The 115,343-nt window shown below is 71.3% G+C and carries 96 protein-coding genes and 2 tRNA genes (2 of these 98 running past the window's edge); 57 read left to right on the forward strand and 41 right to left on the reverse strand.

All coding sequences use genetic code 11. The features are described from left to right. Together ACH4S7_RS27740 and ACH4S7_RS27745 are read right to left on the reverse strand one after the other, a co-directional pair. Nucleotides 1-75, reverse strand: partial view of a P1 family peptidase gene (locus ACH4S7_RS27740; RefSeq protein ID WP_398524255.1) — the 5' end (the start) only. Its footprint begins 1,008 nt before the window's first position; the window shows 75 of its 1,083 coding nt (coding positions 1-75); its start codon is at nt 73-75; the stop codon falls past the left edge of the window. A gap of 137 nt (nt 76-212) precedes the next feature. Beyond that, entirely contained in the window at nt 213-1,436 is a 1,224-nt protein-coding gene (locus tag ACH4S7_RS27745) for a low temperature requirement protein A (RefSeq protein ID WP_398524038.1), read from the reverse strand. Nucleotides 1,437-2,134: 698 nt separating this feature from the next. Here ACH4S7_RS27745 and ACH4S7_RS27750 point away from each other — a divergent pair. Next, nucleotides 2,135-2,341 carry a hypothetical protein gene (locus ACH4S7_RS27750; RefSeq protein ID WP_398524039.1) on the forward strand — a complete coding sequence of 69 codons (207 nt, stop codon included), beginning with the start codon at nt 2,135-2,137 and terminating at the stop codon, nt 2,339-2,341. A gap of 7 nt (nt 2,342-2,348) precedes the next feature. Here the strand turns inward: ACH4S7_RS27750 and mscL are convergent, their stop codons facing one another. From mscL to ACH4S7_RS27780, 6 genes are all read right to left on the reverse strand, one after another. Further along, on the reverse strand, nt 2,349-2,882 hold the full coding sequence (gene mscL, locus ACH4S7_RS27755) for a large conductance mechanosensitive channel protein MscL (protein ID WP_398524040.1): 534 nt from the start codon (nt 2,880-2,882) through the stop codon (nt 2,349-2,351). Between the two features lie 141 nt (nt 2,883-3,023). Continuing rightward, nucleotides 3,024-3,698 (reverse strand): hypothetical protein, encoded by a 675-nt coding sequence (locus ACH4S7_RS27760; RefSeq protein WP_398524041.1) that lies wholly within the window; start codon nt 3,696-3,698, stop codon nt 3,024-3,026. A 557-nt stretch (nt 3,699-4,255) separates the two neighbouring features. Continuing rightward, nucleotides 4,256-5,095, reverse strand: a complete 840-nt coding sequence (locus ACH4S7_RS27765; protein WP_398524042.1) for an S-methyl-5'-thioadenosine phosphorylase — start codon at nt 5,093-5,095, stop codon at nt 4,256-4,258. A gap of 203 nt (nt 5,096-5,298) precedes the next feature. Further along, nucleotides 5,299-5,658, reverse strand: a complete 360-nt coding sequence (locus ACH4S7_RS27770) for an FmdB family zinc ribbon protein (protein WP_398524043.1) — start codon at nt 5,656-5,658, stop codon at nt 5,299-5,301. Nucleotides 5,659-5,726: 68 nt separating this feature from the next. Next, nucleotides 5,727-7,022 (reverse strand): MFS transporter, encoded by a 1,296-nt coding sequence (locus ACH4S7_RS27775; protein WP_398524044.1) that lies wholly within the window; start codon nt 7,020-7,022, stop codon nt 5,727-5,729. Nucleotides 7,023-7,459: 437 nt separating this feature from the next. Beyond that, nucleotides 7,460-8,899 (reverse strand): potassium/proton antiporter, encoded by a 1,440-nt coding sequence (locus ACH4S7_RS27780; protein WP_398524045.1) that lies wholly within the window; start codon nt 8,897-8,899, stop codon nt 7,460-7,462. 545 nt (nt 8,900-9,444) lie between these two features. On the opposite strand from ACH4S7_RS27780, the gene ACH4S7_RS27785 reads away from it, so the two are divergent. Continuing rightward, nucleotides 9,445-12,369, forward strand: coding sequence for a penicillin acylase family protein (locus ACH4S7_RS27785; protein WP_398524046.1), 2,925 nt, complete (start codon nt 9,445-9,447; stop codon nt 12,367-12,369). Here ACH4S7_RS27785 and ACH4S7_RS27790 read toward each other — a convergent pair. After that, nucleotides 12,353-12,982 (reverse strand): 5-formyltetrahydrofolate cyclo-ligase, encoded by a 630-nt coding sequence (locus tag ACH4S7_RS27790; protein ID WP_398524047.1) that lies wholly within the window; start codon nt 12,980-12,982, stop codon nt 12,353-12,355. The two genes, ACH4S7_RS27785 and ACH4S7_RS27790, sit on opposite strands and share 17 nt — an antisense overlap. 114 nt (nt 12,983-13,096) lie before the next feature. Between ACH4S7_RS27790 and galU the strand changes: the two genes are divergently transcribed. The 7 genes from galU (at nt 13,097) to ACH4S7_RS27825 (ending at nt 18,556) form a co-directional block, all read left to right on the forward strand. Next, the gene (gene galU / locus ACH4S7_RS27795; RefSeq protein WP_398524048.1) at nt 13,097-13,999 is read left to right on the forward strand and encodes a UTP--glucose-1-phosphate uridylyltransferase GalU; all 903 of its coding nucleotides are present in this window, start codon (nt 13,097-13,099) and stop codon (nt 13,997-13,999) included. 4 nt (nt 14,000-14,003) lie between these two features. After that, nucleotides 14,004-15,311 carry a gephyrin-like molybdotransferase Glp gene (gene glp, locus ACH4S7_RS27800; protein ID WP_398524049.1) on the forward strand — a complete coding sequence of 436 codons (1,308 nt, stop codon included), beginning with the start codon at nt 14,004-14,006 and terminating at the stop codon, nt 15,309-15,311. A 94-nt stretch (nt 15,312-15,405) separates the two neighbouring features. Next, nucleotides 15,406-15,885, forward strand: coding sequence for a cyclic pyranopterin monophosphate synthase MoaC (gene moaC / locus ACH4S7_RS27805; RefSeq protein ID WP_398524050.1), 480 nt, complete (start codon nt 15,406-15,408; stop codon nt 15,883-15,885). Continuing rightward, complete coding sequence (locus tag ACH4S7_RS27810) at nt 15,882-16,541, forward strand: molybdenum cofactor biosynthesis protein B (protein ID WP_398524051.1); 660 nt, start codon at nt 15,882-15,884, stop codon at nt 16,539-16,541. Before moaC ends, ACH4S7_RS27810 begins: the two co-directional genes overlap by 4 nt. Before the next feature lie 14 nt (nt 16,542-16,555). Then, on the forward strand, nt 16,556-17,167 hold the full coding sequence (locus ACH4S7_RS27815) for a GNAT family N-acetyltransferase (protein WP_398524052.1): 612 nt from the start codon (nt 16,556-16,558) through the stop codon (nt 17,165-17,167). A gap of 135 nt (nt 17,168-17,302) precedes the next feature. Continuing rightward, a complete protein-coding gene (gene glpR / locus ACH4S7_RS27820) occupies nt 17,303-18,385 on the forward strand; it encodes a gephyrin-like molybdotransferase receptor GlpR (protein WP_398524053.1) in 1,083 nt (360 codons plus the stop codon). A gap of 97 nt (nt 18,386-18,482) precedes the next feature. Then, nucleotides 18,483-18,556, forward strand: a tRNA-Ala gene (locus ACH4S7_RS27825). A 318-nt stretch (nt 18,557-18,874) separates the two neighbouring features. Here the strand turns inward: ACH4S7_RS27825 and ACH4S7_RS27830 are convergent. From ACH4S7_RS27830 to ACH4S7_RS27845, 4 genes are all read right to left on the reverse strand, one after another. After that, a complete protein-coding gene (locus tag ACH4S7_RS27830; RefSeq protein WP_398524054.1) occupies nt 18,875-19,396 on the reverse strand; it encodes a pyridoxamine 5'-phosphate oxidase family protein in 522 nt (173 codons plus the stop codon). Nucleotides 19,397-19,804: 408 nt separating this feature from the next. Next, complete coding sequence (locus tag ACH4S7_RS27835) at nt 19,805-20,521, reverse strand: hypothetical protein (RefSeq protein ID WP_398524055.1); 717 nt, start codon at nt 20,519-20,521, stop codon at nt 19,805-19,807. A 103-nt stretch (nt 20,522-20,624) separates the two neighbouring features. Then, nucleotides 20,625-20,924, reverse strand: a complete 300-nt coding sequence (locus tag ACH4S7_RS27840; RefSeq protein ID WP_398524056.1) for a hypothetical protein — start codon at nt 20,922-20,924, stop codon at nt 20,625-20,627. A 369-nt stretch (nt 20,925-21,293) separates the two neighbouring features. Beyond that, entirely contained in the window at nt 21,294-22,085 is a 792-nt protein-coding gene (locus ACH4S7_RS27845) for an MBL fold metallo-hydrolase (protein ID WP_398524057.1), read from the reverse strand. 112 nt (nt 22,086-22,197) lie between these two features. On the opposite strand from ACH4S7_RS27845, the gene ACH4S7_RS27850 reads away from it, so the two are divergent. Then, nucleotides 22,198-22,839, forward strand: a complete 642-nt coding sequence (locus ACH4S7_RS27850; RefSeq protein WP_398524058.1) for a CGNR zinc finger domain-containing protein — start codon at nt 22,198-22,200, stop codon at nt 22,837-22,839. Between the two features lie 428 nt (nt 22,840-23,267). Continuing rightward, nucleotides 23,268-24,074: a DUF6602 domain-containing protein gene (locus ACH4S7_RS27855; protein WP_398524059.1), complete on the forward strand. Its 807-nt coding sequence runs from the start codon at nt 23,268-23,270 to the stop codon at nt 24,072-24,074. A gap of 86 nt (nt 24,075-24,160) precedes the next feature. Here ACH4S7_RS27855 and ACH4S7_RS27860 read toward each other — a convergent pair whose 3' ends face one another. Next, nucleotides 24,161-24,499: a hypothetical protein gene (locus ACH4S7_RS27860; protein ID WP_398524060.1), complete on the reverse strand. Its 339-nt coding sequence runs from the start codon at nt 24,497-24,499 to the stop codon at nt 24,161-24,163. A 94-nt stretch (nt 24,500-24,593) separates the two neighbouring features. Between ACH4S7_RS27860 and ACH4S7_RS27865 the strand changes: the two genes are divergently transcribed. Beyond that, the gene (locus tag ACH4S7_RS27865; protein ID WP_398524061.1) at nt 24,594-25,223 is read left to right on the forward strand and encodes a hypothetical protein; all 630 of its coding nucleotides are present in this window, start codon (nt 24,594-24,596) and stop codon (nt 25,221-25,223) included. 17 nt (nt 25,224-25,240) lie between these two features. On the opposite strand, the gene ACH4S7_RS27870 is transcribed toward ACH4S7_RS27865, so the two are convergent. Further along, the gene (locus tag ACH4S7_RS27870) at nt 25,241-25,723 is read right to left on the reverse strand and encodes a GNAT family N-acetyltransferase (RefSeq protein WP_398524062.1); all 483 of its coding nucleotides are present in this window, start codon (nt 25,721-25,723) and stop codon (nt 25,241-25,243) included. A 127-nt stretch (nt 25,724-25,850) separates the two neighbouring features. Between ACH4S7_RS27870 and ACH4S7_RS27875 the strand changes: the two genes are divergently transcribed. Then, entirely contained in the window at nt 25,851-26,642 is a 792-nt protein-coding gene (locus tag ACH4S7_RS27875; RefSeq protein ID WP_398524063.1) for an exodeoxyribonuclease III, read from the forward strand. Nucleotides 26,643-26,782: 140 nt separating this feature from the next. Here ACH4S7_RS27875 and ACH4S7_RS27880 read toward each other — a convergent pair whose 3' ends face one another. After that, entirely contained in the window at nt 26,783-27,400 is a 618-nt protein-coding gene (locus tag ACH4S7_RS27880; RefSeq protein ID WP_398524256.1) for a MerR family transcriptional regulator, read from the reverse strand. 157 nt (nt 27,401-27,557) lie between these two features. Between ACH4S7_RS27880 and ACH4S7_RS27885 the strand changes: the two genes are divergently transcribed. Genes ACH4S7_RS27885 through ACH4S7_RS27895 form a run of 3 tightly spaced genes read left to right on the forward strand, consistent with a single transcriptional unit; the run spans nt 27,558 to nt 30,963 of the window. Then, nucleotides 27,558-29,093 carry a flavin-containing monooxygenase gene (locus ACH4S7_RS27885; RefSeq protein ID WP_398524064.1) on the forward strand — a complete coding sequence of 512 codons (1,536 nt, stop codon included), beginning with the start codon at nt 27,558-27,560 and terminating at the stop codon, nt 29,091-29,093. Beyond that, a complete protein-coding gene (locus ACH4S7_RS27890; protein ID WP_398524065.1) occupies nt 29,090-30,037 on the forward strand; it encodes an alpha/beta fold hydrolase in 948 nt (315 codons plus the stop codon). Before ACH4S7_RS27885 ends, ACH4S7_RS27890 begins: the two co-directional genes overlap by 4 nt. Further along, a complete protein-coding gene (locus ACH4S7_RS27895) occupies nt 30,034-30,963 on the forward strand; it encodes an SDR family oxidoreductase (RefSeq protein ID WP_398524066.1) in 930 nt (309 codons plus the stop codon). The genes ACH4S7_RS27890 and ACH4S7_RS27895 overlap by 4 nt, the downstream gene beginning before the upstream one ends. Before the next feature lie 366 nt (nt 30,964-31,329). On the opposite strand, the gene ACH4S7_RS27900 is transcribed toward ACH4S7_RS27895, so the two are convergent. From ACH4S7_RS27900 to ACH4S7_RS27910, 3 genes are all read right to left on the reverse strand, one after another. Further along, nucleotides 31,330-32,475, reverse strand: coding sequence for a methyltransferase domain-containing protein (locus ACH4S7_RS27900; RefSeq protein ID WP_398524257.1), 1,146 nt, complete (start codon nt 32,473-32,475; stop codon nt 31,330-31,332). Between the two features lie 17 nt (nt 32,476-32,492). Beyond that, nucleotides 32,493-33,368 carry a radical SAM protein gene (locus ACH4S7_RS27905; RefSeq protein ID WP_398524067.1) on the reverse strand — a complete coding sequence of 292 codons (876 nt, stop codon included), beginning with the start codon at nt 33,366-33,368 and terminating at the stop codon, nt 32,493-32,495. A 417-nt stretch (nt 33,369-33,785) separates the two neighbouring features. Continuing rightward, entirely contained in the window at nt 33,786-34,106 is a 321-nt protein-coding gene (locus ACH4S7_RS27910) for a hypothetical protein (protein ID WP_398524068.1), read from the reverse strand. Between the two features lie 137 nt (nt 34,107-34,243). On the opposite strand from ACH4S7_RS27910, the gene ACH4S7_RS27915 reads away from it, so the two are divergent. Continuing rightward, on the forward strand, nt 34,244-34,423 hold the full coding sequence (locus ACH4S7_RS27915) for a hypothetical protein (protein WP_398524069.1): 180 nt from the start codon (nt 34,244-34,246) through the stop codon (nt 34,421-34,423). Between the two features lie 187 nt (nt 34,424-34,610). Here ACH4S7_RS27915 and ACH4S7_RS27920 read toward each other — a convergent pair whose 3' ends face one another. After that, complete coding sequence (locus ACH4S7_RS27920) at nt 34,611-34,862, reverse strand: hypothetical protein (RefSeq protein WP_398524070.1); 252 nt, start codon at nt 34,860-34,862, stop codon at nt 34,611-34,613. Between the two features lie 297 nt (nt 34,863-35,159). On the opposite strand from ACH4S7_RS27920, the gene ACH4S7_RS27925 reads away from it, so the two are divergent. Continuing rightward, a complete protein-coding gene (locus ACH4S7_RS27925; RefSeq protein WP_398524071.1) occupies nt 35,160-35,990 on the forward strand; it encodes a helix-turn-helix transcriptional regulator in 831 nt (276 codons plus the stop codon). Next, a complete protein-coding gene (locus ACH4S7_RS27930; protein ID WP_398524072.1) occupies nt 35,987-36,187 on the forward strand; it encodes a DUF397 domain-containing protein in 201 nt (66 codons plus the stop codon). The genes ACH4S7_RS27925 and ACH4S7_RS27930 overlap by 4 nt, the downstream gene beginning before the upstream one ends. Before the next feature lie 121 nt (nt 36,188-36,308). On the opposite strand, the gene ACH4S7_RS27935 is transcribed toward ACH4S7_RS27930, so the two are convergent. Further along, nucleotides 36,309-39,641, reverse strand: coding sequence for a S41 family peptidase (locus tag ACH4S7_RS27935; protein WP_398524073.1), 3,333 nt, complete (start codon nt 39,639-39,641; stop codon nt 36,309-36,311). 413 nt (nt 39,642-40,054) lie between these two features. Between ACH4S7_RS27935 and ACH4S7_RS27940 the strand changes: the two genes are divergently transcribed. Beyond that, nucleotides 40,055-40,627 carry a TetR/AcrR family transcriptional regulator gene (locus tag ACH4S7_RS27940; protein ID WP_398524074.1) on the forward strand — a complete coding sequence of 191 codons (573 nt, stop codon included), beginning with the start codon at nt 40,055-40,057 and terminating at the stop codon, nt 40,625-40,627. A gap of 224 nt (nt 40,628-40,851) precedes the next feature. Continuing rightward, nucleotides 40,852-43,098, forward strand: a complete 2,247-nt coding sequence (locus tag ACH4S7_RS27945) for an MMPL family transporter (protein ID WP_398524075.1) — start codon at nt 40,852-40,854, stop codon at nt 43,096-43,098. Nucleotides 43,099-43,313: 215 nt separating this feature from the next. Here ACH4S7_RS27945 and ACH4S7_RS27950 read toward each other — a convergent pair whose 3' ends face one another. Beyond that, nucleotides 43,314-43,715: an SsgA family sporulation/cell division regulator gene (locus tag ACH4S7_RS27950; protein WP_398524076.1), complete on the reverse strand. Its 402-nt coding sequence runs from the start codon at nt 43,713-43,715 to the stop codon at nt 43,314-43,316. A gap of 242 nt (nt 43,716-43,957) precedes the next feature. Here ACH4S7_RS27950 and ACH4S7_RS27955 point away from each other — a divergent pair, with 242 nt between their 5' ends. The 7 genes from ACH4S7_RS27955 to ACH4S7_RS27985 all read left to right on the forward strand — a co-directional run bounded on the left by ACH4S7_RS27955 (nt 43,958) and on the right by ACH4S7_RS27985 (nt 51,081). After that, nucleotides 43,958-45,067 carry an energy-coupling factor ABC transporter permease gene (locus tag ACH4S7_RS27955; protein WP_398524077.1) on the forward strand — a complete coding sequence of 370 codons (1,110 nt, stop codon included), beginning with the start codon at nt 43,958-43,960 and terminating at the stop codon, nt 45,065-45,067. Between the two features lies 1 nt (nt 45,068). After that, entirely contained in the window at nt 45,069-45,830 is a 762-nt protein-coding gene (cbiQ, locus tag ACH4S7_RS27960) for a cobalt ECF transporter T component CbiQ (protein WP_398524078.1), read from the forward strand. Further along, complete coding sequence (locus ACH4S7_RS27965) at nt 45,827-46,627, forward strand: energy-coupling factor ABC transporter ATP-binding protein (RefSeq protein WP_398524079.1); 801 nt, start codon at nt 45,827-45,829, stop codon at nt 46,625-46,627. The genes cbiQ and ACH4S7_RS27965 overlap by 4 nt, the downstream gene beginning before the upstream one ends. 234 nt (nt 46,628-46,861) lie before the next feature. After that, a complete protein-coding gene (locus ACH4S7_RS27970; protein ID WP_398524080.1) occupies nt 46,862-48,022 on the forward strand; it encodes a serine hydrolase domain-containing protein in 1,161 nt (386 codons plus the stop codon). Continuing rightward, a complete protein-coding gene (locus ACH4S7_RS27975) occupies nt 48,019-48,801 on the forward strand; it encodes an SDR family NAD(P)-dependent oxidoreductase (protein WP_398524081.1) in 783 nt (260 codons plus the stop codon). The genes ACH4S7_RS27970 and ACH4S7_RS27975 overlap by 4 nt, the downstream gene beginning before the upstream one ends. Nucleotides 48,802-49,359: 558 nt before the next feature. Beyond that, nucleotides 49,360-50,685 carry a hypothetical protein gene (locus tag ACH4S7_RS27980; protein WP_398524082.1) on the forward strand — a complete coding sequence of 442 codons (1,326 nt, stop codon included), beginning with the start codon at nt 49,360-49,362 and terminating at the stop codon, nt 50,683-50,685. A 99-nt stretch (nt 50,686-50,784) separates the two neighbouring features. Then, nucleotides 50,785-51,081: a DUF2087 domain-containing protein gene (locus ACH4S7_RS27985; RefSeq protein WP_398524083.1), complete on the forward strand. Its 297-nt coding sequence runs from the start codon at nt 50,785-50,787 to the stop codon at nt 51,079-51,081. Nucleotides 51,082-51,152: 71 nt separating this feature from the next. On the opposite strand, the gene ACH4S7_RS27990 is transcribed toward ACH4S7_RS27985, so the two are convergent. From ACH4S7_RS27990 to ACH4S7_RS28000, 3 genes are all read right to left on the reverse strand, one after another. Beyond that, nucleotides 51,153-52,142, reverse strand: coding sequence for a hypothetical protein (locus ACH4S7_RS27990; RefSeq protein ID WP_398524084.1), 990 nt, complete (start codon nt 52,140-52,142; stop codon nt 51,153-51,155). A gap of 172 nt (nt 52,143-52,314) precedes the next feature. Continuing rightward, nucleotides 52,315-53,346: a hypothetical protein gene (locus ACH4S7_RS27995; RefSeq protein WP_398524085.1), complete on the reverse strand. Its 1,032-nt coding sequence runs from the start codon at nt 53,344-53,346 to the stop codon at nt 52,315-52,317. Between the two features lie 404 nt (nt 53,347-53,750). Then, nucleotides 53,751-55,379 (reverse strand): penicillin-binding transpeptidase domain-containing protein, encoded by a 1,629-nt coding sequence (locus ACH4S7_RS28000; protein WP_398524086.1) that lies wholly within the window; start codon nt 55,377-55,379, stop codon nt 53,751-53,753. Between the two features lie 193 nt (nt 55,380-55,572). Here ACH4S7_RS28000 and ACH4S7_RS28005 point away from each other — a divergent pair, with 193 nt between their 5' ends. Next, nucleotides 55,573-56,001: a PPOX class F420-dependent oxidoreductase gene (locus tag ACH4S7_RS28005; RefSeq protein ID WP_398524087.1), complete on the forward strand. Its 429-nt coding sequence runs from the start codon at nt 55,573-55,575 to the stop codon at nt 55,999-56,001. Between the two features lie 202 nt (nt 56,002-56,203). Here ACH4S7_RS28005 and ACH4S7_RS28010 read toward each other — a convergent pair whose 3' ends face one another. Further along, on the reverse strand, nt 56,204-57,976 hold the full coding sequence (locus ACH4S7_RS28010) for a dolichyl-phosphate-mannose--protein mannosyltransferase (protein WP_398524088.1): 1,773 nt from the start codon (nt 57,974-57,976) through the stop codon (nt 56,204-56,206). A 192-nt stretch (nt 57,977-58,168) separates the two neighbouring features. On the opposite strand from ACH4S7_RS28010, the gene rsmI reads away from it, so the two are divergent. The 14 genes from rsmI (at nt 58,169) to ACH4S7_RS28080 (ending at nt 76,474) form a co-directional block, all read left to right on the forward strand. Further along, a complete protein-coding gene (rsmI, locus tag ACH4S7_RS28015) occupies nt 58,169-59,092 on the forward strand; it encodes a 16S rRNA (cytidine(1402)-2'-O)-methyltransferase (RefSeq protein WP_398524089.1) in 924 nt (307 codons plus the stop codon). A gap of 256 nt (nt 59,093-59,348) precedes the next feature. Further along, nucleotides 59,349-59,780 (forward strand): hypothetical protein, encoded by a 432-nt coding sequence (locus ACH4S7_RS28020; protein ID WP_398524090.1) that lies wholly within the window; start codon nt 59,349-59,351, stop codon nt 59,778-59,780. 147 nt (nt 59,781-59,927) lie between these two features. Beyond that, a complete protein-coding gene (locus ACH4S7_RS28025) occupies nt 59,928-60,797 on the forward strand; it encodes a TatD family hydrolase (protein WP_398524091.1) in 870 nt (289 codons plus the stop codon). A gap of 233 nt (nt 60,798-61,030) precedes the next feature. After that, nucleotides 61,031-62,278, forward strand: coding sequence for a ubiquitin-like domain-containing protein (locus tag ACH4S7_RS28030; protein ID WP_398524092.1), 1,248 nt, complete (start codon nt 61,031-61,033; stop codon nt 62,276-62,278). After that, nucleotides 62,275-63,132 (forward strand): 16S rRNA (adenine(1518)-N(6)/adenine(1519)-N(6))-dimethyltransferase RsmA, encoded by an 858-nt coding sequence (gene rsmA / locus ACH4S7_RS28035; RefSeq protein WP_398524093.1) that lies wholly within the window; start codon nt 62,275-62,277, stop codon nt 63,130-63,132. Before ACH4S7_RS28030 ends, rsmA begins: the two co-directional genes overlap by 4 nt. Nucleotides 63,133-63,224: 92 nt before the next feature. Further along, nucleotides 63,225-64,202, forward strand: a complete 978-nt coding sequence (locus ACH4S7_RS28040; protein WP_398524258.1) for a 4-(cytidine 5'-diphospho)-2-C-methyl-D-erythritol kinase — start codon at nt 63,225-63,227, stop codon at nt 64,200-64,202. A gap of 166 nt (nt 64,203-64,368) precedes the next feature. After that, entirely contained in the window at nt 64,369-66,177 is a 1,809-nt protein-coding gene (locus ACH4S7_RS28045; protein WP_398524094.1) for an ABC-F family ATP-binding cassette domain-containing protein, read from the forward strand. Nucleotides 66,178-66,435: 258 nt separating this feature from the next. Next, the gene (locus ACH4S7_RS28050) at nt 66,436-68,616 is read left to right on the forward strand and encodes a PQQ-binding-like beta-propeller repeat protein (RefSeq protein WP_398524095.1); all 2,181 of its coding nucleotides are present in this window, start codon (nt 66,436-66,438) and stop codon (nt 68,614-68,616) included. 46 nt (nt 68,617-68,662) lie between these two features. Further along, nucleotides 68,663-70,537 carry a PQQ-binding-like beta-propeller repeat protein gene (locus ACH4S7_RS28055; protein WP_398524096.1) on the forward strand — a complete coding sequence of 625 codons (1,875 nt, stop codon included), beginning with the start codon at nt 68,663-68,665 and terminating at the stop codon, nt 70,535-70,537. 231 nt (nt 70,538-70,768) lie between these two features. Continuing rightward, the gene (locus ACH4S7_RS28060) at nt 70,769-71,464 is read left to right on the forward strand and encodes a response regulator transcription factor (RefSeq protein WP_398524097.1); all 696 of its coding nucleotides are present in this window, start codon (nt 70,769-70,771) and stop codon (nt 71,462-71,464) included. A 728-nt stretch (nt 71,465-72,192) separates the two neighbouring features. Continuing rightward, nucleotides 72,193-73,236 (forward strand): galactose-1-phosphate uridylyltransferase, encoded by a 1,044-nt coding sequence (gene galT, locus ACH4S7_RS28065; protein ID WP_398524098.1) that lies wholly within the window; start codon nt 72,193-72,195, stop codon nt 73,234-73,236. Next, nucleotides 73,233-74,195, forward strand: a complete 963-nt coding sequence (gene galE, locus ACH4S7_RS28070; RefSeq protein ID WP_398524099.1) for a UDP-glucose 4-epimerase GalE — start codon at nt 73,233-73,235, stop codon at nt 74,193-74,195. Before galT ends, galE begins: the two co-directional genes overlap by 4 nt. Beyond that, nucleotides 74,192-75,310 carry a galactokinase gene (gene galK / locus ACH4S7_RS28075; RefSeq protein ID WP_398524100.1) on the forward strand — a complete coding sequence of 373 codons (1,119 nt, stop codon included), beginning with the start codon at nt 74,192-74,194 and terminating at the stop codon, nt 75,308-75,310. Before galE ends, galK begins: the two co-directional genes overlap by 4 nt. Before the next feature lie 390 nt (nt 75,311-75,700). Then, a complete protein-coding gene (locus tag ACH4S7_RS28080) occupies nt 75,701-76,474 on the forward strand; it encodes a LuxR C-terminal-related transcriptional regulator (RefSeq protein ID WP_398524101.1) in 774 nt (257 codons plus the stop codon). On the opposite strand, the gene tamR is transcribed toward ACH4S7_RS28080, so the two are convergent. After that, nucleotides 76,433-76,930 (reverse strand): MarR family transcriptional regulator TamR, encoded by a 498-nt coding sequence (gene tamR / locus ACH4S7_RS28085; protein WP_398524102.1) that lies wholly within the window; start codon nt 76,928-76,930, stop codon nt 76,433-76,435. The two genes, ACH4S7_RS28080 and tamR, sit on opposite strands and share 42 nt — an antisense overlap. Before the next feature lie 142 nt (nt 76,931-77,072). Between tamR and ACH4S7_RS28090 the strand changes: the two genes are divergently transcribed. Further along, a complete protein-coding gene (locus ACH4S7_RS28090; protein WP_398524103.1) occupies nt 77,073-77,909 on the forward strand; it encodes a trans-aconitate 2-methyltransferase in 837 nt (278 codons plus the stop codon). A gap of 4 nt (nt 77,910-77,913) precedes the next feature. Here ACH4S7_RS28090 and ACH4S7_RS28095 read toward each other — a convergent pair whose 3' ends face one another. Beyond that, nucleotides 77,914-78,594 carry a TetR family transcriptional regulator gene (locus ACH4S7_RS28095; RefSeq protein ID WP_398524104.1) on the reverse strand — a complete coding sequence of 227 codons (681 nt, stop codon included), beginning with the start codon at nt 78,592-78,594 and terminating at the stop codon, nt 77,914-77,916. After that, nucleotides 78,591-79,571 carry an acyl-CoA desaturase gene (locus ACH4S7_RS28100; protein WP_398524105.1) on the reverse strand — a complete coding sequence of 327 codons (981 nt, stop codon included), beginning with the start codon at nt 79,569-79,571 and terminating at the stop codon, nt 78,591-78,593. The genes ACH4S7_RS28095 and ACH4S7_RS28100 overlap by 4 nt, the downstream gene beginning before the upstream one ends. 216 nt (nt 79,572-79,787) lie before the next feature. Here ACH4S7_RS28100 and ppc point away from each other — a divergent pair, with 216 nt between their 5' ends. Further along, complete coding sequence (gene ppc / locus ACH4S7_RS28105; protein ID WP_398524106.1) at nt 79,788-82,517, forward strand: phosphoenolpyruvate carboxylase; 2,730 nt, start codon at nt 79,788-79,790, stop codon at nt 82,515-82,517. 90 nt (nt 82,518-82,607) lie between these two features. Here ppc and ACH4S7_RS28110 read toward each other — a convergent pair whose 3' ends face one another. The 6 genes from ACH4S7_RS28110 to ACH4S7_RS28135 all read right to left on the reverse strand — a co-directional run bounded on the left by ACH4S7_RS28110 (nt 82,608) and on the right by ACH4S7_RS28135 (nt 87,600). Then, complete coding sequence (locus ACH4S7_RS28110) at nt 82,608-83,063, reverse strand: hypothetical protein (protein ID WP_398524107.1); 456 nt, start codon at nt 83,061-83,063, stop codon at nt 82,608-82,610. A gap of 56 nt (nt 83,064-83,119) precedes the next feature. Beyond that, a complete protein-coding gene (gene pth, locus ACH4S7_RS28115) occupies nt 83,120-83,716 on the reverse strand; it encodes an aminoacyl-tRNA hydrolase (protein ID WP_398524108.1) in 597 nt (198 codons plus the stop codon). Nucleotides 83,717-83,852: 136 nt separating this feature from the next. Further along, complete coding sequence (locus ACH4S7_RS28120; RefSeq protein ID WP_398524109.1) at nt 83,853-84,437, reverse strand: 50S ribosomal protein L25/general stress protein Ctc; 585 nt, start codon at nt 84,435-84,437, stop codon at nt 83,853-83,855. Between the two features lie 438 nt (nt 84,438-84,875). Further along, the gene (locus ACH4S7_RS28125) at nt 84,876-85,853 is read right to left on the reverse strand and encodes a ribose-phosphate diphosphokinase (RefSeq protein ID WP_398524110.1); all 978 of its coding nucleotides are present in this window, start codon (nt 85,851-85,853) and stop codon (nt 84,876-84,878) included. A 111-nt stretch (nt 85,854-85,964) separates the two neighbouring features. Continuing rightward, the gene (gene glmU, locus ACH4S7_RS28130) at nt 85,965-87,413 is read right to left on the reverse strand and encodes a bifunctional UDP-N-acetylglucosamine diphosphorylase/glucosamine-1-phosphate N-acetyltransferase GlmU (RefSeq protein ID WP_398524111.1); all 1,449 of its coding nucleotides are present in this window, start codon (nt 87,411-87,413) and stop codon (nt 85,965-85,967) included. 116 nt (nt 87,414-87,529) lie between these two features. After that, a tRNA-Gln gene (locus tag ACH4S7_RS28135) sits at nt 87,530-87,600 on the reverse strand. A 449-nt stretch (nt 87,601-88,049) separates the two neighbouring features. Between ACH4S7_RS28135 and ACH4S7_RS28140 the strand changes: the two genes are divergently transcribed. Next, nucleotides 88,050-89,525 (forward strand): sensor histidine kinase, encoded by a 1,476-nt coding sequence (locus ACH4S7_RS28140; RefSeq protein WP_398524112.1) that lies wholly within the window; start codon nt 88,050-88,052, stop codon nt 89,523-89,525. 254 nt (nt 89,526-89,779) lie between these two features. On the opposite strand, the gene ACH4S7_RS28145 is transcribed toward ACH4S7_RS28140, so the two are convergent. Together ACH4S7_RS28145 and ACH4S7_RS28150 are read right to left on the reverse strand one after the other, a co-directional pair. Next, nucleotides 89,780-90,295 carry an SUKH-3 domain-containing protein gene (locus tag ACH4S7_RS28145; protein WP_398524113.1) on the reverse strand — a complete coding sequence of 172 codons (516 nt, stop codon included), beginning with the start codon at nt 90,293-90,295 and terminating at the stop codon, nt 89,780-89,782. Between the two features lie 10 nt (nt 90,296-90,305). Next, complete coding sequence (locus ACH4S7_RS28150; protein ID WP_398524114.1) at nt 90,306-90,821, reverse strand: YwqJ-related putative deaminase; 516 nt, start codon at nt 90,819-90,821, stop codon at nt 90,306-90,308. 230 nt (nt 90,822-91,051) lie between these two features. Here ACH4S7_RS28150 and ACH4S7_RS28155 point away from each other — a divergent pair, with 230 nt between their 5' ends. The 3 genes from ACH4S7_RS28155 (at nt 91,052) to ACH4S7_RS28165 (ending at nt 95,938) form a co-directional block, all read left to right on the forward strand. Continuing rightward, nucleotides 91,052-92,146 (forward strand): SMI1/KNR4 family protein, encoded by a 1,095-nt coding sequence (locus tag ACH4S7_RS28155; RefSeq protein ID WP_398524115.1) that lies wholly within the window; start codon nt 91,052-91,054, stop codon nt 92,144-92,146. Between the two features lie 7 nt (nt 92,147-92,153). Continuing rightward, entirely contained in the window at nt 92,154-94,805 is a 2,652-nt protein-coding gene (locus ACH4S7_RS28160) for an SUKH-4 family immunity protein (RefSeq protein WP_398524116.1), read from the forward strand. Nucleotides 94,806-95,050: 245 nt separating this feature from the next. Continuing rightward, nucleotides 95,051-95,938: a cellulose-binding protein gene (locus ACH4S7_RS28165; protein ID WP_398524117.1), complete on the forward strand. Its 888-nt coding sequence runs from the start codon at nt 95,051-95,053 to the stop codon at nt 95,936-95,938. A 79-nt stretch (nt 95,939-96,017) separates the two neighbouring features. On the opposite strand, the gene ACH4S7_RS28170 is transcribed toward ACH4S7_RS28165, so the two are convergent. Further along, nucleotides 96,018-97,643: an MFS transporter gene (locus ACH4S7_RS28170; RefSeq protein WP_398524259.1), complete on the reverse strand. Its 1,626-nt coding sequence runs from the start codon at nt 97,641-97,643 to the stop codon at nt 96,018-96,020. A gap of 664 nt (nt 97,644-98,307) precedes the next feature. On the opposite strand from ACH4S7_RS28170, the gene ACH4S7_RS28175 reads away from it, so the two are divergent. From ACH4S7_RS28175 to ACH4S7_RS28190, 4 genes are all read left to right on the forward strand, one after another. Next, nucleotides 98,308-99,096 carry an ABC transporter ATP-binding protein gene (locus ACH4S7_RS28175; protein ID WP_398524118.1) on the forward strand — a complete coding sequence of 263 codons (789 nt, stop codon included), beginning with the start codon at nt 98,308-98,310 and terminating at the stop codon, nt 99,094-99,096. After that, nucleotides 99,093-101,669, forward strand: coding sequence for an ABC transporter permease (locus ACH4S7_RS28180; protein WP_398524119.1), 2,577 nt, complete (start codon nt 99,093-99,095; stop codon nt 101,667-101,669). Before ACH4S7_RS28175 ends, ACH4S7_RS28180 begins: the two co-directional genes overlap by 4 nt. Nucleotides 101,670-102,030: 361 nt before the next feature. Continuing rightward, the gene (mfd, locus tag ACH4S7_RS28185) at nt 102,031-105,561 is read left to right on the forward strand and encodes a transcription-repair coupling factor (protein ID WP_398524120.1); all 3,531 of its coding nucleotides are present in this window, start codon (nt 102,031-102,033) and stop codon (nt 105,559-105,561) included. A 74-nt stretch (nt 105,562-105,635) separates the two neighbouring features. Further along, nucleotides 105,636-106,412, forward strand: coding sequence for an HNH endonuclease family protein (locus ACH4S7_RS28190; RefSeq protein WP_398524121.1), 777 nt, complete (start codon nt 105,636-105,638; stop codon nt 106,410-106,412). Between the two features lie 181 nt (nt 106,413-106,593). Here the strand turns inward: ACH4S7_RS28190 and ACH4S7_RS28195 are convergent, their stop codons facing one another. Beyond that, nucleotides 106,594-107,430, reverse strand: coding sequence for a DUF4190 domain-containing protein (locus ACH4S7_RS28195; protein WP_398524122.1), 837 nt, complete (start codon nt 107,428-107,430; stop codon nt 106,594-106,596). A 250-nt stretch (nt 107,431-107,680) separates the two neighbouring features. Between ACH4S7_RS28195 and ACH4S7_RS28200 the strand changes: the two genes are divergently transcribed. From ACH4S7_RS28200 to ACH4S7_RS28215, 4 genes are all read left to right on the forward strand, one after another. Further along, complete coding sequence (locus tag ACH4S7_RS28200; protein WP_398524123.1) at nt 107,681-109,744, forward strand: N-6 DNA methylase; 2,064 nt, start codon at nt 107,681-107,683, stop codon at nt 109,742-109,744. Between the two features lie 402 nt (nt 109,745-110,146). Continuing rightward, nucleotides 110,147-110,881: a hypothetical protein gene (locus ACH4S7_RS28205; protein WP_398524124.1), complete on the forward strand. Its 735-nt coding sequence runs from the start codon at nt 110,147-110,149 to the stop codon at nt 110,879-110,881. Beyond that, nucleotides 110,878-112,389 carry a protein kinase gene (locus tag ACH4S7_RS28210; RefSeq protein ID WP_398524125.1) on the forward strand — a complete coding sequence of 504 codons (1,512 nt, stop codon included), beginning with the start codon at nt 110,878-110,880 and terminating at the stop codon, nt 112,387-112,389. Before ACH4S7_RS28205 ends, ACH4S7_RS28210 begins: the two co-directional genes overlap by 4 nt. A 59-nt stretch (nt 112,390-112,448) precedes the next feature. Then, nucleotides 112,449-112,919, forward strand: a complete 471-nt coding sequence (locus ACH4S7_RS28215) for a GtrA family protein (RefSeq protein WP_398524126.1) — start codon at nt 112,449-112,451, stop codon at nt 112,917-112,919. Nucleotides 112,920-112,950: 31 nt separating this feature from the next. Here the strand turns inward: ACH4S7_RS28215 and ACH4S7_RS28220 are convergent, their stop codons facing one another. After that, the gene (locus tag ACH4S7_RS28220) at nt 112,951-114,957 is read right to left on the reverse strand and encodes a tachylectin-related carbohydrate-binding protein (protein ID WP_398524127.1); all 2,007 of its coding nucleotides are present in this window, start codon (nt 114,955-114,957) and stop codon (nt 112,951-112,953) included. Between the two features lie 199 nt (nt 114,958-115,156). Next, a protein-coding gene (locus ACH4S7_RS28225; RefSeq protein ID WP_398524128.1) for a tachylectin-related carbohydrate-binding protein crosses the window boundary here: on the reverse strand, nt 115,157-115,343 show its 3' end. Its footprint extends 1,769 nt past the window's final position; 187 of the gene's 1,956 nt are visible here — the last part of the coding sequence; its start codon lies beyond the right edge, outside the window; it ends in the stop codon at nt 115,157-115,159.

Genomic DNA, 115,343 nt, shown 5'->3' on the forward strand with positions numbered 1-115,343 from the left:
GCCGGGCACCCGCGCGTGCCCGACCCGCAGCCCAGCCACATCCGTCAGGGCGTCCCGCCGGTCCGGACCCGTCACCTGACCGCCGGCCTGACCGCTCGCCTGATCCCTCGCCTGATCCGTCACCGGGTCGCTCGCCGTGTCACTCACCCTCTCGCCCTCGCCACGCCACACACGCCCCTCACTCCCGCCCCGCCACTCAAGCCCCTTGGGTATCACGCGTTGGACCGGACGGGACCGGATGTGGGGGACTGATAGCTGAGCGTTACACCGACCATCACCGTCGCGGCAGCCACCAGACCGGCCGCCAGCACCGCCCAGCCGCCCGCGAACGTACAGCCGAGGATGGCGACCGCCGCCAGCGGCAGCGGAAGTTGCTGCGCCGTGCCGCGCTTGAAATGGCGGGCGTGCAGCAGCCAGACCATCAGGAGGAAGACCGCCGTGGGCACGGTGACGGCGGCGCTCGCCGCGAACTCCGAGATGTGCGCCTTGCCGACCGCGTGCTCGATCGCCACCTCCATACCCGCGCCGATCGCCGCCGCCGAACCGAAGATCAGCACATGGCCGTACCCCCAGGGGAGCGCCTGCCGATTGGAGATCAGCCGCTCGTGTGCCGGGACGGCGAAATAGATCCACCACGCCGAGAACACGATCAGCAGCCCGCCACAGGCGATGGGCAGCAGCTCGCCCACGGCGTCGTGCTCGTCGATCGCCGACTGTACGGCGATGGTGCTCGCCGACATCGTCTCGCCGAGCACGATCAGTGTGAACAGGCCGTACCGCTCCACGATGTGGTGCGCGTTCCACGGCGTCTCCCGGTCCCGCTCGGCGATCAGCGGGACCAGCAGCTCCGCCACCACGACGATCGGGAACAGCCACCGCCGGTCCTGCTCCGGCGCGAACAGCAGCGCCACCCAGGCCGCCTGGCAGATCATGATTCCGACGGCATAGGTCAGCGCGACCTTCCTGGCCCCTCCCGTCTCCGCGGCGGCCGCCCGCAGCCACTGGGTCGTCAGCGCCAGCCGCATGATCAGATAGCCGATGACGGCGATCGTCCAGTCGTTGGCGTTGTACGCCCGGGGGACACCGGCCGCGTAGACGAGGACACCCGCGATCTGGACCAGGGTCGCGATCCGGTAGGGCACGTCGTCGCAGTCGTAGGCGGAGGCGAACCAGGTGAAGTTCATCCAGGCCCACCACACGCCCCAGAAGACAAAGCAGTAGCCGATGAAACCCGTGCCGGGATGGCCCTCGGCGAGGGCGTGCACTAGCTGACGGCCCGCCTGCGCCACCGCCACGACGAAGCAGAGGTCGAAGAACAGCTCCAGCGGTGTGGCCGCGCGGTGCGCGTCGTCGCGGCGCCGGGGCACCATCCGGCGCAGCGGTTCGTAGCCGTCGCCCGCGAAATCCGGGCCGACCGGGGTGGCTGGGGGCGTCATGGCCCCAGAACACCAGAGGGGGGACGCCCGCGCGCCGCGTCCTCCGCCCCGTACGGGCCGACTGGACCAATCCGTCACCCCACCGCCTGACGCCCACCCGGCAGTGTCTGACATCTGCCCGGCAGCACCTGATGCCTGCCCTGTCCGGGCAGCTCGCCGCTCCAGCGTCCCGGTCGGGGCCGGGCGCCCGGAGCGGGGGAGTTCGAGCCTTGCCGTCCTGGGCGGGTCCTGGGGTTCGGCGCGGGGGACTCGGTGCCTCACCGTGCCGGGCGGGGTCGGGCGCCCGGAGCGGGGGAGTTCGAGCCTTGCCGTCCTGGGCGGGTCCTGGGGTTCGGCGCGGGGGACTCGGTGCCTCACCGTGCCGGTCGGGGTCGGGCGCCCGGAGCGGGGGAGTTCGAGCCTTGCCGTCCTGGGCGGGTCCTGGGGTTCGGCGCGGGGGACTCGGTGCCTCACCGTGCCGGTCGGGGCCCGCCGCCCGGGGCCGGGGAGTTCGAGCCTTGCCGTCCCGGGCGGGTTCCGCAGCCGGGCGCCGGGAACTCCGGGCCTCACCGTCCCGGGCGGGGCCGGCCGACCGGCGCGGGGGACTCGGTGCCCCACCGTGCCGGGTGGGGGCCGCCGAGTGGCGCCGGGAACTCCGGGCTCTCCTCTTCCGGTCGGGGCCGGGCGCGTCGGTGGGGGCGCCGCCGTACCCTGGAGGCATGAGCACCGCCCCCGCCCCCGGACCGCGAGACGCGAAGCCCCCTCGGCAGCAGTCCCCGAAGCCGAGGATCGACTTCGACGATCCGCTGGACCAGCAGTCCTCGGACGATACGGACCGCGGGTGGGGCGAGCGGCCTTCCGCGCGGGGCGACGGCGCCGACGACTTGGCGCGCTTCCTCGACGAGAAGCCGCCCCACCACGCGTAGACCTTCGCTACGGCCGCTCGGACGCGGGGCCGAAGCCAGGATTCGAGCCGGGGCCCGAAGCGGGACCCTGGCCTGCACCCGGGCCCGCACCGGGGCGCGACTGGGTCACCAGCGCGTCGCGGATCTCCTTCAGGACCTCCAGCTCGGACAGCTCGACGACCTCCTTCGCCCCTTCCTTCGCCGCGTCCCTGGCCGCCTTCCGCGCCAGGTACTTGGACATCGGCAGCACCATCAGGAAGTAGACGACGGCCGCCGTGATCAGGAACGTCAGCGTGGCCCCGATGACGGAACCCCACATGATCTTGATGCCGTCGACCTCGCCGTTCACCACCTTGCAGGTGCCCTTGATGCAGGAGCTGTAGGAGTCGAGATCCTTGGTGCCGAAGGCGCCCACCAAGGGGTTGATCACGCCCTTCACCACGGCGTTCACGATCTGAGTGAACGCGGCGCCGATGACGACGGCCACCGCCAGGTCGATCACATTGCCGCGCAACAGGAAAGCCTTGAAGCCGTCCAGGACGCTGACCTTCTTCTCGCTCACTACGGAGCCTTTCTTCACGGATACGGGAGACGGAGCCAAACGCTCCGCAACCTACGTCACCGTGTGGTCGGGCTGTCCACTCCGCGCTGGCGAAGAGGTGACGGGGTTGTACGTCTGTGCGAGGGCGCGTACGACCGCGGTTCACCACACCGTCACCGCCAGGGTCGAGGTCGCGCTCGCGGCGGCCAGCTCGGCCGCGACGGCACGCGGCACGGAGAGCACCACCAGCGCCCCGCCGCCCTCCGCTGCCCGGCCCACCCCCGGCACCTCGGTGACCCGGACTCCCCGGGCCACCACCCGGGCCTCCGGCGGCTCGCCCGGCCCGTAGAACGCGACCGGCGCCGCGATCACATCGACGCGGTCGCCCGGCCGGAGCAGCCGGACCGTCCCCGCGTCGGCGATCCGCACCGGGGCGGAGACCAGCTTCAGAGCGGACCGTGGCGGATGTCGCCGGGCCGGGGCGGAGGCCGCACCGGAACCGCCCGCCGCGCGGGCGGAGCCGTCACCACCCGCCGTGTGCGCTGAGCCGGAACCACCCGTCCTGCCGGCTGAGCCGGAACCACCCGAAGCCCGGGGCGAGCCGGAACCACCCGCCGTATCCGCCGAGCCGGAACCGTCCGTGTCAGCCGCGGAACCGGGGCCGTCCGCGCCACCACCGCGCGCGGCCCCGGGGCCGTCCGGCCCACGGGCGCCCGATGCGGCGAGGGCAGCCGCCGTCAGGGCGAGTCCGGCCGCCAGGGTCCTGCGTCGGCGCCGGACCGCCCGGCGCAGCCGATGGGCCCCGCGCCCCGTCCGTAACGGAGGGAACTGCGGCACCACCCGGGGCTCGGGCGCGGGTGAGCCGATCCCTCCCGCGCAATCGACCGGCCCGCCCCCGCCCCCGCCCCCGCACCTCGTCATGGAGAGCGGAGGCAGGGGAGGGGGAGGTGGGGTGTGACGAGGGGGGCTCGCGGGGCGAGAAGGGGAGGGGGAGGGAAAGGGGGACATTCGTGTGCACCGCCTGCCGTGGAGGGACCTGCCGGTTGGTCACCGACCGCTCGCTCCCCACGATCCCCGCTCGGCCCCGCCCGCGTCGGCGCCTGTGGACGGCCGCCCGGTTGTGGACAACTCCGTCACCTGGACGGTTCCCACACCGGGACCATCCCCTCGCCCACAGCACCGGCCGGAAGTCCGCCGGCCATCCGGGACGGGCCCCGACCGGACCCACGCCGGGCAAACCCCGGCCCAGCCCGGTCCGGCCCGGCACCCCGGTCCAGCCCGGTCCGGCCCGGCACCATGGTGGTCCCGGTGGTCCCAGCCGTCCCGGTGGCCCCAGCCGTCCCGTTCGTCCCGACCCAGGCCGGCGGAATCCGCATTCCGGCAGGGTCACTCCGTCACGGCAGTTCCAGCCCCAGGTCCCAGCCGTCATGGGCGTCCACGCACAGACAGTCCCGGTCCGCGTTGGTCGGCAGCGCCCCCACCGCGTCGAAGAGCACGTCGCGGAGCTGACCCACCTTCTCGCCGAAGACCCGCATGACCTCCTGGTGCGAGACCCCGTCACCCGTCTCGGTCCCCGCGTCCAGGTCGGTGACGAGGGTCAGCGATGTGTAGCAGAGCGCCAGTTCCCGGGCGAGCACCGCCTCCGGGTGGCCGGTCATCCCCACCACCGACCAGCCGGCCGCCGCGTGCCACCGGGACTCCGCCCGGGTGGAGAAGCGCGGTCCCTCCACGACCACCAGCGTCCCGCCGTCCACCGCCTCCCACGCGCGTCCGCGGGCCGCCTTCAGCGCCACGGCCCGCCCGGCGGGGCAGTACGGATCGGCGAAGGTGGTGTGGACGACATTGGGGACGACCCCGTCGGCCCGTGGCTCGCCGTCGAAGTAGGTCTGCGCCCGCGCCTTCGTGCGGTCCACCAACTGATCGGGCACGAGCAGCGTCCCCGGTCCGTACTCGGGACGGAGTCCGCCCACCGCGCACGGTCCCAGCACCTGCCGGACGCCGACCGAGCGCAGGGCCCACAGATTGGCCCGGTAGTTGATGCGGTGCGGCGGGAGGTGGTGTCCGCGCCCGTGCCGGGGGAGGAAGGCGACCTTCCGGCCCGCCACCTCGCCGAGGAAGAGGGAGTCGCTGGGGCTGCCGTACGGGGTGTCCACCTGGACCTCGGTCACGTCCTCCAGGAAGGAGTAGAAGCCCGACCCGCCGATTACGCCGATCTCTGCGTTCGCGTTCGCCATACCGATCACACTATCGACGCGCCGGGGCCCCGAGGAACGGGGCCGGATACGCGGAGCGGACAGCCGGAAACGCTGACACGAGGGCCGGAAACGCCGGGCGGACGGCCGGGAACGCCGAAGACCCCGCCGTACGAGACGACAGGGCCTTCAGACGAAAACGATGAACGACGAAATCTGCGAAAGGGTGTGCGGAGTGCGGAGGCTCAGGCCGCCGAGCTGCCGCTGCCCGCGCTGCTCGAAGAGGAAGACGACGACTTCGCGGACGAGCCGGCCGGAGCCGAGGACGACGACGAAGACGTCGAGCTCTTGGCGTCGGACGACGACGAGGACGAAGATTCAGTCGACTTCGCGGCGGACGCCGTGGCGGGGGTGCTGCTGGACGACGAGCCGCGACTGTCGTTGCGGTAGAAACCTGACCCCTTGAAGACGATGCCGACCGCGGAGAACACCTTCTTGAGGCGTCCGTCACAGCTCGGGCAGACGGTCAGGGCGTCATCGGTGAACTTCTGCACCGCCTCTAGGCCCTCGCCGCATTCGGTGCACTGATACTGGTAGGTCGGCACTGGTCTTCCTCCTGGCACTCTCACTCAATGAGTGCTAACGACGGTCCATAGTGACGTATTCCGCTGGATCAGTCCACCGTCACCCGCGCGCGGTGATCCTTCCCACTCGCCCCACGCGCCGCGATCCGCCCCACTGCCTCGGTCGAACCCGCCTTCGGCGCGAGCCGTGAGCGCAGTGCCAGCAGGGTCACCAGCGCCAGCGCCGTACCCACCAGGGGAACCGTGAATCCGGCGCTCGCGCCATGCGCGTCGGCGAGCTGTCCGGCGGCCGTGACCGCCGCGGCCTGGCCGAGAGCCACCGCGCCCGTGAGCCAGGTGAACGCCTCCGTACGGGCCGTGCTCGGCACCAGCGATTCGACGAGCGTGTAGCCGCTGATCAGGGCCGGAGCGATGCAGAGGCCGACCAGCAGACCGAGGACCGCCAGCAGGGCGACCGAGTCCACCGCCCACAGGAAGGAGGCGGCCAGGGTGAGCCCCACATAACCGAGCACCAAGGGGCGGCGCGGGCCGCGCTTCCAGGCGATGGCACCGCACGCGATGCCCGCGAGCATGTTGCCCGCCGCGAAGATCCCGTACAGCAGACCGTTGGCGCCGGGGTTGCCGATCTCTTCTGTGAAGGCGGTCAGCGAAACCTGCATTCCGCCGAAGACCGAGCCGATTCCGAGGAAGGCCACCACCAGGACCCGTACGCCCGGTATCGACAGCGCGGAGACGCGCGGTCCGGCGCCGTCGGCGGACGGTTCGCGGACGGCGGGCTGGGTGCGCCGCTGGGCGGCGAAGAGCAGACCGCCGATCAGGGTCAGCGTGGCCTCGGCGATCAGTCCGGCGGCCGGGTGGATGCCGGTGCAGAGCGCGGTCGCCAGCACCGGTCCGACGACGAAGGTGAATTCGTCCGTCACGGATTCGAAGGCCGCGGCGGTCGACATCAGCGGCGACCCCTCCAGCTTCGCCGCCCAGCGGGCCCGCACCATCGGCCCGACCTGCGGTACCGAGGCGCCCGTGGGCACGGCGGCCACAAACAGCGCCCACAGGGGGGCGTCAGCCAGTGCGAGGGCCGTCAGGGCCGACACGGACGCGGTGTGCACGAGCACGCCCGGCAGCAGCACCGCGCGCTGTCCGAAACGGTCGGCGAGTTTGCCGCTCTGCGGTGCGAAGACCGCCATGGAGACGCCGGTGACGGCGGCGACGGCGCCGGCCGTGCCGTACGAGTCGGTGGTGTGCTGGACCAGCAGGACGATGCCGATGGTCAGCATCGCGAAGGGCTGTCGGGCGAAGAAGCCGGGGAGCAGGAACGTCCATGCCCCGGGGGTGCGCAGCAGCTGACCGTAGCCGGGGCGCCGGCTGTCGGTGACCGTGGATGCCACGGTCCGTGCCTTTCTGCCGCCTGGTGGCACGCTTCCGTCTGGCTGTACGGAAGCGGCCGAGAGCTGTCCTCTCGCGCGGGACTGCGGTAGATACCGAGTCCTGTTACGAGGACGCCCGGCCGCCATACGGTCGCGCCAGCTCTGCGTCAGGCAGAGGTGGTTCGATCAAGTAATCCCTTCATCGTACAGGGACTGCCGCTGCCCCCGCCCGGCAGACGAGCGCCCCCGCCCGACACGACGAGCGGGGACACCGGCCAGTGCGCGGCGCGCGACCGCAGTAGTACGGGTGACGCCCCGCCCGGCCCCCGGCACGCACAAGACCCCCGGTGCATGAGGCCCTGGCCCACGAGGCCCCCGGTGCATGCGGCGACCGCGCCGCGCGTGCGCATGGGCCGCGCCGTACGGGACGGACGCGCGTGCGTACGGGCGGGGGGCCGTCAGCCCTTGCCCAGCCAGCCCGCCAGCTTGCCGCCCTGCCCCACGGCCCGCAGCCGCCGTTCCGCCGCGTCCCGTACCGGATCCGTCGCCACCACCAGCAGCTCGTCCCCGCGCCGCAGCACGGTCGACGGCAGGGGCACGAAGCTCTTCTCCTGCCGTACGACCAGGGTGACGGCGGCGCCGGCCGGCAGCCGTAGCTCCGCGACCTCCACGCCGTGCATCTTCGACTCGTCCGGGATCGCCACCGACAGCAGGTGCCCGCGCAGCCGCTCCAGCGGCGCCGACTCGATACCGAGGTCGGAGGGGTCGCCGGGCCCGATGCGGAGCCACTTCGCCAGCCAGGGCAGCGTCGGGCCCTGCACCAGGGTGTAGACGACGACCAGCACGAAGACGATGTTGAAGATGCGGTCGCTGCCCGCGACCCCGGCGACCATCGGAATGGTGGCCAGGATGATGGGCACGGCTCCGCGCAGACCCGCCCAGGACATCAGGATCTGTTCTCGTACCGGGGTGCGGAACGGCAGCAGACTGACGAGGACGGAGAACGGTCGCGCCACCACGGTCAGTACCAGACCCACGGTCACGGCGGGCCAGAAGTCGTCGAGCAGCTCGTGCGGGGTCACCAGCAGGCCCAGCAGGACGAACATGCCGATCTGGGCGAGCCAGCCGAGCCCCTCGGCGAATCCGCGGTTGGCGGGTGCGTGCGGCAGCTTGGAGTTGCCGAGCACCATCGACGCCAGGTAGACCGCGAGGAATCCGCTGCCGTGGGCCATGGCGCCGGCCGCGTACGCCGCGACGGCGATGGCCATCACGGCGATCGGGTAGAGGCCCGACGCGGGCAGTGCCACATGTCGCAGTGCGAACGCGCCGATGAATCCCGTCGCCAGTCCGATGCTCGCGCCGATCGCCAGTTCCAGCGCGATCGTGCCGACGAGTACGTACCAGTGGTCGACCGGGCCGGCGGTGGAGAAGGCGACCACCAGGATCACCACGGGGGCGTCGTTGAAGCCGGACTCGGCCTCCAGTACGCCGGTCACCCGGGACGGCAGTGGCACCTTGCGGAGGACGGAGAAGACGGCCGCCGCGTCCGTGGACGACACCACCGCGCCGACGATCAGCGCCTGTCGCCAGTCCAGGCCGATGAGGTAGTGGGCCGCCGCAGCCGTGATGCCCACGCTCACCGCGACGCCGACGGTCGACAGCATGACGGCCGTGGGCAGAGCGGGTTTGATCTCCTGCCACTTGGTGCCCAGGCCGCCCTCGGCGAGAATCACGACAAGCGCGGCATAGCCGATCACCTGCGTCAGTTCGGCGTTGTCGAACTTGACGTCGAAGATGCCGTCCTGGCCTATCGCGACGCCGATCCCCAGATAGAGGAGCAGGCTGGGCAGCCCACTGCGCGACGAGATGCGCACCGCCGCGACGGCGATGAGCAGCACGAGCGAGCAGATGAGCAGGAGTTCATTGAGCTGGTGGACAGTCAGTGGCCGATCCTTCCCCTCGCGCCCTGTACGTGCTGGATCGTTACTCCGGCGGGCGACACTTCGTTACCTTACCTAATCTTTAACGTTTTCTTGACGCCGGAATCCTCTTCGGGCGCATCCCGCCGCGATGTCACATCCGCCCGGTGATCCCTGCCCCGGGTCCCCCGTCATCCACACCGGGTCTGACTTATGTGCATTGTCGTAAATGGTCCATTGCTCGCACGGTGATCGACTCGTCCGTGAATAGCGGAGGCCGCCCGCACGCGTGCTCCGCCCGACTCGTCCCGTATGCCCGAATCAACCCCCTTGTTCGTGCTGGCGGGAGCGCGCTGGGGGCGGCGCTGGCGGGCCCGTGATCCCGTGCCGGCGCCGACGTCTCGGCGGTGCCCCACACCCGCCTCCGACGGTCGGCTTTCGGATACCGCGTCAGGGGCGCCGGGGCGCTGCGCCTATGGTTGCTCCCAGCACTCCTGGACCAGCCTGCGCCTCGAAGGACAGCGATGCCCGCCAATACAACCGCCTCTTCCCGCAAGAAGAAGAAGGGGCGACGCGCCCGCTTTGTCGTGATCGTCCTGGTGCTGGCGCTGCTCGGCGGCATCGGATACAGCGGGTATTGGGGGGTCAGTACTGTCCGCGCCTCCTTCCCGCAGACCACCGGATCGATCAAGATCGACGGGTTGAGCGGTGAGGTCGAGGTCAAACGCGACGACTACGGCATCCCCCAGATCTACGCGGACAGCGACGAGGACCTCTTCCGCGCCCAGGGCTTCGTCCAGGCGCAGGACCGTTTCTGGGAGATGGACGTACGCCGCCATATGACGGCGGGCCGGCTCTCCGAGATGTTCGGCAAGAGCCAGGTGGACACCGACGCGTTCCTGCGCACGCTGGGCTGGCGCCAGGTCGCGCAGACGGAGTACGACACCAAGCTGACGCCGGAGACCAAGAAGTACCTCCAGGCGTACGCGGCGGGTGTCAACGCCTATCTGGCGGGCAAGGACGGCAAGGAGATCTCCGTCGAGTACGCGGCGCTCTCCTTCACCAACGACTACAAGCCCGAGCCGTGGACGCCGGTCGACTCGGTGGCCTGGCTGAAGGCGATGGCGTGGGACCTGCGCGGCAATATGCAGGAAGAGATCGACCGTTCCCTGCTGACGACCCGGCTCTCGCCGACGCAGATCAAAGAGCTGTACCCGGAGTACCCGTACGACAGAAACAAGCCGATCATGGAGAACGGTGGCGTGGATCGCGCCACCGACAAGTTCGACGAGGACGCCGAACCCTCCAGTGAGAACGGCTCGGACGGCGACGGCAACGGGTCAGAGAACAACGGCTCCGAGAACAACGGGTCCGAAGGCAACGGCTCCGAAGGAAACGGCGACAACTCCAGCGACGGCACCGAGGGCACGAACGGTGGCGACGGCACCGAAGGCACCGACGGCCGGAGCAACAGCGGCGGCGACAACAGCAACGGCGACAACATCAGCCTGGATCGCGTCGACACCGGGGGCACCCCCGCCGACGCCGCCCGGAGCCTGAACGACCGGCTCGCCGCCCTCTCCGAGACCCTCGACACCATCCCCGAGCTGCTCGGCCCGAACGGCAACGGCATCGGCTCCAACTCCTGGGTCGTCCACGGCAACAAGACCACCACCGGCAAGCCGCTGCTGGCCAACGACCCGCACCTGGCCCCCCAGCTCCCCTCGCTCTGGTACCAGATGGGCCTGCACTGCCGTAAGGTCTCGGCCTCCTGCACCTTCGACACCTCCGGCTACACCTTCTCCGGGATGCCGGGCGTGATCATTGGCCACAACCAGAACATCGCCTGGGGCTTCACCAACCTGGGCGCGGACGTCACCGACCTCTATCTGGAGAAGCTCTCCGGCGGCACCTACCAGGTGGGCGACGAGACCAAGAAGCTGATCACCCGCAAGGAAGTGATCAAGGTCGCCGGCGGGAAGAGCAAGACCATCACCGTCCGGGCCACCGACCACGGTCCACTGGTCTCCGACCGCAGTGACGAACTGGAGAAGGTCGGCCAGAAGGCCCCCGTCGAGGAGGGTCCGGACCGCGGCACCGGATACGGCGTCGCCCTCCAGTGGACCGCGCTCGAAGCCGGCAAGTCGATGGACGCGGTCTTCGCGCTCAACCGCGCCAACGACTTCAAGTCGTTCCGCAAGGCCGCCAAGAACTTCGAGGTGCCCTCGCAGAACCTCATCTACGCCGACACCGCGGGCAACATCGGCTTCCAGGCCCCGGGCTCGATCCCGATCCGCGCCGAGGGCGACGGCACGGTCCCGGTGCCCGGCTGGGACCCGAAGTACAAGTGGGACGGGCGCATCCCGTTCGATGAGCTGCCGCACGAGCTGAACCCGGATCGCGGCTACATCGTCACCGCGAACCAGGCGGTCATCGACGAGAAGAAGTACCCGTACATCCTGACCAAGGACTACGGATACGGCGCGCGCAGCCAGCGCATCAACGATCTCATCGAGTCCAAGCTCAAGGGCGGCGGCAAGATCTCCACGGAGGACATGCGCACCACCCAGATGGACAACACCAGCGAGATCGCGAAGCTGCTGACGCCCGAGCTGCTGAAGATCGACGTCGCCGACCCGTACGTCCGCGAGGCGCAGAAGCTGCTGGAGGGCTGGCGCTACACGCAGGACGCGGACTCGGCCGCCGCCGCCTACTTCAACGCGGTCTGGCGCAACATCCTCAAGCTGGCCTTCGGCAACAAGCTGCCCAAGGAGCTGCGGGTCGACGGCGAGTGCCTGATGGTCCGCCCGGCCGACAGCACCGCCCCCGACGACCAGCTCTCCAAGAGGGTGCTGGAGTGCGGTCAGCGGGACGGGGACTCGGCGCAGCCGGACGGCGGCGACCGCTGGTTCGAGGTGGTGCGCAAGATCCTCAAGGACCAGAAGAACCCCTGGTGGCAGTCGCCGGAGAGCCGTACGGACGAGGCGACCGACACCCGCGACGAGCTGTTCGCGCGGGCCATGGAGGACGCGCGCTGGGAGCTGACGGCCGAGCTGGGCAAGGACCTGGACTCCTGGAGCTGGGGCCGGCTGCACCAGTTGACGCTGAAGAACCAGACGCTCGGCACCGAGGGCCCGGGGGCGCTCCAGTTCCTCCTCAACCGGGGTCCCTGGAACCTCGGCGGCGGCGAGGCCACCGTCAACGCGACCGGCTGGAACGCCGCGGCCGGCTACGACGTCGTCTGGGTGCCGTCGATGCGGATGGTGGTCAATGTCGGTGACTGGGACAAGTCCCGCTGGATCAACCTGACCGGAGCCTCCGGACACGCATACAGTGCCCATTACACCGATCAGACCGACAAGTGGGCCAACGGTGAGTTGCTCGACTGGTCGTTCAGCGCGAAAGCGGTGGACGACAACACCGTCGACACGCTCACACTGACCCCTTAGTCGGTGCGGACGGCGTAAACCTGGTGACGCCCTCGGGCGTGACGACCGCGTGTACGGGGTGGTCGTGCGGCTCCTCCGGGATCCGTTCGACCACCTCGTTCGCGTACAACAGCACCACCAGGGCCGGGTCGGCCCCGGCCCGGATGAGCCGGGCGAGCACCCGGTCGTAGGAACCGCCCCCGCGGCCCAGTCGCATGCCGCGACGGTCGACGGCGAGCCCGGGAAGGAGCACGGCATCAGCCTCCAGCACGGCGTCCACGCCGAGTCGTGGCCCTTCCGGTTCGAGCAGTCCCCGGCCGGCGCGCGCCAGGTGTTCCGCGCCCCGGTAGGCGGCCCAGTCCAGGTCGTTGTCGGGCAGCAGTACGGGCAGCAGGACGCGTACGCCCCGCTCGCGCAGCGCGTCGAGCAGCGCGCGGGTGCCCGGCTCGCGCCCCACGGAGACGTAGGCGGCGACGGTGCCCGCCCCGGCGAGTTCGCCGAGGCCCAGGGCGCGGCGGGCGAGGGCCGCCGCGGCGTCGGTGGCGTCGGTGGTGGACAGCAGCCGCCGGATGCCGAGCAGTTGGCCGCGGAGCGTCCCCTTGGGGTCGTTCTGTTCGGACGGGGCGCCGCTCATCGCGCGCTCACCAGCCTTTCCTCTGCGTCTTTATAGCGGGACTTGGGCCGACAGGCTACGTTCTTCCGCTATTCCTCTCATATCCATCCCCACTCGCCGGATACGGTGCCGCACATGACTCAGTCGAACCCCAGGATCAGCAAGGCGGTCATCCCCGCCGCGGGCCTCGGTACGCGCTTCCTGCCCGCGACCAAGGCCACTCCCAAAGAGATGCTGCCGGTCGTCGACAAACCCGCTATCCAGTACGTCGTGGAGGAGGCGGTCGCGGCCGGCCTCTCCGACGTACTCATGGTCACAGGTCGCAATAAGCGCCCGCTTGAGGATCATTTCGACCGGAACTACGAGCTGGAGGAGGCGCTGACCCGCAAGGGTGACGCCGAACGGCTCAAGAAGGTCCAGGAGTCGAGCGACCTCGCCACCATGCACTATGTGCGCCAGGGCGATCCGCGCGGTCTCGGACACGCCGTGCTGTGCGCCGCCCCGCACGTCGGCGACCAGCCTTTCGCCGTCCTCCTCGGTGACGACCTGATCGACCCGCGCGATCCCCTGCTGTCGCGCATGGTCGAGGTCCAGGAGCGGGCGGGCGGCAGTGTGATCGCCCTGATGGAGGTCGACCCCGCGCAGATCCACCTCTACGGCTGTGCCGCGGTCGTGCCCACCGGTGAATCCGATGTGGTCCGGGTGACCGAACTGGTCGAGAAGCCCGACGCCGCCGACGCGCCGAGCAATCTCGCCATCATCGGGCGGTACGTCCTTGATCCGGCGGTTTTCGACATACTGCGGCAGACCGAACCGGGCCGCGGCAACGAGATCCAGCTCACCGACGCCCTCGAAATGCTCGCCGGGGACGAGACGATCGGTGGACCGGTGCACGGCGTCGTCTTCAAGGGCCGCCGCTACGACACCGGCGACCGCGGAGACTATCTGCGGGCCATTGTCAGACTCGCGTGCGAACGTGAAGACCTGGGACCCGAGTTCCGGAGCTGGCTTCGCAGCTATGTGACCGAGGAGATGTAACACCGTGAGCAGCAGCAGTGCGATCTGGTCGGTGGACGACCACCTGGCGGACATCCTCGCGGCGATCCGCCCGCTCGAACCGATCGAGCTGCAGCTGCTGGACGCGCAGGGCTGCGTCCTCGTCGAGGACATCACCGTCCCCGTGGCCCTGCCGCCCTTCGACAACAGCTCCATGGACGGTTACGCGGTCCGGGTCGCCGATGTCCAGGGCGCCACCGAGGAGTTCCCCGCGGTGCTGACCGTGATCGGCGATGTGCCGGCCGGGGGCGGCGGGCTGCCCACCGTCGGCCCCGGCCAGGCCGCGCGGATCATGACGGGCGCCCCGTTGCCGCCCGGCGCGGAAACCGTCGTCCCGGTCGAGTGGACCGACGGCGGCGCGGGCGGGGGAGCCGTCACCGAGATGCGCCCGGCCGGGGAGTCGCCGGAGGGTGCGAGCGGCGAGGTCCGGGTGCACCGGCCGGCCGCCGCCGGCGCGCATGTCCGCTCGCGCGGCAGCGACGTCCGGGCCGGTGATCTGGCGCTCGCGCGGGGCACCGTGCTCGGTCCGCCACAGATCGGACTGCTCGCCGCGATCGGCCGGGGCACCGTGCGGGTCCGGCCCCGGCCCCGTGTCGTCGTCCTCTCCACCGGCAGTGAGCTGGTCCAGCCCGGCGAGAGCCTGGGCGAGGGCCAGATCTACGACTCCAACAGCTTCGCGCTGGCCGCCGCCGCGCGGGACGCGGGCGCGCTGGCCTACCGGGTGGGCGCGGTCACCGACGACGCCGACACCCTCCGCGCCACCATCGAGGACCAACTGATCCGCGCCGACCTGGTGGTCACCACCGGAGGTGTCAGCGTCGGCGCGTACGACGTGGTCAAGGAGGCGCTCTCCTCTGTGGGCGACGAGGACGTGCCGGGCGGTGGCATCGACTTCCGGTCGCTCGCCATGCAGCCGGGCAAACCGCAGGGCTTCGGCACCATCGGCCCCGAGCACACCCCACTGCTGGCGCTGCCGGGCAACCCGGTCTCGTCGTACGTCTCCTTCGAGTTGTTCGTCCGCCCGGCGATCCGCACGCTGATGGGCCTGGACGACATCCACCGCCGGTCCACGCGCGCGGTCCTCAGCGCGGAGAAGGCGCTCACCTCACCCTCCGGTCGACGCCAGTATCTGCGCGGGGTGTACGACGCCGGAGCGGGCACCGTCACCCCCGTGGGCGGTGCCGGGTCCCATCTGGTCGCGGCCCTCGCCCAGGCCGACTCCCTGATCGTGGTCCCGGAGGACGACACCTCGGTGGAGCCCGGCGCGGAGCTGGAGGTGGTCCACCTCGGGTGACGTCCACTTCGTGGCGGTACCGTGGCTGCCCACACGGGGGCGCGCGGCCCCCAGCGGCCCCCTCGGGGCCCGGACCGGGAGCAATGGCAGCGAGATGAACACTGACGCCAGGCTGACGCACATCGACGAGGCGGGGGCGGCCCGGATGGTCGATGTCTCCGGGAAGGACGTCACCGCCCGCACGGCCCGCGCCAGCGGCCGGGTCCTGGTCTCGCCCCGGGTGGTGGAGCTGCTGAGGGGCGACGGCCTCCCCAAGGGCGACGCGCTCGCCACGGCCCGTATCGCCGGGATCATGGGCGCGAAACGCACCCCCGAGCTGATTCCGCTCTGCCATCCGCTGGCCGTCTCGGGCGTCACCGTCGATCTGTCCATCGCCGACGGAGCGGTGGAGATCACCGCCACGGTGCGGACCACCGACCGTACGGGGGTGGAGATGGAGGCGCTCACCGCGGTCTCGGTCGCCGCGCTCACACTCGTCGACATGGTGAAGGCCGTCGACAAGGCGGCGGTGATCACCGACATCCGGGTCGAGGAGAAGACCGGTGGCGCGTCCGGACGCTGGAGCCGTCCGTGAACGTTCCGCCGCCCGTGAACGCTCCGCCGCCCGTCCGCCGCGCGCTGGTGATCACCGCGTCCAACCGCGCGTCCGCCGGGGTGTACGCGGACCGGGGCGGCCCGATCCTGGTGGCGGGCCTGACGGAGCTGGGGTTCGCCGTCGACGGCCCCCAGGTCGTGCCCGACGGCGACCCGGTCGAACAGGCCCTGCGCGCGGGCGTGACCGCCGCGTACGACGTCATCCTCACCACCGGCGGCACCGGGCTCTCGCCCACCGATCGCACCCCCGAGGCCACTCGGGCCGTCCTGGACCGCGAGATCCCGGGCATCCCCGAGGCGATCCGCGCCCAGGGCCTGGCCGCCGTGCCGACCGCCGCGCTCTCCCGGGGGCTGGCCGGGATCGCCGGCCGTACCCTGATCGTCAATCTGCCCGGTTCGACCGGGGGGGTACGGGACGGGCTCGCCGTGCTCCAGCGGCTGCTGGCGCACGCGGTGGACCAGATCCACGGCGGGGACCACCCCGCTTCCCCCGGCGCTGCCGGCCCCTCGGCTCCCGAGGGCCCGCCCGCTCCTCCCGCCGTACCCGCTCCTCCCGCCGTACCCGCTCCTCCTGCCGCGCCCGCTCCTCCTGCCGTTCCTGATGCCGGTACGCCCGCCACCGGGAGCCCGAGCTGAACGCGCCCTGGCCGGTGCTGCTGGCGGACGGCGATATCGTCCTCCGCCCCATAAAGCTGCGCGACCAGCGTGCCTGGCGCGAGGTCAACCGCCGCAACCGCGACTGGCTGCGCCCCTGGGAGGCGACGATCCCGCCACCCACCCCCGGCGCCCCGCCCGCGCGCCGCCCCACCTACCGCCAGATGGTCCGTCATCTGCGCGCGGAGGCCAACGCGGGCCGGATGCTCCCCTTCGTGATCGAGTACCGGGGCCGTCTGGTGGGTCAGTTGACGGTGGCGGGGATCACCTGGGGCTCGATGTGCTCCGGTCACGTCGGCTACTGGGTGGACCAGGAGGTGGCGGGGCGCGGGGTGATGCCGACCGCGGTCGCCCTCGCCGTCGACCACTGTTTCCGTACGGTCGGACTGCACCGGATCGAGGTCTGCATCCGCCCCGAGAACGCGCCGAGCCTCCGGGTGGTGGAGAAGCTCGGCTTCCGGGACGAGGGAATGCGTCCCCGCTATCTGCACATCGACGGCGCGTGGCGGGACCATCTGGTCTTCGCGCTGACGGCCGAGGACATGTCCGAGGGTCTGCTCACCCGCTGGCACCGGCTCCAGCCGGGCGTACCCCGAGAAATGAAATAGGTGTTCGAACGTGATCGATGTTGGCCATGATCTGATCGGAACAATCGCAAAAAAAGCCCTTGATATCAGCGAGATCACGCGACACACCGGGCCAATTGGCGGATGCCCTTGCGAGAATCCCTCTACGGTGTGACCGTGAGCAGCAGCGGCCTCATCTACGCAGTCATCGTCGGGGCCTGGGCCGCCTACCTGGTGCCGATGTGGCTCCGCAGGCAGGACGAGCTGAACGAAGCCCGTCCGACGGAACGCTTCTCCACCGCCATCCGGCTTCTGTCCGGACGTGGGGCGATGGAGCGCCGGTACGCCAAGGAGCTTCGGGAACGCACCGGGGAGCAGCCCGAGACCGACGCGGCCCCGGATGTCGCCACGGACCCGATGAGTTCCGTGGACGTCCGGGCTTTCGCCGCGCCCAGAACCGACATCCGGCTGGAGATCCCCGCCACCGAGCGGCCTCCGGTCCCCGAGCGGCCACCGACCCCCGGACGGACCCCCCGCCCGCGCCCCGACCGCGCGGCCACCGAGCGGGCCCGGCGCGGCAAGGTGCTGGCCCGTCGGCGACGTACGACCGTGATCCTCTTCCTGGCGTTCACCCTGGGCGCGGTCGTGGCGGCGGTCGGCGGCTTCGGCTTCCTGTGGGCGCCCGCGGCGCCCGCGCTGCTGCTCAGCGCGTACATCTTCTATCTGCGTACCCAGGAGCGACGGCGCTTCGTCGTCGTCATGGACCGCCGCCGTGCGGAGATCGCGGCCCAGCGCCTGCGTGAGAGCCACACCCGCCGCCATCCGCACCAGCCCCCGGCGGCGCCCCCCGCGCCCCAGGCCGCGGAGCCCGAGCCGGCCCACCCGGAGCCGCAGCCCGTGAAGGTCTCGCCCCAGGAGGCGGGCCGGCGCGCGCTGGTCGAGCAGACGGACCATGCGGAGTGGGTGGACCAGCAGCGCGACCGCGGTCCGGCCGGCGGCGATAGCTGGGACCCCGTCCCCGTACCGCTGCCGACCTATGTGACCGCCCCGGTCGCGCCCCGGGCCACGAGCGGCGTCGATCTGAGCGACCCGGAGACCTGGAGCTCGGCCCGCTCCTCGACGGCGGACCCCATGGACCAGCCCGACCCGCCCCCGACCCACCGCACCCCGCCCCCGCGCCGCGGTACCCGCGACCGGGGCCGCACCCCCCTCTTCGACCAGTACGCGGACGACGACCGCCCGCGCGCCGCCAACGAGTGACCACGCCCGCCGCCCGGACCGGGGCGACCCCTGTGACCAGCGGGGGAACGGATTTCCAAGCACCCCGATCGGGATGCTAGAGTTTCACTCGTTGCAAGGGCCTGTGGCGCAGTCTGGTAGCGCACCTCGTTCGCATCGAGGGGGTCTGGGGTTCAAATCCCCACAGGTCCACCGCAAGACCGTTGCCGAGTCAGCTCGGGAGTGGTTACGAAATCCCGTCCGATCATTGAGATCGGGCGGGATTTCGTCGTTTCCGGGGGTGTCCTGTGTCATCGAACTTTGAGCGATTGCCACCGAAGTTTGAGTGGTCGGGGGCCGAGCGTCAGGAGCGACAGTTTTCGATCGGGTGGTGCAGCCTCGGATCGCTGTTGTACCGGCGAGCGCTGGGCGAGGCCGTCGCCACGGCGCCGGCGGTACGCGACGGTGCGCCGTCGACCGGCCCCGCACCCACGTACGCGCAGGTGCAGGTCCTCGTCGACGGGTCCGGCGTCACGTCCCGGTGAGTTTGTCGAGGTCGGGGGCGTAGACGGTCATCCAGTGCGGGTTCAGCCGGTAATAGACGACCTCACGGTTCCAGTCGAAAGCGTCGTCATCGCCGTAGAAGTCCTGCAAGTAGGAGAGGAGTTCCTGCCAGTCGGCCGTGGTCTCGGCGTCCTCGGGGTTCAGCTCCTCCACCGTGCCGTGGGTGAACACGCCGAGGTCCTCGCCGCGCATGTGCGCGACGCTGGCGGCCGGACGGGTCGCGAGATGACGAGCCTTGGCGGCGTTGCGCGCCGTGCCGAAGTGCCACCGGCCGTGCAGGAAGTGCCCGTCGGCGCCGCTGATCCGCGGTTCGCCCTTTGCGGTCACCGTGGAGAGGGCGAGCGTGCACATGCCGGTGAGGACCTCGGTGAGCTGCGCCGCCGTGATGGTGCGGCCCTCGACGATCGAGCGGAGGTGTGCGGTCGAGCCGGAGAGGGAGGAGTCGAGGAGGGACTGGAGCTCGTCGAGTTCTTCTGGGGTTTCGCGCATGCGTCCATCGTCGGCCGTAAACCCGACACCCTCTGTCGTCATTGACGAAGCACGCGGCGACAGCGGATGCACGCCCCGGGCAGACACCCGCGCGTTCGACCCCCGACCCGCTACACCACTCGGCGGGACACCATCTGATCTGGCTGGCTCCCGTCGGAATAGGTCACTCCCCGATCGGCGCCCGCTTCGGCCGAATCCATCAACACGGCCGGTCCGACTGAAAACCAACTCTGGTTCGCAGCAAGCAGTTCAGTCAGCCGCGGGCAGGCTGTGCCCCCAGTCACCACAGACGCCGGAGCAGAAGAAGCGCAATGGCGCAGCTCAAGCGGGTAACGGGAAGGGCGTGCCATGGCTCAATCCATTCACTAAATCGAGTCTCCACCGAACACGGAACGGTGCACTCGCAGTTCAGGAGGACCGTGCGTCCAGGTTTGGCTTCCGCCTCACCTCAGTCACGGACACGCTCTCGTCTTCGGGGGCGCCGAAGGGTTCCGCGATCACGCCTGTTCCGGTGCCGATGACTTCCACTGCCAGGCCGGAGCCCATGAACCGAAGGTCCACTCGGGCGCGCGGGTTGCCGCCGAGGTCGGGCATCTTGTGGATGCGGTCGGTACGGTATCCGGCGGCGATAATGGTCTGCTGAAGTGTGCTGTAGGTGGTGTGCGGCTTTCCGGCTGCTTTGGTGGCCAGGCGCTCGGCGTGCTTGGCGGCGGCGCACTTTTCGATTTCGCCGAGTTCGACTTCCTGTGGTGGGCCGGACTGCATGGGCTTGTCGGGCATCTCACCTGACTCATCGACGGGGATGGGTATGTCGCCGTTCGCGTCAGGTGTCCCGGCTGGCTTGTCGGTGCGGGGGGCTACACCGCTGGGGATGCCGCCGGGCAGTGTCCCGGGATCTGGTGCGGCGCCGCTGCCGCTGGGGGCGTCGGGGGAGCATTGGCGCGCGAACTTGTTGAGGATGTCGAGGAAATGCTTCTCGGTGGGCTGCCGGGCGGGTGAGGCGGAGAGCTGGGAGCCGACCGGGGTGGTGGATGTGGATGAGGCTGTCTGGGTGCCGCAGGCGGTCAGGGCGAGGGAGCCCGCAGCCGCTATGACGACGGACGCAGTGAAGCGAATGGGTGGCATAGATGAATCTTTGCCACCCGCTCACATGGGGCGCATGAGCATGCGTACTCATGGCTTGATCAGAGGCCAAAAGTAGTCGTCGAGATCTGTGGACCGATTGATCTTAGTCTCGTTGTGATGGCTTGATTTCGACGAGTTCGGTTTCGAAGCCGTCATCGTTCTCCAGGAACGGCCCCGGCGTAGTTCCGCTCAGTTCGTGATCAAGTAAGGCCGAGGCAGGCGGGGGACGGCGAGGGTCGCGGGCATTGCGGCGGAGGCCGGCCGCGATGTTCCTTGTTCCGGTTGTCCAGAGGGCGCCGATGGCGAGGTTGCGGTAGGTGGACATCGCGCGTGGTGCGTTGCCGGTCCGGAGCTGGAAGCAGGTGATCTCGTTCGTCTTCTCGCCGACGTCCGGCTGGGTCATGACCAGGCCGGTGGCGTGGTCCAGCGCGGCCAGCAGGTGGATCTTGCGGCCCTTGGCCCTGGCCGCTCCGCGAAGCCTTGCCGTTCACCGCGAGGCCGCGCAGCCCCTTCGGCCTGGTGCGACGTGCCGTCTAGTCCGGGAAACAATCACCTGCCGCTCGGGAAGCGATCTTTGACCAGAGCTTTTCGAAGCTGGTCAGCCCTACTTGTGAACACCCGACCGCAAGACCGTTGCCGAGTCAGCTCGGGAGTGGTTACGAAATCCCGTCCGATCATTGAGATCGGGCGGGATTTCGTCGTTTCCGGGGCTCGTTGACAGCTGTCCGGGGCGGGCCGCCCTGTCGATCGTGCGCAGCCCGTGTCGGTCGAGTCAGCCCCGGTGGCCCCAGTCCAGGCGGTCGGCCAGTCCCGCGGCGGTGAAGGCCGCCGCGAGTTCGTCGCGGCCCTCGGTGAAGTGGGCCCAGCCGTCGTAGTGGACGGGGACCACGCGGCGGGCGCCGAGGAGTTGGGCGGCCTCGGCGGTCTGGGCGCTGTCGAGGACGATGCACCGGCCGTCGAAGAGGACGGGGAAGCGGGGTGCGCCCGCGAAGAGGACGGCGGTGTCCACGGGGCCGAACCGTTCGGCTATCCGCCTGACCAGGTCGAGTGAGGCGTTGTCGCCACTGATGTAGACGGTGGGCAGGCCGGCGGCGGTCAGGACGAAGCCGACGACCTCGCCGGTGAGCGGTTCGACCTCCTCGCGCGCCCCGGGCCCGTGCACGGCCGGTACGCCGGTCACGGTGATCGTGCCGCCGCCGGGGCGGTCCAGCTCGATCGACTGCCAGTCGGCCAGCCCCTGGGCCTTGCCCCCGAGGCGCCGACCGCCGCCGGGGGTGGTGAGGGTGAGCGGGACATCGGCGAGCAGGGCGCGTCCGGAGACGTCGAGGTTGTCGGCGTGCTCGTCGTGGGAGAGCAGGACCACGTCGATGGGTCCGAGGTCGGCCGGGCCGCCCGCGGCGGGCGCAGTCTTGGTCAGGACCGGTCCGCCCGGCGTAGGGAAGTCGCCAGGGGCGTCGAAGGTCGGGTCGGTGAGAAAGCGCAGGCCGCCGTAGTCGAAGAGGGCGGTCGGGCCGCCGAAGACGCGGACAGGGAACTGTTCGGTCGTCGCGGTGGGGGAAGGCATCAGAAACGCACCTCACGGATGGTTGTGGTTGAACCGTGAGGGAACCCTAGTCCGATCTCACGGATGAGTTCAAGTGAAACCGTGAGAATCATGGATGGCCGGAGCTTGTAGCATGAGAGCCATGGAAGAGACCGCGCCCCTCGAACCCGGCCTGCCGCCCGAACCCGGCCTGCCGCCCGAACCCGGCCTGCCGCCCGCACCGGGTGCGGAGCAGTACCCCGCTCTCGCTCTCGCCAACAGCGCCATCGCACTGCCGGGCGGGCACTACATCGACCAACTCGGCACCCCCGCGGGAGCGAACGCGTGGCTGACCGAGCGCGGTCTCGCCCCGGTCGAGATCGGAATGCGGGAGATGTGCGCGACACAACTGCGCTCCCTGCGCGAGCAAATCAGGGCCCTCCTCGCCTCCCGCGTCGACGGGCTGCCTGCCCTCCCCGCAGCCCTGGGTGCGGTCAACGACGCGCTGGTCAGAGTCCCCACCGCCCCTCTGCTGCGGTGGGATGACAGAACCGGCCCCTACCGCGCCGCCCCGCACCCCACCACGCAGATCGTCGACCATGCGCTCGCGACCCTCGCCGCCGACGCCGCTGACCTGCTCACCTCCCCCGACGCCGAACGCCTCACCGCCTGCGGCTCCCCGCCCTGCAATCGCTATCTGCTCCGCCACGGTCGCCGCCACTGGTGCTCCACCCGCTGCGGCGACCGCGCCCGCGCCGCCCGCGCCTACGCCCGTCGCGGCAGCGCACCCCAGTAGCGCCCACCCCGGTAACGGGGCACCCGGCCACGCGTCATCGGAACCACCACGGCTTCCCCCCCCAGGTCGAGCCCGACACCGGAAGCCCCGCCCCAGCCAAGGGGCGGCCCGCCACGGAGACCAGCTTCCGCCGGTCGAGCCTGCCTGGATGCTTGCCCAGGGCGCTGCCCAGATGTGTGTGTCCGGGGCTTTGCGTCAGAGCAGCAATGAGGCAACCGTCCGCCCTGGTGCTCCGACGCAAGTGCGCATAAGGGTGCACTTCCGCACCGAGAGCGGCACCCGCATGCGCCAATCAAGGATCCGAATCGGATGTCGAAATCTGACCTCTGGCGCTGGTGGTACTGGCCAAGCCGTAGGGCTGCATGGTGATCTGACCGAGGGGAAGGGCTTCGGCAACGCCACCCGGGAGCGTGGCTTAGGGTCTATGCATGACTGCAGAGAAGCTAGGCAAAATCCTCAGCTCCGTGGCGAAGAGAATGCACGCCGATTTTGAGCAGTCGCAGGCATTCCAGCACAACGGCGAGGCCGGCACGTCGCGTGAGGTGCTCATTCAGCAGTTTCTGTCTGGATACCTTCCGGCGCATGTCGAGGCGGTGCACAACGCGGAAGTCATCGCGGTGAACGGTGATGTTTCGCCGCAATCCGACATTATTCTCATTGATCGCGGGACGCCGCCATTTACCAGCCTTCAGGGATTTCGGATCATTCCCAATGAATGCGTATACGGCATGATCGAGGTCAAGACGAAGCTGGACGGAGCCCAGCTCGCTGATGCGTGCAACAAGATCAGTAAGCTGCGCAGGATGCCCAAGAGCGCCTATCGGCCCATCTCCGGCGTGATATCCCGCACCACGAAGGCGTACGGGGCGACCCATAACCACTTCCCGACATCGGGCATGATTGTTGCCTTCAATAGCCTCAACCTGGAAACCGTGGGGGGGCACCTGATGGACTGGTGTCGCACCCGGCACCCCAGCGAGTGGCCCGATAGCGTATGGGTGGTCGGAAAGGGGCACCTTCAGTGGGGCGATTCCCGCACAGGTGCACTCTTTCGATCTCCGGTGCCCGGGGCGTCACTCTTCCAGGTCGATGCCGACCCCGACCAGGACATCCTGCTTCCGCTGGCAATTCACCTCAATATTCATTTCTCTGATGCCTGGATGAATCCACTCGATCTCCTCCCCTATGCCGGAGCCACGCCTCTGGGGACGTATGCCAGGACGTGGACGATCTGAGCGAGTGGGCTGTCCTCTGCCATCCGTAGCGCACGGGTGTCGCGACCAGGCGTCGTCACCGGGCCGCAGTGACGGGCTCTCGCGCGCTACTGCGGTGTCGCCTGGGGAACCGCGTCTCCGACGAAGCGGCCATCGTCCGAGCGGTACACGACCCCTACGTCGTACCGATCCAGCAGGGTGTACATGTCGGGGGCGGGGGCGGCCGGGAGCAGAATGACGCGCCGGGGCTCCCCTTCGTGCTCCGGCATATTGACGTAGCGGCTGTAGTCGAGGATCTGGCCGAGGGCCATCCGCACATCCTCGCGCGAGTTGGATCCCTTCGCCTCGTACAGCACGTGAGCCGTAGCGTCGTACAGATCCGTGCGGAATGTGGAGGTAAGGCCCTTCACCTTGATCTGGTAGGCGCCGGTCCGGTGTCCGGCCACCGCCGATCACTGGCTGTGGCAGTTGGCTTCCCGTTCGGCCCCGCGCGACTTTCCCATCGCCCCGGAGAGCACCCAGTCCGAGTTCGATCAGGTGGTGCGTGTTTCCGGCGACTGGAGCGCCCTGGTGCTGCGGGACGGCGCCGCTTTCCTCGGTCATCGGGCCGACACTGGCGCGGGTGACTTCTACGCGTTCGGGGCTCTGCACGCCCGTACGGTCTACCTGGACGCACTGCTGCTCGGCACGCTTCAGCGTGACCACATCGACCGCCTCACGGACCAGCTCTCCGAGGTCTTCGACGGCCTGCGGCTCTCCGCCCAGGTCGGTTCCCTGGAGCGGAGCATCGCGCTCTTCCGCAGTACGTACTGGCGTCAGCATCTGACCGCGCACGGTCCGGCCAATGAGCTACTGCTGGCGTTCCAGGCCCAGCACCGGCTGCCCGAGCGCTTCGCGGAGATCCTTGCGGAGGCCGCGGACTACAGCCGACTGGTCCAGGGCCAGGACAGTCAGCAGATCAGCGGTGCTCTCGGAGTCCTCACCATCCTGGGGCTCCCGCTGGGCACGGCGCTCAGCATCCTCCAGGTGCTCGGCGACGAATCCGTTCCCCACCTGCTCATCGCGCTGGCACTGGCCCTCGCCGCGACGACCGCCGCGCTCACCACGCGCTACGGTCGGCTGGTCATTTCCTCACTGCGCGGCGGCGCGGGCCCCGGGCCGGAGCGCTGACGGGTGCCGCGGCTCCGTCAGCGCAGTGGCTTGATGTAGCAGCGGCTGCTGTCGTACTCGCGGTAGTGGCCGAATTTCTTCGGCGCGGGTGTGTAGCCGCAGGAGGTGTAGAGGGCTATCGCCTCCGGCTGCTGGTCGCCGGTCTCCAGCACCATCCTGGTGCGGCCCGCGGTGCGGGCGTCCGCCTCCAGGGCGGCGAGGATGCGGCGGGCGAGGCCGAGGCCGCGGGCCTCGGCGATCACGTACATGCGCTTCAGCTCGGCGTCGCCGTCCTCGTACTGCTCTTCGTTCCGGTCCAGGGCGCGCCAGCCGCCGGTCGCGACCGGGCGGCCCCCGTCGTCGTACGCGATGAGATACAGCCCACGCGGGGGCGCGAACATCGCGGCGTCCAGGGGTGTCTCGTCGCCGCCGTCCCCGTAGCGCTCGACGTATTCGAGCTGTACGGCGTTGTCGAGGGAGACGGCATCGGGGTGGTCGTAGGGGACCGGGCGTACGTCCATGCGAGCGATCGTACGTGGATGCGAATATCCGCTTTCGTGGTGGTCCTGGGTAGGGTGCCGGGGTGCTCTCCGTCGCCTCCGGCGGCGCGGGGCGGACTCCCGTGGCTCTGATCTTTAGGAGCGTGCTGTGCTCACCGTGACCAGTGTGAATGTGAATGGCCTCCGCGCCGCCGCCAAGAAGGGTTATGTGGAGTGGCTGGCCGCCACCGACGCCGATGTGATCTGCCTCCAGGAGGTGCGGGCCGAGCCGGAGCAGCTCCCCGAAGCGGTGCGGCGGCCCGACGGCTGGCACGCCTTCCACGCGCCGGCCGGGGCGAAGGGGCGGGCGGGGGTCTCCCTCTGTACGCGGCGGGAGCCGGACGAGGTGCGGATCGGATTCGGGTCGAGCGAGTTCGACGGGAGCGGGCGGTACATCGAGGCCGATCTCCCCGGTGTCACCGTCGCGAGCCTCTATCTGCCCTCCGGTGAGGTGGGGACGGAGCGCCAGGACGAGAAGATCCGGTTCATGGCTGAATTTCTTCCCTATCTGCGTGAGCTGAAGGCGCGGTCCGCCGCGGCCGGCCGGGAGGTCGTCGTCTGTGGCGACTGGAACATCGCGCACCGTGAGGCGGACCTCAAGAACTGGCGCGGCAACAAGAAGAGCTCCGGTTTCCTGCCGGAGGAGCGCGCGTGGCTCTCCGAGGTCTTCGAGGAGTACGTGGATGTCGTACGGCGGCTCCACCCCGAGGAGGAGGGCCCGTACAGCTGGTGGTCGTACCGGGGGCGCGCCTTCGACAACGACACCGGCTGGCGGATCGACCTCCAGGTGGCGACGGAGGGGCTGGCCGGGCGGGCGCTGAAGGGGTACGTGGAGCGGGCGGCGACGCACGGTGAGCGGTGGAGCGATCATGCGCCGGTGACGGTGGTCTACGACCTTTAGGGGGGAGGGGCGGAGTCGCGGAGTCGTCCAGTCCGGAGTCGCGGGGGCACGGGGGCATAAGGGCGCGGGGTCACGGGGGTGCGAGCGCGCTGAGTCGCCCAGGCCGGGGCCGGGCGCGCACGGGAGCGCGGAGTCGCGGGTCAGCGCGCGCGGAATCGGCGGTCCAGTGCCATCGACAGCTCCGCCTCCACCACGCTCTTCGCCAGCGGGCGCAGCCGCTCCGGCTCCGTCGTCGGCGAGTGCTTCCGCAGGATGTCGACGAAGAGGTCGGCCAGCTCGTCGGCGTGGGTCCGTACCCGCCGCCCCGCTTCCAGTACGACCGAGAGCGGCACCCCCTCGCGCACCAGTGCCGCCGACACCTCCAGCAGTCGGCGGCTTATGTGCACGAGCTCGTCGCCGTCCGTCGCCAGGTAGCCCAGCTCCAGCGCCGCCGCCAGATTCTCCGGCGTCACCTCGCCCGCGAAGTGGTCCGCCAGCTCCTCCGGGGTGAGCCGGACCGGGGTCTCCTCGGTCGGCTCACCGAGGCCGAGCACCTCGCCCACGTCCCGGCCGCTGTCGAACGCCGTCGCGAGGTCCGCGATGCCGTTCAGGGTGTGGCCGCGCTCCAGCAGCGCGGAGATCGTGCGCAGCCGGGACAGGTGGTGGGTGTCGTACCAGGCGATCCGGCCCTCGCGGCGGGGCGGCGGGATCAGGCCACGCTCGCGGTAGAAGCGCAGGGTGCGCACCGTGATGCCGGCCGTCTCGGCCAGCTCCTCCATGCGGTATTCGCGTTCTGCTGCCACGGGGAAAGCCTATGTTGAATGAACGGTAACTTGACGTGTCCTACCCCTACCGCTCGGTATGTTCGCTGCCTTACTCTCCCAACTGTGCCAGTGATTGCTGGCAGGGTCGTAGTGTGTTGAGTGGGAGGGCGGCATGAGCCGGCGAGAGCACGAACACGTACGGGTGGCGGTCATAGGCTCAGGATTCGGGGGGCTCGGCGCGGCCGTCCGGCTCCGCCGCGAGGGGATAACCGACTTCGTCGTCCTGGAGCGCGCCGACGCGGTCGGCGGCACCTGGCGCGACAACAGCTATCCCGGGTGCGCCTGCGACGTGCCCTCGCACCTCTACTCCTTCTCCTTCGCGCCCAACCCCGACTGGCCCCGCACCTTCTCCGGACAGCGGCACATCCGCGCGTACCTGGAACACGTCACCGACACCTTCCGGCTCCGCCCCCACATCCGCCTCAATCACGAGGTGCGGATGATGACCTGGGACAGCGACGAACTGCGCTGGACGATCGAGACCAGCCAGGGGAGCCTCACCGCCGATGTCGTGGTCTCGGCGACCGGGCCGCTCTCCGACCCGAAGATCCCCGACATCCCCGGGCTCGCCGACTTCCCCGGCAAGGTCTTCCACTCCGCCCGCTGGGACCACGACTACGAGCTGCGCGGCAAACGCGTCGCGGTGATCGGCACCGGTGCGTCGGCCATACAGATCGTGCCCGCCATACAGCCCGAGGTCGGGAAACTGACCCTCTTCCAGCGCACCCCGCCTTGGGTGATGCCGCGGATGGACCGGAGGATCACCGGAGCCGAGCGCTGGCTGCACCGGCAGCTCCCGTTCACCGGGGCGGCCCGGCGCGGACTGCTCTGGGGCATCCGGGAACTCCAGGTCTCGGCCTTCACCAAACGGCCGAACGAACTCGGTGTCATCGAGAGCCTGGCCAAGGCCAATATGGCCAAGGCCATCAAGGACCCGGGGCTGCGGGCCCGGCTCACCCCCTCGTACCGCATCGGCTGCAAGCGCATCCTGCTCTCCAGCGAGTACTACCCGGCCATCGCCAAGCCCAATGTGGACGTGATCTCGTCCGGGCTCGCCGAGGTGCGGGGCTCCACGCTCGTCGCCGCCGACGGCACCGAGACCGAGGTGGACGCGATCGTCTTCGGCACCGGGTTCCGGGTCACCGATATGCCGATCGCCGACCGGGTCGTCGGCGTCGACGGCATCACCCTCGCCGAGGCGTGGAAGGACGGGATGCAATCGCTGCGCGGCGCCACCGCGGCCGGCTTCCCCAACTGGATGACGATCATCGGACCCAATACCGGGCTCGGGAACTCCTCGATGATCCTCATGATCGAGTCCCAGTTGAACTACCTCGCCGATTACCTGCGCCAGCTCGACATCCTCGGCGGCCGGACCGCCCTCGCCGTCCGGCCGTCCGCCGTCACCGCCTGGAACCACCGCGTCCAGGAGCGCATGAAGCGGACCGTGTGGAACACCGGCGGCTGCACCAGTTGGTACCTCGACGCCGAGGGCCGTAACACCACCGTCTGGCCGGGGACCACGGGAGAATTCCGGCGCGTCACCCGGGAGGTGGACCTCGCCGAGTACGACATCGTCCGCGCCGCCGTCCGCCGCCCCGCCGTCCGTGACACCGCCCGTGACGATGTCCGGGAGGCCGTGCGATGAGCCGTCCGCCGGCCGGACCCGCCCCCGGTGGCCGTGCGCCGAGCCGACCCGGCCCCGGACCCGCCCGGGGAGGTCGCACCCTGACCGCCGTCTCCCGTGACGGCTCCCGCGTCCACGTCGAGGTGTACGGGGACGAGGGCGCGCCCACCGTCGTCCTGGCCCACGGGTGGACCTGCTCCACCCCCTTCTGGGCCGCGCAGATCCGGGAGCTGGTCGCCGAGTACCGCGTCGTCGTCTACGACCAGCGCGGTCACGGCCGCACCGCCGTGGCCGCCGTCGGCACCGAACAGCTCGCCGACGACCTCGAAGCGGTCCTCGGCGCCGTACTCCCCGACGGGGAGAAGGCCGTGCTCGCCGGGCACTCCATGGGCGGTATGACCCTCATGGCCGCGGCCCGCCGCCCCGGTTTCACCGACCGCGCGGCGGCCGTACTCCTGTGCAGTACGGGCAGTTCCCGGCTGGTCGAGGAGGCGCGGGTGGTCCCGATGCGGCGCGGCCCGCTGCGGGCCCGGCTCACCCGGGCCGTCCTCGGCGCCCGTGCCCCGCTCGGGCCGGTGACACCCCTCTCCCGCCGGCTGCTGCGCTACGCGACCATGGGCCCCACCGCCACCCCGGCCGCCGTCGCCGAGTGCGCGCGGATCGTGCACGCCTGCCCGCGGCGGGTCCGGGTGGCCTGGTCCGATGTGCTCGCCGGAATCGACCTCGACTCCGGGGTACGGGAACTCACCGTGCCCACCGTGGTGGTGGCGGGCACCGCGGACCGGCTGACCCCGATGGTGCACGCGCGGCGGATCGCCGCCACGCTGCCCGACTGCCGGAAGCTGGTCGAACTCGACGGCGTCGGGCATATGACACCCGTCGAGGCCCCGGACGCCGTCACCGCCGCCATCCGCGAACTGGCCCGCACCCACCTCGGTGTGCGGCGGCAGGAGGAAGCCGCATGAACAGGGTGAGCCTGGACGGACAGGTCGCGGTCGTCACCGGCGCGGCACGCGGGGTCGGCGAACTGCTCGCCCGTAAACTCTCGGCGCGCGGCGCCCGGGTCGCGCTCGTCGGCCTCGAACCGGACGAACTCAAGCAGGTCTCCGGCCGGCTGCACACCGAGAGCGACTGGTGGCACGCCGACGTCACCGACCACGAGGCCATGACCGGGGTCGCCGCCGAGGTCAAAGAACGCTTCGGCAAGGTGGACATCGCCGTCGCCAACGCGGGTGTGGCCGCGGGCGGCCCCTTCCTGGACTCCGACCCCGTCGCCTGGCGCCGGGTCATCGAGGTCAACCTCATCGGCAGCGCCGTGACCGGCCGGGCGTTCCTCCCCGTCCTGCTGGAGAGCCGGGGGTACTTCCTCCAGATCGCCTCCCTCGCCGCGATCACCCCGGCGCCCATGATGTCCGCGTACTGCGCCTCCAAATCGGGGGTCGAGGCGTTCGCGCACAGCCTGCGGGCGGAGGTCGGCCACCGGGGCGTACGGGTCGGCGTGGGCTATCTGTCCTGGACCGACACCGACATGGTGCGCGGCGCAGACCAGGACGACGTTATGCGCGAACTCCGGCACAGCCTGCCGTGGCCCGCCAACCGCACCTATCCGCTCGGTCCCGCGGTCGACCGGCTCGTCGCCGGCATCGAGCGACGCTCCGCCCATGTGTACGGACAGTGGTGGCTGCGCGGGATGCAGCCGGTGCGGGGCTGTCTGCCGTCGCTGGTCGGCGTGCTGGGCCAGCGGGAGATGCGCCGCTTCGCACCGAGGCTGGGGGGTGTGCGGACCGGCCTCGTGGGCGCGGGCGGCGCGGCGGACGAGGCCTCGCGCCGGACCGGCCCGGTGGGCGCGGGTGCCGCCGCGGACGAGGCCTCGCGCACGGAACGTGACTGATCCACATGCATGGGGTGGCCGTGCGTGCCAGGCTGATCGGAGCTTCCGGGGGGCCCGGGGCGCGCGGTACCACCCGTGAGCCCTTCGTCCTGCTGCGAGGAGTGAGCCGTCATGGGTCTCAGGGACCAGTTCCGCGACAAGGCACGCGCATTGGAACAGCGCACCCGCCGCGAGCCGCCGCCCCGCCCCACCGAGAAGCCCCCGCCCGGTTCGACGCCACCCTTGAAGCCGCTCCCGCCGAAGACCGGGGGGCGGGACAGGGCAGGGCCGGAGGCGGGCTGAGACCTCTCGGGCAGGGCGCGTGACGCACTGCCCCGTCCGTCTGCCGCTTGGGGACTTCGGCGGACGGGCGGGGCTGTCTGGGTTCTACGACGCCCCCATGGTGTCCTCCCACTGCCCCCGGGCCAGGTGAACGACCCCGTCCGGGGCAACGCGTACCCGGGCTCCGTACAGGGGGAGTCCGCCCTCGGCGAGCATCCAGGTACGGATGCGTTCCACGGTGTCCCACAGCCGTCGCGGTCCGCTCTGGTGAACGGTGGGCGGTTCGGTCCACTCGGCGGACGCCCGGGCCCATGAACCGTCGGGGTGGACCAGACAGGCCATCCGTTGTCCGTTCGCCACCCGGTAGTCCAGTTCGACGCCAGGAGTGGTGACTTCCAGCATTGAACGGACCTCCCACGCCTCTGCCACATCCACCACGGGGTAGCGGCCCGTGCTGACCTCTTCCCCGTCCGTATCCCGGGCGAGGGCGAACAGCTTGGCGAGCGGGGGCGGGTAGTCGTCGTCGGACCTGGTGAGCATGAACCCCGCCCAGTCCCGTTCGATCTTTCCGACCACGTCACCGTCGGCCTGTTTCCAGCCAGTGAGAATCATGGTGGTACGGGCCAGAGTGGTGACCAGCCGCCCACCTTCGCGGAGCGCGCCGAGCAGGGGGCGAAGCCCCGGTCCTGCGGGCATTCCCACCGTGGCGATGATCCGGTCATAGGTCCCCGGGATTTCCCTGGTCGCGTCCGCCGCGAGGAAGCGGGAGTGGAGCCCGAGCCGTGCGAGACGTTCCGCCGCAGCGCTGGTGAGATACGGGTCCACGTCCAGGCTGGTCACATTCTGCGGCCCGAGACGATAGGCGGCGTACGCGGTGAGTCCGCCCGCTCCGGTGCCGAGGTCCAGCAGTTCCAGACCGTCCCCCAACCGTCCGTGACGGAGCATCGACACGACCAGACTCGGTAGTGTCGCGGACGATGTGGGACTGCCCTCGGGGTGGTCATCGGGCTGCGCGTGGTCGGCGTGCAGCGTGCCGACCCGGGTGATCAGGGACCGGTCCGCGTAGGCCGCCGCCAGCCACGCGGCAGGTGCGTCGGTGCCGACCCGCAGCGTCCAGCGCCCGTGCTCGTCCCGCTCCCACCAACGGGGCACCAGCTCATGTCGGGGTACCCCCGCCACGGGGCCGCGCCACCGTGAGTCGGGGTCGGTCACCTGCCGCGCGAGCCGTTCGGCGGGTTGCTCCCAGTCCAGTCGCTCCCACTCCATGCTCAGGCTCCGCTCTTGGGGTACTTGGGCAGGCAGGCGGGGGTCTTGGCGGGGTTGCAGTCGTTCGTGTCGTTCGGGCTGCAAGCGGCCCGGGGCGCCGGGACGCTCGCGGCGAGTGCTGCCCAATCCGGACCACCGAGGAGTTCTGCCAGACGCTGTTCCCGGACGTTGCCGCACGGGAAGTCGCGCGCGAGGACGCAGCCTGCGAGTTCCCCGTTCGGCAGTACCGCCGCGCGTCCTCGGGTGCAGTTTCCGCACATCTCGTCCAGTGACGGTGATTGTCCGGGCAGTGCTCCCCGGCCGATCGCGCGTACCCGGTCGGTCTGGATGTCGGTCACGCCCATGGCGAGCAGTTCCGCATGGGCTTCGGCGAGGTGCTGTCCGTCGAGTACGTGCACGATGCCCGCCCGCACCGGCACGCCCCGGGCGACCGCCTCCAGGATGTTGGCCCGGGTTCGGGCGTAGCTTCCCGGACGGTTGGTGATCTGGTCGTGTTCGGCGGCGTCATCGCTGTAGTAGCTGGTTCCGATGGTCACCCTGGCACGGGTGAACAGGTCCCACCATTCGTCCCGGACGTTGAACAGGTTCGAATAGACCTGAACACTGAGCCCGAGCGAGAGCGCGAGTTCGGCGAACTCCCGCCAGTGCGGGTGGACGGTGGGCTCGCCTCCGATGAGCTGAATGCGCGGGATACCCAGCGAGGCGGCGTCCCGGATGACCGTCCGCCAGTCCTCGGGACTCATGGCGCCGTGTGACGCGCGCGGACCCGACGCAGACAGGCAGTGTGTGCAGGTGAGTTGGCACTTACCAGTGATCTCCAGCTCAAGCGTGCTGACCCCGGCGAACGGCTTGGCCGGGGGTTCGGTGATTAACGTCATTGCCTCTTCCCTTCCATGATGGATCGGGTGTGACATGGGGTGGTGGTTCTGGTGCCCCGATCGCTGACGGGAACCGCCCATGGTTGTCACTGAGGGGCCGTCGGGGGTGGTCCATGTGTTTGTACACGGCCCGCCATACGTCCAGCAGGGCGCAGAGGGGGCACCTTGTGCTCCGGGCACCGCGCACCTTGGAGCCGCCTTCGCTCCTTGTCTTGGCGGGAGCTTCTGCCGGCTGCGGTCCGGCGCGTCCGTGCAGCCCGGGAGCCAGCCTCCTTCTCGTTGAGTGCCCTTGAGAACCCGCCCGGCCATCGACCCTCACGCAAATAGCCGGGCGGGAGCAGTGCCCGCCCCTGCCGGGTGCTCCATTGAGCTTTGGGGGAGCCTCATGGTGTCCGGCAGGGGCGGAGTGTGGGGTGCCTATGGGGTGAGGCGTCCGGCCGGGGCCGTTCTACGGAAGGAGTTGCCCTGGGCGCCCGGGGTGTGATGGGGACCGGTCAGGTCCGGGGAGCTGGTCGGCAGCGTCATCCTCGGTGGAGTGTGGGGGTGGTTGCCGATCTCGATGGAGCAGTCGATGGCGCGCGACGGGTCGTAGGCGGGATGGTCCGGGTTCTTGCACACCGTCCGCCATGCGTCCAGCACGATGCAGAGGATGCAGCCCCGCGTGGGGGCGGGTTCCAGGGGTTCCGGTTGCATGGGCAGCTCGATCGGCCGCCCCGGGTACCGGTGGGGTTCGCTCATTTCTCGTTCGCTTTCTCGCGCTGGTCGCCGCCGTACGGCTCGGGGAGTGGAGTGGTCCATGGGTCGCTTCCGTCCGCCCGCAGAGGGTGCCGGGTATCTCGGGGTCGGGGCCGGATTCGGGGACCCACCACGCGCTCATGGGCCAGATCTCGAAGAAGAACGTCCCGTTGGCACCGTCCTCGATGACCATGGACACCGGTGCGCCGTCCCTGAGCTGGTCCCGGGCCCCTCGCTGCCACTCGATGCTCAGATACCAGGTCCGCAGGAGCGTCGGCCCGTCCGGAGCGGGAGTGGACTGGGCCAGCACGGCCGGGTGACCGGGTTCGGGGTCGAGGCCGTTCGCGACCCGGAGCGCCTGCCCGCGCAGCCAGCGGAGCGCGAATCTCGACGACACCGTCTGTGTGGTGGCGAGGCTGTACGGCACCCGTTCACCGGCTCCCAGCGCGACCGGCCCCACCGCCAACACCGAGCACCGGTAGAGGCGCCACGGCTCCGCGGGTCCCGTCATGACGGGTCACCGTCGTCCACCAGGTCGTCACAGATCTTGCTGAGCGCCCTGTCGAACTCGATCCGCCGCCACCCCTCGGCCAACTCCGCGCGCCATGCGCCGGCGAACTCGGGATCACGCTCCAGCCGCCGTAACTCACGCCGCAGAAGGCGGAGGTCGCGTGCCTCCGGCGACAGTGCCCATGTGCGCCGTACGCGGAAGCGGGCTGCTCCCACCGCGAGGGTGAACCAGGCGTAGGGGTGGATCACGACAACCGCCAGTGCTCGTGCTCCTCGTTGAATTTCTGCACCCGCCCCCGTAGAGCGAGGAGTCCAGGTGAGTCGTCTTGAGGGGGTTCGGGTTGCTGTCCGTCGGGGCAGATCGCGTTCCCGCAGCGGCAAGGGGGCCATGCGAGCGCCGTTCGAATCGGGGGTTCGCCGTGGTCAGGGTCATCGAGACGCACTGACCGCTCCTCTCTGTAGTGATTCCACTACCAAGGGGATTCAGCGTGGACTAGGGTCGGGAACCATTCAACTTGCGCCTGCCGATTGGTTGGTTGAGGCCAGATGGTGAACCGTAAAGAGCTGAACCCTGAAAGCTCGCCGAGTGCGGCGTTCGGAGAACGGCTACGTAGGCTTCGAGATGAGCGTGGTTGGACTCAAGACGAGCTGGCCATTCGGCTCGGCTGTACGGGATCGCATGTCTCCGCCGTGGAAACTGGTCGGCGACCACCAACTCGTCGGTTGGCGGCAAGTGCTGACCGGGTGTTCGGCACGGGGGACCGACTCGAACGCCAAAGCAGGGCGGTACGGCATACGGCCCTGCTGGAAGGCTTTCCGGAGTACGTAACGCATGAGGCGCGCGCGACAGAGATCCGTCTGTACGAAGTGGGCGTGATACCGGGATTGCTTCAGACGCCGGAGTACGCGTCAGCGCTTGGAGACAGTGCCGTGAAGCGGGGCGTTGCCCTGCGGGAGCAAGCTGACGAGCGGATCGCGCTGGTCGCGCAGCGTCAAGCGTCGCTTACACGGACCCCGCCCCCGCTGGTGTTCGTGGTGCTTGACGAGAGCTGTCTTCGCCGCCCCATCAAGGACAGCGCCCTTATGGATGCCCAGTTCGCCCGCTTGGTGGAGTTCGCCGAGCTGCCGAACACCGTTTTGCAAGTGGCCCCGTTCAACATCGGGGTTCGTCGTCCGATGACGCTGCCGGTCACGGTGCTGACGATGCCTGATCGCTCGCTCATGTCCTACGCGGAGTCCGCCAACCGGGGCCACTTGGAGCGAGATAACGCCTCGGTGCTGCCCATCCTGGGGGACTACCATCAGCTCCAGGCCGAATCGCTGGCGCGAGCAGCGTCCGTGTCCATGATCAGTCAGTTACGAAAGGGCACTCCGTGACGACCGAATCCCCCCTCTGGTACAAGTCCTCCTACAGCGAGAACGGCGGCCAGTGCGTCGAGGTCGCCGCAAACCTCGTGGCTACGCGTGGCGTCGTCCCGGTCCGCGACAGCAAGCGGACCAGTGGCCCGGTCCTGATGGTCACCCCCTCGGCATTCGCCGGGCTCGTCGCGCTCGCCCGCGCCACCGACGTCTAGCCGACCCGCGCACCACCTCAGGCGCCGGAGGGGCCGCACATCCCAGCCTGTCCGGCGTTTGAGGACGGACCCTCGCGCCCAGGGCCCGCGCACCTCGGAGCCGCCCCGGCCGGAGCCCCCCTCACCTCGGCGGCAGCTTCGGCCGGCTGCGGTCCGGGGCGTCCGTGTAGCCCGGGGGCCGCGCCGGAGGGGACTCCGTGAGGAGTTGGAGGGCCAGGCGGACCGCGTCGTCGAGTTGGGCGTAGCGGCCCTCCGCCCAGTCCAGGGGGGTTCGCAGGGCGTCCAGGTCGGGTTCCACGCCGTGGTTCTCGACCGACCATCCATACGCGTCGAACCAGGCCGCGTTCATCGGCACCGTGATGACCGTGCCGTCCACCAGTCGGTGCCGACCGGTCATGCCGACCACTCCGCCCCAGGTCCGGCTGCCCACCACCGGCCCGATGCCCAGCAGTTTGAACGCCGCCGTGATCATGTCGCCGTCCGATGAGGTCGCCTCGTCCGCGAGGGCCACCACCGGGCCGCGTGGCGCGTTCGATGCGTACGACACCGGCTGGGCGTTCCGGGTCAGGTCCCAGCCGAGGATCCTGCGGGTCAGTTTCTCCACGACGAGTTCGCTGATGTGGCCGCCCGCGTTGCCCCGGACGTCCACGATGAGGGCCGGGCGGGAGACTTCCAGGCGCAGGTCCCGGTTGAACTGGGCCCAGCCGGAGCCACCCATGTCCGGGATGTGGAGGTAGCCGCATTTGCCGCCGCTGAGGTCGTGGACGACGGCGCGGCGTTTGGCGACCCAGTCCTGGTACCGCAGGGGCCGTTCGTCCACGAGCGGCAGGATCGCGACCCGCCGTGAGCCGCCCTCCGCGGGCCGGAGGGTCAGTTCCACCGTGGTGCCGCCCGCACCCGACAGCAGGGGGTACGGGCCGGTGACGGGGTCGATCGGGCGGCCGTCCACATGGGTGAGGGCGGCGCCCTCGCGGATGCCCGCACCGGCCAGGGGCGATCGGGCCTTGGAGTCGGATGACTCGCCGGGCAGGATGCGTTTGACGATCCATTTCCCGTCCCGACAGACGAGGTTGGCGCCGAGGAGGCCCATGGGCCGCTGGTAGTGCGGCGGGCCCTCGTTCCGCCGGGCCGGGGTGACATAGGCGTGCGAGGTGCCGAGTTCGCCGAGGACCTCGCGGAGGAGATCGGCGAATTCGTCGGGGGACGCGACCCGTTCCACCAGCGGCCGGTACTGGTCGAGCACGGCCGGCCAGTCGATGCCGCTCATGTCCGGGTCCCAGAAGAAGGCGCTGATGATCCGGCCCGCCTCGTCGTACGCCTGGCGCCATTCGGACGGCGGGTCCACTTCGTGCAGGATGCGCCGGAGGTCGACATGGACGGTGGAGTCACCGTCGGCCGGCTCGGTCGCGGGGACGGCCCGTACCTCGTCCTCGTCGACCACGATCAGCCGGGTGCCGTCGCCGCTCACCGCGAACCAGTCGAGGTCGCCGACGAGTTCGGTGCGCCGCGCCTTGGAGATGTCGAAGTGCTCCAGGGTGGGCCGGCCCGAGGTGTCGGCGGGGTTGGCGAAGGTCTCGCCGAGCGCGCCGGAGATCGGCCAGCGCAGCCAGACGAGCCCGCCGCCGCTGACGGGCCACATTCCGGAGTATTTCGATGCGGCTACCGGGAACGGGGTGACCCGGCTCTCCAGCCCCTCGATCTCGACGGTCACCGCAGCCACACCCTCATCGGCGGGGGTGTCGGGCTCGTCCAGCGGGTCGAGCCCCCCGGCGGCGGGCCGCCCGTCCGGTGAGACGGCGAACGGGGAGGGGGTCGCCGAGGAGAGGGGTACGAGGTAGGGGCGGCAGCCGAGCGGGAAGGAGAGGTCCCCGGTGTGGACGTCGTACACCGGGTCGAAGCCGCGCCAGGAGAGGAAGGCGAGATACCGGCCGTCGCTGGTGAAGACGGGGTTCTCGTCCTCGAACCGGCCGTTGGTGACATCGACGATCGTCCGGTCCTTGATGCGGGCGAGTTTGATCTGCCGCAGTGAGCGGCCGATGCCCGGCTGGGACCAGGTCAGCCAGGAGCCGTCGGGGGAGAAGGCCAGGTCACGGACGGGCCCGTTGATGGAGCGGATCAGTTCGCGCACTTCGCCCGGGGCGGTGTCGGCGGTGTCGGTGGCGGCGGCTGTGGTGGTGGCGGCTGTGGTGTCGGCGGCGGCTGTGGCGGTGGTGGTGTCGAGGAGAAGCAGCCGCCCGTCGTGGGAGGCGATCGCGAGCCGCTCGCCCTCGGCGTCCGACTCCAGTTCCAGCACCCGGCCGAGCTGTCCGGACGCCAGCCTGCGGGGGGCCCGGTCGCCGCTGGCCCGGGGCAGGTGGGCGATCTCCACCGCGTCCTCGCCCTCCGCGTCGGTGACGTACGCGACCTGGCCGCCGCCGCCGAGCATGATGGGCAGCCGGACCCGTACGCCCGGGGTGTCGGCGATGGTCCGCGCCGGGCCGTCGCGGTGGGTGAGCCAGTACAGGCTTCCCCGTACGGAGACGGCGCTGGCCCGGCCGGTGGTGTCGACGGAGATGGCGTCCACGTGGTTGGCGGCCGGGACCTGGTGGGCGCGGCGCCCGGCGCGCTGGCCGCCGAGCCGTACCGCCAGCCGACGCGGTACCGCGTCCGGCACGGTGAGATCGTCCACGATCCACAGTTCGCCCGCGCACTGGTAGACGACTCGGCGACCGTCGCTGGCGGCGTGGCGGGCGTAGAACTCGTCGTGGTCGGTGTGGCGCCGCAGGTCGGAGCCGTCCGTGGCGCATGAGTAGAGGTTGCCGACGCCCTCGTGGTCGGAGAGGAACGCGACCCGCCGGGAACCGTGCGCGGCGACGAGCATCGGGCAGTCGAGATGCCCGTTCAGCCCGGCGAGCAGCCGTCGGCCGTGCAGCCAGAGCCGTCCCGTCGCCCCGCCCCGGTACCGCTTCCACGCGGCCGGTTCGTGGGGCGGTTTCCCGGTCAGGAGGAGGGTGCGCCGTTCGCCGTCGAAGTCGGCGACGGCGATGTCGGAGACCGGACCCCAGGGCAGTTTGGCGCCGGGGGCGCCGTCGGTGGGGACGCGGTAGGCCCAGGAGTAGTACGAGAAGGGCTGGCCGTGTGAGGAGACGGCGAGGATCTCGCCGTCGGGGTCCCAGCCGCAGACCCGGGTGTCGGTGGAGCCCCAGTGGCTCAGCCGGCGGGCCGGGCCGCCGCCTACCGGGACGAGATGGATCTCGGGATCGAGGCTGCGCCAGTTCGTGTAGGCGATGTGTCCGCCGGTGGGGGAGAAGCGGGGGTGGCCGACGCGGGTCCGGTCCACGGTGAGCCGCCAGGCGCGGCCGGGCCGGTGCCCCTCCGGGACCAGGGGCGCGACCCAGAGGTCGTCCTCGGCGGTGAAGCACAGCAGGTCGTCGTGCAGATGCGGAAAACGGAGGTATCCCACGTCGTCGCTCACCCCCCAATGCTTTCCGCGGGCCGGGGACGCGGCAACTCGTGGGAGAGGTGCCATGCCGCCGGGGGGCGGGAAGGGCGGCGGGACGGGTGGGCGCCGCTCGCGAACGGGGGAGCGGGCGCGGGAGCGTGCGCGGGCGAGCGGCGGGGACGCGACAGTTCACGGGGGGGGGCGAGCGATGCGGACGCGACAGCTCATGGGGGAGTAGGCAGGGGTGCGAGTGGTGCGGACGCGACAGATCGTGGCCGGGGTTGAGCGGGAATCGCGTGATCGAGCCCACAAGCGAAACGATGTGGTTTCGCTGGGGCCCTGCGGTATCGTTCTGGTGTACGAAACAGTTTCGTTCGATCGGCCGTCCCGGCCGGTCGCCCGACGGGCCGTTCACGGGCCCCGTGGTCGGTGAGGGGAGGTCCATCATGACGCGGAGTCGACTGACACCCGAGCGTGAGTCAGAGCTGTACGGAGCCGTGCTCGATCTGCTCCGCGAGGTCGGTTACGACTCCCTGACGATGGACGCCGTCGCCGCCAGGACCCGGTCGAGCAAGGCCACCCTCTACCGCCAGTGGCACAGCAAACCCGAGCTGGTCGCCAGGTCGCTCCAGCAGGTGAAGCCGTCCGTCACCGGCGAGATCGACACCGGCAGTCTCCGTGGGGACTTCCACGAGATGATGTCGCGCGCCGACGACGAGGAGATGGAGCGGGACTCCGCGCTGATGCGGGGGCTTCTCCAGGCCGTCCACAACAACCCCGACCTCTACGACGCCCTGCGGAAACTGCTGATCGAGCCCGAGATGCAGGCCCTGCGGACGCTGGTGGAACGAGCCGTGGAGCGGGGGGAGATCAGCGCGGACAACCCCGCGGTGGACTTCATCCCGCACATGCTGTTCGGCTCGTTCTTCGCCCGGCAGATGATCGAAGACAAAGTGCCGGACCGGTGTTTCCTCACCCGGTACATGGATTCCGTCGTCCTCCGGGCGTTGGGGGTCTGAGTGCCCCCACCTCCGTCCCGGGCCTGAACCCCCCACCTCAGGCTCTCCCGGACTCCGTCCTTCGACTTCCCAGGTCTCCCCGGACCGGGACCGGTCTTCTCCGGCCCCCGGCCCTTCCCCGGGACCCGCTCACGCTCCACCCCGTTCCTGACGCGCGCCGCTCTCGTACGTCGGGCCGACTCCCCATGTCCTGTTGTCGCCTTCTCTTACGGGAGTAAGCCCTCGTGGCCACGTTCCTCTACAAACTCGGTCGGACCGCCTTCCGGCGCCGCCGACTCGTCGCCCTGCTGTGGGTGGCCCTGCTGTTCCTCGCCGGCGCCGGCGCGTCCGCCGCGTCCACTCCCAAGGACCCGGGGTTCGCCCTGCCGGGCACCGAGTCCCAGCGTGCCTTCGACGTCCTGGAAGAGCGTTTCCCCGGGGGTAGCGCCGACGGCGCGACCGCCAGGGTCGTCTTCCGGGCCCCCGACGGCCAGAAGATGACCGACGCCGGGAACAAGGCCGCGGTCAACAAGGCGGTCGCCGACCTCAAGTCCGGCTCCGACCAGGTCTCCACCGTTGCCGACCCGTACGCCTCCGACGCCGTCTCCAAGGACGGCTCCACCGCGTACATCTCCGTCAGCTACAAGGTCAACATGATGGAGGTGTCCGACAAGACCCGCGAGGCGCTGACCGACACCGGGGAGCGCGCCGAGGACGCCGGGCTGACCGTGGAGATCGGCGGTGACGCCTCCATGGTGGAGCAGCACGCCGCCTCCACCGAGATGATCGGTATCGCCATCGCGGCGGTCGTGCTGGCCATCACCTTCGGCTCGATGATCGCCGCCGGACTGCCGCTGCTCACCGCGATCATCGGTGTCGGTATCGGCATCTCCTCGATCACCGCGCTCGCGAACGTCTTCGACCTCGGCACCACCACCGGCACCCTGGCGATGATGATCGGCCTCGCGGTCGGTATCGACTACGCGCTCTTCATCGTCTCCCGCTACCGGGCCGAACTGGCCGACGGCTACGACCATGAGGAAGCGGCGGGCCGGGCCACCGGCACCGCGGGCTCCGCGGTCGTCTTCGCCGGTCTCACCGTCGTCATCGCGCTGGTCGGCCTGGCGGTCGTCAACATCCCGATGCTGAGCAAGATGGGCTTCGCCGCCGCCGGCACGGTCGTCATCGCGGTGATCATCGCGCTCACCCTCATCCCGGCGCTGCTCGGCTTCGCGGGTGACAAGGTCTTCGGCCGCAAGGTCCGTAAGGCCCGCAAGGCGCAGCAGGCCGGTGCGCACGCCGGCCACGCCGCCCACGCCAACAACCCGCAGAAGGCGAACGGCGGCACCCGCTGGGCCCGCTTCGTCCTGCGCCGCCCGGTGGCCGTGCTGCTCGCCGGTGTGGTGGGCCTGGGCATCGTCGCGATCCCGGTCGGCTCGCTCCAGCTCGGTCTGCCCGACGAGGGGTCGTCCGCGCCCTCGTCCAGCCAGCGCAAGGCGTACGACATGCTCTCCGACGGCTTCGGCCCCGGATTCAACGGCCCGCTCACCCTGGTGGTCGACGCCAAGGGCAGCGAGAACCCGAAGGCCGCCGTCGACACGGTGGCCGACCGGGTGGGCAAGCTGGACGGCGCCGCTGCCGTGGTGCCCGGTCCGCTCAACAAGGCCGGTGACACCGGCATGATCACCGTGGTGCCCAAGGACCGGCCGTCCTCGGTCGCGACCGAGGACCTGGTGCATGACATCCGGGCCGCTGGTGACGCGATCAAGTCCGACAACGGCGCGGAGGTGCTGGTCACCGGCACCACGGCGCTGAACATCGACTTCTCGCAGAAGATGAACGACGCGCTGCTGCCGTACCTGGCCCTCGTCGTCGGCCTCGCCTTCCTGCTCCTGGTGCTGGTGTTCCGGTCGATCCTGGTTCCGCTGAAGGCGGCCCTCGGCTTCCTGCTCTCCGTCCTGGCGGCGCTGGGTGCGGTCGTCGCGGTCTTCCAGTGGGGCTGGCTCAGCGGTCTGTTCAACGTGGAACAGCCCGGCCCGATCATGTCGATGATGCCGATCTTCCTGGTGGGTGTCGTCTTCGGTCTGGCCATGGACTACGAGGTCTTCCTCGTCACGCGAATGCGTGAGGCGTACGTCCACGGCGAGCGGCCCGCCGACGCCATCGTCACCGGCTTCAAGCACGGGGCGCGGGTCGTCACCGCCGCTGCGGTGATCATGGTCGGCGTCTTCGCCGGGTTCATCGGCTCCGGCGAGCAGATGGTCATGATGATCGGCTTCGGCCTCGCGATAGCGGTGATCTTCGACGCCTTCGTGGTCCGGATGGCGATCGTGCCCGCGGTGCTGGCGCTCCTCGGTCACAAGGCGTGGTGGCTGCCGGGCTGGCTGGACCGGGTGCTGCCGAACGTGGACGTGGAGGGCGAGAAGCTGCAGAAGCGGCTGTCGGACTCTCCGCAGGACCCGGACGGCGACCGCCAGCTGGTCCGCGTCTGACCCTGTCAGTCGCTCTCTGACCCCTGTCTGATCGCGCTCGAGCGCCGGTGGCCGGGTCCCTCATCCGTACGGGTGGGGGACCCGGCCACCGGCATGTTCAAGGCCGTGACGGGCGTGACGGGCGGTCCGGGGTCGGGAGGGTCGTACGGGCGGTGACAGGCGGTACGGGAGGGAGCGGGCGGTACGGGTGGGGGGAGCTGGGGCGCCCGGGAGCGTCAGCCCCGGGTCACCTGGGCCGCCGTGGTCGCGCCGGTCGTGGCGGGTGTGCCGGTCGTCCCGGCCGCGCCGGTCGTGGCGGCGTACGTATGGTGCAGGAAACGGGTCAGCGCGCTGGTGTCGAACTGGACCACCGCCACCCCGTCCTTGGTGTGGAACTCCACGATCGACTGCACCCGGCCGCACGGCCAGACCTCGACGTCGCCGCTGCGGGCGGGTGAGCTCAGGCCGGTCTCCAGCACCTCGCGCGGGAAGGTCCAGCCGAGCCCGCTGGGAAAGGCGAACCGTACCGAGCGTGGATCGTCGTCCGGCTCGTACTGGAGGGTGACCTGGACCGGCTGGTCCAGGGGAGCGTCGGTGACGACCCGGCCCCATGCGTGATCTTCGACGGCGGCGGACATCGCTCGCTCCTCACATTCGCCCCCCTTTGTCATCTAATGTCCCATATTTTTGATGGGGTGCTCGATCTCCATTCCTGCTTTCCGGCGGGCGCCCCCCGGCCTCGGTCCCCGCTGCCGGGCGGCCCCGCCCGGTCTCCGGGCCCGCCTTTTTGTGACCGGCCCGCTCTTGCAAGCCGTTTGCAGCGGGCCCACTATGTCGGGCAGCACTCCTCAGGATTCGTCTGTCCGATGCGGAGCCCGCCATGCATGTGCCCGATGGATTCATCAACGCACCCGTATCGGTGGCGGCGGGAGTCGCGGCCGCCGGAGCCGTCGCCGTCTGTCTGCGCGGAGCCCGCCGCGAGCTGACCGAATCCGGCCCGTTCACCGGCGCCGAACGCGCCGCCCCGCTCGCCGGACTGGTCGCCGCCTTCATCTTCGCCGTACAGATGCTGAACTTCCCCGTCGCGGCCGGCACCAGCGGACATCTGCTCGGCGGGGCGCTCGCCGCGATCCTCGTCGGACCCCATACCGGGGTGCTCTGTCTGACCGTCGTCCTGCTGACCCAGAGCCTCCTCTTCGCCGACGGCGGCCTCACCGCGCTCGGCGTGAACATCACGATCATGGGCGTCGTCACCGTCCTGGTGGCGTACGGGATCTTCCGCGCGCTGCTGGCCGTGCTGCCGCGCGGCCGGCGCACGGTCTCCGCCACCACGCTGATCGCCGCGTTCGTCTCCGTACCGGCGTCCGCCGCCGCCTTCACCCTGCTCTACGCGATCGGCGGGACCACCGACGTCCCCATCGGCAAGGTCCTGGCCGCGATGGTCGGCGTGCATCTCCTCATCGGCATCGGCGAGGGCGTGATCACCATGCTGACGGTCGGCGCCGTCCTCGCCGTCCGGCCCGACCTGGTGTACGGCGCCCGTGGCCTGGCCGCCCCACTCCGGCTCCGCGTCGACGGCCGACTGGTGGACACCGCAGCCGCCACCACCGTCACCGCCCGTACCCCTGACACCGCGCCCGCACCCACCCTGACCCCGGCGCCCGCCCGCTCGCCGCGCACGGTCTGGTGGGCCGGGCTCGCCACCGCACTCGTGCTGGCGGGCGGTGTCTCCTTCTACGCCTCCGCCAGCCCCGACGGACTGGAGAAGGTCGCCGCCGACCAGGGCTTCGACGCCAAGGCCGCCGAGCACGCAGCCGCCGACTCGCCGCTCGCCGACTACGGCGTCGGGGACATCGCCAACGCCCGGCTCTCCGGCGGTCTCGCCGGTGTCATCGGCGTCGGCGCGACCATCGTCGTCGGCAGCGGTGTCTGTTACGCCGTGGTGCGCCGCCGGCGGAAGACCGCCGCCCGGCTGCCGGACGCGGTCTGAGATGGGCGCGGGCCACGCCCACCGGCTCCACCGGCCCGGCGACTCCCCGGTGCACACCCTGCCGCCGCACTGCAAGCTCGTCGCCGTCCTCTGCTTCGTACTCGTCGTGGTCGCCACCCCGCGCGCGGCGGTCTGGGCGTTCGCGCTGTACGCGGCGCTGCTCGCGGCGGTCGCGGCGGTGGCCCGGGTCCCCGGCTCCACCCTGGCGCGCCGGTTGCTGATCGAGGTCCCGTTCGTGGCCTTCGCGCTGTTGCTGCCGTTCGTGGTGCCCGGCGAGCGGACCACGGTGCTGGGCGTCCCGCTGAGCGTCCCCGGCCTCTGGGGCGCCTGGAACATCGTCGCCAAGGCCACCCTCGGCGTCGCCGCCTCCGCGCTCCTCGCCGCCACGACCGAACCCCGCGCACTCCTGCTGGGCCTGCGCAGACTCGGACTTCCGCCACTGCTGACCCAGATCGCCTCCTTCATGATCCGTTACGGGGATGTCGTCGCCGATGAGATGCGCCGGATGTCCATCGCCCGCCGCTCGCGCGGTTTCGAGGCGCGGGGCGTACGGCAGTGGGGCGTCCTCGCCACCTCGGCCGGGGCGCTCTTCATCCGCTCGTACGAACGCGGTGAACGGGTCCATCTCGCGATGGTGAGCCGGGGGTACACGGGAGAGATGCCGGTGATCGACCGGGTGACCGCGACCCGGACCCAGTGGGCGCACGCCGCGGCCCTGCCGGTGACCGCGCTCGCCGTCTGCGTCCTGGGGCGGACCCTGTGACCGCCCCCGGCACGGACCCCGTGACCGCAGATGGCGCGGACCCGGCGACCGCAGCGGCGTCGCTGGAGGTGCGCGGGCTCGCCTACGCCTACCCCGACGGGCGGCAGGCCCTCTTCGGCGTCGACCTCACGGTCCGGCGCGGCGAACGGGTCGCCCTGCTCGGCCCCAACGGTGCGGGCAAGACCACCCTCGTGCTCCACCTCAACGGCATCCTCGGCGGCGGTGTCGGCACCGTGACCGTCGCCGGCCTCCCGGTGGTCAAGGAACATCTGGCAAGGATCAGACGGACGGTCGGCCTCGTCTTCCAGGACCCGGACGACCAACTCTTCATGCCGACGGTCCGGGAGGACGTCGCCTTCGGCCCGGCCGCCTCCGGGCTGCGCGGTGCCGAACTGACGGCCCGGGTGACCACCGCGCTGCACCGGGTCGGCATGGCGGAGTACGCGGACCGGCCCCCGCACCACCTCTCGTTCGGGCAGCGGCGCCGGGTCGCGGTGGCCACCGTGCTGGCGATGGAGCCGGAGATCCTCGTACTCGACGAACCCTCGTCCAACCTCGACCCGGCGTCCCGGCGGGAACTCGCCGACATCCTGCGGTCGCTGGACGTCACCGTGCTGATGGTGACGCACGACCTGCCGTACGCGCTGGAGCTGTGCCCGCGCGCGGTGATCCTCAGCGAGGGCGTGATCGTGGCCGACGGGCGTACGGGGGAACTGCTGGCGGACGGCGAGACGCTGCGGGAACACCGGCTGGAGCTGCCGTTCGGCTTCGACCCGGCCGCGGCGGTACGGGGCTGAACCGCCCCCCCGGACCGGCCCCCCGACCTGCCCTCGGATCAGCCTCCGACCCAGCCCCGACCTGCCATCGGATCGCCCTCCGCACCGGCCTCCGCCCGCCCCGGCGTCCACGCGGCGGCTGGTGACGGAGAGCGAACTCCCAGCTCACAGCGGTGAAGCGGAGGCCCCGGAAGGGGAACGCGTGCCCGGCCGTTGCACCATGGGGGGACCAACGGCAGTGGGAGAGTGGGCACGGTGGACGTCCAGGGCACGGTGGCGGCCGGCTTCGAGCCGGTCGCGGACGCGTTCATACGCAACTTCGAGCAGCGGGGCGAGCGCGGGGCGGCCGTCGCCGTCTACCGGGACGGGCGCAAGGTCGTCGATCTGTGGGCCGGCACCCGCGACGTCGACGGCTCCGATCCCTGGGCGGTGGACACCGCCCAGACCGTCCGCTCCGTCACCAAGGGCGTCGCCGCCGCCGTCGTCCTGCTGCTGCACCAGCGCGGTCAGATCGACCTGGACGCCCCGGTCGGCACCTACTGGCCCGAGTTCAAGGCGGCGGGCAAGGAACGGGTCCTCGTACGGCATCTGCTCACCCACCGGGCCGGGCTGCCCGCGCTCGACCGGCCGCTCACCCCGGCCGAGGCCATCGACGGGGTCAGTGGCCCGGCGGCGGTGGCCGCCCAGCGGCCCGCGTGGGAACCCGGCACCGACCACGGCTACCACGCGCAGACCTACAGTTGGCTCATCGGCGAACTCGTCCGCCGGGTCACCGGCCGGACCATCGGCCGCTGGGTCGCCGAGGAGATAGCCCGGCCGCTCGGCCTGGACTTCTGGATCGGGCTGCCGGCCGACGAGGCCCACCGGGTGGGCCGGATCGGACCGGTCGAGGAACCGCCGAGCGCCACCGCCGGGCTCACCCTGCGGCCCAAGCGGGCCGTCAGCGACGCCTACCGGGACCCCGGCTCGCTCACCCGCCGCTCCTTCGGCGCGATCGATCCGCTGCCCGACGAGAACGACCCCGGCTACCGTGCGGCCGAACTCCCCGCATCGGGCGGCATCTCCACCGCCCGCGCGCTCGCCCGGTTCTACGCCGCCACGATCGGTCAGGTCGACGGCGGGCCACGGCTGTTCGCCCCGGCGACCCTCACCCTGGCCCGTACCGAGGAGTCGGCGGGCCCGGACCGGGTGCTGGTCGTGCCCACCCGTTACGGGCTCGGCTTCATGCTCCACGGACCCGCCGCCCCACTGCTGGGCCCCGGCTCCTTCGGCCACCCCGGCCGGGGCGGCTCGCTCGGGTTCGCCGACCCCGGTTCGGGGGTCGCGCTCGGCTATGTGACCAACGGGCTGCGCAAGGGAGTTACCGCAGATCCCCGTGGTCAGGCGCTGATCAGAGCGGTACGTTCGGCCCTATGAGCAATGTGACACAGCGTTTCGAGGGGTACGGGGCACTCATCACCGGCGCGGCCCGGGGCATCGGCGAGGCCACCGCGCGACGGTTGGCCGCCGAAGGCGCACGCGTTCTGATCGCCGATGTCAACGACGAGGCCGCGCGGAAGACGGCGGCGGACATACCCGGTGCCGAATCCTTCCGCTGCGACGTCGGCGACCGGAGCCAGGTCGAGGCGGCGGTGGCGTACGCGGTCGAGTGCTTCGGTTCGCTGGACGTGCTGGTCAACAACGCCTATTCGTGCTCGCTGGACGCCCCGCTGATCGAGGACCAGTCGGACGACAGTTGGGAACGCGATCTGAACATCACCCTCACCGGCGCCTTCCGCTGCGCCCGCGCGGCGCTGCCCGCCCTCGCGGCGACGGGCCGGGGCGCGATCGTCAACATCGGTTCCGTCAACGGCGAGCAGGACTTCGGCAACCACGCCTACAGCGCGGCGAAGGCCGGTCTGGCGTCGTTCACCCGCACCCTGGCGGGCGATGTGGCGTCCCGTGGCGTACGGGTCAACCAGATCAACCCGGGGACGATCCGCACCCCGGGGTGGGCCGGCCGGGACGCCGAGATGGCCCGGCTCGCCGAGACGGTGTACCCGCTGGGCCGGGTCGGGGAGCCGGAGGACATCGCGGCGGCGGTGGCGTTCCTGGCCTCGCGGGACGCGGCCTGGATCACCGGGACGACCCTACGGGTGGACGGCGGGCTGCTGGCGGTGAACATGGCGTTCCCGGCCGTGGTCGAGGCGCGCTGATACGGCGGGCCGGGGCGGGGTTGAGCCGGGGTGCTGCTGAACCGGGGCGCTGGGGCGGTGCTGAGCTGGGCCCCGGCTGGGCCCGGGTGCCGGCGCCCGGGCCGGCCACGGCTGGGGTGACGCGGGCCGGGATGTGGCTGGGGTGACGCGCGCCGGCCACGGCTGGGGTGACGCGGGCCGGGGCGATCGTCCCGTACTCCCCGTCGTCGTCCCCCCGGCCGAGGGCTGTCGGACGCTCTGACCGTACGGAAAGTGGACTCCGTCCGTGCCGCCGCCCCCTGCCAGGCGGTCGGGGAGCGTCCGGCGGTCGGGGAAGCGGCATTCGGCGGCCCCCGGTGAGCGGACCTCCGGCCGGTAGCCGCGGCCGGGCGGCAGGCGCGGCAGGCGCGTCGGGCCGTCGGACGCGCCGGGCAGGGCGGTCCGGGTCACGCAGGATGGTCCGGAACCGTGCGGAGTCGGGCAGGGGACGACGGTCGGGGCTTCCGGCCGCGTGAGTGGTGTCCGTACCTCCGCGAGCCCTCCGGAAGGACGCCCACCCCCGGAGGCATTCTGTCCCCTATGTCTCTTATCTCCGTATTAGTTACCGGTGGCGTTGGTGTCGTTGGGGTACCGGTCCTGTACGCCGCCGGACTCCTGGTCCTGCGCGGCTGTGCCCGGACCTCGTGGTGGACGGCGATCACCCTGGCCCCGCCCGTCTCCGCCGGTGTCGCGGCCTTCGCGACCCTGGCCGGCCCCACCACCCTGACCTGGGGCGTACTGATCGCACTGCTGACGGCGGTCGCGGTGTCGACGCGGTCCCGCCGAGGCCCGGTCCCGCCCGGTAAGCAGACCAGGACGGTCGTGCTCGGCGCGGTCGCGGTCGTTCTGGCGGCCTGCTGGCGAGCGTGGCCGACCCTGGCGGACATCCCCCCGGACGGGCGGGGACTCACCGCCACACTCGACGCCCTGACGCCCTATGCGGCGGGCGGTGGCACCGCCGTGGGCCCCCTGACCGCCGTCCCGTTCCTGGTCACGGCGGTCGCCGTACCGGCCGGTGTGGCCGCGCTCGCCCGGCTGACGCTGCCCCGGCTGCCCCTGGCGGCGCCGGTCGCGGCGGCGCTGGTCGTCCTCGCCCCCCTGCCATCGGCCACCACGGCTCTCGCCCTCGCCCCCGCCACCGTCGCCCTGGTCCTGCGGACCCAGCGCCAGGGCTGGCCGCCGCTCGGCTGCGCCGTCTCGGCCCTGGCTGTGGCGGGCCTCGGGTCCGGCGGGGGGACGGCCGTCGCCGGTGCGGCGGTCCTCGCGGGCGCGGCGGTCCTGGAGACCCTGGTCCGCCGTCGCCACCGGGCCCTGTCCCGCCCGCTCGAAGCCGCCAGGATCGCGGGCTGTGCCGCGATCTGCCTGGTGGCGCTGGTCCCGTGGGCGCCGTGGACCTCGTGGGCCGGGGGCGTCCCGTACACCGCCACCGGTATGTCCGGCGCACTGCGCGAACTGGCCCTACTCGACGGGGGCCGGGACGGCACCGGACCGCTCTCCACGACCCTGCTCGCCACCGCGCTCGGCTGGACCGGCCTCGTCCTGCTCGCCGTCCGGGCCCGCGCCTGGTGGCCGTTGCTCACGGCGGGCGCGTTCGGCGGCCTCTTCGTCCTGACGGTTGGCGCCGGGTGGCCGGGGGATCCGGCCCGGCTGCTGCCGCTGGTCGTGCTGCTCGTCGCCCTCGGCATCGGCGCGGCGACCGGCGCCGCGCTGCGGCTGCTCACCGCTCCCACCGTCCGGCCGACACCGGCTCTGGCCGCGCTGCTGGTCGTCGTCTGGGGGTTGGTGGGTGGCGCGCTCTGGTACGGCTCCCAGTCGACGGCACCCCACGACGAGGCGGTCCGTCCACCGGGCCGGGCGGCCCGCTGAGGCTTCGTCGTCGGGGCCCGCGTCGGGGGCCGCTCAGGGGCCGCGCGGGGGCCGAAATCGCGTTGCCCGGCGCAGGGGGCGTACGGAAAGCTGCCGAGCATGAGCGATCAACGATCCACCCCCGCGCGCCCGGTGGCCGACCTCTTCTCCGGGGGTCGGCTGACGGCCGTCCCCCGTAAAGCGGCCCGCCGCGAGCAGTTGCTCACCCATCTCGCCGAGACGCTCTTCGAGCCGGACCGCGCCTACAGCGAGCCGGAGGTGAACGACGCGCTCCGCACCGTGCACGAGGACTGCGCGGCCCTGCGGCGCTATCTGATCACCTCGGGGCTGCTCGTCCGGACCAGGGACGGCGGCAGCTACCGGCGCGGGGTGGCCGTACGGTCCGAAGCCTCCTGACCGGCCGCCCCCACAACGCCGCGCCGCTGCGGGCTTCACGGCCGGGGCGGGGCCGACGGGCCAGGGCGGGTTCAGTATGTGAGGGTGACGCAGCCGTTCCCTCCCGGGGTACCGGCGGTGCCGGAACTGCCCGGGCCGTAGGAGTTGGGCATGGGGATGGCGGGGTCGTAGGTGCCGCCGTCGCCGCCGTTGCCCGCGTCTCCGCCGTGGCCGGTGCCGGTGGGGCAGGTGGCCGGGAGCGGGGTGCCTGGCGTGCCTCCGGTGCCGCCGGCACCGCCCGTACCTCCGGTCGCGAGAGCGCTGTCGGCCGCACCGGTGCCGTATGTCCCAGCGGTGCCCGCGTCGCCGTTGGCACCGTTGCTGTTGCCGGACGGGACGCCCAGACAGATCGAGCCGAGGCCGAGGAGTCCGCCCCCACCCGTGCCACTCTGGCCGGGGAACCCTCCCGCACCCAACTCGCCGCCGACGCCGATGAAGGGGTTGCCGCCATTCCCGCCCCCACGGCCCTCCGTGAGAAAGCCGTCGCCGCCCGGTACGGAGGCCCGGTTGACCCCGCCCACGGTGAGGGCGGACCGGCCACCGGCGACTCCGGCCGTGCCGTTGCGGGGGGCGGGTGGTGTCGCTGTGTCAGCTCCCGCGCCCCCGGTGCCTCCCGCCCCGCCGCCGCCGACGGTGACGGTGAGGGTCTGGCCCGGGGTGACGGGCAGGGTGCAGGAGATCCGGGCGCCGCCGCCCCCGCCACCGCCGCCACCCCCTCCGCCGCCGCCCTGGTTGGTCCCCGTGGGGAACAGGATGCCCGCGCGGCCTGCGCCGGCTCCGCCACCTCCGCCCGCACCGGCTCCGACGAGGACGGCGGTGACACTGGTGACCCCCGTCGGGACGGTGAACGTCCCACTGATGGTGAACGTCCGGGTGGTCGCGGCGGACGCGGGAGTCGCCAGCCCCACCGTCAGTGCCAGGGAGCCCACCACACCCGCCATCGCGACCGTGGCACGGGCAGCCGGGGAGCGTGCGGCCTTCGAATGCGGTCGTCCGCCGCTGATTCGCTGAATGTCTGTCATATCTCCACAGTGCGAACCCGGGCGAAATATGGCAATGGCGGACGTTCGTTCGGGGGTCCCCCGGCGAGAGCAGGGAGGGGGGAACCCGCCCGGCCCCCGGCCGGGGAGGTGTTGGTCACCGCCACGGCCGGGGGCTTACGGGTTCATGGTGTCGGGTGTTCGGGTGTCCCTGTCAGGGGCGGGTGGCTCCCGGGGATCCGTTGGTGACGGCGACCACGCCCACGATGCCGGCGCTCGCGCCGAGTCCGCCGCTGCCGCCGGGCCGGCCCGCGCCGCCGTTGCCTCCCTTGGAGGTGCCGCCGATGGGGGCGGAGAGCGGGCCGTCGTTGCCGTGGCCGCCGTTGCCGCCTTCCGAGCCGGTCCGGCGGGTCTCCCCGCCGTTGCCGCCCTGGAGGGCGACGCGGCCGGTCATGACGATGGTCTCGTCGTTGGCGTCGCCGCCGTTGCCACCCTCGCCGTTGGAGAGCCCGAAACCGCCGTTCCCTCCCGTCACGTTGACCTGATTGACCAGGAGGGAGAGCAGCCGGGTCCGGATCGTGCCGTCGTTGCCGATACCGCCCGCGCCGCCGTCGGAGTCCGGGGTGGTGCCGAACTGGGTCTGCCCGGCGTTTCCGCCGGCGCCGCCGACGAGAGTGATCGAGCCGGCGCTGGTGATGGTCCCTTCGCGGTTGGCCGCGCCTCCGGCGCCGCCGTCGCTGCTGGTCCCGCCACGCCCGCCGTTCCCACCGCTGACCGTGACGGTGTTGGTCCCGCCGCCACCGTCGATGGTCCCGGTGTTGCCGTACCCACCGACACCTCCGGGGAGGGTGTCCTGGGTGACGCGGCCGTTGCCCCCGCGGACGGTGATCCTGTCGTCTCCCGTACCCCCGGTGATGGTGCCGCTGCTGCCGTCCCCGCCCCTGCCGTTCCCGTCCACCCCCACATTCAGGACAAGGATGAGGTCGTTGCCCGATCCCGCGTTGATGGTCCCGCGGTTGGACGCCAAGCCCCGGCCGGGGCTTTCGATATCAATACGGTCGTCACCCGCTCCGGTGCTGATGGTTGTCCCCGGTTGGACTCCGTTCCTGCAGAAGATCTGGTCGTTCCCGCTGGTGCCGGTGATGGTCTCGCTGGTGACCGAAGTGCCATTGACGTCGCAGCTACTTGCGGCGGCGCTCGCCGTCCCCGGCACGGCCACCAGAAGGGCGCACGACGTCGCGAGCACCCCGCCAACGGCGACAGCGCCCCGCCGGACCCGCCCCCGTCGCCCTCGCGACGGATCCGGGACGGAAGGGGAGAACGAGAGGGGTAAGGGGATTCGAGGTGTGTTCATGGGGGACCGCCTTGCTGTTCAGGAGCCCCGGCTCAGGGCCCGGTACCGGTCGAACACCCGTCTCCGGGGCGCCACGGGCACCAGACCCGTCATCCGCCCCGAGCGGACTACCCGCCCCGTACCCGACCTCAGCCACCAGACGCCCCGACACGACCAAGAGCAGCACCCGGTGGAAGCGACACCCGCCCGGACGAGCCGGGCGCGCACGGCCCGCACCCCGGCACTCAGACCGGCGTGCGGCGGCCGTGAGCCGTACTCCCGTGCAGCAACTCCGTAACCCCGTACTCCCGCGCCGATCAGGGGGAGCGCAGCACCTCGGCGACGACCGGGCCCGCTGCGTCGCCGCCGTGGCCGCCCGACTGCACCACCGCGGCGGCGGCCAGATCGCCCGCGTACGCCGTGAACCAACTGTTCGACTTGCCCTGCCCGTCGACCTCCGCCGAGCCGGTCTTCGAGCCCTTCTCGCCGCTCACCGACGCCATCGCGGTCCTGCCGGTGCCATTGACCGCGCTGGCGGTCATCAGGTCCCGCAGCGCGCCCGCGACGGTGCCCGGCAGCGGGTCGGCCGTCGCCAGTTCGCGGTTGTCGAGCGCCCGGGGGACGAGCACCGGCTGGAGGAAGGCGCCGTTCTTGACGGTCGCGGCGATGGACGCCACGTTCAGCGCGTTCATCGTGATCCGGCCCTGGCCGATGTAGGAGGCCGCCGTCTCCGGGCCCTTCGACTCGGGCACGCTGCCGTCCTCGCTGGCCGCACCCGTCTGCCAGTCGAGGCCGATGCCGAAGTATTTCCGCGCCGTCTCGCCCAGCGCCGTATCGGACTCGTCGCGCTGGTCGAGCGGGCCGATCGCCTTGATGAAGGAGGTGTTGCAGGAGCGGGCGAAGCTGTCCCGGAGGGTGCCGTTCGGGATCGAGAACTTCTTCAGGTTCTGGAAGGTCCGGCCCATCCACTGGACGGTCGCCGGGCACTGCACCCGGGCGGCGGGGCCGTCCACGATGCCCTTGTCGAGCATCATCGCCGCGGTCACGATCTTCATCGTGGAGCCGGGCGCCTGGGTGCCCAGCATGGCCGCGTTGTAGCCACCGGTCGGGCTGTTGGCGACGGCCCGTATCTCACCCGTGCTGGGCTTGATCGCGACCACTGACGCCTGCTTGTACCAATTCACCGCTCGTTCGGCCGCGTCCTGGGCGCTTGCGTCGATGGTGGTCTTCAGCGTCCCCTCGGTGCCCTTGCGCAGGGTCAGCAGCGGCTGGTCGGCCACGGCGGTGTCGGAGGACGCGATCACCAACTCGACCCCGGCCTTGCCGCCCGCCTCCGCGCCGTACTTCTGGCGCAGGGTGTCCAGGATCGGGCCGAGTGACGGGTACTTCTCCTTCGTCAGCTCCCGGCCGGAGTGGTCCACCGCCTTGATCGGCGGCACCGACGACGGCTCCGTGGTCAGCGTGGCCGACTGGGTCAGCCTCGGGTGCACCACGGTGGGCGTCCACTCGATCAGCGGTCGGCCGGTGGTCAGCCCCCGCACCACGGTCAGCCGGGAGGCGTACGTCCAGGGCTTGCTCGTCCCCTCGTACGTCACTGTCGCCTTGACCGTGAAGGGCACTTCGGCGCCGTTCGCGGGTCCCGGGGTGATCACTGCGGCGGAGACGCGGGCTCGTTCGCGGTATCCGGCGAGCAGCGGTTCGGCCTCGACCGGTTTATTGGTCAGCCGGGCCGCCTCGGGGGCCTTGCCGCTCGCCCAGGCGGCGAGGAAGTCCTTGGCCGCGGAGTCGATCTCCGCGGCGCTCAGCGGGCCCGTGCGCCGTTCGGCTCGGGTGGTGGTGGAACCAGTGTCGTCGTCGGCGAGCACGGTGTACCCGCCGTAGCCGACACCACCGGCGACCGCCAGAAAAAGGCCGCCGATGAGAGCCACCTTCGCTCCGCCACGCATGTGCGCTATCCCTTCCCCCTGAACTCGGTCGGCCTCCTTGAACGTGTTCAAGGAGGCGCGTTGCGCCACTCTACGGGACCTCCCGCACGGATTTCCGCTCCGTTACGGGACCGGGACCGGGGCGCCGGACCGGAATTTTCGGCTCCGGCGTGCCTGAGCGGTGGTCCGCACCGACCTGACGCAGGATGGCGAAATGGCGAAAACTATGACAAAAGATGAGTGGCAGAAGTTTCTCTCGGAGGGCACCCGCACCGGCAAGCTCGCGACCGTACGGGCCGATGGCAGCCCGCACATCGCCCCGGTGTGGTTCCTCCTCGACGGTGACGAGTTGGTGTTCGGCACCGACAAGGAGTCGGTCAAGGGGCGCAATCTGATCCGGGACGGCAGGGTCGCGCTCTGCGTCGACGACGACCGGCCGCCGTTCTCCTTCGTGACCCTCCGGGGCCGCGCCGAGGTGAGCGAGGACCGGGAGCAGGGGCGCCACTGGGCGGTCCGGATCGCCGCCCGCTACCTGGGCGAGGACGTGGCCGATGCGGTCGGCGAACGCAACAGCGGACCCGGCTCGCTGACCGTCCGGGTCACCGTCGACAAGGTCGTCGCCGTCGCGGCGATCGCGAGCTGACCCGGGCCGGGTGCACCCGCTCGGACGCCTGCGCGGGAAGGGGCGCCGGGAACGGACGGGGCCGACGGGGGAGCGGTCCCCGCCGGCCCCTCGCCAGTCGGTATCGACGCGTGGGAGCGCAGAACCTACGGCCCCGGTGCACCCGGGTCAAGGGCCCGGACCGGGTGCGCCCCGTCCGGGCCCGCGTCCGGCAGGCCGTGCCTCAGACCCAGGTGTCCAGCCACATCCGATCCCGCCAGTCATCGACCGGAATCGGTTGCCCCGTGTACAGCGGATAAAAATAGATGAAGTTCCAGATGATCAGCAGCACCAGCACGCCCGCGCCGATCGCGCCGATCGCCCGCCGGCGTTCGTCCGACCCCGGTGGCCCGAGCATCGCGCCGATCATCATCGACACCGCCAGGCAGAGGAACGGCACGAACACCACCGCGTAGAACAGGAAGATCGTGCGTTCCTGGTAGAAGAACCACGGCACCCACCCGGCCGCGATACCGCAGGCGATGGCCCCCGCGCGCCAGTCGCGCCGGAAGAACCAGCGCCACAGGATGTAACAGATCGCGAGAGAGGCCGCCCACCACAGCAGCGGCGTCCCCAACGCCAGGACCTCACTCGCGCACTTGTCGACCGTCCCGTCCGGACAGCCGTCCTCGCCCGCCTTCGGATCCTCGTAGTAGTACGAGACCGGGCGGCCCAGGAGGATCCAGCTCCACGGGTTCGACTGATAGGCGTGACCCGACGTCAGATTCACATGGAAGCTGTAGACCTCGGTCTCGTAGTGCCAGAAGCTCCGCAACGGTGCCGGGACCCAGGTCATGTCCACCTGCGGCAGCTTGAGATCACCGAACAGCGGCAGCGGGATGTGCTCGGGGGAGAGCCCCAGCCGCTTGTCCGCCCAACCGCGGAAGTAGCCCTTGTCGGTGAGGAACCAGCCCGACCACGACAGCGTGTACGTGACGATCGCGACCGGCACCGTCGAGACGAACGCCGGCACCAGGTCCTTCTTCAGCACCGTGAGATACGGCCGGGCAGCGCCCGCGCCCCGGCGCCCGCCGACGTCCCACAGGACCGTCAGCACACCGAAGGCGGCCATCACATAGAGGCCGTTCCACTTGGTGCCCGCCGCGAGACCCAGCATCACCCCGGCCGCGATCCGCCACGGCCGCCAGCCGAGCCGCACGGACTCCGCGACCTCCGCGTCCGGGCGCAGCACCCCGTCCTCGTCCTCCGGCAGCGCCGCCGCGAGTCTCCGCCGCGCCCAGTCCCGGTCCACGATCAGACAGCCGAAGGCGGCCAGCACGAAGAACATCAGTACCAGGTCGAGCAGGGCCGTCCGGCTCATCACGAAGTGAAGACCGTCCACCGCGAGCAGCGCGCCCGCCAGACAGCCGAGGAACGTCGAGCGGAACAGTCGGCGGCCGATCCGGCAGAGCATCAGCACGGACAGCGTGCCGAGCACCGCGACCATGAACCGCCAGCCGAAGGGCGTGAAGTCGAAGAGCTTCTCGCCGATGCCGATGATCCACTTGCCGACCGGCGGATGCACCACATAGCCGGGGTCGGTCGGGATCGGGACCGCCGACGGATCCTTGAGGATCGATTTGTCGATGTCCTTCGGCCAACTGCCCTCGTACCCCTGGTTGATCAGCGCCCAGGCGTCCTTGGCGTAGTACGTCTCATCGAATATCACCGCGTTCGGCCGGCCCAGGTTCCAGAACCTGAGCACCCCCGCGACCAGTGCGACGAACAACGGCCCCAACCAGGCGGACGCCCGTAGCAGCGGGTTCACCACGGTCGGCGGGATGCCGAACACCGGCCACACCCGCTCGGACGGCCGGGTGTAGGGCGGCACCAGGCGCTCACGCAGCCCGATCACTGGCCGGGGCACATAGCCGAATCTGCGCAGTCGCTGCTGCCAGCCGGGGGGCTGTGGTTCGGCGTCCCTGCCCTGGAGGGTCTGCGGCGCGGTACTGGTCACCGCGCCATCGTAGGGAACGCTGCTGTGCGAGGTGCGCCTCCGCGCTCCACGCGGACGCCCCGGACTCCACTCCTCAGGTACCGGAGGGACTGATTCCGCTCCCTTGGGGCACTCCCTGAAGGGGCCCGGTGACCGCGCGACGGCCCCCGGTCGAGCACCTCCGGCTCATGGCGGCGGCTCCGTCCTGGGAGAATGGCGTGCGTGACGACTGAGCCGCCCCGCGATACTCCCCCCGCCCCCGCTCCCGGGAGCGCCCCTCCGACCGGTCTGCTGGTGCTCGCGGGGACTCCCATCGGTGATGTGGCCGATGCCCCGCCCCGGCTCGCCGCCGAGTTGGCCGGGGCCGATGTGGTGGCCGCGGAGGACACCCGACGGCTGCGGAGGCTGACGCAGGCGCTGGGGGTGCAGACCTCGGGGCGGGTCGTCTCGTACTTCGAGGGCAATGAGTCCGCCCGTACGCCGGAGCTGGTGCGGGCGCTCGTGGAGGGCGCCCGGGTGCTGCTCGTCACCGACGCCGGGATGCCGTCCGTGTCGGACCCCGGTTACCGGCTGGTCGCCGCCGCCGTGGAGCAGGGCATCAGGGTCACCGCAGTACCCGGGCCCTCCGCGGTGCTCACGGCGCTCGCGCTGTCGGGGCTGCCGGTGGACCGGTTCTGTTTCGAGGGGTTCCTGCCGCGCAAGGCGGGGGAGCGGCTGTCCCGGCTGCGCGATGTGGCGGGGGAGCGGCGCACGCTCGTCTTCTTCGAGGCGCCGCACCGGCTGGACGACACGCTCGCCGCGATGGCGGAGGTCTTCGGGCCGGAGCGCCGGGCCGCCGTCTGCCGGGAGCTGACGAAGACCTACGAGGAGATCCGGCGCGGCGGTCTCGCCGAGCTGGCCGTCTGGGCGGCCGACGGCGTACGGGGTGAGATCACCGTCGTGGTGGAGGGCGCGCCCGCGCCGGACCCGGGTGAGCTGGACGCCGCGGAGCTGGTGCGCCGGGTGCGGGTGCGCGAGGAGGCGGGGGAGCGGCGCAAGGAGGCCATCGCTGCGGTGGCGGCCGAGGTCGGTCTCCCCAAGCGCGAGGTCTTCGACGCGGTCGTCGCGGCGAAGAACGCGGCCCCTCCCGCCCCCTGAGCCCGGCCAGCCCCGGCCCCTCGCGCCCCCCGGGTCCGCGCCGTCCCGCCCGTCCCGTCCGCTGAGCCCGCGCGCCACCGGGTACGGGCTCTCGACCGGACCTGGAGACGGTAAAGGACTATCGTGAAAGGCAAAGCGGAGACCGTGTCCTGAGCCCTTTGGGCATGGAAAGGCCAAAAGCGCTCCAACATTCGACCGGCGCTGGTGCGCTCCCGCCCGAATGGGCGTCCACTGGGTCAGTGGAGAGGAGCTCGGCATGAGTGAGATCGCAGGCACCGCCAGGGCCCATGAGGCATATGCCTTCTGCTGCATGAGGTGCGGATACGGCTGGGAACAGGCGTACGAGATCGAGCATCACATCGACGGCGCGGGTCGGCAGTACGTCGTGTACAAGGCGGGGGGCGAACGGGTGCCGTCGCCCCTGTCCAGTCCCACCTGCATGAACTGCGGGGGCCATGTCGTCAGAATCATGCGCGCCGGACAGGTCTCGTCCGTGCTCGGTCTGATGGGGCGTTCCGCCACCCCGGAGACGAGCGCGTCTTCCGGGCCGTCCGCGCAGGAGAATCCGGTCCCCCCGGCGGGGCCCATGGGGGTGGGGAACATTCCCGAACCCCAGCACGCCGGCCCGCCCAAGCGGTCCCACCACTGGCATCTCTCCGATTTGCTTCACCCCTTCCACCGCAAATAGCGGTCGATTGACGCGCGCGAATGAACCGTGAATAGCCCGTACCCGGCGCGAATGGCGGCCGGGTACGGGCATCCCCCTCTCCGCATCGGCATCCGTATCCGTATCCGGGTGTGATGCGCGGGGCGCGCGGCTCGTAGGATCGCGCCCATGAGCGCGAAGTCCGACCCACCCCCGCTGCCCGAACCCCTCCGGGTCCCGGTCGCCGATTCCCATACCCACCTGGACATGCAGGAGGGCACGGTCGAGGAGGCGCTGGCACGGGCCGCGGCCGTGGGCGTGACCACGGTCGTCCAGGTCGGCTGTGACATCAAGGGCTCGCACTGGGCGGCCAGGACCGCCGCCGAGCACGAGAGCGTGCACGCGTCGGTGGCGCTGCATCCGAACGAGGCGCCCCGTATCGTCTTCGGCGATCCCGACGGCTGGTCCCGACAGGGCGCGCGGGCGGGCGGCGGCGACTCCGCCCTGGACGACGCCCTCGCCGAGATCGACGCGCTGGCCGCCCTGGCGCACGTCCGGGCCGTCGGCGAGACCGGGCTCGACTACTTCCGCACCGGACCGGAGGGCGTCGCCGCCCAGGAGCGCTCGTTCCGCGCCCATATCGAGATCGCCAAACGGCACAACAAGGCGCTGGTCATCCATGACCGGGACGCGCACGCCGACGTCCTGCGGGTGCTCGCGGAGGAGGGCGCGCCGGAGCGTACGGTCTTCCACTGCTTCTCCGGCGACGCGGAGATGGCGGAGGTATGCGCCGCTGCGGGCTACTACATGTCCTTCGCGGGCAATATGACCTTCAAGAACGCCCAGCCGCTGCGGGACGCCCTCGCCGTGGCCCCGCGCGAACTCGTCCTGGTCGAGACGGACGCGCCGTTCCTCACGCCGGCGCCCTACCGCGGACGGCCCAACGCGCCGTATCTCATCCCGGTCACTCTGCGTGCGATGGCCCTGGTGAAGGGGTTGGACGAGGACACCCTGGCCGCGGCGGTCGCGGCGAACACCGCCGCGGCGTTCGATTACTGACGATCACCACGGGGCGGCGCGGTTACGCACCGACGCGACACCGTGTAGTCGAATCGCTTTGGAGAGTGCCCGACACTCCGATAGCCTCCCTGGCCGCGACACCTTCGAGACGCGAGCCGAGCGATGTGAGCGATGTGAGCAGTGGCGAAGCGGGCCAGGCCGGTGGCCGTGGCAGTGGCAGTGGCAGGGCCGGGGGGAACGGCAGTGGCGGGCCGGGCAGACACCGTGCGCCCGTGACAGAAGCGACGGAAAAGCCGGAACCGTACGGGGCGACCGAACCGTACGGAGCGACGGAACCGTACGGAGCGACGGAACCGTACGGGGAGAGCGGCACCGCCCCGCCCCCCGCCCGGACCGGGCGCGGACACCGGCGCCGTACCACCCAGCAACCAGACGGCCTGCGCATACTCCTCCCGCAGGCCCTCGTGGTCGCCTGTCTCGCCGGGGGCACCACCGCCTTCGTCGCCAGCGACAAAGAGGTCCACCTCACCGTCGACGGCGTCCCCCGCACCCTGCACACCTTCGCCGACGACGTCGGGGAACTCCTCGAAGAGGAGGACGTCGCCGTCGGCGCGCACGACATCATCGCCCCGGCCCCCGGCGAGGACCTCGACAGCGGCGACGAGGTCGTCGTCCGCTACGGCCGCCCGGTCACCCTCAGCCTGGACGGACAGCACCGCCAGGTGTGGACCACCGCCCGCACCGTCGACGGCGCGCTGCAACAGCTCGGCGTGCGGGCCGACGGCGCCTATCTCTCCGCCTCCCGCTCGTCGGCGATCTCCCGCCGCGGCCTCGCCCTCGATGTGCGCACCGAACGCACGGTGACCTTCATGGCCGACGGCCGCGCGCGGACCATCCGTACCAACGCGGCGACCGTCGGTGAGGCGCTGGCCGAGACGGGCATCACGCTCGGTGCCCAGGACACCACCTCCGTACCGCCGACGAGCTTCCCGCGCGACGGCCAGACCGTCACCGTCATGCGGATCACCGGCTCCCGGCAGGTGCGGTCGGAACCGATCCCGTACGAGGTGGTCAGGGTCGATGACCCCGGACTCCGCACCGGGACCGAAGTGATCGACCGGCCGGGCCGGCCGGGGGTCCGCAGGGTCACCTTCGAGCTCCGGACCGTCAACGGGGTGCGGCACCGGCCGAAGAAGCTCTCCGATGACGTGGTGCGCAAACCGGTCACCCAGCGGGTGCGGGTGGGCACCAAACGCGCCCCCGAGCAGGTCACCGGCGCCGACCACCTCAACTGGGGCGCACTCGCCCAGTGCGAGTCCGGCGGCCGGCCGGGGGCGGTGGACCCCTCGGGCACCTACGGCGGTCTCTACCAGTTCGACACCAGCACCTGGCAGTCGCTCGGCGGCGAGGGCAGGCCCCAGCAGGCACCCGCCGCGGAGCAGACGTACCGGGCGAAGAAGCTCTATGTGCAAAGGGGGGCGAGTCCCTGGCCGCACTGCGGCCGTAGGCTGTATCAGTGAGTACCACTGAGCCCGACGCGCTGCTGAGCCCCGCCGACATCCGCGAACTGGCCGCGGCGCTGGGCGTACGCCCCACCAAGCAGCGCGGCCAGAACTTCGTCATCGACGCCAATACCGTCCGCAGGATCGTCCGGACCGCCGAGGTCCGCCCGGACGACGTGGTCGTCGAGGTCGGCCCCGGGCTCGGCTCCCTGACCCTGGCCCTGCTGGAGGCCGCCGACTCCGTCGTCGCCGTCGAGATCGACGACGTGCTGGCCTCGGCCCTGCCCGCCACGATCGTCGCCCGGATGCCCGAGCGGGCGACCCGCTTCTCCCTGGTGCACTCCGACGCCATGCGGGTGGAGGAGCTGCCGGGGCCGCCGCCGACCGCGCTGGTCGCCAACCTTCCGTACAACGTCGCCGTACCGGTACTCCTCCATATGCTGGACCGCTTCCCGACCATCGAGCGGACGCTGGTGATGGTGCAGGCCGAGGTCGCCGACCGGCTGGCCGCCGATCCGGGGAACAAGGTCTACGGGGTGCCGTCGGTCAAGGCGAACTGGTACGCCGAGGTGAAGCGCGCCGGATCCATCGGCCGCAAGGTCTTCTGGCCGGCGCCCAACGTCGACTCCGGTCTGGTCTCCCTCGTCCGCCGCGATCCGCCGGTCACCACCGCGACGAAGGCGCAGGTGTTCGCGGTGGTGGACGCCGCGTTCGCACAGCGCCGCAAGACCCTGCGGGCCGCGCTCGCCGGCTGGGCCGGTTCGCCGACGGCCGCGGAGGCGGCGCTGGTCGCGGCCGGGATCTCACCGCAGGCGCGCGGCGAGTCCCTGACGGTGGAGGAGTTTGCTCGGATCGCGGAGGCCAAGGCGTGAGTGGTACGGAGCGGCCCGCGGGCCCGGGGGCGGGCGTGGACGATGGTGCTGTTGTGAGCGCTAGGGAGCACACCATGGGCATGGGGGCCGGTGTGAGCGGTACGGAGCACACCGCGAGCGCGGGGGCCGGCGTGAACGATGGTGCCGGTGTGAGCCGGACCGAGCGGCCCGTCGGCGGTGGCGTGACGGTACGGGTGCCCGCCAAGGTCAATGTCCGGCTCGCCGTCGGCGCCGCCCGCCCGGACGGCTTCCACGACCTGGCCAATGTCTTCCTCGCGGTCTCCCTCTTCGACGAGGTCACCGTCACCCCCGCCGCCACACTGACGGTCACCTGCGAGGGCCCCGGCGCCGATCTGGTCCCCCTGGACCGGACGAACCTGGCCGCGCGGGCGGCCGAGCTGCTCGCCGCCCGCCACGGCATCTCCCCGGACGTCCACATCCACATCGCCAAGGACATCCCGGTCGCGGGCGGTATGGCGGGCGGCAGCGCCGACGGCGCGGGCGCCCTGCTGGCCTGCGACACGCTCTGGGGCCTCGGATCCACCCGGGCCGAGCTGCTCGACATCTGCGCCGAACTCGGCAGCGACGTGCCGTTCAGCCTGGTCGGCGGCGCCGCGCTGGGCACCGGCCGCGGCGAGCTGCTGACCCCGCTCACCGTCGGCGGTGAGTTCCACTGGGTCTTCGCGCTCGCGGACGGCGGGCTGTCGACACCGGCGGTGTACGGGGAGTTCGACCGGCTCACCGCCGGGCGGGCCGTCCCCGTGCCGGAGGCATCGCCGGCCCTGCTGGAAGCCCTCCGCACCGGCGACGCCACCGCCCTGGCGGCCACCCTCGCCAATGACCTCCAGCCCGCCGCGCTCGCCCTGCGCCCGGATCTGGCCGGGACCCTGGCGGCGGGCCTCGCGGCCGGCGCGCTCTCGGCGCTGGTCTCGGGCTCGGGCCCGACGACCGCTTTCCTGGTCAAGGACGCGGGCACGGCGGAGGCGGTGGCGAAGGCGCTCATCGAATCGGGCACCTGCCGGGCCGCCCGGGTCGCCGGGTCGCCGGTGGGCGGCGCCACGCTGCTCTGATCCCCGCCACCGACCCCAGCAGGGACGACGGCGCTCGGCCGCGCCTTCCGGGGGCAGCCGGCGTTCGGCGGAACGGGTGACGGGGGTCCCCGGTGGACGCCGATCCTGCGGGGGTGGGGCGGCGACTACCCTGGGAAGCCGATCCGTCCCCCCGTACAGGAGAGTAATGGCCGTCAATCTGGTCAATGTCGAGGCTGTCAGCAAGGTGTACGGGACCCGTGCCCTGCTCGACGCGGTGTCCCTCGGCGTCTCCGAAGGGGACCGTATCGGCATCGTCGGCCGCAACGGTGACGGCAAGACCACCCTCATCCGGCTGCTCGCCAAGTTGGAGGACCCCGACACCGGACGGGTCACCCAGAGCGGCGGGCTGCGGCTCGGGGTGCTCACCCAGCACGACTCCCTGGACCCGGAGGCGACCGTCCGCCACGAGGTCATCGGGGACCTCGCCGACCACGAGTGGGCCGGTAACGCCAAGATCCGCGATGTGCTCACCGGCCTCTTCGGCGGACTCGACCTGCCCGGCTTCCCGCAGGGTCTCGACACCGTCATCGCCCCCCTCTCCGGTGGCGAGCGCCGCCGCATCGCGCTGGCCAAGCTGCTCATCGCCGAACAGGACCTGATCGTCCTGGACGAGCCCACCAACCACCTCGACGTCGAGGGCATCGCCTGGCTCGCCGAGCACCTCAGGGCGCGGCGCTCCGCGCTCGTCTGCGTCACCCACGACCGCTGGTTCCTGGACCAGGTCTGCACCCGCATGTGGGACGTCCAGCGCGGTGCGGTGTTCGAGTACGAGGGCGGCTACAGCGACTACGTCTTCGCCCGCGCCGAGCGGGAGCGCATCGCCGCCACCGAGGAGAGCAAGCGGCAGAACCTGATGCGCAAGGAGCTGGCCTGGCTGCGGCGCGGCGCCCCCGCCCGCACCTCCAAGCCCCGCTACCGCATCGAGGCGGCCAATGAGCTGATCGCCGATGTGCCGCCGCCGCGCGACACCACCGAGCTGATGAAGTTCGCCGGCGCGCGGCTCGGGAAGACGGTCTTCGAGCTGGAGGACGTGACCGTCCAGGCCGGGCCCAAGGTGCTGCTGAAGCATCTGACCTGGCAGCTCGGCCCCGGTGACCGCATCGGGCTCGTCGGCGTGAACGGCGCGGGCAAGACCTCCCTGCTGCGGGCGCTCGCGGAGGCGTCCCGCAGCGACGGCGAGACCCAGCCCGCGGCCGGCCGGATCATCGCGGGCAAGACCGTGCGACTCGCCTACCTCTCGCAGGACGTCACCGAACTGCCCCCGGCACTGCGCGTGCTGGAGGCCGTCCAGCAGATCCGTGACCGGGTCGACCTGGGCAAGGGCCGGGAGATGACCGCGGGCCAGCTCTGCGAGCAGTTCGGCTTCGGCAAGGAGAAGCAGTGGACGCCGGTCGGCGACCTCTCCGGCGGTGAGCGGCGCAGGCTCCAGTTGCTGCGGCTGCTGATGGACGAGCCCAACGTCCTCTTCCTGGACGAGCCGACCAACGACCTCGACATCGAGACCCTGACGCAGCTCGAAGACCTCCTCGACGGCTGGCCCGGGTCGATGGTCGTGATCTCCCACGACCGGTTCTTCCTGGAGCGGACGACGGACCGGACCTTCGCGCTGCTCGGTGACGCCACCCTGCGGATGCTGCCGCGCGGTATCGATGAGTACCTGGAGCGGCGCCGGCGCATGATCGAGGCGGCGGTACCCGCTGCGGTGGCGGCCCCCGTCCCGTCCGCGACGACGGCCAAGTCGGCCGGTGAGCAGCGGGCGGAGCGCAAGGAGTTGCAGCGCATCGAGCGCCAGCTCGACAAGATCTCCAGCAAGGAGACGACGCTCCACGACCGGATCGCGGAGAACGCCACGGACTTCGAGAAGGTCGCGAAGCTGGACGCGGAGCTGCGCGGGCTGGTGGAGGAGCGCGAGCAGTTGGAGACGCGCTGGCTGGAACTGGCCGAGGACGCCTGATCCCGGACGGTTCGTACGTCTTCGTAACAAGGTCATGACGGACAGGTCCGTCCTTGGCCACAGCGATGGGCCGTGATCCGGTGCGAACTTACCCGGAACTTACTCGGGTGATAGAAAGAAGCCCCGCTCGGTTGTCGTGAAATCGCGGGTCCCTTGTCCGAAAACGCTCCGTTCCAGGGTGCGGCACACGCTCGGCCGTGCCCCTGGAACAGCGGGGGAGGCCGGTCGGGCAGGGCCCGCACAAAGGGGGATGCGCCGATGTCTCAGCCACCCAGCCAGGAACAGCCGGGGGGCTTCGGAGCCGCCCGGGACCCGCAGCGGGATCCCCAGCAGGACCCGCGACAGCCCGCTGCTCAGTGGGAGTCGCAGCACGACCCGCACCAGCACCAGTACCAGCACCCGCACCAGTACCCAGAGCACGCGCAGCACCCTCAGCACGATGCGCAGCAGGACCCGCGGTGGGGGAGCCCCCAGCCGCCGCCGATGCCGACCGCCCCGCCCACACCCCCCGCGGGCGCGCCCGGTTACGGCTATCCACAGGGGTCCGGCGCCCCGGGGCCGTACGGCGAGCAGCCGGCCGCCCCCGGTTCGTACGAGCAGCCCGGCGCCCCCGCTCCCCATGCGGCGACCCCCGGCGCCCCCGGCCCGTACGGTCAGCCGGGTCCCTATGGTCAGCAGCCGGGGCCCTACGGCCAGGCGGGCTCCCACGGGCAGCAGCCCGGCCCGTACGGTCAGGCCGGCTACGGGCAGCAGCCCGACCCGTACGCCGGTCAGTCCGGCCCGTACGCCGGTCAGTCCGGCCCGTACGCCGGTCAGTCCGGCCCGTACGGACAACCCGGCCCCTCCGGCGACCAGTACGGCGCCTACCAGCAGGCCCCCGGTCCGTACCAGCAGGCGCCCGGCGCGTATCACCAGGTCCCCGGTCCGTACCAGCAGGCGCCCGGCCCCTATGGCGGCCCTCCGGACCGGTCCCGTACGCCCGGTGGCGGTGGGTTCTTCCGGGGTCGGCGGGGCGCCGTCGTCGCCGCGTCCGTCGCCGCGCTGCTGGTGATCAGCGGTGGTACCTACCTCGCCCTCAGCGGTGGCGACGACAAGAAGGACGAGCGCGCGAACGTCGGCGCGAGCGAGGACGCCGGGCCCTCCGCGTCCGCCCCCGTCGACCAGGGCGACGGAACCGGCGCGGGCACCGGCGGCAAGGAGAAGGAGGAGGACCTCAACGCCGGCCGGAAGGCCGGCGATGCGAAGGTCCTCTTCCTCACCAAGAACGACGTCGACCTGCCGCGCGGCGGCGCCGAGTCCTTCGGCCCCTGGGTCGTGGGAGACATCGTCGCCAAGGCCATGTACAAGGAGGTCGTCGGCTACTCGGCGGCCGACGGGTCGAAGAAGTGGACCGTCCCGCTGGACACCCAGGTCTGCTCCGCCCCCGCGCAGACCTCCACCGACGGCCGGATCGTCATCGGCGTCAAGGACGGCCCCACCGAGAAGGCCAAGTGCCTCGCCCTCCGGATGATCGATCTCAAGACCGGCAAGGTCGGTTGGGAGAAGACGATTCCCAAGGGGTCCGGCTTCTCCGGGCTCTCCGACTTCACCCTGTCGATCAGCGGCGACACCCTGGCGGCGGGCGGCTCCGGCAATTCGTACGGCTTCTCGATGGACGACGGGCGGCAGCTCTTCAAGGGCCCCGTCAACGGCTGCAAGCCGTTCGCCTTCGCGGGTGGCGCCAAACTGCTCGCCGCCGCCGCGTGCCCCACCGCGGACTACGACAAGCCCAAGCACCAGCTCCGCGAGATCGATCCGCTCACCGGCAGGGCGAAGTGGGCCTACAGCGCACCGGTCGGCTGGGAGATCGACAAGGTCTACTCGACCAGCCCGACCGTCGTCTCCCTCAAGCAGCGGGCGCCGAAGAAGTGGTCCATCGTCGCGCTCGACGCCAAGGGCGCCCCGCGTTCGCAGATCGCCGGTGGCAAGGACAAGTTCCAGCCCCGGTGCGGCGGTTCCTTCGTGATCTTCGGCCAGAACCTGGAGGGCTGCACCGGCGTCGCCGCCGACGCGAACACCTTCTACATGGCCACCGAGCCCACCCGGGTGGGCGGCGGCAACGAGGTCGTCGCGTTCAACCTCGCCACCGGCAAGGCCGTTTGGCGCTCGCCCTCCGGCGACAGCGCGATGATCCCGCTGCGGATGGAGGGCCGTGACGTCCTCGTCTACCGGTCCGCCTCGTACGACAAGGGCGGTTCGATCGCCACCATCGCGCCGACCGGCGGAGCACCGAAGACGGTGCTCCAGCACCCGGCGTCCGCCGCGCGCGTCGAGAACTCCTTCTTCTCCGCACGGATGGCCTACGCCGGCGGCCGGTTCTTCCTCGCGAGCGGCCGTGTCAGCGCGAGCAATGACACGGAAGAGCTGCGGACGAAGACCATGATGGCCTTCGGCAAGTGACCACGCCCCCGTCCCGAACTCCCCCTGCTTCCGGAGTACGTACGCCATGACGCAGCCTCCGCCCCCGGAGAACCAGCCCTCGGAGAACCCGCCCTCGGAGAACCAGCCCTCGGAGAACCCGCCTCCGCGGGGCCCGTATCCGCAGGACCGGCCGTCGCCCCCGCCGAGCGGCGGGTTCGGCGCACCCCAGGCACCGCCCCCCGGGGGCTTCGGCCCCCCGAGTGGCCCGTTCCCGCCGCCACAGCCCGGCGCGGACCAGCCCGTGCCCGGGTACGGCTATCCGCAACAGCCGCCCACCCAGCAGGGTTACGGCGCCGGATACCCGCAGCAGCCGGGCTATGGCTATCCACAGAACCCGGGCTACGGCTATCCGCAGCAACAGCCGCCGCCCGTCCAGCAGGGTTACGGCGCCGGGTACCCGACCCAGCCCATGACGGGTTCGGCGCCCGCGGGGTCGGGCGGTGGCCGGAAGCGGCTCAGCACCCAACTACGGATCGTCATCGCGGCGTCCGTCGCCGTGGTGCTGATCATCGGCGGCGGTGTCCTGTTCGCCGCCACCCAGGACGACGGCGGCGACCCCGACAACAAGGCGAGGAGCGGCCCGAGCGCCCCCGCCGACGGCTCGGGCGCGAGCGGGGACGGCACCCCCGCCGACGGCCCCGGTCTGGAGAAGCCCCCGGCCGACGTCAACGCGAGGATCGCCTTCCAGATCCCGGAGCCGGCGCACACCGACGTCACGGACGTCCGGGGCTCGTGGGTCACCGACAAGGCGTACGTCAAGCCTGGGGTGCGCTCGATCGTCGCCCATGACGTGGCCAAGGGCACCCCGCTGTGGACCCTCCCGCTGCCCGGCCAGATCTGTGCCTCATCGCGCCACCAGTCCACGGACGGCAAGGTCGCCATCGTCTTCGAGGCCACCCGCCGCACCCCGCCGAGGAACTACCAGCCCTGCACCGAGGTCGGTGTCGTCGACCTCACCACGGGCAAGCTGCTCTGGCGCACGTCGGTCACCGGCGCGACCGCCGGCGACGGCAAGGTGAAGTTCGCCGAGGTCACCCAGAGCGGCACCACGGTCGCCGCGGGCGGTACCGGCGGCGGAGCCGCGTTCGACCTCGACACCGGCGCCGTGCGGTGGAAGCCCACGGTCAACGCCGACCAGTGCTACGACATGGGGTACGCCGGCGGCCCCGCGTTGGTCGCGGTGCGCAAGTGCGGTTCGTACGACAACGCCCGGGTCAGCGTCCAGGGCCTCAATCCGGTCAGCGGCGCCCCGCTCTTCTCGTACACGCTGCCCACGAGCGTCGCGTACGCGAGTGTCGTCTCGACCAAGCCACTGCTCGTCGCGGCCGATGTCGGTGACACGGCGGGTACGTCCGGATTCTCCGACCTCTTCTCGATCGACGACAAGGGCGCGCTGAAGGCGAAGATTCCGGCCACCGGCGACCGATACCAGGCGAAGTGCCGTACCACCGAGGTCGAGCGGTGCACCAGGATCACGGTCGGCAATGGCCGGGTCTATCTGCCGACCGCCGATCACGAGGGCTCAGCGGAGTACGGCGACACCAATGAGATCGTCTCCTTCGATCTCGCCACCGGAAAGCCGACCAGTGATCGCGCCGACGCGGGCGACCGGTACACGATGTTCCCGATCCGCATGGATGGCGGAAACCTCATTGCTTACAAAAGGCCCCCTTATGACAAGGGCGGCCAGGTCATCAGTATCGACGGTGGAACCTTCAAGCAGACCGTGCTGATGGAGAATCCGGCCGAGAAGCCGGTGCGTGAGGCGGAGACCGCCTACGCGATGGACAGCGCCGAGTACCGGTACGTCAGTGGCCGGCTCTATGTGACGACCTCCATGATGAGCAAGCCGCCCTACGGAAAGAGGAATCTGGCCATCGTCTTCACTACGGCCGACTGAGCCCGACGACTCCCCCAAAACCCCACTTTGGCCCGGTAGATCGGTGTAACCGATATGCCGGGCCAAGGTAATGCAATGGTCATGACGTGGTCATAAGTAGTCCTGTTTGCCGAAGGATTCGGCACTACGGGGGACTTCTGCAAAGTTAGGGGCGCGCAAAGTCGAACAAGAGTGTAGCTTGCCGGGTCAGGGCCGGGGGTCAAAAGGCGGTAAGGATGGGGGGTTTGCCCGATGGGCGTACGGCTCATGGTGGTCGACGACCACAGATTGCTGGCCGAGGCGCTCGCCTCGGCCTTGAAACTGCGGGGGCACCGGGTGCTCGCGGCGGCGGCTCCCGCTGCCGGGGCGGCTGATCTGGTGGTCAGCAGAGCGCCCGAGGTGTGTCTGCTGGGTACGGCGACGCCGGCCGAACCGGGCGCGTTCGACCCGATCGTGAAGATCAAACGGGAGCGACCGCAGGTGGCGGTGGTGGTGCTGGGGCCGGTGCCGAGCCCCCGGGGGATCGCCGCGGCCTTCGCGGCCGGCGCCTCGGGATACGTCCGGCACGACGAGCGGATAGAAGGCGTCGAACGCGCGATGATCAAGGCGCGGGCCGGCGAGGCGGTGGTGGCGCCCCTCCTGCTCCAGGGCGCGTTCTCCGAGCTGCTCAATCCGGTGCCGCCGCCGGATGACGAAGGTCAGCGGCTGCTGCAACTGCTCACCCCGCGCGAGGTGGAGGTGCTGGTTAGGGTCGCCGAGGGGGAGGACACCCGGAGGATCGCGGCGGGCATGGGGATCGCGCCGAGCACCGCCCGTACGCATGTGCAGCGGGTGCTGATGAAGCTGGGGGTGGGGTCCCGGCTGGAGGCCGCCGCGCTCGCGGCGCGGACGGGGCTGCTGGACCGGGCGACGGTCGCGGCGGCGCCCCTGGTGCCGATCGAGCGTTAGGGACCTCTCTCCGGGCCGCGCGGGTGGGCTTCTCCTCCGGATCCCGCCAGGGGCCTCTCCTCCGGATCCTCCGGGGGTGTCTTTCCTCCGGATTCCGCTGGGCGCGTGGGTCCTGCCGCGACCCGTCTCCCGAGGTCACGGGCTCCCGGAAGCACCGGCTTTCGGAACCGGCACCCGGGTGCGCTCCCCGTTCCCCCGGCCGTTTTCCCGGCGCGAGTCGCACCGCCCCGAACGGGCCCCGGAACCGGCCGCCCCCTTCCTGGTACCGCCCGCTGTCCGAGCCGGCCCCCGGAACCAGCCCCCCGGAACCGCCCGCCGCCCGGGACCGGACCACCACTGAGTGATCCTGTGCGTCGCCCGTGTGTTCTCCGTGCGTCCCCTGCGCGCGCCCTCTGCGTACTCCACCGTTCCGCTGTGCCGCGCCTGTCCCTCCCCTGCGCCAGGCCCAGCACCTCCCTCCCTTATCCCTCGTATCTCCCGTACCCCTCGCATCCCCAGCCCCGTACGGCACTCGTGCGAACGGGCGATATCGGGCGGTGCGTCCCCCTGTCCTGTCCGTGTATGCACGGGAATGCGAGAGACGGGCGCATACTTCGAGACCATTGACGCTGCCTGTTGCCTTGTGGTTTGTTGTGTTCGTTTATGTTTGCCAATGGGATCCGACCTGGCAGCGCCGGGTCGTCTGGGGTGTGCCGGCCGAGCGTCCGGCAGCGTGAGGGAGTCGCCCGGTGAAGAAGACATCGACCCGGCTCGCCGACGGGCGGGAACTGCTCTACTACGACTCCCGTGACGACACCGTGCGCGACGCCGTCGACCGGCGACCGCTCGACCCGGTCGCCACCAGCTCCGAGATCCGTCATGATCCACTGCTCGGCGACTCGGTCGCCGTCGCCTCCCACCGGCAGGACCGCGTCTACCACCCCCCGGCCGACGAATGCCCGCTCTGCCCGTCCCGCGACGGCCGGCTCAGCGAGATCCCCGCCGCCGACTACGACGTGGTCGTCTTCGAGAACCGGTTCCCCTCCCTCGCCGGGGACTCCGGCCGCTGCGAGGTCGTCTGTTTCACCTCCGACCACGACGCGTCCTTCGCCGACCTCCACGAGGAGCAGGCCGCCCTCGTCCTGGCCGCCTGGACCGACCGCACCACCGAACTCGCCGCCCTCCCCCAGGTGGAACAGGTCTTCTGCTTCGAGAACCGGGGCGCCGAGATCGGGGTGACCCTCGGCCATCCGCACGGCCAGATCTACGCGTACCCCTTCGTCACCCCGCGCACCGAGCTGATGCTGCGCTCCGCCGCCGGGCACCACGAGCGGACCGGCCGGAATCTCTTCGACGACCTCGTCGCACGCGAACTCTCCGACGGCGCCCGGGTGGTGGTCGCCGCCGAGCACTGGATCGCCTTCGTCCCGTACGCCGCCCACTGGCCGTACGAGGTCCATCTCCACCCCCGGCGTCGGGTGCCGGACCTGCGGGAGCTGAGTGACGCCGCGCGCGCCGAATTCCCCCGGGTCTATCTCGATCTGCTGCGCCGCTTCGACCGGCTCTTCGGTGCGGCCGAACCGCCCACCCCGTACGTCTCGGCGTGGCACCAGGCGCCGTTCGACGCGCCCGGCCGGGCGGACTTCGCGCTCCATCTGGAGCTTTTCACCATTCGCCGGACGTCCGGCAAGCTGAAGTTCCTCGCCGGCTCCGAATCCGGTATGAGCGTGTTCATCAACGATGTGCCGCCGGAGACCGCGGCCCAGCGACTGCGAGAGGCAGCGAGCGCATGAGCAAGTACCTGGTGACGGGCGGCGCCGGATACATCGGAAGTGTCGTGGCGGGCCATCTGCTGGCGGCGGGGCACGAGGTGACCGTCCTCGACGACCTCTCCACCGGCTTCCGGGAAGCGGTCCCGGTGGCCGCCGCCTTCATCGAGGGCGATGTCCGCGAAGCGGCCCGCTGGCTGGACCCCTCCTACGCCGGGGTGCTCCACTTCGCGGCCTCCTCGCAGGTCGGCGAGTCCGTCGCACGGCCCGAGAAGTACTGGGCCAACAACGTCGGGGGCACGATGGCGCTGCTCGCCGCGATGCGCTCGACGGGCGTCCGCACGCTCGTCTTCTCCTCGACGGCGGCGACCTACGGCGATGTGGCGTCAGGCGGTCCGGTCACCGAGTCCGACCCCACCGCGCCGACCAGCCCGTACGGGGCCTCCAAACTCGCCGTCGACCATATGATCGGCGGCGAGGCGACGGCCCACGGCCTTGCGGCGGTCTCCCTGCGGTACTTCAACGTGGCCGGCGCGTACGGCCGGTACGGCGAGCGCCACGACCCCGAATCGCACCTCATCCCGCTCGTGCTGGCCGTCGCCCTCGGCCACCGTGAGTCGATCACGGTGTACGGGGAGGACTACCCGACCCCCGACGGCACCTGCGTCCGGGACTACATCCACGTCGCCGACCTGGCCGAGGCCCATCTGCTGGCGCTCCGCGCGGCCACCCCCGGCACCCATCTGATCTGCAACCTCGGCAACGGCAACGGCTTCTCGGTACGGGAGGTCATCGAGACCGTACGGAGGATCACCGGGCATCCGGTGCCCCAGGTGTCCGCCCCGCGCCGGGGCGGCGACCCGGCCGTGCTGATCGCGTCGGCGGCCACCGCGCGGGAGCGCCTCGGCTGGACCCCCAGCCGGTCGGACCTGGACGGGATCGTGGCGGACGCCTGGGAGTTCGCGCGGGGGCGGGTCGGATGAACGGGGGAGTGTGGGCGGCCCCCGGACGGGTGAATCTGATCGGTGAGCACACCGACTACAACGACGGCTTCGTGATGCCCTTCGCGCTGCCCCGGACCGTCGTCGCCACCGTCACGCGCCGCGACGACGGTCTGCTGCGGCTGCGTTCCGACGCCGTCGGCACCGGGTCGGCCGTCGACACCGTCGAGCTACGGGTGGACGAACTCGCCCCGGGGCGCGGTCCGGGCGGCTGGTCCGACTATCCGGCCGGTGTGGTCTGGGCGCTGCGGGAGGCGGGCCACCGGATCGGCGGTGCCGACCTCCACTACACGTCCACGGTCCCCGCCGGCGCGGGGCTGTCCTCGTCGGCCGCGCTGGAGGTCGTCACGGCGCTCGCCCTCGACGATCTGTACGGACTGGGCCTGGAGCGGCAGCGGATGGCGTCGCTCTGCCGCCGCGCCGAGAACGTCTACGTCGGCGCGCCCACCGGGATCATGGACCAGACGGCGTCGGCGTGCTGCGTCGAGGGCCATGCGCTCTTCCTGGACACCCGGGACCTCTCCCGGCGACAGATCCCGCTGGACCTGCCCGCGTACGGCCTGGACCTGCTGGTGTTCGACACCCGGGTCAAGCACGCGCACAGCGACGGCGCGTACGGGCGGCGGCGGGCGGGGTGCGAGTCGGCGGCGGAGACGCTGGGCGTCCCGGCCCTCCGGGATGTTCCGTACGCGGCGCTCGCCGAGGCCCTGGACCGGCTGCCGGACCCTGGATCGCGGGCCCTGGTCCGGCATGTGGTGACGGAGAACCACCGGGTCAGACGGGTGGTCGCGCTGCTGGAGGCGGGCGAGCCGCGACGGATCGGCCCCGTCCTCACGGCGAGCCACACCTCCCTCCGGGACGACTTCCGGGTGTCGTGCCCGGAGCTGGACCTGGTGGTGTCGGCGGCGCTGGCGGCGGGGGCGCTCGGGGCGCGGATGACGGGCGGTGGTTTCGGTGGCGCGGCGATCGTCCTGACGGAGCGGGCGGCCTCGGCGGCGGTCACCCGGGCGGTGGAGTCGGCGTTCGCGACTGCGGGGTACCGCGCGCCCGGGGTCTTCGGCGCGCGGGCGTCGAGTGGGGCGCTGCGGCTGTCGTGACGGCTGCTGGGTCGCGGCGCGCGGCCGGGTGCCGATGCGGCGCCGCCGCGCCGGCGCCGCTCGGTGTGGGGCCGTGCCGCCCGGCCCCCTACGCCGCCGTGCGTGGCGACCGTGTGTCGATCTCTGACGATTTGCGTCCCACAACACAACATCCCGCACACCTGGAACGCCCCTGAGTCATCAGTTCTGCAAATAGCCTTCCGCTCCCGCCCCCCGTCCGTACTCTGAGTTTCAGCACCGGTGGGGGCCGGTGTCGATCAGGGGACGACATATCGGGTACGACGCCCGGGGTGGGGTATCAGTCAGAGCGCGGCGGCGCCGCGCGACCGCTGACTCCGCCTTCCGGTGCCGTGCCCACTTCCGAATCGTCCTCCGACCCTGGGGGTATCTGTGGTCCGTATCCGGGTCCTGGTGGTGGACGACCACCGAATCTTCGCCGAGTCGCTCGCAGCGGCGCTGGCCGCCGAGTCCGACGTCGATGTGGCGGCGGCTGGCAGCGGGCCCGCCGCGCTGCGATGTCTGGACCGGGCGGCTGCCGACGGCCGTCCGTTCGATGTGATGCTCGTCGATGCCGATCTGGGCATCGGCGGGCCCGGTGTGCGCACGCCCGTCGCCCGTGCCGTGTCCGACGACGGGGACGACGGGATCGTCGACGGGATCTCCCTGGTCGCCGGTGTCCGCTCCGGGCAGCCCGCCGTCCGCACCGTCGTGCTCGCCGAGAAGGACGATCCGTGCCGTGCCGCGCTGGCCCTCCAGGCGGGCGCCTCCGGCTGGGTCGCCAAGGACTGTTCGCTGCAACGACTGCTGGCGGTGATCCGCGGTGTGCTGCGGGACGAGACCCATCTGCCGCCCGCGCTGCTCACCGGCGTGCTGCGGGAGCTGACCGCGGCCCGTAAGCACCGCACCGAGAGCGAGCGGCTGGTCGAGTCGCTCACCCCGCGCGAGCGCGAGGTGCTCCGCTGCATGGTCGCCGGGCTGGGGCGGAAGGCGGTCGCCGAGCGCCTCTTCCTCTCCCCGCACACCGTCCGCACCCATATGCAGAATGTGCTGGGGAAGCTCGGGGTGCACTCCACCCTCGCGGCGGTCGCCCTCGCCCGCCGGGCCGGGGTCGGCCCGGTGGATCTAACCGGGGATGTTGTCGAACGGGGCGGTCAGCTGGCGTAGCAGTCCGGCCAGCTCCCCGCGCTGGGCGCGGGACAGCTCGCCGAGGATCGCCCGCTCCTGGGCGAGCAGCCCGGCCAGCGCCTGGTCGGCGCGGTCCCGGCCCTCCGGGGTCAGCCGGACCAGCACTCCGCGCCGGTCGCTGGGGTCGGGCAGCCGCTCCACGAGGTTCTTCTTGGCGAGCCGATCGATGCGGTTGGTCATCGTGCCCGAGGTCACCAGGGTCTGGGTGAGCAGTTGGCCGGGGGAGAGCTGGTACGGATCCCCCGCGCGCCGCAGCGAGGTGAGGACGTCGAACTCCCACGGTTCGAGCTGGTGCTCGGAGAACGCGAGCCGGCGTGCGCGGTCGAGGTGGCGGGCGAGCCGGGAGACCCGGCTGAGCACCTCCAGCGGTTCCACGTCGAGGTCAGGGCGCTCCCGGCGCCATGCTGCGACCAGTCGATCGACCTCGTCCTCCATGCCGATCAGTGTAGAGGGTCCCTCGACATGAAGTCTCTTGACGTCAAGATATATGGTGCTGGACCATAGGAGACCAGGCCCCCCGGCCGGCGGAGTGCCGGCCTCGTGGTCCGGTCGTACGCACCAGCGAGAGGGCTCCACCATGCGTTCCGCACCGACCTGGGACCCGCGGCAGTATCTGCGCCACTCCGGACACCGCACCCGGCCGTTCCTCGATCTGCTCGCCCGGATCCCGGAGCCACCCACCACGGACGGCGGCGGGCCGCGTATCGCGGACATCGGCTGTGGCGCGGGCAATGTCACCGCGCTGCTCGGCCACCGCTGGCCCACCGCCCGGATCACCGGCTTCGACAACTCCCCGGAGATGCTCGCGCGGGCCGAGGAGGAGTTCGCCGGGCCCACGGCCGGGGGCGGCCGGCTCGACTTCCGGGCCGGCGACGCCGCGCACTGGACACCGGACGAGCCATACGACCTGATCGTCTCCAACGCGGCCCTCCACTGGGTGCCGGGCCATGCCGGGCTCTTCGCCCGCTGGATCGACGGCCTCTCCCCCGGCGGCACCTTCGCCTTCCAGGTCCCCGCCAACTTCAACGCGCCCAGCCACCGGCTGCTCGCCGACCTCTGCGCGGCCCCCCGCTGGCGCGACCGCCTCGGCGGGCAGGGGCACGGTGTCACCGCCGTACTGGAACCCGCCGACTACCTCGCCCGGCTGACGGAGCTGGGCTGTCCGGCCGACGTCTGGGAGACGACCTACCTCCAGCTCCTGACCGGGGACGATCCGGTGCTGGACTGGGTCAAGGGCACCACCCTGCGCCCGGTCCTGACCGAGCTGGCGACCGGCTCGCCGTCCGACGCGGCCGAGCGGGACGCGTTCCTCGACGAGTACCGCGCGCTGCTCCGGGAGGCGTATCCGCCGGGGGAGCGGGGCACGGTCTTCCCCTTCCGCCGGCTCTTCGCCGTCGCCGGGAAGCCGCGATGACCACTCAGCTCTTCCGGTGCCCCATCAACCGCGGCTTCGGCTCCAGGCCGTCCAGACCGTGCCACGCCAGATTCACCAGATGCGCCGCGACCTCCGCCTTCTTCGGGCGGCGGGCGTCCAGCCACCACTGGCCCGTGAGCGCGACCATGCCCACCAGGGCCTGTGCGTACAGCGGCGCCAGCTTCGGATCGAAGCCGCGGTTCTTGAACTCCATGCCGAGGATGTCCTCGACCTGCGTCGCGATATCGCTGATCAGCGAGGCGAACGTGCCCGTCGACTGGGCCACCGGCGAGTCCCGGACCAGAATCCGGAAACCGTCCGTGTACGTCTCGATGTAGTCGAGGAGGGCGAAGGCCGCCTGCTCCAGCAGCTCCCGCGGATGGCCGGCCGTCAGCGCGCCCGTCACCCCTTCGAGCAACTGGCGCATCTCACGGTCGACCACGACCGCGTACAGCCCCTCCTTGCCGCCGAAGTGCTCGTACACCACCGGCTTGGAGACCCCCGCCTTCGCCGCGATCTCCTCCACCGAAGTGCCCTCGAAGCCCTTGTCGGCGAAGAGCGTGCGGCCGATGTCCAGCAGTTGCTCACGGCGCTCAGCGCCGGTCATCCGCACCCGGCGCGCACGCCGGGTGGGCCGGTTCTTCTCCGTACCACTACTGCCGTCGGTCGCCACGTCGTCCATCATGCCGTGTCGGCGGTCTCGCTCCGACGGCGGGCGTCGATACGGGCGGCACTGGGCCACCTGACGTCATACGCCCACCCCAACTTCTCGAACCAGCGGATCAGCCGCGCGCTGGAGTCCACCTGGCCGCGCAGCACTCCGTGGCGCGCGGACGTCGGGTCCGCGTGGTGCAGGTTGTGCCAGGACTCGCCGCAGGACAGCACCGCCAGCCACCACACATTGCCCGAGCGGTCCCGCGCCAGGAAGGGGCGGTTGCCGACCGCGTGACAGATCGAGTTGATCGACCAGGTCACATGGTGCAGCAGCGAGACCCGCACCAGGGAGCCCCAGAAGAACGCGGTGAACGCGCCCCACCACGACATCGTGACCAGACCGCCGACCAGCGGCGGGATCGCCAGCGACAGCGCGGTCCAGTAGAGGAAGTCACGGGAGATCCGCCGGATCGCCGGGTCCTTGATCAGGTCCGGTGCGTACTTCTGCTGCGGGGTGCGCTCCTCGTCGAACATCCAGCCGATATGGGCCCACCACAGGCCCTTCATCAGCGCGGGCAGCGTCTCCCCGAACCGCCACGGCGAGTGCGGGTCGCCCTCGGCGTCGGAGAACTTGTGGTGCTTGCGGTGGTCGGCCACCCAGCGCACCAGCGGCCCCTCGACGGCCATCGAGCCCGCGATGGCCAGCGCGATCCGCAGCGGGCGCTTCGCCTTGAAGGCGCCGTGCGTGAAGTAGCGGTGGAAGCCGATGGTGATGCCGTGGCAGCCGATGAAGTACATCCCGACCATCAGCCCCAGATCGAGCCAGCTCACCCCCCAGCCCCAGGCCAGCGGCACCGCGGCCACCACGGCGAGGAAGGGCACCACGATAAAGATGAGCAAGGCGATTCGCTCGACCGACCTCTTCTTGTCCCCGCCCAGTGTCGCGGAGGGGAGGTCGTCGACGGACGCCTTCGGGACGTCGTCGAGCAGATCGGAGCGTGTCGTCATGGAGGTTCCCCTGGGGGGTGAGGGAGGTGGGAGGGTGCCCGGGCTACGACCGCGTAACCTACGGCGACGTAAGTATGGCAGTGCGTAGCTCGGGGACAAGAGACCTGTGGATAACGTCGGGAAAATGGACACCTATCCTGGGTCTCGTCGGACAGCGCGGTCCGCAGCCTCCAGTACCCCTCCAGACGTGCTCAAACACTGCAAGGAGCCGCACCTGTGAGCAGTGCCGACCAGACACCAACGGCCAGCGCCGAACTTCGGGCCGACATCCGCCGACTGGGCGACCTCCTGGGCGAGACCATCGTCCGCCAGGAAGGTCCTGATCTGCTCGACCTCGTCGAGCGTGTCCGGGCCCTGACCCGGAGCGACGGCGAGGCAGCGGCGAAGCTGCTGGGCGACACCGACCTGGAGACCGCGGCCAAACTGGTCCGCGCCTTCTCCACCTACTTCCACCTGGCCAACGTCACCGAACAGGTGCACCGGGGCCATGAGATGCGCGAACGGCGCGCCGCCGAGGGCGGGCTGCTGGCCCGCACCGCGGACCGGCTCAAGGACGCCGACCCCGACCATCTGCGCGAGACCGTCAAGAACCTCAACGTCCGGCCCGTCTTCACCGCCCACCCGACCGAGGCCGCCCGGCGCTCGGTGCTGAACAAGCTGCGCCGCATCGCCGCCCTCCTGGAGAACCCGGCCGGCCCCGCCGACCGGCGCCGCGACGATCTGCGACTCGCCGAGAACATCGACCTCATCTGGCAGACCGACGAACTCCGCGTCGTCCGACCCGAACCGGCCGACGAGGCGCGCAACGCGATCTACTACCTGGACGAACTGCACGCCAACGCCGTCGGTGACGTCCTGGAGGACCTCGCCGCCGAACTGGAGCGCATCGGCGTCGAACTGCCGGCCGGCACCCGCCCGCTCACCTTCGGCACCTGGATCGGCGGCGACCGCGACGGCAACCCCAACGTCACCCCCGCGGTGACCCGGGAAGTGCTGATCCTCCAGCACGAGCACGGCATCACCGACGCCCTCGGACTGATCGACTCCCTGCGCGGACTGCTCTCCAACTCCATCCGCTACACCGGAGCCACCGAGGAGCTGCTCACCTCGCTCCAGAAGGACCTGGAGCTGCTCCCGGAGATCAGCCCCCGCTACAAGCGGCTCAACGCCGAGGAGCCGTACCGCCTCAAGGCCACCTGCGTCCAGCAGAAGCTCGTCAACACCCGCGAGCGCCTCGCCAAGGGCACCCCGCACGAGCCGGGCCGCGACTACCTCGGCAACGCCGAGCTGATCGCCGACCTCACCCAGATCCAGACCTCGCTGCGCGAGCACCGGGGCGAGCTGTTCGCCGACGGCCGGATGGACCGGACGATCCGTACGCTCACCGCCTTCGGACTCCAGCTCGCCACCATGGACGTACGCGAGCACGCGGACGCCCACCACCACGCACTCGGGCAGCTCTTCGACCGGCTCGGCGAGGAGTCCTGGCGGTACGCGGACATGCCCCGCGACTACCGGCAGAAGCTGCTCGCCAAGGAACTGCGCTCCCGCCGTCCGCTCGCCCCGACCCCGGCGCCGCTGGACGCCGCGGGACAGAAGACCCTCGGCGTCTTCCACACCGTCAAGGAGGCGTTCGAGCGCTTCGGCCCCGAGGTCATCGAGTCGTACATCATCTCGATGTGCCAGGGCGCCGACGACGTCTTCGCGGCGGCCGTACTGGCCCGCGAGGCCGGTCTGATCGACCTCCACGGCGGCTGGGCGAAGATCGGCATCGTGCCGCTCCTGGAGACCACCGACGAGCTGCGCGCGGCCGACATCATCCTCGACGGGATGCTCGCCGACCCCTCGTACCGCCGGCTCGTCTCCCTGCGCGGCGACGTCCAGGAGGTCATGCTCGGCTACTCCGACTCCTCCAAGTTCGGCGGCATCACCACCTCGCAGTGGGAGATCCACCGGGCGCAGCGCCGGCTGCGCGACGTCGCGCACCGCCACGGCGTGCGGCTCCGGCTCTTCCACGGCCGCGGCGGCACCGTCGGCCGCGGTGGCGGCCCCTCGCACGACGCGATCCTGGCGCAGCCCTGGGGCACGCTGGAGGGCGAGATCAAGGTGACCGAGCAGGGCGAGGTCATCTCCGACAAGTATCTGATCCCGTCGCTGGCCAGGGAGAACCTGGAGCTGACCGTCGCGGCCACGCTCCAGGCGTCCGCCCTGCACACCGCGCCGCGCCAGTCGGACGAGGCGCTGTCGCGCTGGGACGCGGCGATGGACACCGTCTCGGACGCGGCCCACGCGGCCTACCGCCGCCTGGTGGACGACCCGGATCTCCCGGCGTACTTCTTCGCCTCCACGCCGGTGGACCAGCTCGCCGATCTGCACCTCGGCTCGCGCCCCTCGCGCCGCCCGGACTCGGGGGCCGGACTGGACGGTCTGCGGGCCATCCCGTGGGTCTTCGGCTGGACGCAGTCCCGGCAGATCGTGCCGGGCTGGTTCGGGGTGGGGTCGGGCCTCAAGGCGCTGCGGGAGGCCGGTCTCGACACGGTGCTCAGCGAGATGCACGAGCACTGGCACTTCTTCCGCAACTTCGTCGCCAATGTCGAGATGACGCTGGCCAAGACCGATCTGCGGATCGCCCGGCACTATGTGGACACGCTGGTGCCGGACGATCTGCGGCACGTCTTCAGCGCCATCGAGGCGGAGCACGCGCTGACGGTCGAGGAGGTCCTCAAGGTCACCGGGGGCGACCGACTGCTCGGCAACAACCCGGTGCTCCAGCAGACGTTCGGTATCCGGGACGCCTATCTGGACCCGATCTCCTACCTTCAGGTCTCGCTGCTGGCGCGCCAGCGCGGGGCGGTGGAGCGGGGCGAGGAGCCCGATCCGCTGCTGTCGCGGGCGCTGCTGCTGACCGTGAACGGGGTGGCGGCGGGCCTGCGCAACACCGGCTGACACTCTGAGGTCCCCGTCCGCTGCCCGGCGCGTCCACGTGCCGGGCAGCGGCGTTCCCGGGCGCGCTCAGGGCGCGCTCACCGGGCGCGCTCAGAGGGTGAAGAAGGTGCCCACCAGCACCGCGCCGCCCGCCGCGACCGTCGCCCAGGCGAACCGGGTCAGCCGCAGCCCGCCGCCGATGACGAGACCCGCCAGTACCAGCGCACCGCCGAGCGGCACCCAGGCGTGGAACACCCCTCCGGTCCCCGCGCGGACCAGCTCCGCCGTGTCCGGCTTCACCACCACCGGCAGCCTCTCGCCCTTCTCCACCGCGACCGACTTCTCGATCGTCATACCGGAGCGGACCGCGGCCGAGCCGTCGGGGTCGTACGGTCCTGTGCAGGTCTCGTCGTCACAGCGGGCGATCGTGATCGTGCCGTGCTCACGGCCCTTCGTGAGCATCACGTGCTGGGCGGTGTCCCACGACGACCAGACTCCGGCCACCAGCAGCAGCAGAGCGACGAGGCCCATCACCAGACGGCGGGTGTGGAGGAGGAGCTGACTCATGGAGCGGGATCCTTGGGCATCCGGGCGCGGCCGGTCAACCAGTGGTGGGGGGCTTGTCAGGAGTTGTACGTACTCTGGGCGCGTTCCAGGCCGTCGATCACCAGGGACTCCACCGCGTCCGCGGTCCGGTCCACGAAGTAGTCGAGCTCCTTGCGCTCCGCCGCCGAGAAGTCCTTCAGGACGAAGTCGGCGACCTGCATCCGGCCGGGCGGGCGGCCGATCCCGAACCGTACCCGGTGGTACTCCGGGCCCATCGCCTTCGTCATCGACTTCAGACCGTTGTGGCCGTTGTCCCCGCCGCCGAGCTTCAGCCGCAGGACCCCGTAGTCGATGTCCAGCTCGTCATGGATCGCCACGATGTTCGCCGTGGGGATCTTGTAGAAGTCGCGCAGACCGGTGACCGGACCACCGGAGAGGTTCATGTACGACATCGGCTTGGCCAGCACGATCCGGCGGCTCGCGGGTCCCGGGGGGCCGATGCGGCCCTCGACGACCTGGGCCTGGGCCTTCTGCGCGCGCTTGAAGTTGCCGCCGATCCGGTCGGCGAGCAGATCGGCCACCATGAACCCGATGTTGTGCCGGTTCGCGGCGTACCCGGGCCCGGGGTTGCCGAGGCCCACGACGAGCCAGGGGGCGTTCGCGTCGGTCGTCATCTGCGCGTCTCCATCCGAGCACCGTCATCCGGGCACTGTCGTCCGGGCATTGTCGTCGGGACAACCGTTCGCCGCCCGCGCCTGTCGGCACGGGCGGCGAACGGAGTACGGGATTCCGTGGCGGAATCCCTCAGGCTCAGACCTCGGCGGTCTCGGCGTCGCCCTCGGCGGCCGGCTCCTCGGCCTGCGCGGCCAGGACCTGGAGGACGACGGTGTCCTCGTCCACGGCCAGCGTCGAACCGGCCGGCAGCGGGATGTCCTTGGCGAGCACGGACGCGCCGCCCTCAAGGCCGGCGACGGAGACCGTCACGGACTCGGGGATGTGGGTGGCCTCGGCCTCGACCGGCAGGGTGTTGAGGACGTGCTCCAGCAGGAAGTTGCCGGGGGCCAGGTCGCCCTCGGTGTGCACGGGGATCTCGACCGTGACCTTCTCGCCGCGCTTCACCAGCAGCAGGTCGATGTGGTCCAGGTGGCCCTTCAGCGGGTCGCGCTGGACGGCCTTCGGGATGGCCAGCGCGGTGGTGCCGTCGACGTCCAGGGCGATCAGGACGTTCGGGGTGCGCAGGGCGAGCAGCAGCTCGTGGCCCGGCAGCGTGACGTGGACCGGGTCGGTGCCGTGGCCGTACAGAACACCGGGAACCAGGTTGGCGCGGCGGACGCGACGGGCCGCGCCCTTGCCGAACTCGGTACGGATCGCGGCGGCGAGCTTCACCTCGGACATGTGCACTCCTCGTATGGCGATGGATCTGATGGTCACCCGGCCATGAATGGCCTGCTACGCCTGCTACGAAGAGCGCGTCGATAACGGACCGCCGCACCGAATGTGCGGCCTCCCTCGCCGAGCAACTTCGACAGTCTACGCAGGTCTGGGCCGCTCACCCAATCGATCATCGGGCGGGCGCGGGGCGGGGCGGGACCGTCACGGACCGTGCTGCGGGGGCGCCCCGGGCCATGGACCGATGTGCACACGGACCACGCTTGCGCGGGTCATGCGGGTCATGCGGGTCATGCGGGTCATGTGGAAGGGCCGCACCCTCCGGGGAGAGTGCGGCCCTTCTATCGGCTCTATCGGCCGGTCCCCCGGCCCGTACACGCGTCCGTGTCGTTCGCGTTGTCCGCGTTGTCCGTGCCGGTTGTGCCGGTCGCGCTGTTCGCGCTGTTACGCCTGCTCGTCGAAGAGGCTCGTCACGGAGCCGTCCTCGAAGACCTCGCGCACCGCGCGGGCGATGGTCGGCGCCATCGAGAGCACGGTGATCTTGTCCAGCTCCAGGTTGCCCGGGTCGGGCAGCGTGTTGGTGAAGATGAACTCGCTGACCTTGGAGTTCTTCAGCCGGTCCGCGGCCGGGCCGGAGAGCACGCCGTGGGTGGCCGTCACGATCACGTCCTCCGCGCCGTTGGCGAAGAGGGCGTCGGCGGCGGCGCAGATGGTGCCACCGGTGTCGATCATGTCGTCGACGAGGACGCAGACCCGGCCCTTGACGTTGCCGACGACCTCGTGGACGGTCACCTGGTTGGCGACGTCCTTGTCACGGCGCTTGTGGACGATGGCCAGCGGCGCGCCGAGGCGGTCGCACCAGCGGTCGGCGACCCGGACCCGGCCGGCGTCGGGGGAGACGACGGTGAGCTTGGCGGGGTCGATCTTCGCCGCGACGTAGTCGGCGAGGATCGGCAGCGCGAAGAGGTGGTCGACCGGGCCGTCGAAGAAGCCCTGGATCTGGTCGGTGTGCAGGTCGACCGTGAGGATGCGGTCGGCGCCGGCCGTCTTCATCAGGTCGGCGACCAGACGGGCCGAGATCGGCTCGCGGCCGCGGTGCTTCTTGTCCTGGCGGGCGTAGCCGTAGAACGGGACGATCACGGTGATGCTCCGGGCGGAGGCCCGCTTCAGAGCATCGATCATGATCAACTGCTCCATGATCCACTTATTGATGGGGGCCGTGTGGCTCTGCATCAGGAAGCAGTCGGCGCCGCGGGCGGACTCCTGGAAGCGGACGTAGATCTCGCCGTTCGCGAAGTCGAATGCCTTGGTGGGCACCAGGGTGACACCCAGTTGGTGTGCGACTTCCTCGGCCAGCTCGGGGTGGGCGCGGCCGGAGAAGAGCCTCAGCTTCTTCTCGCCGGTCGTCTTGTTCCCGGTCACAGCACAGTCTCCTCGGAGGGTGTTTCTCTGGCCGCGGATGTACGGGCGCGAGCCAGCCGAATGTGGGGTGCACGTATCACCGTACGCCGAGTTCGGCGTACCTGTTTCCGGTCAGTTCTCGTCAGTGGCTCGTTCCGACGCGACCGCGGCGGCCTGTGCCGCGGCGCTGCCGGGCCGCTTGCGGGCCACCCAACCCTCGATATTCCGCTGCTGGCCACGGGCCACGGCCAGCGAACCGGCCGGTACGTCCTTGGTGATGACCGAGCCCGCGGCGGTGTAGGCGCCGTCCCCGACCGTGACGGGTGCCACAAACATGTTGTCCGAACCGGTCTTGCAGTGCGAGCCGATCGTGGTGTGGTGCTTCGCCTCGCCGTCGTAGTTCACGAAGACGCTGGCGGCACCGATGTTCGTGTACTCGCCGATGGTGGCGTCACCGACGTACGACAGATGGGGGACCTTGGTCCCCTCGCCGATCGACGCGTTCTTCATCTCCACATAGGTCCCCGCCTTGGACTTCGCGCCCAGCCGGGTGCCCGGACGGAGATAGGCGTACGGGCCGACCGAGGCTCCCGGGCCGACCTCGGAGGAGTAGGCGACCGCGTTGTCCACCCGGGCGCCGGCGCCCACGGTGGTGTCCGTGAGGCGGGTGTTGGGCCCGACCTCGGCGCCCTCGGCGAGATGGGTGGTGCCCAGCAATTGGGTCCCCGGGTGGATGACGGCGTCTGGCTCGAAAGTGACGGTGACATCGATCAGCACCGACGCCGGGTCGACCACGGTGACCCCGGCCATCATGGCCCGGCTCAGGAGTCGTTCGTTGAGGAGCGCGCGGGCCTCGGCGAGCTGGACGCGGTTGTTGATGCCGAGGATCTCGCGGTGATCGCCCGAGATGGACGCGCCGACGCGGTGGCCGGCCTCCCGGAGGATGCCGAGGACATCGGTGAGGTACTCCTCGCCCTGGCTGTTGTCGGTGCGCACCTTGCCGAGGGCGTCCGCCAGGAGCTGCCCGTCGAAGGCGAAGACACCGGAGTTGATCTCCCGGATGGCGAGCTGGGCCGCGGTGGCGTCCTTGTGCTCGACGATCGCGGTGACGGCCCCGTTGGCGGCGTCCCGGACGATCCGTCCGTAGCCGGTGGCGTCGGGGACCTCGGCGGTCAGCACGGTGACGGCGTTGCCGTCGGAGGCGTGGGTGGTGGCGAGGGCGGCGAGGGTCTCGCCGGAGAGCAGCGGGGTGTCGCCGCAGACGACGACGACGGTGCCGTGGATGCCCTGCCCCAGCTCGTCGAGCCCGATGCGGACGGCGTGCCCGGTGCCCTTCTGCTCGGCCTGGAAGGCGGTGCGGGTGCCGGTGTACCGCTCGGTCAGATGACCCCTGACCCGCTCGCCGGCGTGTCCGACGACCACGACGAGGTGCTCGGGGTTCAGCTCGCGGGCGGCGGAGACGACATGTCCGACGAGGGATCGCCCGCTGATTTCATGCAGGACCTTGGGGGTCTTCGACTTCATGCGGGTGCCCTCACCCGCTGCGAGGACGACGACGGCTGCCGGGCGGTTGGCGCTCACGGGAATGCCCTTCGGCTTCGGGTGATGGACATCCGAAGGATACCGGGGGGTTTGACCGATGAAATAAGGGCGGGCCCCGGCCCCGTAGGCCAGTACCCGCCCTCGCTGATTCCAGGCTCCCAGGGAAGGAATCGAACCCTCATTCAATGGACCAAAACCATTTGTCCTGCCATTAGACGACCTGGGAAGGTCTGCCCGTATCGCTCCGAATTGCTCGCCTCCGGCGCGCAGGGCAGCCCCTACTATGCCGTACCAGGTGCCTCCAACGCGACGGTGGAGATCCCTCCGGTGGAGATCCACGGTGGGAGATCCACGCCCGGTGCGTACGGGCGGCGCGGTCGCGGGCCGCGCGGGATCACACTCCGGGGCCCGGGGACCACGGTCCGGGGCCTCGGGGTCACACCCGGTGCGTACGGGGATCAGGGGCCGCGGTACGGGGATCAGGGTCCGGGGTGTGCGGGGGCGCGGTCCGGGCGTACGGGTGGGATCACCGCCGCCGTCCGTGACGCCGATCCCCGCCCTCGCCCGTGATGCCGATCACGGCTCCGGCCGTCCACCGACCGGTACCCCCGGCCCCCTGCCCGACGGGTGGAACTGCCAGGAAAATCATCCGCCCCCGCCCGTAGGCTGGGAGTCATGACCATAACGGGGGCACACCAGGAGGGCACGGGTCCGACCACCCGTACCTGGCTGTGGTGGGGACGGCGGCGAAGCGTCGCATTGGATGTGGGGCTCGGCCTCGTCTCCGCCTTTGAGTGCGCTCTGGAGGGCGTGAGATTCGCGGAGAAGACCGCGTTTCCCATACCCCTCGGAGTGCTGTTCGGACTGATCGCCGGATCCACACTGCTGATCCGGCGCCGCTGGCCCATCGCCGTCGTCCTCGTGTCGATCGCGATCACACCCGCCGAGATGGGCTTCCTGCTCACCGTCGTCGGCCTCTACACACTCGCCGCGTCCGACGTACCGCGCCGGATCGTCGCCACCCTCGCCGGCATGTCGCTGGTGGCCACATTGATCGTTTCCCTGGTACGGGTCCGGCAGGACGTCCACAGCCAGGAGCTGGGCGACCCCGGGGTCTGGTACGTCCCCGCGATGGCGGGCTTCATGGCGGTCGGACTGACCATGCCACCGGTCCTGTTCGGCCTCTATATAGGCGCCAGGCGACGGCTGATGGAGAGCCTGCGCGAACGCGCCGACAGCCTGGAGCAGGAGCTTTCCCTGCTCGCCGACCGCGCCGAGCAGCGCGCGCAGTGGGCCCGTACCGAGGAGCGCACCCGGATCGCCCGGGAGATGCACGACGTCGTCGCCCACCGGGTGAGCCTGATGGTCGTCCACGCGGCGGCGCTCCAGGCGGTCGCGCTCAAGGATCCGGCGAAGGCCGTGAAGAACGCCGCGCTCGTGGGGGACATGGGCCGCCAGGCCCTGACCGAACTGCGCGAGATGCTGGGCGTGCTGCGCGCGAGCGACGGGGAACAGCACCGGTCCGCCGCCGTACCGCTCGCCGCGGTGGGCGCCGCGGCTGCGGCCGCCGCTGCCGCCGCGGCCGAGGACGGGCCCTGCATCGCCGATGTGGAGGATCTCGTCGGCCAGTCCCGCCAGGCCGGGATGGTCGTTGAACTCGCCGTCCAGGGGGAGGCCCGGGAGTACGCGCCGGAGGTCGAGCAGACCGCCTACCGCGTCATCCAGGAGGCGCTCACCAATGTGCACAAGCACGCGGCCGGCGCGAAGGTCAGGGTGCGCATCGCCCACCGGGACGCCGAGGTCGCCATGCAGGTGGAGAACGGTGCCCCCGATACGGGGAGCGATCCGGCCGTCGCCGGTCTGCCGAGCGGCGGCAACGGGCTGGTGGGGATGCGGGAGCGGGTCCACGCGCTGGGCGGGGTGTTCGTCTCCGGCCCGACGGATGCCGGAGGCTTCCGGGTATCGGCGGTGCTGGCGGACCGGTCGGCAGCCGAGCCGGCAGCCGAGTTGGTAGCCGAGTCGGCAGCCGAGTCGGCAGCCGAGTCGGGCACGCGGCCGGGCGCGGAGCCAGACGGGGAGTCGGGTGCTGAGCCGGCGCCGGAGCCGGTCGCGAAGCCGGGCGACCACGGCCCCCGGTGCGGGAGCGGCTGAGGGATCCGGGGGCGCTTCCGGGGGCGGCCGGGGGGCTTCACGGCCCCGGGTGCCCGGGGCGCACGGTGGTCGCGGGTATCGGGTGGCAGGGGCCCTGGTGGTCGCGGGCCGGTGGTGGCCGGGGGCGGTTGACGGTCGCGGGTATCCGGGGCGGCCGGGGGCGGCTGACGGTCGCGGGTGCCCGGTGGCCCGGGGCGCATGGTGGTCGCGGGTATCTGTTGGCCAGGGCGCCTGGTGGTCAGCCGGCCACCCGCTCAGCCGCCCAGTGTCAGTCGCGTCGGCTGCATCCCCATCATCAGCGTCGTCAGCGCCCGGTCGATGTCCGCCCCCAGATACCAGTCCCCCGTGTGATCCATGCTGTACACCCGGCCCTCCGCGTCGATCGCCAGCACCGCCTGGTCGTCGCCCTCCGCCCCCAGCGGTGAAATCTCCGCCCCGAGTGGCGAGAGCGTGGTGTCCAGCGCCCGCCCCAGGTCCGCCAGGGTCCTGGCCAGATGGAGACCGGCCAGCGGATCCACGTACACGACCGGCGGCGCGGTCTGCCGGCCCGGCCCCAGCGCGGCGATCCGCAGACCGCCGAATTCGGCCCACGCCTCCACCGCGGCGGGCGAGACCGTGTGCCGGTGGCCCGCCGATGACTCGTAGGCGCTCAGGGTGTCGGCCCAGTGCTCGGCCGGCCGGATGTCCCAGCGGCCCGGCTGCCAGCCCGCCTCGCGCAGCGCGGCGTCGACGGCGACCGGGAACCGGGTGGTGCTCAGGTTTTCGGGCATCGGTGCGGGTTCAGCCGTTCTCGGTCGCGGTCGGGTCCACTGCTCGGACCCCGAAATGGTCGAGCATCGCCGTACAGGAACGGCAGGGTGACGCATAGCTGCCGTGCAGCGGATCACCGTCCTCACGGATTCTGCGCGCCGTCAGCTTCGCCTGCTTCAGGGCGCGCTTCGCCTCGCTGTACGTCAGCGGCTTGCGCCGGGCCCGCTTGGAGCGTTTGCCCTCCGCGCCGGTGAGGTGGCGCGACAGCAGGATCGCCTCCGGGCAGCGCCCGGTGAAGCGCTCCCGCTGACCGCTGGTGAGCGTGTCGAGGAAATCTTGTACGAGGGGGTGGAGTACGGGCGGCCGGTCACCCTTTCCAGCGGTTGACGTCAGAGTCTCCCCGCGCACGGAGAGCGCCGCCGCGACGGCGGGCAGGATGCCGTCGCGGCGATGGCTCAGTGCGGGCGGTCGGGCCTCCTCTGTACTGCTCCAGCTCAGACGGGGATCACCTACGGTGTCCGCTGTACGTGGTCGCGCTGTGTGCATGGCGCTGTTGTCCCCTCCCGTGCACTCCCCCGAGTTGCGTGAACAGCCTGCCAAATGCGGCGGTGTGTGTGAAAGCGGGGTAGCTGAAAGGTGTCTGCTCGTCGGAGTTCGGTCACTCGATTGTGACAGTTCGTGACGGCGATCGAGAGGTCGCCGAGCACACTCTCCCCCTATTGCCGCACCGCATAGGCTGTCCCGAACAGTCAGAAGCCAGCAGGGGGCAGAACGCCATGACGACAGGTCGGCAAGGGCTGGGGGCAGCTCCAGGCTCCCAGGCCCAGGGAGCCGGGGGACACGTCACGCCGCCGAACGGCCCCGCGCGGGCGGCGGGAGGACAGGGTGGGCCCGAGGACCCCGGGACGGCCGGGCCCCCGCCGCCGAACGCGGCGTACGCCGGCCAGACCGTGAACTTCCCGGACCCCGTGCGTCACTCCCGCCACCCCCGCGGTGTGCGCGTGGACGCCGACGGCTACCCGGACTTCTCGCCGTACGCCCGCGCCGCCGCCGAGATCGCCGAGCCCCCGGCGGGTTTCGGCATCGACGAACTCCGCCTCACCGACTACGTGTCGGCGAACGCCGCGCTCCACGCCGACGGCCACGCGCTGTGGGACACGATCCCCTCCGTCGCCACCCCGCACGGCTGGACCTGGCACCACGTCCGCGGCACCCGCCGACTCGAACTGGTCCCGGTCGAGGTGAAGGCCCTGCTGCGGCACCACGGCGGTCTGGCGACCACCCCGGTCGACCAGGACAAGCGCGGCACCCGCCCGCTCCAGGAGACCCGGCCCGCGCACTTCCGGCTGCCCAAGGGCACCCCGTCCGTCACCGAGCAGCAACTGCTCGGTGTGGAGGAGGACCTGGGATACCGGCTGCCCGGCGCGTACCGCTCCTTCCTCAAGGCGGCGGGCGGCTGTGCCCCGGCCGGCGCCGCGCTCGACGCCGAGTTGGGGCTGCTGGTGGATCAGCCGTTCCTCACGGTGCGGGACGAGGCAGCGGTCAACGACCTGCTGTACGTCAACAAATGCCTGCGCGACCATCTGACCAAGGACTACCTGGGTGTCGCGTTCGTCCAGGGCGGCATCCTGGCGGTCAAGGTCAAGGGCTCGGCCGTCGGCTCGGTCTGGTTCTGCGCCTACGACGACGCGCGCGACCGGGACGGCTGGGGCGTGCAGGAGCGCGTGGAGCGGCTGTTGTTGCCGTGCGGCGACGACTTCGACGGCTTCCTCCAGCGGCTCGCGGGCAATCCCCCGGAGCTGGAGACGGTGGCGAATCTGATGGTGGACGGCGGCTTCGCGCGTGCCGTCCCGGTCTCGGACGAGGGGTGACGGTCCGATGGTGACCTTCGCGCAGGCGCAGGAGCGCGCGGAAGAGTGGGTCAACGGCGATGTGCCGACCTACCAGCAGCGCGAGGTACGGGTGCGGGAGTTCGAGCTCGGCTTCGTCGTCTGGGCGGAGGACCGCGAGAGCGGGGCGCGCTCGGACGGCGGACGGCAGCGGCTGGTGATCGCGCGGGACAGCGGTGAGGCGACGCTCTGGCCCGGACTGCCGGTGGGCGAGGTGATCCGGCGGTACGAGGAGGAGTACGGCGTACCCGCGGACGGGGCGGTCGCCCCTCCGGAGCCGCCGCGGCGGATCGATCTGCATCAGACGTCGTTCCTGCTGAGCCCGCCCGAGTGGCTTCAGGACGAGGCGGACCGCAGGGGCGCTCCCGGCGGGACGGCGACGAGGGCCGGACGGACCGGGCACTCCCCGGCGTCCGACTCCGCGGAGCCCCCCACCCCGCCGCCTCCCCCCGTCGCTCCTCCCTTCTCCCCTCCGGCCCCTCCTCCCCCTTCTCCTGCTTCTTCCTCTTCTGCGGTCTCCTCGGACGCGGGCTCGGGCTCAGGTGCGGCTGTGGGGGTGGCTCTTCCGCCCCTCGCCGGTGCCGCGCCCCCCGGACCGGTGCCGGACACCGGTTCCAGCAATGCGTCGCAGGCGGGCGGTGGCACCGCCACGGGTGACGTCGGTGTGGACTCTTCGCAGGGCGGCGCCGTGTGGGCGAACGTCGGCGGCGACCGCCGGCCGACCCCGGCCGGCGGCACCCCCGCGTCCTGGACCGACACCAGTTCCACCGACGCCGAGGACGCGTCCGTACCCCTGCCGGACACGGTCTTCGCGGCGCCGGTCCCAGCGGCGGACGAGTCCGCGGCGGATGCGGACGCCCCGACCGCGCTCATGTCCGGGGGCAGCCAACTTCCGCCGACCGCGGTCAACCCGGCGCTGAAGCGGCACGCTCCCGCCGCCGCGGCGGGCGGGGAACGGTCGGCGCCCGGCGGCGACGGGACGGTGGCCCCGCCGCCCGGCCCGCCCGCGCCACGTGGTTCTTCCGGTGCGGGGGCGGCGCAGCCGGCCCCGCTGTCGGCTCCGGGGGCTTCCGGTGTGCCTGCCGGGGGATATCTGCCGACCCAGTTGAGCGCTCAGCCCGTCCCCGACGACTCCGGGGTCTCCAGTGCCGGCGAGCCCTCGGGCCCGCCGCCCGCTCCGGGCCCGATGCCTCCTCCCGCTTCCGCCACACCTCCGGGTCCTCCTACGCCTCCCGGTCCGGCTGCTGCTTCCGGGAACCACCCGATGCCGCCCTCGACGCAGACCCCGCCGCCCGTCGGTCCTACCCCGCCCGTCGGTTCCACCCCGCCACCGGTCGATGTGCACCACGCGGCGACGGTGCTGGCCGGACCGGGTCCTACGGGCCCCGGCGTACCGCGGCCCCCGGGTCCGCCCGGTCCGCCCCCCGCCGTACCCCAGCCCCCCGGCCCACCCGCCGTCGGTGCCACGCCACCGCCCGGCCAGCCGCCCGTCGGTTCCACCCCGCCACCGGTCGACGTGCACCACGCGGCGACGGTGCTGGCCGGGCCCGGCGCGCCCCAGCCCCCGGCTCCGCCGAGCCGTCCCGGCCCGCCGGGGGCCCCTGGTCCGCCTCCGGGCTCCGTCGGTCGACCGACCCCGTACGGCTATCCACAGCAGCAGACCGGGGTACCGACCGTCGGCCCCGGCTATCAGGCCGTCCTGCGCTACCGTGCGCCCGACGGCTCCGAGGCCCAGCTCATCCGCCGCTCGGCACCCGGAACCCCGCACCCCGAGTGGCAGATCCTGCACGAGCTGCGCGCCCTGAACGTCCCGCCGCAGCAAGTGCTGGAGCTGCACACCGAGCTGGAGTCGTGCGAGCTGCCCGGCGGCTACTGCGCCCGGATGATCCGCGAGACCTGGCCGCAGGCGCGGATCACCCATATCGCCCCGTACGGCAAGGACCACGCCGGCAGGCAACAGGGCATGGGGCAACTCGTCACCCATCAGGGTGAATTGCATCAGGTGGCGGACGGCCCGGCACGCCCCGCGCCGGTACGGGCGCCGCTCCCGCAGGTCCCCCCGGCCCCACCGCTCCCGCCGCAGGGGGTGGCCCAGGAACTGGTGTCCGCCTTCGGGCCGCAGGGCATCTGCCGGTTCGACCAGCGGGCCGTCTCGCGCCAGGGTGTGCCGGAGCTGGTCGCGGCGACCCTGATGTGGGCGGGACTGCCGGGTGATTTCAACCCGTTCTTCTGGGCCCAACCCGCCCAGCCAGTCGTTCCGACACTGGCGGAGCTGGCGGCGCAGCGGCAGGTGGCGACCTCGGCTGACGCCACCTCGTACCTGGTGGTGGGCAGCGACTTCGGCCGGGCGATCTGCGTCCAGTACGGCACGGCGCACATCGTGGCCGTACCGGTGGAGGCGCCCCCCGGGGGCGGCTCGGCGGCACCGCAGTTCGTGAACAGCGGGCTGCCGGAGTTCGTCCGCTGTATGGCGCTGCTCGGCCGGATGTGGCGGCTGCGCTACGGCCTCAACCCGGAGCAGGCCGGCCGCTGGACGGTCGACTTCCAGGCGCAGCTCGCGTCGTTGGACCCGGTCGCGCTGTCGTCACCGGAGAACTGGTGGTCGGTGCTGCTGGAACAGATGTGGGACGGTCTCCTGTAGGCGTCGGGTACGCCGCGCGGTCTCACCACGGGTCTCGCGTCGTCTTCGCCCCGTCCACGCGGGGACGGGTGCGCCCTGGTTCGCGACGGCGGGCCGGGGCGCACCGTCCCGGCTTCTCTCACCGAATGGCGCATCCTTGACCGGTATGGGCGGTGGAGTGTCGCGGTACGGGCGCCCCGCCGAATCCAGGAGGATATGCGCACAATCGCGTAATGCGTCGTTGTGTGTCGGAAGGGGCTTGAAGGATGAGTGCTGCATCGGTGTCACCTCACGGCTTCACCGTCGTACGCCGTGGCTACCGCGTCGAGGAGGCCGACGCCCATGTCGCCAACCTCTCCCGGGACCGCGACGACGCCTGGGAGCGGGCGGCGCGGTTGACCGTGCTCGCCAAGAAGATGGAGTCGGAGGCGTCCCGGCTCCGTGACTCCGTGGAGGCGCTGGCGCCGCAGACGTACGAATCGATGAGCCGCCGCGCGCAGTACCTCCTCACGCTGACGGTGGAGGAGGCCGAGGAGGTACGGAGCACGTCGCGCGGTGACGCGCAGGCCGTCCAGGACAGTGCTGAGGCCGATGCCCGGGCCATCCGCGACAAGGCCCGCACGGAGGCGGACGGTGTACGGGCGGCGGCCGAGGACCACGCCGAACAGCATCTGGCCGCGGCCCGGGCCACCGCCGACGCGTTGCTCGCCGAGGCGCAGGGCGAGGCCGAGGAGCGGCGTGCGAAGGCGCTGGCCGACTGGCAGGAGACCCGTCTCCGGGCGGAGGCCCTGCTGGCCGATCTGGAGTCGGGGCAGGCGGAGCGCTGGGAGTCGCTCGGCCGGGAGCTGGACGACCGGCGCGCGACGCTGGACGCCCGTGACGCCGAACAGACCTCGCGTGCCGAGTCGGCTCTGACCGAGGTGCAGCGCGCCCTCACGGAGGCGGCGGAGTACGCCCGTCACGGGCAGGAGGACGCGGAGGCGCGGGCGGCGGAGCTGCTCTCGCAGGCCGGGGTGGTGGAGGAGCGCACCGTTCGGGAGACGGAGCGGGTGCTGCGGGAACACGAGGAGTCCCGCGAGGAGATGCAGGCGCATATGGACCACGTCCGCAACAGTCTGGCGGCGCTGACGGGCCGTACGTCGGCGGACGGCTGATCCCAGGGCCTCAGACCTCAGACCTCGGACCTCGGACCTCGGACCTCAGGTCTCAGACCTCAGGGGAGGCGGGGGCTCCTCACGGGGTGGTGTCGGCGGCCCCGGCGGCGGTCTCCGTCGGCACTCCGGGGGCCGCCTCGTCGATGACGGGGAAGCGGCGCGGCGCCACGAAGACCAGTACCAGCAGGGCCAGTACGGCGGCCAGGGCCGCGCCGACGTAGACGTGGTCGACCGCGGCGTCCACCGCACGGCGCAGCCGGTCCGCCGCGTCGGCGGTGAGGGACGCCGGGTCCTCCAGGGCGCGGGCGACCGAGTCCAGATCGCCCGCCCCGCCCAACCGGGCCGCCAGGACGCCGTTGGCCACCGCGCCGAAGAGCGCGGCGCCCACGCTCTGACCGATCTGACGGTAGAAGAGGATGGACGCGGTTGCCGTGCCCCGCTCGGACCAGCCGACCGATGACTGGACGCCGATGATCAGCGGGAGTTGGAAGATGCCGAGCGCGGCGCCGAGCAGCAGCATGATCAGGGCGGGTTGCCAGGCGGAGCCCGGGTAGGGGAGCAGCGGGAAGGCGGCGAGGACCAGCCCGGCCAGCGAGATACCGATGATCGCGCACTGCCGGAAGCCGATGCGGTTGTAGAGGCGGTTGGACAGGGCGGCGCTGATGGGCCAGCTGATGGTCATCACGGACAGGACGAAGCCGGCCGCTATCGGGCCGAGGCCCAGTACGGACTGGGCGTACGTCGGCAGGAACACGGTCGGGGCGATCATCAGCAGCCCCAGCGCGCCGAGCGCCAGATTGACGGCGGCGATGGGGCGGCGGCGCCAGACCCAGCCGGGGAGGATCGGTTCGGCGGCCCGTCGTTCGATGACGACGGTGACCGCGACGAGCAGGGCGCCGGCGCCGAACAGGGCGAGTGAGGGCGCGGAGAACCAGGGCCAGGCGATACCGCCCTGGACGAGCCCGGCGAGCAGGGCCGCGCCCGCGCCGAAGATGGTCAGCGCGCCGGGCCAGTCCACCCGGACACGGGTACTCCTCCCGGAAGCCGCCGCACCTCCGGGAGCCGTGGCACCTCCGGGAGCCGTGGCACCTCCGGCACCGGATCGGCCCGCCGGGCTCACGAGGCCCGCGGGACTCACAGGGCTCACCAGCTTCGCGGGATTCGCGCGGCGCACGGGCCCCGTGCGGGTCGGCTCGCGCAGATGGCGCACGATCAGCCACAGGGCCACCGCCCCCACCGGAAGGTTGATGAGGAAGATCCAGCGCCAGTCGGCGTAGGTCGCGAGCAGTCCGCCGACCGCCGGGCCCGCGACCGCCGCCACCGCCCAGACCGTCGACAGCCTGGCCTGTATCCTCGGGCGCTCCTTCAGCGGATAGAGATCGGCGGCGACCGTCTGCACCGTGCTCTGGAGCGCACCCCCACCCAGGCCCTGGACCACCCGGAACGCGATCAGCGAGGCCATGTTCCAGGCGAGGGCGCAGAGCAGGGAACCGATGAGGAAGAGGATGATCCCCGCGATCAGAACCGGTTTGCGGCCGAAGGTGTCGGAGAGCTTCCCGTACACCGGGAGCGTGACCGTGACGGCCAGCAGATAGCCGGAGAAGAGCCAGGAGAAGACGGCGAAGCCGCCGAGGTCCCCGACGATCTGTGGCACGGCGGTCGAGACGATCGTGCCGTCGAGCGCACTCAGGGCCATGGCCATCATCAGCGCGGCGACGACGGCGCCACGTCGCTGGGGGTCGACACCGGACGCGGGGACGCCGCGCCCCGCGAAGGACAGCTTCCGACTCTCGGTCACGCTGGATCCTTTCCCCCTGCATTCACTTGTTCACGGGTCACCATCTCACTCGGTGGGGTCTACGCCGAGGCATGGCGTGAACTCCTCCACGAGGGGCCGATGTCGGGGGTGGAGGCCGCCGACCCCTAGGGGCTCCTCCCTACTAGCGGCCGAGTGCTGTTCGTACCGGGGGACGACGTAGTGGCGGGGGTCCAGTCCTTAACGTTGTCCTACAAGCGGCGCTCGCGGCCACGAGGGGACCACGGCGGGCACGGAGCGCCGCTGCCGGATCCTTCCGGCGACCGGGCGCAGGGGGGCGCGCCTCACCGGGGGTGGTGGGGCTAACCCCAGGTGGAGACTGCGCCCCGCACCAGCGCGCCGGACCGATTCCGCCGACAGACTTTGCAGTAACCCGACTTCAAGCAGCTCGACTTCGACTCGACGTCGACGTCGGGTGCGCCAACGTGAATACGGCCCGACTTCAGGCGCCCCGCGTCGACACACCCGACGCAGGCACCCCGGCGTCAGGCACCCCGGCTTCATCGATACCTACGCGGCGACACCGAGAACCAAGCGATATAGGAGACATACCGTGACTACGGCTGTAACCATTCCCCGCCACGGGAGCACCGGAGGGCGTACGGCCGTCGCCGCGCGCGGTCGGCAGGTCGTCAAGGCGTATGGATCGGGGGAGACCAGGGTCGTCGCGCTCGACCATGTCGATGTCGACATAGCCCGCGGCCAGTTCACCGCGATCATGGGGCCATCGGGCTCCGGTAAGTCGACCCTGATGCACTGCCTCGCCGGTCTCGACACCGTCACCTCGGGCCAGATCTACCTGGACGAAACCGAGATCACCGGGCTCAAGGACAAGAAGCTCACCCAGCTCCGCAGGGACCGGATCGGCTTCATCTTCCAGGCGTTCAATCTCCTCCCGACGCTCAACGCCCTGGAGAACATCACCCTTCCCATGGACATCGCGGGCCGGAAGCCCGACGCCGCCTGGCTGAACCGGGTGGTCGACACCGTCGGACTGTCCGAGCGGCTCAAGCACCGGCCCACCCAGCTCTCCGGCGGTCAGCAGCAGCGGGTGGCCGTCGCCCGGGCGCTCGCCGCCCGACCCGAGATCATCTTCGGTGACGAGCCGACCGGAAACCTCGACTCCCGGGCCGGGGCCGAGGTCCTGAGCTTCCTCCGCCGCTCGGTGGACGAGCTGGGCCAGACCATCGTCATGGTCACCCATGACCCGGTCGCGGCCTCCTACGCGGACCGGGTCCTCTACCTCGCCGACGGCCGGATCGTGGACGAGATGTTCCGGCCCACCGCCGAAGCCGTGCTCGACCGGATGAAGGACTTCGACGCCCGGGGGCGTACCTCGTGACCGTCCTCAAGACCTCCCTGCGCAACTTCTTCGCGCACAAGGGGCGCATGGCGCTCTCGGCGGTGGCGGTGCTGCTCTCCGTCGCCTTCGTGTCGGGCACGCTCGTCTTCACCGACACCATGAACACCACCTTCGACAAGCTCTTCGCCAGCACCGCCGCCGATGTCACGGTCAGCCCCCGACCGCTGGACGAGGAGGACGACGGCCAGCCGCAGACCGGGAAGCCCGAGACCCTGCCGGCCGCCCTGGTGGCGCGGGTGGCCGCGGTCGAGGGCGTCGAGTCCGCCGAGGGCAGCGTCACCAGCACCAGCGTGACCGTGGTCAACGCCAAGAACAAGGACATCGGTGCCAGCGGCGGCGCCCCCACGATCGCGGGCAACTGGACGAAGAACGAGCGGAAGATGCTGGAGATCACCTCCGGCACCGAGCCGCGCGGTCCCACCGAGGTGATGATCGACGCCGACACCGCCGACAAGCACAACCTCAAGATCGGCGACGAGCTCCGCACCATCGCGGTCACCGGCGACTTCCGCGCGAAGATCTCCGCCATCGCCTCCTTCAAGGTCACCAACCCCGGTGCCGCCCTCGTTCTCTACGACACCGCCACCGCACAGCGGGAACTGCTCGGCAAGGAAGGGCTCTTCACCAACATCACGGTCGTCGCGGCCGACGGTGTGAGCGACAGCCGGCTCAAGGCGGACATCGCGGGCGCGCTCGGCGCCCCCTACAAGATCGAGACCGCCAAGGAGACGGCGGACGCCGGCCGCGAGGACGTCGGCGAATTCCTCAACGTGATGAAGTACGCGATGCTCGGCTTCGCCGGGATCGCCCTCCTCGTCGGCATCTTCCTGATCGTCAACACCTTCTCGATGCTGGTCGCCCAGCGCACCCGTGAGATCGGTCTGATGCGGGCCATCGGCTCCAGCCGCCGTCAGATCAACCGCTCCGTGCTGATCGAGGCGCTACTCCTCGGTGTCATCGGCTCGATCGCCGGTGTCGGAGCCGGTGTCGGCCTCGCCATCGGGCTGATGGAGCTCATGGGCACCATGGGCATGAATCTCTCCACCGACGATCTGACGGTGAAGTGGACCACCCCGGCCGTCGGGCTCACGCTCGGCGTGCTCGTCACCATCGTCGCCGCCTACATCCCGGCGCGACGGGCCGGCAAGGTCTCCCCGATGGCCGCTCTGCGTGACGCCGGGACCCCCGCCGACGGAAAGGCCGGCCGGGTGCGGGCCGCCATCGGGCTGCTCCTCACCGGCGCCGGCGCCGCCGCCCTGATCTCCACCGCCGACGCCGACAAGGCGAGCGACGGTTCGATGCTCCTCGCCGTCGGCGTCCTCCTCTCCCTCCTCGGGTTCATCGTCATCGGCCCGCTGCTCGCGGCCGTGGTGGTGCGGGTGATCAGTGCGCTGATCCTGCGGATGTTCGGCCCGGTCGGCCGGATGGCCGAGCGCAACGCACTGCGCAACCCCCGTCGTACGGGGGCGACCGCCGCCGCCCTGATGATCGGCCTCGCCCTGGTGGCGTGCCTCTCGGTGGTCAGCGCCTCGATGGTCGCCTCGGCCAACGAAGAGCTGGACAAATCCGTCGGGGCGGACTTCATCGTCCAGTCCGGCACCGGCCAGCCGATCGTGCCGCAGGCCCAGCAGGCCCTGGAGAAGGCGCCCGGCGTCAAGCACGTCACCGAGTACAAGATCGTCAATGTGCGGATCACCGCACCCGACGGCCAGGTGGCGAAGGAGACCATCACCGCCGCCGACCCGACCTACGCCGAGGACCTGCGTCAGAAGACCGTCGCGGGCAAGCTGTCCGCCGCTTACCAGCCGAACGGCATATCCGTCGGTGAGGAGTACGCCGACAAGCACGGGGTGAAGGTCGGCAGCACCCTCACCGTCGCCTTCACGGGCGGCCAGACCGCCAAGCTGAAGGTCGCGGCGATCACCTCCGCCGACAGCGCGCTGGAGCAGGGCGCGAAGTTCATCAGCACGGCCACCGCCGCCCAGTACCTCTCCGCCGACCGGATGCCGAAGAATCTGATGCTCTTCGCCTCCGCCGATGACGGTGAGGAGAAGGAGGCGTACACCGCGCTCAAGGCGGCGCTGGAGCCGTACCCGCAGTACAAGGTGATGGACCAGACCGATTACAAGGAGAACCTCCAGGACCAGATAGGCCAGATGCTGAACATCGTCTACGGCCTGCTCGCCCTCGCGATCGTCGTGGCCGTGCTGGGTGTGGTGAACACGCTCGCCCTCTCGGTCGTCGAGCGGACCCGCGAGATAGGACTCCTCAGGGCGATCGGCCTTTCGCGCCGCCAGCTCCGCCGCATGATCCGGATGGAATCCGTGGTGATCGCCCTCTTCGGCGCGCTGCTCGGCCTCGGCCTGGGCATGGGCTGGGGCACCGCCGCCCAGCAGCTACTGGCGCTGGAGGGCATGGGGGTCCTGGAGATCCCCTGGCCGACGATCATCGCGGTCTTCGTCGGGTCGGCGTTCGTGGGCCTCTTCGCGGCACTGGTCCCGGCGTTCCGGGCCGGCCGGATGAACGTCCTGAACGCCATCGCGACCGAGTAACCACCGAGCCGCCACGGCGGGGGACCCCGGAGCGCTCGCGGAAGCGGCCCGGGGTCCCCCTGTATGTCTCGGGGCCGGGGGCCGTGGGCCGGTGCCGGGTTCGGGGCCTGGGGTCCCCAGCCCGTCGTGGGACCCCGGGGTCCCCGCCCGTCGTGGGCCCCGGGGGACCTCGCCGTGCAGCGATTCGGGGGTCGCTGCCCGTCGTGTCGGACGGGGTGCCGTCCGCCCGTCCTGGGGGCCGGTGATTGCGGAGGCGGCCGGGGTGGGCGCGGGCGTAGGCTGGAGCGAACCCCGGCCCGTCCCTCGTGTCGGGCTCTTCGTGTTGCCCCCGCTCCGCCACTCCCCGGATGGAAGCCCTTTCATGAGCCTCGTCGGTCTGCTCGATGCCGTCGTCCGTGACCCCGCGCTCGCCGAAGCCGTGCAGGCCGCCCGGGGTGCGGGCCGGACACATGTCGACCTGGTCGGACCGCCAGCCGCCCGTCCCTTCGCGGTGGCCGCGCTGGCCCGCGACTCCCGGCGTACGGTGCTCGCGGTCACGGCGACCGGCCGGGAGGCCGAGGACCTCGCCGCCGCGCTCCGCTCGCTGCTGCCCGAGGAGGGCGTGGTCGAGTACCCCTCCTGGGAGACGCTGCCCCATGAGCGGCTCTCGCCCCGTTCCGACACGGTCGGCAAGCGGCTCGCCGTGCTGCGCAGGCTGGCCCACCCGGTGGCGGACGATCCCGCCACGGGACCCGTCTCCGTGGTGGTCGCCCCCATCCGCTCCGTACTGCAACCGCAGGTCAAGGGCTTGGGCGAGCTGGAACCCGTCTCCTTGCGCACCGGGCGACAGGCCGATCTCGGCGAGGTCGTGGACGCGCTCGCGGCGGCGGCGTACTCCCGGGTGGAACTGGTCGAGAAGCGCGGTGAGTTCGCGGTCCGCGGCGGCATCCTCGATGTCTTCCCGCCGACCGAGGAACACCCCCTGCGGGTGGAGTTCTGGGGTGACGATGTCGAGGAGATCCGTTACTTCAAGATCGCGGACCAGCGTTCGCTGGAGGTCGCCGAGCACGGACTGTGGGCGCCGCCCTGCCGTGAGCTGCTGCTGACCGACGAGGTGCGCCGCCGGGCGGCCGAGCTGGCCGAGGCCCATCCCGAGCTGGGCGAACTGCTCGGCAAGCTCGCCGAGGGCATCGCGGTCGAGGGCATGGAGTCGCTGGCCCCGGTGCTGGTGGACGAGATGGAGCTGCTGCTCGACGTGCTGCCGAAGGGGTCCATGGCCGTGGTGTGCGACCCGGAGCGGGTGCGCACCCGGGCGACCGACCTGGTGGCGACGAGCCAGGAGTTCCTCCACGCCTCCTGGGCGGCGACCGCGGGTGGCGGCGAGGCCCCGATCGATGTCGACGCCGCGTCCCTGTGGGGCATCGCGGACGTCCGGGACCGGGCCCGCGAGCTGGATATGAAGTGGTGGTCGGTGTCGCCGTTCGCCGCCGACGAGGAACTCTCCGAGGACACGATCAAGCTCGGGATGCACGCTCCGGAGTCGTACCGGGGCGACACCGCGCGGGCGCTCGCCGACACCAAGGGCTGGCTGGCCGACGGCTGGCGCACGGTGTACGTCACCGAGGCGCACGGCCCCGCCGCCCGTACGGCCGAGGTGCTCGGCGGCGAGGGCATCCCCGCCCGGCTCGACCCGGCGCTGGGGGACATCTCCCCGAACCTCGTCCATGTGTCGTGCGGCTCGATCGACTACGGCTTCATCGACCCGGGCCTCAAGCTCGCCGTGCTCACCGAGACGGATCTGTCCGGCCAGAAGGCGGCGGGCAAGGACGGCCAGCGGATGCCGACCAAGCGCCGCAAGACGATCGACCCGCTGACGCTGGAGGCGGGCGACTACATCGTCCACGAGCAGCACGGCGTCGGCCGCTACATCGAGATGGTGCAGCGCACGGTCCAGGGCGCGACCCGCGAGTACCTGGTGGTCGAGTACGCGGCGGCCAAGCGCGGCCAGCCAGGTGACCGCCTCTACATCCCCACCGACCAGTTGGAGCAGATCACCAAGTACGTCGGTGGTGAGGCCCCGACGATGCACCGGCTCGGCGGCGCGGACTGGACCAAGACGAAGGCGCGCGCGAAGAAGGCGGTCAAGGAGATCGCCGCCGACCTGATCAAGCTCTACTCGGCCCGGATGGCGGCCCCAGGACACGCCTTCGGCCCGGACACGCCCTGGCAGCGGGAGCTGGAGGACGCGTTCCCGTACGCGGAGACCCCGGACCAGCTCTCCACGATCGCCGAGGTCAAGGAGGACATGGAGAAGACGGTCCCGATGGACCGGCTGGTCTGCGGTGACGTGGGGTACGGCAAGACGGAGATCGCGGTCCGGGCGGCCTTCAAGGCGGTCCAGGACGGTAAGCAGGTCGCGGTCCTCGTCCCCACGACGCTGCTGGTGCAGCAGCACTTCGGCACGTTCTCCGAGCGGTACTCCCAGTTCCCGGTGAAGGTCAGGGCGCTCTCCCGGTTCCAGTCCGACACGGACGCCAAGGCGACCCTGGAGGGGCTGCGGGAGGGCTCCGTCGACATCGTCATCGGCACCCACCGACTGTTCTCCAACGAGACGAAGTTCAAGGACCTCGGTCTGGTCGTGGTGGACGAGGAGCAGCGGTTCGGCGTCGAGCACAAGGAGCAGCTCAAGAAGTTGCGCGCCAACGTCGACGTGCTGACGATGTCGGCGACCCCCATCCCCCGTACGCTCGAAATGGCGGTCACCGGCATCCGGGAGATGTCCACGATCACCACGCCCCCGGAGGAGCGCCACCCGGTGCTGACCTTCGTCGGACCGTACGAGGAGAAGCAGATCGGCGCGGCGATCCGCCGTGAACTGCTCCGCGAGGGCCAGGTCTTCTACATCCACAACCGGGTGGAGTCCATCGACCGGGCGGCGGCCCGGCTGCGGGAGATCGTCCCCGAGGCGCGGATCGCGACGGCGCACGGCCAGATGTCGGAGTCGGCGCTGGAGCAGGTCGTGGTGGACTTCTGGGAGAAGAAGTTCGATGTGCTGGTCTCCACGACGATCGTGGAGTCGGGCATCGACATCTCCAACGCGAACACCCTGATCGTGGAGCGCGGCGACAATTTCGGCCTCTCCCAGTTGCACCAGTTGCGCGGCCGGGTGGGCCGTGGCCGGGACCGCGGTTACGCCTACTTCCTCTACCCCCCGGAGAAGCCCCTCACCGAGACCGCGCACGAACGGCTCGCCACCATCGCCCAGCACACCGAGATGGGCGCGGGCATGTATGTGGCGATGAAGGACCTGGAGATCCGGGGCGCGGGCAATCTCCTCGGCGGGGAGCAGTCGGGCCATATCGCGGGGGTCGGTTTCGATCTGTATGTACGGATGGTGGGCGAGGCGGTCGCCGACTACCGGGCCTCGCTCTCCGGCGAGGTGGAGGAGGAGCCCCCGCTGGAGGTGAAGATCGAGCTGCCGGTGGACGCCCATGTCCCGCACGACTACGCGCCGGGCGAGCGGCTGCGGCTCCAGGCGTACCGGGCCATCGCCTCCGCGAACACGGAAGAGGACATCAAGGCGGTCCGCGAGGAGCTGACCGACCGTTACGGCAAGCTGCCGGAGCCGGTGGAGAATCTGCTGCTGGTGGCGGGTCTGCGGATGCTGGCCCGGGCCTGCGGGGTCGGCGAGATCGTGCTCCAGGGCTCGAACATCCGCTTCGCTCCGGTGGAGTTGCGGGAGTCGCAGGAGCTGCGGCTGAAGCGGCTGCACCCGCGTACGGTGATCAAACCGGCCGTCCGGCAGGTGCTGGTGCCGCGTCCGACGACGGGGAAGATCGGCGGGAAGCCGGTGGTGGGCCGGGAGCTGCTCGGGTGGACCGGGGAGTTCCTGACGACGATCCTGGGCTCGTAGCGCGCCGCTGGTGGTTCGGGGAGCGGCGGCCCCGGGTCGCCGCTCCCGTGCGGGGCGGTCAGTACGCTGCCGGGGTGAACAGCACCGGAGTTCGAAGAGCGCGCGCGTGTGTCGTCGGGGGCCTCGCGGTGGTGATGCTGGTGGGCTGCGAGGGAACCACCTCCACCGGCGACTCCGCACCCACACCGCCCGCCGCCACCGGTCGGGCCACCGGCAGCAGCCCGCTCGACAACCCCGACGGCACCCGCGCCGGGCTCGGCGCCCTCACCTCCGAGCGGGACCGGGCCGCCGCGCGCCGGCTGATCGAGAAGGTCGCCACCAAGGGCCGCGGCCCCCGCACGGGTTACGCCCGGGACCGCTTCGGCTCGGCCTGGCTGGACAGCGCCGACGGCGTGCCCCTGGCCCGTAACGGCTGCGACACCCGTAATGACCTGCTGGCCCGCGACGGCGAGAAGCTGCGCTACCGCTCCGGCTCCGACTGCGTCGTCATCGCGATGACGCTCCACGACCCCTACACCGGCCGGGCCATCGACTGGCGGAAGCGCGAGGCCGCCGCCGTACAGATAGACCATGTCGTCCCGCTCTCGTACGGCTGGCAGATGGGCGCGGCCCGCTGGAGCGAGGAGAAGCGGCGGCGGTTCGCCAACGATCCGCTGAACCTGCTGCCGGTGGACGGGCCGACCAACAGCGCGAAGCGGGACTCGGGGCCGGCGTCCTGGCTGCCGCCCCACCGCGGCATTCGCTGTTCGTACGCCGTACGGATCTCCCAGGTGGCCGTGGCGTACGCGCTGCCGGTGACGGCGCCGGACAAGAAGGCGATGCTCGCGCAGTGCGGCGGCGGCAGCCGATAGCTCCGCGACGGTCCGGTACCGGGACCCGGAACCCCGGGCCCCGGACCCCAGGCCCCAGGCCCCAGACGTCAGGCCCCGGGAACGAACGGCGGGCCGCCCCGCTCACCACCACCGGGGTGGCGAGGAGAGGGGCGGCGAGGTGCCGGCCGCTGGCGGGCATCGCGGTCTCCGGGAGGGCCGGTCAGAGGGTCAGCTCCCACTGGGTGGCGTCGTACATGAAGCCCGGGGTCACCTCGACGGTGAGGGTCTTCGCGGTGGCCGGGGCGTCGAAGGCGTAGGTCACCGTGGACTTCTTGCCCGGCAGGACGTTGCCGGTGAAGCTGGAGCCGACCTTCTCGTCGTAGATCTGCTCGGCGGTGACGCCCTCGGCCCCGGCGCGGGCGTCCGTGGTCACCAGGGCGGCGTCGAACTTCTTGGTGCCGGCGTTCTCCACGGTCACGGTGAGCTGGTACGCCTTGTTGCCCTTGGTGTGGCCGACGGCGTACTCGCTGGGGGCGTAGCTCTTGGCGGCGGACACGGTGATCTTCAGATCGTCCTTGTAGACGCTGGTCCCGCCGGCTTCCAGGACCTTGGCCTCGTCCGAGCCGGACCCACCCTTGCTCTTGCCCTTCCCCTTGCCCTTGCTCTTCCCCGAGCTGCCGGGGTCCTTGGTCGTGGTGGTGCTGGTGGCCTTGTCGATCTCGTCCGCCACATCGCTCACCGCGCTGACCGTGATGATCAGGCCGACCACCGAGAGGACCAGCGCCACCAGTCCGAGGACCGCTCCGGTGATGGTGACGCCCTTGTTGTTCGCCTCGCCGCGCTTGACCCGGCCCCGGCCCACCAGCCCCAGGATCAGGGCGATCACACCGAGGATGCCGGCCATCCAGAAGAGCAGCGGGATCACGCCCGAGATCGCGCCGATGATGCCGAGGATCAGCGAGGCCGTGCCGAGGCCGTTGCGCATCGAGGGCCGGCCGTGCTGTCCGTACTGCGGCGGAGCGCTGTCGTGCGAGGGCTGGTGCGTGGAGTGGGACATGGGTGTGTCCTCCCGGACATGGCGTGTGATCGGGGCCGGTTGAACGCCCCCCGTGGTGACGGGTCAATAAGAACAGAGGCTGTGAACCGAGTCAACATCGTTCACGGGATTGAGGGTTCATCACACTGTGAAGGGGCTTCTTCCGCTTGTGGCGGTATGCTCGGCGCCACAACACGGGCACAGCACACGGCCCATCACACGGGCCGAACACGGGGCTCTGACCAGCGAAGACGAATGCGGAGGCAGCCAGGTGTCGGAGAACGCAAGCGAGGTGACCGCCGCCGGCATCGCCCGGCTCGCGGGCGTCGGACGGGCCGCGGTCAGTAACTGGCGGCGCCGGCACGCGGACTTCCCCAAACCCGTCGGCGGCACCGAGACCAGCCCGTCCTTCGCCCTCACCGAAGTCGAACAATGGCTTCGCGACCAGGGGAAACTCGCCGAGGTCCCGCTCCGGGAACGCGTCTGGCAACAGCTCGCCGACCATCCGGCCACCGCCGCCACGGCACTCGTCCAGACGGGCTGCGCCCTGCTCCTCGTCCGCGACCGGCCCACCATCTGGCAGGAACTGGCCGACTCCCCCGACGACCGGGTGGCCGAACTGCTGCCCACCGCCCTCGAACAGACGCTGGGCGCCCACTTCGCCGACGACCGCACGAACCTCTTCCGCACGGCGCTCCGCCCCACGCCCGAAGCCGTCCCCGTACTCCGCTCAGCCGTCGAGCTGGCCGCCGAACTCGGCCCCCGGGAGACCTTCGCATTCCTGCTCGGCCGCGTCCTCGACACCAACCTCCGGCAGTACACCCCCACCCCGCCGGGGGTCGCCGCCCTCATGGCCGCGCTCGCCGCCCCCACCGAGGGGGCGACCGTCCTCGATCCGGCGGCCGGCGCCGGAAACCTGCTGTGCGCCGTCACCGCCGCCCGGCCCGCCGCCCTCTACGCCCAGGACGCCGACCCCGACCTCGCCGCGCTCACCGCGCTCCGGCTCGCCCTGTGTTCCGACGCCACGGTCCGCGCCCGCTCCGGTGACACCCTCCGCGCCGACGCCTTCCCCGAGACCGCCGCCGACACCGTGCTCTGCCACCCGCCGTTCAACGAACGCAACTGGGGCCACGACGAACTCGCCTACGACCCCCGCTGGGAGTACGGCTTCCCGGCCCGCACCGAATCCGAACTGGCCTGGGTCCAGCACGCGCTCGCCCGGCTCCGCCCCGGCGGCACCGCCGTCCTGCTGATGCCGCCCGCCGCCGCATCCCGCCGCTCCGGCCGCCGGGTCCGCGCCGGACTGCTGCGGCGCGGCGCGCTCCGGACCGTCATCGCGCTGCCGGCCGGCGCGGCACCCCCGTACGGCATCCCGCTCCACCTCTGGGTGCTGCGCAAACCCGAACCCGGCCGGGCCCCCGCGCCCGAACTGCTCTTCGTGGACACCACCGAACTCGCGCCCCCCGGCGGCGGGCGCGACCGGCTCGACTGGCCGGCCGTGCACCAGGCCGTACTCGACGCCTGGCAGCCGTTCGAACGGGCCGGTTCGGTAGCCGGCCAGCCCGGCGCGAGCCGTTCCGTCCCCGTCATCGAACTCCTCGACGACGATGTGGATCTGGCACCCGCCCGCCATGTTCCGCCCCCGGCCGGTGCCGACGGCGCCGACGATCTCTCCCTCGTACGGGAACGGCTCACCGACACCCTCCGTCGCACCGCCGAACTCACCCCCGCGCCGACGCCCCCCGGCGTGCCCGCGCCCTGGCCGACCACCACCGTCGGCGAACTGGCCCGCGCGGGAGTGCTGCTCATCCGCGTCGGCACCGTGCCCCCCGGTGGCGCACCGGGGGCGGGCGCGGTCCTCAGCGAACACGACGTCCTCACCGGCGCGGCCCCGTCCGCGACGCTTCCCGACGACACCGACGACGAGCCGGTACGGGTGGAGACGGGCGACGTCGTCGTACCCGTGCTCGGCGGCGGCTCCGTCGTCCGGGTCGTCGACGGCCCGGACGATCCGGCGGCGGGCGCGGCACTCGGCCGCAACCTCCATCTGCTGCGCCCCGACCCGGCCGCGCTCGACCCCTGGTTCCTGGCGGGCTTCCTGCGCGGCACCGCCAACACCCGGCAGGCCAGCAGCCACGCCTCCACCGCGAGCCGGCTCGATGTGCGCCGGGTGCAACTGCCCCGACTGCCCCTGGCCGAGCAGCGCCGCTACGGCGAACGGTTCCGCGCGCTGGCCGCCTTCGAGGACGCGCTACGACTGACGGGACGGCTGGGGGAGCGGTTGGTGCAGGGGCTGTACGACGGCCTGACGGACGGCACCGTACGGGCCGATTAGCGCGGCGCGGCGGGGCGGCCGGTGCGCGTGCCGCGGGCGCTCCGCAGACCGGGCCACCCGCGCGGGGCCGTGTCCCCAGACCGGGGCCACCCGCGCCGGGCCGGTGCGCGCGCCGCGGGTGATCCGTACGCGCTGCCGGTCTGCGCGCAGCCGGTGATCCGTATGCCGGGCCGTATCGGACAAACGCTGCCGTACGGGCCCAACGGCTCGGCGCCGTGACGCATTGGACACCAGCTCCGTACAACCCGTGGGCCGTTGGCCGAGTCGGTGTATACGCTCGGCCCTACCCCGAGCGCCCCAGCCTCGTCCCCAGGCCCACCAGGAGCAGCAATGCACGGCCCCGGCTCTGACCCACGGCCCTCCGGTCGACCACCGGCGCCCGCGACGCTCATCGTGGTGCGCGTGCTCTTCGTGATCCTCGCGTTGCTCAGTTGCGGTCTGCTCGCCTGGGGCACGATGCTGCGGCTCGCGATCGTGCGCCGACGGCCCCTCGACTGGGCGCTGTTCTGGGTCGCCCTCGTGCTGGCCATCGCCACGCTGGCGGTGGTGGGGGAGTTCAGCTCCCAGGACGAACCGCCGCGCAAGGAGCCGGCCACGGCGGGGCCGCTCGACCTGGTCTTCGTGGGAGTGACGATCGCGATGGCACTCGGGGTGCCGGTGCACTACCTGGTCGCGGACATCCGCCACCACCGGCAGCCGGCCGCCCCGGGGTGGGGCGGGCCGCCGTCGCCGTACACGGCCACCGCCCCCTCGTACACCACACCGCCGCCGCACACTCCCGGGTACGGCTATCCCCCCGCCCAGAGCCCCACCGGGCCCCCCGTACCGAACCCCGCCCAGAACGCCACACCGCCCCCGGCCCGGCACCCCGTCTACAGTTGCCCGCAGCAGCAGCCCGTGCGCCGCGCCGCGCACCCGGTCGCCCCGCCGTCCCAGCCGCAGCCCCAGCCGCAGCCCCAGCCCCAGCCCCAGCCCCAGCCGCAGCCGCAGACTCCGCCCCCGCCGCCGTACTCGCCCCAGCCGCACCCCGCCCCACCGCCGCCCGAGAAGCCCCGTACCGACCAGCCGCGTATCGACCAGGTCCGCGCCGAGCTGGATGAGCTGAGCGACTACCTCCGCAAGGAGCGGGGCCGGTGAACGGACGCGTCGTCGCCGACCGCTACGAACTCTCCACCGTCATCGGCCAGGGCGGGATGGGCCAGGTCTGGACCGCGTACGACGCGCGGCTCGGCCGCCGGGTCGCCGTCAAACTGCTCCGCCCGGACCATATGCAGGCGGGCACGGCCGCGGACGAGATGCGCCGCCGCTTCGTCCGCGAGTGCCGGGTGACCGCCCAGGTCACCCACCCCGGCCTGGTCACCGTCCATGACGCGGGCACCGACAGTGACGATCTCTACCTCGTGATGCAGTACGTCGAGGGCGCCGACCTCGCCGACCACCTCGCCGAACACGAGCCCTACCCCTGGCCGTGGGCCGTCTCCGTGGCCGCCCAACTCTGCGCGGTGCTCGCCGCCGTGCACGCGGTGCCGATCGTCCACCGCGACCTCAAACCACGGAACGTGATGGTGAAGCCCGACGGCACCATCACCGTGCTCGACCTCGGTGTCGCCTCCGTCATCGACACCGACACCACCCGCCTCACCCACACCGGCTCCCCCATCGGCAGCCCCGCCTATATGGCCCCCGAACAGGCGATGGGCGGCGCGGTCGGCCCATACACCGACCTGTACGCACTGGGCGTGCTGCTCCATGAACTCCTCAGCGGCAACGTCCCCTTCGCCGGCTCCACCGCACTCGGCGTCCTGCACCGCCATCTGTACGAGCCACCGCTGCCGGTCCGCAGAGTGCGGCCGGAGATACCCGAGCCGCTGGAGGCGATCGTGCTGCGCCTCCTCGCCAAGGACCCGCGGCACCGCCCCACCGGCGCGCAGGAGGTGTACGAGGCACTCACCCCCCTGCTCCCCGCGCACGGCGCACCCAGCGGCCCGCTCGATCCGACCCGCCCCTTCCTCCGGCCCTTCGCCCCCTGGCCCGACCGCGCGGCCACCCCGCCGGCGCCGGCCGCGCCCGCGCCCCCGTCCGTACCGCAGCTCGATGTGGCGGCGGCCGTGGACGAGGTGAAACGCCTGCTCGGCGAGGGCAGCGTCACCCAGGCCGTGGACATGCTGGGCGGCATCCTCCCGGCGGCCGCCGCCGAACACGGCGAGTCCTCCCCGGTCGTACGCATCCTGCGCAAGCAGTACGCGACCACGCTGATGGACGACGGCCAGTACCGCCGCGCCCTCCCCGAGCTGCGCCGCCTGGCCGAGGACCGCACGGCCGACGCGGGCCCCGCCGACCCTCAGACGCTCCAGTTCCGCCATGACGCTGCCCACTGCCTGGAACAACTCGGCGAACCGGCCGCCGCGCTGGCCGAGTACCGCGCCGTCCTCCCGCACTACGAGCACGACACGGACCCGGCCCGCGCCTTCGACGTCCGCCACCGCGTCGGCAACCTCCTGCTGGCGGTGGGCGACCACATCGGCGCCCGCCACCAGCTCGAAGCCCTCCTCTACGACACCGAACGGGCCTACGGCCCCTACCACCAGCTCCCCGCGGAACTGCGCCGCGCGCTGACCCGGCAGCGGCAGTTCCACGGCGGGTGACGCGTATGCTCCGAGACGGGAGCCCTGCGGGGAAGTTCTGACGGGGAGCGCGCGCGACAATGACGGTCCGGGGCCAGTTGGTCAGATTCGCCCTGGTGGGCGCGGTGAACACCGGCACCTACTACGGCCTCTACCTGCTGCTGCTGACCTGGCTGCCGTATGTGGCCGCGCATGTGCTGGCCTTTCTGCTCAGCATGGTCGGGTCCTTCTTCCTGACCTCCTACTTCACCTACCGGACCCGGCCGACCTGGCGGAAGTTCCTGCTCTTCCCGCTGACGAACGCGGCCAATTTCGTGGTGACCACGACGGGCGTCTACCTCCTGGTGGACGTCCTCGGCCTCGGCAGCCGCTACGCACCACTGATCGCGTCGGCGGCGGCGATCCCGATCACCTTCCTGGTCTCCCGCACGATCATGCTCCGGCCGGATCCGGCGAAAGCCCCCGATCCGGGCCCGGAGACGGGGAAGGCCCCCGGCCCGGGGGATGACCCGGACCGGGAGCGGGAGCGGCGGACGATGGACGCGGTCTGAGGGCCACCGGCCGAGCGGGCCGGACGGACCGTCAGGAGATGGGCGTGGAGGTCCAGCCCGTGCCCGTGGTGGGCCGTGAGATGTGCGTTCGTCCCAGGTCGTCCCGGTGGACGACCCCCCAGGTGTCGCTCAGCTCCGCGGAGTAGGTGAAGGCCCTCGGATCACCGATCGCATTTCCGCGCGGCTCCTCCGACTTGGGGCCGAATCTCACCCAGGGGCTCCAGGTGGTGGCCGACGTCCCCGCGGTGCGGTAGAGGTGGCCGTCGTTTCCGCGCACCACGATTTCGGGCCCCGGGGTCTGCCCGGTGAACACCGCGGTCGGCGAACTGCTCGCGCTCAGGGGAGCGACCGGGGCCGGGGGAGTGGCGCCCGTGGTGGCCGTGTTCGGGATGGCGCTCCAGGGCTCGTAGGCCCCGCCGATCGCTGTCTGCCGGGTGGTGACGACCCTGCCGTCCAAGTCGCGTGCCACCACGCGGTATCCGGTCCCGGGGAGGGTGATGACAGCCGGCAGGCCGACGATCTGCTGGCTGCCCAGCGAGACCCAGGGCGACATCGTGCCGGCCGCCGAGAACAGGGCGGTCGCGAGGGTGCCGTCCGTCTTCCTGCCGAAGAGTCGGATGCCGCCCTGCTCGTCCACGGTGGTGAGAGGGCCGTCCAGTGCCGGTCCGGCCAGCGGCTTCCACCCGAGGAATCCGGCGTCCGGTTTGATCTGGACGCGGTGCCAGGGCTTGCCGTTCACATCCACGGCGTACTGGACCGCCAGCCCGGACGCTGGCAGCTTCGCGACGACCGGCGGGTGGGCCATCGCGCCGGCCAGGTCGTTCCACGCCTCCCAGCCGGGGCTGTCCTTCGCGACCTGGTCACGCTGGAACACGCTGCCGTGCACGCCCTGGGCGAACACGCTGATCCGGCCGTCCGACTGTTTCACGACGGCCGGTCGGCCGGAGACGCCGCGCGGCTCGTCGAGCCTTGTCCACCGAGGGTTGCTGAAGGTCACCGGGTCGACGCGGACATGGGCGATATGGCCGCTGAAGCTCTGGAGGATATCCAGATATCCGCTGGTGGACTGGGTGACCGTGGCAGCGGGGTGGTCCATCGGAAGGGGCGGCGGCTTCGGCGGAGTGTGGTTGGTCAGCAGCCGGCAGTTGTCCGGCCTGGAGGTCACATTGCCGAAGGTGTGCCAGCCACCGGCGGCCACCGGCTTGGCGACCACGGGCCAGGTGTCGGTGAGTTCGTCGTAGCGGTAGTAGAGCGCCTCCCCGTTGGTCCGCACGGCCACGAGCGTGTCCCCGCCGCCCGCGGTGATGGATGTGAAGTTGCCCCAGGCCGCCGCGCCGATCAGGACGTGGCGTTCGATCCAGCGCTGGCTGGCGACGTCGTAGCGGGAGCGGTAGAGCCGGCCGTCCGCCGCACGGCCGTAGAGGACGCCGGTGTCTCCGGCCGTGATCAGGTTGTACCGGTCCCAGTCGTTGTCCACGATCCCGATGGAGCTCAGGCCGCCGCCGGTGCCCAGCTTCGGGTCGTACTGGTACCCGTAGAGCTGGCCGAGGTTGTCGGCGACCCACAGCCGCCCGGAGCGGTCGACCGTGGCCTGTCCGTGGTCGGCGGCATTGCCCAGCCAGCCCAGATAGGTGCTGATCCGCTTGGGGCTGACGTCCCAGGTGCCGTTGTCGGCGCGGTGGGCGTAGTAGGTGCCGTCGGACTTGAAGGCGAAGAAGTCTCCGTCGGGGCCGGCGAGGACCTTTCCGTAGGAGCCCCAACCCGCGCCGACCTTCACATAGGCGGAGAAGGTCGAGCCGGTGAGCGGGGTGGGCATCGTGTACTGGAGCAGCTCGCCGGAGGCATTGGTGACGTAGGTGCGTCCGGAGGTGCCGCAGGCTGCTGCCTCGGCCGCCCGGCCGGTCTGGGCGGCCGGGCCGGGGGTGGATTCCCCGGCGCGGGCGGTGGCGGGCAGCGCGGTGAGAAGAGAGATCGCGCCGACGGCCGCGGCCGTCCAGCGCTGGCGGGTATGGCGTGTCCGGGATCTGTTGGCCGACATGACTGTTGCCCCCCTGTGGTGGTGACTGTTGGATGCTGTTGCAATCCAGCGCGACGATGACCGTGTGTGTCGACATCGTTGCGTTCAGGCAGGGCAAACGTATATCAGTTCTATTCTGTGGCCACAGAAGGATTCAGGACTAACCTCAGTCACAGTCGGGCGCGGCCCTCCCGCAGGAGGGCCGCGCACCCCCTCCCTCCTACTTCGGTCCCGCCAGCCTCCGCCCCTCGAAGACCGGCGCCTCGCCCGCCCCCGCCGCCTTACGCGCTCCCGTCGTCATCGATGAGGTCGCGTAGATCCAGGTCTGGTTGTCCGCCGTGCGGAAGACGTACGCCCAGGTCGGGCCGGTTGAGTTGGTGTAGGTGACGGTGGTCGGGTCGGTGGCC

The organism is Streptomyces sp. NPDC020965, from assembly GCF_044333555.1.
In the GTDB taxonomy this organism is placed as follows: Bacteria; Actinomycetota; Actinomycetes; order Streptomycetales; family Streptomycetaceae; genus Streptomyces.

What these genes read in the sequence shown, in the direction of transcription:
- ACH4S7_RS27745 (WP_398524038.1), bottom strand. Translation starts at nt 1,436, where the DNA reads ATGACGCCCCCAGCCACCCCGGTCGGCCCGGATTTCGCGGGCGACGGC.
- ACH4S7_RS27750 (WP_398524039.1), top strand. Translation starts at nt 2,135, where the DNA reads ATGAGCACCGCCCCCGCCCCCGGACCGCGAGACGCGAAGCCCCCTCGG.
- ACH4S7_RS27765 (WP_398524042.1), bottom strand. Translation starts at nt 5,095, where the DNA reads ATGGCGAACGCGAACGCAGAGATCGGCGTAATCGGCGGGTCGGGCTTC.
- ACH4S7_RS27785 (WP_398524046.1), top strand. Translation starts at nt 9,445, where the DNA reads ATGCCCGCCAATACAACCGCCTCTTCCCGCAAGAAGAAGAAGGGGCGA.
- ACH4S7_RS27790 (WP_398524047.1), bottom strand. Translation starts at nt 12,982, where the DNA reads ATGAGCGGCGCCCCGTCCGAACAGAACGACCCCAAGGGGACGCTCCGC.
- galU (WP_398524048.1), top strand. Translation starts at nt 13,097, where the DNA reads ATGACTCAGTCGAACCCCAGGATCAGCAAGGCGGTCATCCCCGCCGCG.
- moaC (WP_398524050.1), top strand. Translation starts at nt 15,406, where the DNA reads ATGAACACTGACGCCAGGCTGACGCACATCGACGAGGCGGGGGCGGCC.
- ACH4S7_RS27830 (WP_398524054.1), bottom strand. Translation starts at nt 19,396, where the DNA reads ATGCGCGAAACCCCAGAAGAACTCGACGAGCTCCAGTCCCTCCTCGAC.
- ACH4S7_RS27835 (WP_398524055.1), bottom strand. Translation starts at nt 20,521, where the DNA reads ATGCCACCCATTCGCTTCACTGCGTCCGTCGTCATAGCGGCTGCGGGC.
- ACH4S7_RS27840 (WP_398524056.1), bottom strand. Translation starts at nt 20,924, where the DNA reads ATGACCCAGCCGGACGTCGGCGAGAAGACGAACGAGATCACCTGCTTC.
- ACH4S7_RS27845 (WP_398524057.1), bottom strand. Translation starts at nt 22,085, where the DNA reads ATGCCTTCCCCCACCGCGACGACCGAACAGTTCCCTGTCCGCGTCTTC.
- ACH4S7_RS27850 (WP_398524058.1), top strand. Translation starts at nt 22,198, where the DNA reads ATGAGAGCCATGGAAGAGACCGCGCCCCTCGAACCCGGCCTGCCGCCC.
- ACH4S7_RS27855 (WP_398524059.1), top strand. Translation starts at nt 23,268, where the DNA reads ATGACTGCAGAGAAGCTAGGCAAAATCCTCAGCTCCGTGGCGAAGAGA.
- ACH4S7_RS27870 (WP_398524062.1), bottom strand. Translation starts at nt 25,723, where the DNA reads ATGGACGTACGCCCGGTCCCCTACGACCACCCCGATGCCGTCTCCCTC.
- ACH4S7_RS27880 (WP_398524256.1), bottom strand. Translation starts at nt 27,400, where the DNA reads ATGGAGGAGCTGGCCGAGACGGCCGGCATCACGGTGCGCACCCTGCGC.
- ACH4S7_RS27885 (WP_398524064.1), top strand. Translation starts at nt 27,558, where the DNA reads ATGAGCCGGCGAGAGCACGAACACGTACGGGTGGCGGTCATAGGCTCA.
- ACH4S7_RS27890 (WP_398524065.1), top strand. Translation starts at nt 29,090, where the DNA reads ATGAGCCGTCCGCCGGCCGGACCCGCCCCCGGTGGCCGTGCGCCGAGC.
- ACH4S7_RS27895 (WP_398524066.1), top strand. Translation starts at nt 30,034, where the DNA reads ATGAACAGGGTGAGCCTGGACGGACAGGTCGCGGTCGTCACCGGCGCG.
- ACH4S7_RS27905 (WP_398524067.1), bottom strand. Translation starts at nt 33,368, where the DNA reads ATGACGTTAATCACCGAACCCCCGGCCAAGCCGTTCGCCGGGGTCAGC.
- ACH4S7_RS27910 (WP_398524068.1), bottom strand. Translation starts at nt 34,106, where the DNA reads ATGAGCGAACCCCACCGGTACCCGGGGCGGCCGATCGAGCTGCCCATG.
- ACH4S7_RS27915 (WP_398524069.1), top strand. Translation starts at nt 34,244, where the DNA reads ATGGGCCAGATCTCGAAGAAGAACGTCCCGTTGGCACCGTCCTCGATG.
- ACH4S7_RS27925 (WP_398524071.1), top strand. Translation starts at nt 35,160, where the DNA reads ATGGTGAACCGTAAAGAGCTGAACCCTGAAAGCTCGCCGAGTGCGGCG.
- ACH4S7_RS27940 (WP_398524074.1), top strand. Translation starts at nt 40,055, where the DNA reads ATGACGCGGAGTCGACTGACACCCGAGCGTGAGTCAGAGCTGTACGGA.
- ACH4S7_RS27950 (WP_398524076.1), bottom strand. Translation starts at nt 43,715, where the DNA reads ATGTCCGCCGCCGTCGAAGATCACGCATGGGGCCGGGTCGTCACCGAC.
- ACH4S7_RS27955 (WP_398524077.1), top strand. Translation starts at nt 43,958, where the DNA reads ATGCATGTGCCCGATGGATTCATCAACGCACCCGTATCGGTGGCGGCG.
- cbiQ (WP_398524078.1), top strand. Translation starts at nt 45,069, where the DNA reads ATGGGCGCGGGCCACGCCCACCGGCTCCACCGGCCCGGCGACTCCCCG.
- ACH4S7_RS27975 (WP_398524081.1), top strand. Translation starts at nt 48,019, where the DNA reads ATGAGCAATGTGACACAGCGTTTCGAGGGGTACGGGGCACTCATCACC.
- ACH4S7_RS27980 (WP_398524082.1), top strand. Translation starts at nt 49,360, where the DNA reads ATGTCTCTTATCTCCGTATTAGTTACCGGTGGCGTTGGTGTCGTTGGG.
- ACH4S7_RS27985 (WP_398524083.1), top strand. Translation starts at nt 50,785, where the DNA reads ATGAGCGATCAACGATCCACCCCCGCGCGCCCGGTGGCCGACCTCTTC.
- ACH4S7_RS27990 (WP_398524084.1), bottom strand. Translation starts at nt 52,142, where the DNA reads ATGACAGACATTCAGCGAATCAGCGGCGGACGACCGCATTCGAAGGCC.
- ACH4S7_RS28000 (WP_398524086.1), bottom strand. Translation starts at nt 55,379, where the DNA reads ATGCGTGGCGGAGCGAAGGTGGCTCTCATCGGCGGCCTTTTTCTGGCG.
- ACH4S7_RS28005 (WP_398524087.1), top strand. Translation starts at nt 55,573, where the DNA reads ATGGCGAAAACTATGACAAAAGATGAGTGGCAGAAGTTTCTCTCGGAG.
- rsmI (WP_398524089.1), top strand. Translation starts at nt 58,169, where the DNA reads ATGGCGTGCGTGACGACTGAGCCGCCCCGCGATACTCCCCCCGCCCCC.
- ACH4S7_RS28020 (WP_398524090.1), top strand. Translation starts at nt 59,349, where the DNA reads ATGAGTGAGATCGCAGGCACCGCCAGGGCCCATGAGGCATATGCCTTC.
- ACH4S7_RS28025 (WP_398524091.1), top strand. Translation starts at nt 59,928, where the DNA reads ATGAGCGCGAAGTCCGACCCACCCCCGCTGCCCGAACCCCTCCGGGTC.
- ACH4S7_RS28045 (WP_398524094.1), top strand. Translation starts at nt 64,369, where the DNA reads ATGGCCGTCAATCTGGTCAATGTCGAGGCTGTCAGCAAGGTGTACGGG.
- ACH4S7_RS28050 (WP_398524095.1), top strand. Translation starts at nt 66,436, where the DNA reads ATGTCTCAGCCACCCAGCCAGGAACAGCCGGGGGGCTTCGGAGCCGCC.
- ACH4S7_RS28055 (WP_398524096.1), top strand. Translation starts at nt 68,663, where the DNA reads ATGACGCAGCCTCCGCCCCCGGAGAACCAGCCCTCGGAGAACCCGCCC.
- ACH4S7_RS28060 (WP_398524097.1), top strand. Translation starts at nt 70,769, where the DNA reads ATGGGCGTACGGCTCATGGTGGTCGACGACCACAGATTGCTGGCCGAG.
- galE (WP_398524099.1), top strand. Translation starts at nt 73,233, where the DNA reads ATGAGCAAGTACCTGGTGACGGGCGGCGCCGGATACATCGGAAGTGTC.
- galK (WP_398524100.1), top strand. Translation starts at nt 74,192, where the DNA reads ATGAACGGGGGAGTGTGGGCGGCCCCCGGACGGGTGAATCTGATCGGT.
- tamR (WP_398524102.1), bottom strand. Translation starts at nt 76,930, where the DNA reads ATGGAGGACGAGGTCGATCGACTGGTCGCAGCATGGCGCCGGGAGCGC.
- ACH4S7_RS28090 (WP_398524103.1), top strand. Translation starts at nt 77,073, where the DNA reads ATGCGTTCCGCACCGACCTGGGACCCGCGGCAGTATCTGCGCCACTCC.
- ACH4S7_RS28095 (WP_398524104.1), bottom strand. Translation starts at nt 78,594, where the DNA reads ATGATGGACGACGTGGCGACCGACGGCAGTAGTGGTACGGAGAAGAAC.
- ACH4S7_RS28100 (WP_398524105.1), bottom strand. Translation starts at nt 79,571, where the DNA reads ATGACGACACGCTCCGATCTGCTCGACGACGTCCCGAAGGCGTCCGTC.
- ACH4S7_RS28110 (WP_398524107.1), bottom strand. Translation starts at nt 83,063, where the DNA reads ATGAGTCAGCTCCTCCTCCACACCCGCCGTCTGGTGATGGGCCTCGTC.
- pth (WP_398524108.1), bottom strand. Translation starts at nt 83,716, where the DNA reads ATGACGACCGACGCGAACGCCCCCTGGCTCGTCGTGGGCCTCGGCAAC.
- ACH4S7_RS28120 (WP_398524109.1), bottom strand. Translation starts at nt 84,437, where the DNA reads ATGTCCGAGGTGAAGCTCGCCGCCGCGATCCGTACCGAGTTCGGCAAG.
- ACH4S7_RS28140 (WP_398524112.1), top strand. Translation starts at nt 88,050, where the DNA reads ATGACCATAACGGGGGCACACCAGGAGGGCACGGGTCCGACCACCCGT.
- ACH4S7_RS28145 (WP_398524113.1), bottom strand. Translation starts at nt 90,295, where the DNA reads ATGCCCGAAAACCTGAGCACCACCCGGTTCCCGGTCGCCGTCGACGCC.
- ACH4S7_RS28150 (WP_398524114.1), bottom strand. Translation starts at nt 90,821, where the DNA reads ATGCACACAGCGCGACCACGTACAGCGGACACCGTAGGTGATCCCCGT.
- ACH4S7_RS28155 (WP_398524115.1), top strand. Translation starts at nt 91,052, where the DNA reads ATGACGACAGGTCGGCAAGGGCTGGGGGCAGCTCCAGGCTCCCAGGCC.
- ACH4S7_RS28160 (WP_398524116.1), top strand. Translation starts at nt 92,154, where the DNA reads ATGGTGACCTTCGCGCAGGCGCAGGAGCGCGCGGAAGAGTGGGTCAAC.
- ACH4S7_RS28165 (WP_398524117.1), top strand. Translation starts at nt 95,051, where the DNA reads ATGAGTGCTGCATCGGTGTCACCTCACGGCTTCACCGTCGTACGCCGT.
- ACH4S7_RS28170 (WP_398524259.1), bottom strand. Translation starts at nt 97,643, where the DNA reads ATGATGGCCATGGCCCTGAGTGCGCTCGACGGCACGATCGTCTCGACC.
- mfd (WP_398524120.1), top strand. Translation starts at nt 102,031, where the DNA reads ATGAGCCTCGTCGGTCTGCTCGATGCCGTCGTCCGTGACCCCGCGCTC.
- ACH4S7_RS28195 (WP_398524122.1), bottom strand. Translation starts at nt 107,430, where the DNA reads ATGTCCCACTCCACGCACCAGCCCTCGCACGACAGCGCTCCGCCGCAG.
- ACH4S7_RS28215 (WP_398524126.1), top strand. Translation starts at nt 112,449, where the DNA reads ATGACGGTCCGGGGCCAGTTGGTCAGATTCGCCCTGGTGGGCGCGGTG.
- ACH4S7_RS28220 (WP_398524127.1), bottom strand. Translation starts at nt 114,957, where the DNA reads ATGTCGGCCAACAGATCCCGGACACGCCATACCCGCCAGCGCTGGACG.